Genomic DNA, 113,940 nt, shown 5'->3' with positions numbered 1-113,940 from the left:
GTCGACCGTGCTTGACGCGGCATACGCCGAGGGCCAACTCGGCGCGCAGGAGTATCACGACCGCGTCGCGTCGGCGAACAGCGCGCGCACGGTCGGTGAGCTCGCCCGCCTGACCGCCGACCTGCAATCACCTGCGGTTTTCGGTGAAGATGCCCCCGCCGAACGCCCCCGCCGCCGCGCCCCCGACCAGTATCCGGCCCACACCAGAGCCAGGTCGACCGATCGCGCGACGACCATCGACGCCCTCGACACGGCCCACGCCGACGGCCAACTGGATTCCGACGAACACGCCGCAATGGTCGAATTGGCCGCAGAAGCGCGAACATTGGGCGATTTGTCCATCTTGGTGGCCGAACTCCAGCAGCGCCCGGCCACGCCGACCAAGCCTCGCGCCCGTCGCGACCGCACCCGCACGGTCGTCATCGCGCTCGCGGTGGTCACCGCGATAGCCGGATTCGCCGTCACTGTTCGCGATCGTGCCGAGGCCCGTCCGGTGACCGCCTTCGACACCGCCGCCCCCCTGGTCATCCCGACCCCCGCCCCGACCACCATCGCGGGATTCCTGCATATCCGCGCTCTGCTCGAGGCGAAGTTCGGCAACGCCGTGGTCGATCAGATCTCCTTCCACCCCGACAGCGCCGACCTGCGTCGCGAAGCCGCCGGCCAACGCGGGTTCTCGGCCGACTACCAGTACCGCGGCGGCATAGAGCCCAAGTCGGCGGTGATCACCGCTCGCAAGCGCGACACCGTCGCGATCGACCTCGGCCAGGTGAACACCGACGCCCTCGGCTCGGCGCTGGCGAACGCGGTGACCGAATTGCGCGTCCCCGACGGCAAGATCCAGCACTTCTCGATCGACGCCGACAGCTCGACCAAGCAACCGACCATCAGCATCTACGTGGGCAACGAGCGCTCCCAGTCCGGGTGGTCGACGATGACGCTGTCGGGCGAACTGATCCGCGCCCACCCCTACGAAGAGAAGTAGCCGCGGCGATGTCGAAGAAACCAGCTCCATTGCGCGCCCGTGACAGCGACCGCGCCGACGTCTGCGCCGTGATCGACGCGGCACTCGCCGACGGCCAACTCACTGCGAGCGAACACGTCGCGCGCTCCGACAAAGCCATGCGCGCCGAAACGTTCGCCGTCCTCGACCGCCTGATCGATGATCTGCAAACCACCGACGACTTCGCCGCCACGCCCATCGCCCGCGGCGTCGACGGCACGGCACGTCGCTGGTGGATTCCGGTGGCCGCGATCCTCGCCGCGGGTGTCGTCGGCCTCGCGACCGGCTTGCTCGGCCGCACGATCCTCGACGCGTCCGAACCGCTGCCCGACCTCACCACCGCCGACGGCCTCGCTTACTTCATCGCCGAATACCGCGCCGAGTTCGGCACCGCCGCCATCGACGAAGTCACCTTGCACCCCGGCCACGTCTCGGTCTCGCGCGCCGGCGCTCCCGGGAGCAGGGACAGCTACACCTTCCGCGGCGATTTCGACGCAGGCAACTCCCCTCGTGCGCGCCCCGTCGATGCCCCCACCCTCGACCTCGCCACCCTCGACCTGGCTCGCTATGCCCGGATCATCGCAGGTGCCCCGCAGACGATCCGCCTCCCCGACGGCCGGATCTCCCACGTACTCATCAACTTCCGCGCGAGTACGACGAAGGACGCGGTGCCCGAGATCACCATCTACGTCCATAACGAGCGCAACCAGTCCGGGCACCTCAAAATCGCCCTCGACGGCGAACCTCTCTCGGTCCATCCCTACAGGCCCTGACTCCGACTTATCCCTGACGTGCGTCGATGACGCATGCGTCACATTCAACTATGTGTAGATGTATCGGTCCGATATAGTTGGAACTCGCATCCACGGTTAGGTCCGTTCGGCCTGTCAGGTCGACATAGTCAGGGAGTGAGGTCGGCAGTGCTCGAATTGGCGATTCTCGGCCTGCTCCTCGACGCGCCCATGCACGGTTACGAGCTGCGCAAGCGGTTGACGGGCCTGCTCGGAGCGTTCCGGGCCTTCTCCTACGGTTCGCTCTACCCGACGCTGCGCAGGATGCAGGCCGACGGGTTGATCGCCGAGGAGCTTCCGGACGGCGCGCTCGCGCGTCGTGCGCGCCGCGTCTACCGGCTCACACCGGTCGGCCGGGAACGGTTCTCCGAACTCCTTGCCGACACCGGTCCGCAGAACTACACCGATGACGGCTTCGGCGTCCACCTAGCCTTTTTCAGCCGCACTCCCGCCGAGGCGAGAATGCGGATCCTGGAGGGCAGGCGTCGTCAGGTCGAGGAGCGCCGAGAGGGGCTGCGGGAAGCGATCAAGAAGGCCAGCGGGTCATTGGATCGCTATACCAAGCAGCTCCACCAGCTCGGATTGGAATCAAGCGAGCGCGAAGTGCGCTGGCTCAACGAGTTGATTGCGGCGGAGCAATCGACGAAGGCGGCACCACAGAAAGAGGGAAAGAGCGGCCATGAGTGATGTCAACAAGGTTGGATCCGGCGAAGTTCGCGTCGCGATCGTCGGTGTGGGCAACTGCGCATCGTCGCTGGTACAGGGCGTGCAGTACTACCAGGATGCCGACGAGAACGCGGTCGTTCCCGGCCTCATGCACGTCAAGTTCGGTACGTATCACGTACGCGACGTGAAGTTCGTGGCCGCGTTCGATGTCGACGCCAAGAAGGTCGGCTTCGACCTGGCCGAGGCCATCTTCGCCAGCGAGAACAACACCATCAAGATCTCCGATGTGCCGCCGACCGATGTGACGGTCCTGCGTGGCCCGACCCTCGACGGTATCGGCAAGTACTACGCCGAGACCATCGAGCAGTCAGAGGCCCCCGCGGTCGATGTGGTCAAGGCGCTGAAGGATGCCAAGGTCGACGTGCTGGTCTCGTACCTGCCCGTCGGTTCCGAAGAGGCCGACAAGTTCTACGCGCAGTGCGCGATCGACGCGAACGTCGCCTTCGTCAACGCGCTGCCGGTCTTCATCGCCTCCGACCCGGTCTGGGCGCAGAAGTTCGTCGACGCCGGTGTGCCGATCGTCGGCGACGACATCAAGTCGCAGGTCGGCGCGACCATCACCCACCGCGTGATGGCCAAGCTGTTCGAAGACCGCGGCGTGGTGCTCGACCGCACCTACCAGCTCAATGTCGGCGGCAACATGGACTTCAAGAACATGCTCGAGCGTGAGCGTCTGGAGTCGAAGAAGGTCTCCAAGACCCAGGCCGTCACGTCGAACCTCACCGGTGCGCTCGCGGGCAAGGTCCACGACCGCAACGTCCACATCGGTCCCTCGGACTACGTGGAGTGGCTCGACGACCGCAAGTGGGCCTACGTGCGCCTCGAGGGTCGTGCGTTCGGCGATGCTCCGCTGAACCTGGAGTACAAGCTCGAGGTGTGGGACTCGCCGAACTCGGCGGGCATCATCATCGACGCTGTCCGCGCGGCGAAGATCGCCAAGGACCGCGGCATCGGCGGACCCGTCATCCCGGCCTCGGCCTACCTGATGAAGTCCCCGCCGGTGCAGATCGCCGACGATGTCGCGCGCACTCAGCTCGAGGCGTTCATCATCGGTGCCGATTAATCACTGAACGAAAAGAGCCGGTGCGCACGAACCTCGTGCACACCGGCTCTTCTTGTCTCAGTCCAGGGAGACGTACACCTCGACCGAGGTCGGACCGGTGTAGCGCTCCAACTCCGCCGTGTGCGAGCGGGTGATGGTGCCCGCGTTCTCGGCTTTGATCACCTGTGCCCACGCGGTGCGCAGCAGATCGTAGGGCTTGTCCGAGACCACGAACTTGGCGTAGCGGCCCGCGGGAATGCGGGTGAGCACGTCACCTTCGTCGATGTCGTCCAGCCCGGCCACCTCGTAGCCGAGCACGGCCACCGCGTGATCGTTCTGGCCGATATAGGCAGCCGCGCGGGGAACCGTCTTCTCCCGCGACAGATACCGATCCCAGGTGAAATTCACCAGATCAAGATCGCGTGCGGTCACCTCACGGCCGGCCAACGGCACGGTGAGACCCGCGACAAAGCCGTCGTCGAGGGTGACGATTTCGAAATCCACGGCCATCAGCTGTCCTTCTCCTCGGTCAGCGAAACGAAGATCTCGACCGTGCGCTCGTCGGGATACTGCTCGCAATCGCCGGTATAGGCGCGCACGAATTCGCCCGCGGCCTCCGCGTCCCACACCTGGCGCCACAGCCCGACGATGGTGTCGCCGAGGTTGTCGCCACTGGCCACGAATCGCGCGTAGCGCCCCGCCGGAATCCGGCCGAGCACGTCGCCTGCTTGCAGGTCGGCGAGGGTTTTGCACTCGTAGCCGACGAGGTGAGTCAGGTAGGAGTTGATCTCCGGCGCGAAATCGACATAGCCCGTCGCGACCGGCCCCGGTAACGTTCTCGCCCGCAGGTTCGCCCACGCCTCGACCACCTTGGCGCGGCGCGGCCCCTCGACGGCGAGCGCCGGGCTGCGAAGCACCGTGCCCGCGATCAGCGTCTCGGGACGGTCAACGACATTGAAATCCACCTGCGTAGCCCCTATGTCTAGTGTCGTCGCATGTCGGTACCGACCGCACATCCTCCCGTATCGGTCCGACAGGTTCCGCGCCGGGATCATTCGACCCCTGGTCGGGCGGTTCGCGCTCTGGGCAACGATGTTGCCATGCCGTCAGGGTCGTCGGGTCCGGGTGCGCCAACTCGTGATCTAGCGCGGCCCTTCGCCACCGAGCCCGGGGAACAATTCACCCGGCGTCGACGGGTTCGGCGCGGGCGGAATGACGATCAACGGTGGCGGCGCGGGGCGCGGTGAGTTCGTCGGCGGACCGAAGATGTCGAAGCCGCCGCCCGGCGTCGGCGCCACACCGGTACCCGGGGTCGGCACCAGCGGCGGATTGGACAGCGGTGGCACCTCGAACTGTTCGACCGGTGTTCCGGCCAGCGCCGTGTCCATCGTCTGCTTCCAGATGTCGGCGGGCAGCCCCGAACCCCAGACGGCCCCACCGCGTCCCGTGCGCAACGGCTGCGGGTGCTCGGTGCCCACCCACACCGCGGTGGACAGGGAGGGCGTGTACCCGACCATCCACGCGTCCTTGTTGTCCTTGCTCTCGCCGAGCTGGGTGGTTCCCGTCTTGCTCGCCGATTGCCTGCCGCCCGCGAGCCCGTGGCCGTTGGAGTAGTTGGCGATCGGCATCATCGCCGACGTGGTGGCATCGGCGATGGCGGCGGTGATGCGCTGCTCGGGTTCTGAATGTCTCTTGCCCGTCACGGTTTCCCAGCTGCGGTCGAGCAACACCCGCCCGTCCCCGGTGCTCACCTTCTGCACGAAGTACGGCTGGTGATAGACCCCAGACGCGGCCAGCGTCGCGTACGCCGACGCCATGTCGATGGGGCGAACCAGATACTGCCCGAGCACGATGCCGTTGAGCGGATAACCGTCCGGCTCCGTGAGGCTCACGCCGTCGACGCCGGGAATGTATTCGGGGATGCCGGCCAGGTGCGCGGCCTCGGCGATCGAGCGCGGGCCGTCGGCCATCGTCATGGTGAGCCGGTAGAAGCTGGTGTTGAGCGAGCGTTTGAGGGCCTCGGCGAGCGAGCACCGCCCGCACGAGTCACCCTCGACGTTGGTGATCTCGGTTCCTCGGTCGGTGATCGGCGAGCTTTCTATCGCCCGCGATATCGGAATGCCCTGGCGTTGGGCGGCGACGAGGGCGAAAACCTTGAACGCGGAGCCTGTCTGGAGCGGCGCCTGCGCGAAATCGAACCCGGTCCCGTCCTCGCCGCCGTAGTAGGCGCGTACCGCCCCGCTGCGCGGATCGATCGACACCACCGCCGAGCGCAGTTCCGGCGGCTGCCACGACAACCGCTCACGCACCGAATCGGCCGCGCCCGCCTGCGCCGCGGCATCGATGGTGGTGGTGATCTGCAGTGCGCCCGTATTGATGTCGGCGTCGTCGAGACCGGCGGCACGCAGTTCGCGCAGTACCTGGGTGCGGATATGCCCTTCCGGTCCGAGCGCGACGGCTTCGGCGGGCACATCGTCGAGCGGGATGATCGCCGGGAACTCCGTCGCGTCGCGGTCGCCGGGCGCGAGTGCGGTCATCTCGACCATCCCGTTGAGCACGTACTGCCAGCGCGCCCGCAACTGATCGAGATGGTTCTCCGGATCCAGCACCGAGGGTGAGCGGATCACCGCCGCGAGCACCGCGCCCTCGGCGAGGGTCAACTCCGGCACCGGCTTGTCGAAATAGGCCTTCGACGCGGCCGCGATCCCGTACGCCCCGCGCCCGAAGTAGATGGTGTTGAGATAGGCGGACAGGATCTCGTCCTTGCTCCACTGCCGTGCCATCTTGGCCGCGATGATCAGCTCGCGCATCTTGCGGGTGACGGTGCGTTCGGAGCTGAGGAAGGCGTTCTTCACGTACTGCTGGGTGATCGTCGAGCCGCCGCCCGCGTTGTCCTGTCCGCTCGCATTGTCGCGAGCGGCACGCAGGAAGCCACTGGTCGAGTACCCGGCGTTGGTATAGAAGGTGCGATCCTCGGCCGCCAGCACGGCGTCACGCACCGGATACGGCACATCGGTGAGCGGGATGGGAATCCGATTGCCCTGTGGCGGAATGAATTTCGTCAGCACCGTGGTGCCGTCGGCGGCCAGCACGGTGGCGGGCTGCTCGACCGCGACCTCGGCCGGTTCGGGGATCTCCGAACTCCAATACACCGCGACCAACAGCAGCGCGGGCACACACACGAAGATCACGAACAACGCGAACAGCAGCCGCCGGATGCGTTGACCCCTGGTGCGCGGCCTACGTTCCGAAGGCTGGTCGTCGGTGCCGAGGCGGGTGGCTTGTTCCCGTCGTGCGCGACCCTTGTCGGGGGGCCCGTCGGTGGCGGCCAGTCGTGCCGCCTGTGCCCGTCGCGCCGCACCCTTGCTCGGCTTCTGGTCTTTCGCCAGCGGATCGCGGAACCCGGCTATCGAGGTATACGGCACGTCATCGTCGGAACGCCCGCGCCGGCGCTGGGAGGCCACACCATCTCCTTTCGGAGCGAGGGAGAAGAACTCACCTGCACCGACGTCGATATCGGTGCAGGTGACTCTACCCGGCGGTAGCGGCAGAACCCGGCAGGTCAGCTCTTGACGCCGCCCGCGGTGAGACCGGAGATGATGCGACGCTGGAAAATCAGCACCATGATCACCAGCGGCACGGTGACGATCACGCCCGCCGCCATGATGGCCGCGTACGGCTGCACCAGCGGGTCGTTACCCGAGAAGCTCGCGATCGCGACCGTCACCGGTTTGGTGTCGTCGCCCGACAGCAACCTGGCCAGCAGGTACTCGTTGATCGAGGCGATGAACGCCAGAATCGCGGTGGTGAACACGGCGGGCGCGGCCAGCGGCAGCATGATCAACCGGAAGGCCTGGAACTTGTTCGCGCCGTCGATGCGCGCGGCCTCTTCGAGCTCCCACGGCAGTTCGGCGAAGAACGAGGCCAGGATGTAGACCGTCATCGGCAGCACGAACGAGATGTTCGGGATGATCATCGCCTGGTACTGGCCGATCCAGCCGATATCGGTGAACAGCTGGAACAGCGGCGTCACCAGCACGACGGCCGGGAACATCGACGCGGACAGGATCAGCCCCGAGATCAGGTACTTGCCCGCGAAAGCCATCCGGGCCAGCGCGTAGGCCGCGAGCACGCCGAGGATCAGCGCCACGGCGGTGGTCGCCGATCCGATGATCACACTGTTGAGCAGCGCCTTGCCGAAGTCGTTGCCGCGGCTGGTGTCGAAGGCGTTGCGGAAGTTCTCCAGCGTCACGTGGGTCGGCCACGGGGTGCTGTCGAAAGTATGGACCGGGTCGCGGAACGCCACCACGGCCATCCAGTAGAACGGCCCGAGGCCCCACACCAGCACGATGGCGACACCGACGTAGGTGCGCATCGTGCCGAACCGCTTGCTCCACGACACCGGCTGCACCGGCATCGGATTCGCTTCGACGGCAGAATCTTTCGTCATCGAGATGCTCATCAGTTCGCCTTCCGCTGTTCTTCCTGCGTGCGAACAGCATTGGCGCCCAGCACCTTCACCAGGACGAACGCGATCGCGAAGACGAGTCCGAAGGTGATCACCGACAGTGCCGCGGCGCTGTTGGGGCCTTGGCGCACCTGCTCGACCACCAGGATCGACAGGGTGCTCGTCGCCGGATTGGCGCCGGTCATGATCGCGGGCAGGTCGTACATGCGCAGCGCGTCCATGGTGCGGAACAGCACCGCCACCAGCAGCGCGGGCTTGAGCAGCGGCAGCGTGATATTCACGAACCGCTGCCACGCAGACGCGCCGTCGACCTTCGCTGCCTCGTACACATCGGCCGGAATCACTTGCAGCCCAGCAAGAATCAGCAGCGCCATGAACGGTGTGGTCTTCCACACGTCGGCCGCGATCACCGCGAACCGCGACGCCCATACCTCCGAGGTCCACAGGATGTGCGTGCCGAGCACTCGGTTCACGACACCGTCGTACTGGAACATGAACTCCCACAACCGCGCTGTGACCGCGGTGGGAATCGCCCACGGGATCAGCACGGCGGCACGCAACAGCGCCCGACCGCGGAAGGTCTTGCCCATCACCATGGCCATGCCGAGTCCGAGCAGGGCCTCGAGCGACACCGTGATCACGGTGAAGAACAGGGTGACCCCGACCGCCGACCAGAACTGCGAGCCGAGGGTGCCGGTGGGGCACGACACCGTGCCCGACAGCGACCCACACTGCTGCAGCAGCCAGTGCGTGTAGTTGCTGAATCCGGCGCCGCCGCCCTCGACGAACATCCCGGTGGCCGGGTCGATGCCAGAGTCCTTCTGCGAGGACATCCAGATCGCCTCGACCACCGGATATCCGATGACCACGGCCAGCGCGACGAGCACGGGCGCGACGAACAGCCACGCCTTGCCGGATTGTTGTAGTTGTAGCGCTAGCCCGCGCTGCTTGGCTCCCGAAGGATCCGACACCGTTACTACTCTCCTACGGTCTGGTCGGGTCCGCTGCGCGTACCGCTACGAACCTGCGGTCTCGATGCCCTTTTGCATGCCTGCGACTGCGTCGTCGACAGACTTGGCACCGGTCAGTGCAGCATAGGCGTTGTCCTGGATGGCCTTCGACACCGCGGGATAGAACGGGGTCACCGGACGGGGCACGGCGCTGGCGATGGATTCCTTCAGCGCGGGCAGGTACGGCATCTTCGCGATCAGGGCCGGGTCGTCGTAGAGCGAGGAGCGCACCGAGGGCAGCGAGCCCGAGGCGATGATCTGCTGGGCCTCTTCGCTGATCAGGTAGCGGACGAAGTCGGCGGCGGTGGCCTTGTTCTTGCCGAACGCGCTGATCGCGGCGTTGTAACCACCGAGGGCCGAGGCGCCGACGCCGGTGCTGCCCGGCAGCGGGGCGACGCCGAACTTGTCCTTCACCGCGGAGCCGTCGGCGGAGGCCTGGGCGTAGAGGTAGGGCCAGTTGCGCAGGAACAGCAGCTTGCCCGACTCGAACGCGCTCGCGCTCTCGCCTTCCTTGAAGGTGATGGCTTCCTTGGGGATGTCGCCGCTCTTGTAGGCGTCGACGAGAACCTTGAGGCCGGCCTTGGACTCCGGGCTGTTCACGGTGGGAGTCTTGCCGTCGGCACCGACGAAGCTGCCGCCGTAGGCGTTGATGACCTCGGCGGTGTTCACGGTCAGACCCTCGTAGGGGAACAGCTGACCGGCGTAGCAGCCGATGTTGTTGTCCCGGGCCACCTGGCACTGACCGAGCATCTCGGTCCAGGTCTTCGGCGGGTTGGGCACCAGGTCCTTGCGGTAGTACAGCAGGCCACCGTTGGTGTTCTTCGGGGCCGCGTACAGCTTGCCGTTGTAGGTGGCGCTTGCCACGGTGGGCGCGAGCAGCGGCGCGGTGTCGATGGCGAAACTGCCCTCGAGCGGCTGGACCCAGCCCTTCGCGGCGAACTCGGCGGTGTCCTTCACGTCGAGTGCGACGACGTCGTAGCCGTCCTGCTTGGCGCGGAAGTGCTCGGCTAGGTCGTCGTGCTGCTGGGTGCCGTCGGCCGACTGCTCCTTGAACGTCACCTGCTCGTTCGGGTGCGCGGCGTTCCAGCGGTCGATGAGCTGTTTGACCACACCGGTTTCGGTGGTGTCCTTGCCTTCGACGTAGGTGATCGGGCCGCGGCCCGTCAGGTTCTGGTCGAGCGCGTTGCCACCGTCGTCACTGGAGCAACCACTGGCGAACGTTGCGGTGAGCAACGCGATCGAGGCAGCAGCCATCGTCGCTCTGGGGACAAACTTCAAGGCCATCGCAGACACTCCAGGGTCAAGACGTGAGCAGCAGCACACCGTGCGGTGCAACAGGCAACATACAGGATTCTCGGCGGCGCGGGCGCCGCGTGTTCTCGGCCTGGGAGGCGAGAACGGGCACAGACTTACACAGTTCTCGTGTCAGTGGGGTGGCTTAGGGTCGATCCTTGTGACAAGTCCTTCGACCGCCCCTTCACCCGATCGGATGCTCACCCGCATCGGTGGTTTGCTGCGCAAGGCCGAGTCCACCGACAACGCTCACGAGGCCGAGGCCTTCCTTGCCGCGGCCCAACGGCTGGCGACGAAATCCTCGATCGATCTGGCCGTGGCGCGTTCGCATGTGGCCTCGCGTGAGCGCAGGTCGGTCCCTGTTCAGCGGATCATCCCGATCGGTGAACCGGGCCGAAAGGGCCTACGCACCTACGTCCAGCTGTTCGTCGCGATCGCGGGCGCCAACGACGTTCGCTGCGATGTCGCCCGTACCTCCGCCCAGGTCTACGCCTACGGCTTCGCCGCCGACATCGATACCTGCGAAGCGCTCTACGCGAGTCTGCTGATCCAAATGGTCCGAGCGTCGGACCACTACATCAAATCCGGCTCCTACCGCGAGGCGACGGTCAGCAAGATCGTCACCGAGAAGCGCCTCGGTCGTACCGTGCGCCGCAAGGTGGAGGTCCCGGTGGCAGGCGTCACCGCCCGCCTGAACTTCCAGATGGCCTTCGCCGCCCGAATCGGCGCCCGCCTGGCCGCGGTGAAAGCTGAGGTCGTCGCCGAGGAATCGGTCGTCGAATCGACGGGAACCGCCCTGGCCCTGCGCGACAAAGAGGTCGCACTCACCGATTTCTACACGGCCACCTCCGAGGCTCGCGGAACCTGGCGAGGCCCACAAACCTCCACCGGTCACTCCGCGGCAGCGCGGCGCGCAGGCGACCGAGCGGGCCGTACCGCCCGCCTCGGCACCGCACCGGAGCTCCCCGCCGCACGCGCGAAGCTGTCGGGCCGATGACTTCGACCGGGCTACAGCGTGACAACCAGCGCGCCAAGGTCTACGACGGTGAGCAGTTGGTGCGTGGGGTGTTCGATCGGGCCGACGAGTTCGGGCATCGGACGATCGATGTCTACGGCTCGCAACTGACCTTGCCGGTGGAGCGGCGCTTCGCCTCCGTGGAGTCGGTGCAGAGCTATGCCGACAAGGTGCTGGCGTTGAACTGGGTTCGCGCGCAATTTGAGCGGGCCAGGGTATCGATCAGGGTCCGCGCCCGTGGTGGTGCCGCGGCCGCTCACTACGAGCCGGAGACCGCCGTCCTCGCCGTCCCGCTGCACACCGGTTCCACCGCATGGGCGCTTCGCGAACTAGTGGTCCTGCATGAACTCGCCCACCACCTGTCGCCCGATCCGGCAGCAGCACCGCACGGGCCCGAATTCTGTAGCCGCTATGTCGAATTGGTCGACGGTGTGATCGGTCCGGAGGCCGCCTTGCTGATTCGAGCTACGTTGACCGGTTGCGGTGTTCGTTTCGGCTAACCGCTCTCGAGCAGTGCGCTGACTCGCTCGTAGCGCCGCAGCCACCAGTCGACCCGCTCGGGGTCGGGGTGGCGGTATTTGTCCAGCAATGCGGGGTCGGGCTCCGGTGGCGACGTCGGGACCGGCAACCAGCCGTCGACCGGCAGCAACGACTCCGCGACGAGATCACCTTCGAACAGCGCGAGAGTGCCCAATCCGCAAGCGAATTCGAGCTCGGGCAGCGCGCCCGCCAACGCCAGCTGCGCCGCCAAGCCGACGCTGGTCTCGAGCGCTGACGAGACAACAGTCGGCAGCCCGGCCGCCCCGGCGACCGCCAACGCTCGTCGCACACCGCCCAGCGGCGTGCACTTGAGCACCGCCACATCAGCGGCCCCCGCCACCGCCACCCGCATCGGATCCTCGGCCCGCCGAATCGACTCGTCCGCCGCGATCGGCACCGAAACGCGCCGACGTACCTCGGCCAATTCCGCTACGGTCCGGCACGGCTGTTCAACGTATTCCAAACCGCCGGCGGCCTTATCGATCTCCCCGATGTGCCGAACAGCGGTCTCCACATCCCACACCGCGTTCGCGTCGACCCGCACAGCCCCTGATTCCCCGATCGCCTCCCGCACCGCCGCCACCCGAGCCACATCCTCGGCCAGCGAGTCGGGGTGATCCGCCACTTTCACTTTCGCGGTCGCACAACCGGATTCTTGAACAATTCGGCCTGCTCGCTCAGCATCCACCGCGGGCACAGTGCAATTCACGGGAATGCGATCTCGCACCGGCGCCGGCCACCCCACTGTCACCTGCTCGACAGCGGTAGCCAACCACCCGGCTGCTTCTCGATCGTCGTATTCGGGAAACGCGCAGAATTCCCCCCAGCCCAGTTCCCCGCGAATCAACATCCCCTCGCGCACGGTGATCCCGCGAAACCGTGTCCGCAACGGAATCGCATAAACAAACAGGTCGGCGCTCACCAGACCGATCGTAGAGGTTGTGTTGCGGCGAAATTCCGCGCAGGCCCAAGGCTCGGGACAGACGGCGGCGCTCGTGGAGAGCGCCGCCGTCGCGCGTCACAAACGTTCGATGATGGTGGCGTTGGCCAGGCCACCCGCTTCGCACATCGTCTGCAGCCCGTAGCGCGCCCCGCGCTGCCGCATCGCATGCACCAGCGTGGTCATCAACCGCGCCCCGGACGCGCCGAGCGGATGCCCGAGAGCGATCGCCCCACCGTTGACGTTGACCCGGCTCATATCCGCACCGGTCTCCTTCGCCCATGCCAGCACAACCGGCGAAAACGCCTCGTTGATCTCGAACAGGTCGATGTCGGCGATCTCCAGACCCGCCCGCCGCAGCACCTTCTCGGTGGCCGGGATGACCGCGGTGAGCATCAGCAACGGGTCGTCGCCCGCGACGGAGAAGCTGTGGAGCCGGGCCAACGGCCGCAGCCCGAGTTGCTCGGCGCGTTCGCCGGACATAATCAGCACCGCGGAACTTCCGTCGCTGACCTGGCTGGCCGAGGCGGCGGTGATCTCCCAGCCGATCTGCGGGAACCGCGCCGCCATCGCGGGGTCGTAATAGGCGGGCTTCAGTTTCGCGAGGGTATCGATGGTGCTGCCGACCCTGATTCCCTCGTCCGTGTTCAATCCGTTGATCGGCGCGAGTTCATCGGCGAAGAGTCCGTCTTTGGTTGCCCGAGCGGCCTTTTCATGACTGCCGAGTGCGAATTCGTCGAGCTGGGTTCGCGTCAGGCCCCACTTCGCGGCAATGAGCTCGGCGCTGATTCCCTGCGGGACGAGATCGTCGGGATAGCGCTGCGCGAAGGCGATGCCGGACAGATCGGTGGCGCCGAGCACGCTGGCACCCATGGGAACTCGTCCCATCGATTCCACGCCCGCCGCCACGACGATGTCGTATGCCCCTGCGATAACCCCTTGTGCCGCGAAGTGAATCGCCTGCTGGCTGCTGCCGCACTGCCGGTCCACCGTCGTGGCGGGCACCGATTCCGGATACCCGGCGGCCAGCGCGGCCCGCCGGGTCATGTTCGCCCCTTGTTCGCCGACCTGGGTGACGATGCCGCCGATCACATCGTCGATCAGCACCGGATCGATCCCGCTGCGCTCGACCACCGCGCGCAGGCTGTGCGCCAGCAGATCAACAGGATGAACGTCGTGAAGTGCGCCGTTCGGCTTGCCCCGCCCGATCGGGGTGCGTACCGCTTCGACGATGACCGCGTCTCGCATGGGAGTCCTCTTTCGACAACGCTGGCTCTATCTAACAATAGCCAGACTAACCCCTAACTATCATCGACTCAAGTCAGATTCGCTATGATGTCCCTCATGGCAGCCGTGATGGAAGGACCCCTGGCCGATCTCAGCAAATGGGAAACGGCGGGCTGTTCCATCGCCAGGGCCATGGACCTCATCGGCACCCGCTCCGCGATGCTCATCCTGCGCGAGGCCTATTACGGCACCCGCCGCTTCGACGGGTTCGCCCGCCGCGTCGGCATCACCGACGCCGCCGCCGCGGGCCAACTCCGCAAACTCACCGCCGCCGGCCTCCTGGAAAAACGCCCCTACCAGGAAGAAGGCAAGCGCACCCGACACGAGTACATCCTCACCCAGATGGGCCGAGACCTACTCCCCGTGGTAGTGGCCCTCTGGCAATGGGGCGACGCCTACCTCCAGCCCGGCCCCGCGCCCTTGCTTCGGGTAGACGCCGAGACCGGCGAACCGGTCCGCGTCGATCTCCGCACCTCCGACGGCACCGAAATCCCCCTCGAGCGCCTGGCGGTCCGGGTCAATGAGGACTATCTCCGAGACCGCGCCGAGCGCCGGAAGAAGAAGTCGGACGACTAGGCGCTGAACACGCCGATGGTCACGTCCTCGGTGCCGAGGGCCTGGAACAGGCTGACCCACAGCAGGACGACCGGTTCTGTGCTGCGGGCGGTGTTCAGGGCGCCGAGGTCGATCAGTTGCTCGTCAGCCCAGCCGAAGGAGTTCAGCAAACGCGCCACCTCTTTCTTGGCGTCGGCGTCGTCGCCGCTGAGAAAGATGGTGTGCTGTCCGGGAATTCGGGTCGGGTCGACCATCACCTGGTTGTTGGTGGTGTTGAGCGTCTTCACCACGCGGGTGGTGGGAAAGGCCTGCTGGATTTCCTCGGCGACGCTGCCCGCTTCGGGAACAACGAGTTTCGGCGGAAAGCCCTGCGAGAAGTCGAGTGCGTTGGAGACGTCGACGATGATCTTGCCCGCGAGGTTGTCCGCGCCTGCCGCGGTGAGGGCGGCCACCGATACCGTGCCCGACGTGGCATTCACGATCAGCTCGGCAACGCCCGCCGCATCGGCGAAAGTGCCGTGTGCGCCTCCGGTTTCGGCGGCCCAGGCTGCCGCGGCGGCATTGTCGGCGGTTCGCGACCCCATCGTCACCGTGTGCCCGACCTCGACCAGCTTGCTCGCCAGCCGTCGACCGACCTGGCCGGTGCCGAGTACTGCTATGCGCATGTCACTACCTCATGTCGACATACCTGCCCGGCGATCACCGGCGGTGAGCATCAGCATAGGGCCGGACCAGGCATCGAGCCGAGGGTCTACGCGCACAGCGCAATCGTGCGCGGGCGACTCGATCGATGAGCCGCCCGCGCATCCGGATCAGCGCAGGCGGCGGCCGTCGACGCTGAAGAAGTACACGTGTTCGGAGTCGGTGGTGAGGCGGAGGCGATCGCCCCTGCGCGGCGGGTTGCGCCAATCCACGCGCGCCACAATGGTTTCGCCGGTCTGGCCGCCGGTGCCGGTGGATACGGCGCGGCCGTACACGTAGGCGTCGGAGCCGAGTTCCTCCACCACGTCGACCTCCATCTCGAGGCCGCCGTCGCCCACCTCGAGGTGTTCGGGGCGGATGCCGAGCACCACGAAACTCTCACCCGCGTCGGACACCGCACGCGGCACCCGGACGGGATACCCACCGATGGTGACGGTTCCGTTGTCGACGGGCAGCGTGAACAGGTTCATCGCGGGCGAACCCATGAACCCGGCCACGAACATGTTCGCCGGATCGCGGTAGAGGTCGCGCGGCGACGCGCACTGCTGGAGCAGGCCGTCCTTGAGGACCGCGACCCGGTCGCCCATCGTCATCGCCTCGACCTGGTCGTGCGTGACGTAGACCGTGGTGGTCCCGAGCCGCCGCTGCAACTGGGCGATCTGGGTACGGGTCTGCACGCGCAGCTTGGCGTCGAGGTTCGACAGCGGCTCGTCCATCAGGAACACCCGGGGCTGCCGCACGATCGCGCGCCCCATCGCCACACGCTGGCGCTGCCCGCCCGACAGCGCCTTCGGCTTGCGGTCGAGGTAGTCCTCGAGATCGAGCAGCTTGGCCGCCTCGAGCACCCGCTCGTCACGCTCGGCCTTGGACACCTTGGCCAGTTTCAGCGCGAAACCCATGTTCTCCGCGACCGACATGTGCGGGTAGAGCGCGTAGTTCTGGAACACCATCGCGATATCGCGATCCTTGGGTTCGGCGTTGGTCACGTCTTTGTCGCCGATGCGGATGCACCCGCCGTTGACCTCCTCGAGGCCGGCCAGCATTCGCAGCGAGGTCGATTTGCCACACCCGGAGGGTCCGACGAGCACCAGGAATTCGCCGTCGGCGATCTCCAGGTCGAGTGCGTCGACCGCGGGTTTGGTGGCACCGGCGTAGAGCCGGGTAGCGCGGTCGAAAGTCACGGTAGCCATGCGTAGATCAACTTCCCATCCCGGCAGGAACGTGCCGGACGATCCGAGTAGTGGGTCGCTGGGGATCGTAGCGGCCCGCAACGGCGCCGGGTAGCCTCGGTCGCGGAGCCAACCGAGCCATCGAGGAGCCAGCGATATGAGTCGTCCGGTCCGTATCGGAGTCCAGCTTCAACCGCAGCACGCGCCCGATTACGGGCTCATCCGCGACGCGGTGTTGCGGGCGGAGGACGCCGGGGTCGACATCGTCTTCAACTGGGATCACTTCTTTCCGCTCACCGGCGACCCGGCGGGCGCGCATTTCGAATGCTGGACGATGCTCGGCGCGTGGGCGGAGCAGACCGAGCGGGTCGAGCTCGGCGCGCTGGTCACCGGTGGCGGCTACCGCAATCCCGACCTGCTCGCCGATATGGCGCGCACGGTCGACAACATCAGCGGCGGCAGGCTGATCCTCGGCATCGGCGCGGGCTGGTTCGAGCGTGACTACGACGAATACGGCTACGAGTTCGGCACGCCGGGCAGCAGGCTGAACTTGTTGAAGGACAGCATGTCTCGCCTCACGTCCCGGCTGGCGAAGCTGAACCCGCCGCCGGTGCGGGAGATCCCGATTCTCATCGGCGGCGGTGGAGAGCGCAAGACGCTGCGCTTGGTCGCCGAGTACGCCGACATCTGGCACTCCTTCGCCGACGTGTCGACGCTGGCGCACAAGAACAAGGTGCTGGCAGAGCATGCGGCGGCGGTCGGCACCGACGAGTCGAGGATCGAACGCTCGGTGCAGTGGCAGGGCCGCGACGAGGCGAAGGCGCTGCACGACGCGGGTGTGACCCTGTTCACCGTTGGTGTCTCCGGTCCCGCTTACGACCTGACCGAAGTGCGTCGCGCGATCGAATGGCGCGATGAGGTGAACCCCGAGGTGCTCGAAGGTCTCGCCTGAGTCCGGCGCGGCGACCCGGTATGGCCGCCGCAGTGCCACGTTGCACGGTCGGCGCCGGCCAGCCGATGCGGTCGGCGGCGGATACGCCTCGCGTGCGTAACCCTCGGTATGCAAGGTTGCGGCTAGGGTCTATCGGCATGGCAGGTGTACGAACTCGGGCGCGGATCGCTGCCCTCTTGCTCCTCGTCGGTGTCGCGGCGACCGGTTGCGGTGGCTCGGACACCAGCACCGCGGGCGATCTCTGTTCCCCACCGGGGCCATCGGCTGCCGCCGCCGCGCCCACCAACTTGGCGGCAGGCGAGACAGCGGGCGCCGATCGCTACACCACCGCGACAACGGCGCCGGTCGACTCGATCGACACCACGAAACTCGGCCTGCTCAATCCGGGCACCCTGAGCGTCGGCACCTTGTCCGACGCCCCGCCGAGCATCTGCGTCAACAGCGAGGGCGACTTCACCGGCTTCGACAACGAACTCCTCACCGCGATCGGCGCGAAACTCGGTTTGCGCGTGGAGTTCTCCGGCACCGAGTTCGCCGGCCTGCTCGCCCAGGTGTCGGGCAAGCGCTTCGATGTGGGCTCGTCCAACATCACCACCACCGATGCCCGCCGCGAACTCGTCGGCTTCACCAACGGCTACGACTTCGGCTACTTCTCCCTTGTCGTTCCGCAGGGCAGCGCGGTGAAGGGCTTCGGAGATCTGACTCAGAGCTCGCGCATCGCGGTGGTGCAGGGCACGGTGCAGGACGAATTCGTGGTGAACCAGCTGAAGCTGGATCCGGTGAAATTCCCCGACTACAACACCGCCTACGCGAATCTGAAGTCCGGCCAGGTCGACGCCTGGGTGGCGCCGTCGGCCCAGGCCGAGGGTGCGATCAAGCCCGGCGACGGAATGGTGATCTCACAGAACACCTTCAGCCTCGACAACTTCGTCGGCTACGCGGTGGCGAAGAACAACCAGCCGCTGATCGACGCGCTCAACTCCGGCCTCGACGCGGTGATCGCCGACGGTACCTACGCCCGCCTCTACGCCGACTGGGTGCCACGCGAACTCCCGCCGGGCTGGAAGCCCGGTTCGAAAGCCGCACCCACACCCCAACTCCCGGACTTCAAGGCACTCGCGGCCGAGAATGGGCCGGGGGAGACCGAACAGGTCGCGCAGAAGTCGACCCTGCAGCAGTTGAAGGACACCTTCTTCGACTGGTCGTTGTATCGCAAGGCTTTTCCCGACCTGATCAAGGTCGGCCTGCCGAACACCCTGATCCTGGCCTTGGTTTCGGGTGTCCTCGGCACCGTGATCGGCATGCTGCTCGCGGTGATGGGCATCTCCCGCACCCGCTGGTTGCGCTGGCCCGCCCGCGTCTACACCGACATCTTCCGTGGGCTGCCCGCCGTGGTGATCATCTTGCTGATCGGCCTCGGCGTCGGCCCGGTGGTCCGCAATATCACCGGCGGCAACCCGTACTGGCTCGGCGCGGTGGCGCTGGCCCTGCTCTCGTCGGCCTATATCGGTGAGATCTTCCGCTCGGGTATCCAGTCGGTGGAGCCCGGTCAGCTCGAGGCCGCGCGCGCCATCGGCTTCGGGTACCGGCAGTCGATGACGTTGGTGGTGATTCCGCAGGGTGTGCGCCGGGTGCTGCCCGCGCTGATGAACCAGTTCATCGCGCTGATCAAGGACTCGTCGCTGATCTACTTCCTCGGCCTGCTCGCCTCCCAGCGCGAGCTGTTCGCCGTCGGCCGCGACCTCAACGCCCAGACCGGCAACCTGTCCCCGCTGGTCGCCGCGGGCCTGATGTATCTGGTGCTCACCATCCCGCTCACCCACCTGGTCAACTACATCGACCAGCGCATGCGCACCGGCAAACCCACCCCCTCCGACCCGATCGAGCAGGCAGTCATCACAGAAGGGCGAGGCGCATGAGCGAGCGTAGCGAGCGGCGGATCAGCACAGCTGCCTATGCAGTCATGGCGGAACCGAGCGTCAGCGAGGTGGAGGCATGAGTGCATCGTTGACCGGCACCGGGCTCAACCTGACGCTCGGCAACAACCACATCCTGCGCGGTGTCGACATCCACGTCGAGGCAGGCCACGCCACCACCGTCATCGGCCCGTCCGGCTCCGGCAAATCGACCCTGCTGCGGGTGCTCAACCGCCTGCACGAGCCCGATTCCGGTGACGTGCTCCTCGACGGCAAGTCGGTGCTGAAGGACAACCCCGACAAGCTGCGTCAGCGCATCGGCATGGTCTTCCAGCAGTTCAACCTGTTCCCCCACAAGACGGTGGCCGACAACATCGTCCTCGGTCCACGCAAACTGCGCGGCCTGTCCGCTGAGCAAGCCCGGGCGCTGGCGATCGAACAGCTCGAGATCGTCGGCCTGGCCGACAAGGCAGACGCCAGGCCCGCTTCGCTGTCGGGCGGTCAGCAACAACGCGTCGCCATCGCCCGCGCGCTGGCCATGAAACCGGAGCTGATGTTCTTCGACGAGGCCACCTCCGCGCTCGACCCGGAGCTGGTCAAGGGCGTGCTCGCGCTGATGGCCGATCTCGCCTCGGGCGGTATGTCGATGGTCGTGGTGACCCACGAGATGGGGTTCGCCCGCGAGGTCTCCGACAGCGTCGTGTTCATGGATCAGGGTGTGGTCGTCGAGACCGGCACCCCCGACGCCCTGTTCGACGACGCCAAGACCCCACGCCTGCGCCGCTTCCTCGACCAGGTCCTCTGACCAGCAACGGGGGTCGCAGCAACGCATGCGCAACTGCTAATGTCGGAAGTGCTTCAGCTCCATTCGATCAGTACCGGACCGCGTTCCGGGAAACCGGAAAGAGAGAGCCGATGACCACCACGCACGCCGAACATCCGCAGCACACCCACGTCCACGGGCCCACCTGCGGCCACGTCGCCGTTCCGCACGAGGACCACGTCGACTACGTCCACGACGGCCATCTGCACCGCGAACACGAGGGCCACTTCGACGAGTGCGAGACCTCAGCACACGTCGAGCACACCGCCCACACCCACGAGCACGGCCCTGGCTGCGGGCACGTCTCCGTGCCGCACGGCGACCACGTCGACTACATCCACGACGGCCACCGCCACGCCGCGCACTCGGACCACTACGACGATCACTGAGCGCTAGGCCGACCCCGCCCCGGTGGGGTCGGCTGCCCGTACTATCTCCGGCTCGACGATCGATCGGTTCCCCGGATACTGTCTGTGCCTGCGGCCTGCGTCATGCCTGCCGATTCATGGATGGGGAATTTCCGGCCGATGGGCAAAACAATCAGGCGCACAATGGCTTTCGGTGTCGTGAGCAGTGTGCTGGCCGCGTGCGTCGCTACCTTCGGCGCTGGCAACGGCCTGGCCGACGGGCGCGATCCGATCGTCGAATCCAAGAAACTGCTCGCGACGCCGACCACCGCGAACGGTTCGAACATCATCTCGAGCAGGGTCGATGATCGAAACCTGACCATGCTCGTCTTCTCCGCCGCGATGAACAAGGCCATCACCGTGAAGGTGCAGCGGCCCGAGGACGCTTCCGTGCCGCGCCCGGCGCTCTACCTCCTCAACGGTGCCGGTGGCGGCGAGGACCGCGCGACCTGGTGGCAGAACACCGATGTCGGCGATTTCCTCGCGACCAAGGACGTCAATGTGGTGATGCCGATCGGCGGGGCCTGGGCGTACTACACCGACTGGCAGCGCGACGACCCCGCGCTGGGTCGCAACAAATGGCGCACCTTCCTCCTCGACGAACTCCCGCCCTTGGTCGACGCGGCGCTGGGTACCAACGGCGTCAACGCCATCGCCGCCAACTCGATGACCGCCACGGCCGTTCTGCAATTGGCGGAGGCCAGGCCGGGCTTCTACCAGTCCGTCGCCGGCTACAGCGGCTGCGCGCAGATCGCCGATCCGATCGGCAAGCAGTTCACCAAGCTGGTCGTGGAGACCTACGGTGGCGGCGATGTCACCAATATGTACGGTGCCGACGACGACCCGGCCTGGGCCGCCAACGATCCCGTCGTGAATGCCGAGAAGTTGCGCGGCACAATGCTGTTCGTGTCGGATGCCTCCGGTCTGCCCGGTCCGCACGACCGCGTCGACGACCCGTACATGATGAATCCGACGCCGGTCGGCCTGGCCAATCAGCTCGTCGTCGGCGGCATCATCGAGGCGGCGGTCAACTGGTGCACCCGCAATCTCGAGTCCCGGCTGGACGAGTTGGGGATTCCCGCGACCTTCGATCGTCAACCGAGCGGCACGCACTCCTGGGGCTACTGGCGCGATGCCTTCTATCGGTCGTGGCCGGTTCTCGCCGCGGGGTTGGGACTTCCCGAATAGCCGTACGCGCGTCAGCCGGTGACGGTGGCGAAGGCGGCCCAGAGCAGCGGTGAGTTCTCGGGCGTCGGTGCGTCACGCCAGGCGGCCAGTCGCGACCTTTGCCAGGTCAGCAGGGTGGGGATGGGTGTGGGTGAATCGTGGGCGGTGTCCACGGCGCAGATGGCGGATTGCAAGGGGTAGGTCGTGGTGGGGGTGAGGGTGTGGAAGGCGTGGTCGGTGGGCAGGGGCCAGCGGGTGGCCGTCACCAGTTCCGCGCCTGCTGCCAGGGCCGCGGTGGTGAGGCCGAGGGCCTCGGTGAAGCGCAGGTCGCCGCCGCTTTCGCAGGCGATCAGGGCTACCCGGCTCGGCATCGGCCAGAGGTCGCGGCCGGGGATCGGGTGGGAGTCGAGCGAATGGGTGCCGAGTAGGAGGTCTTTCGCCGAGAGGGGGCGGTGGGTGCGGTTCGTCGCCGCGAAGCCACGCGTGTCCGCGGTGCAACTGAGGTGCAGTTCGGCGTGTTCGCTCTGCCCGGATTCCGGCGCGGGGGCGGTGACATGGCCGACGTAGACGAGTCGGCTCGCACCTGCCCGGAGAACATCGGAGAGCCAGTCACGGTCGGTGTCGGCGCGGCGGAACAGCTCTACGGGATCGTCGACGCGGGGAACGACGCGACTGCCGTACCGGCCGAAATGCCGGGCCACCAGGGTTTCCGGGCTCGGTCGACCGAGCACCGATCCGAGCTCTGAGTCGGCACGGAATCCGGGCACCCGAGGATCGAGCACCGCGACTACGGGCAGTTCGTGAGTGTCGTTCCAGCGGTGCACGATTCGTTGCGGCGCGCGAACCACCGACACCGGCGCGAGCAGGCTCACATCGGCGATGTCGAGCAGCCGGAGCGCGGGATCGGGAGCGATGAGCTCCCACGGAACCTGTGCCAGCCGTGGCGAAGGCTGAATCCGCAGATGCGGCCGAATCCCGCGCTGCGAGAGTTCGTAGAGCTGCACAGCCAGTCCATAGGGCAACAGGGTGCGTGACAACGCCTGCGCCAGCGCGCTTTCCGCGGCGGGATCGACAAGCGCCCCCTCGGTCATCACACGCCGCAGATCCTCGGGCCGGGTGGGATCGGGCACCGCCTCGGCCAGCAGCCGCAACACCTCGCGCACCTGGTCGCGGGGCAGTGTGGCGACCCCGCGGGCGAGCGCATCGTCGACCCATCGCCACGATACGTAGACATCGCCCGCGTCAGCCATCCTGATGTGCGCGGTCGGGGATGGCGGTAGAGCGTTCACAGCGCGAGTACCCGTTGGTCGCGGACCGAACGGCCGTAGCGCTGCTCGGCGTAGGTGATGAAGTCCGCCAGCACTATTCGATCGCCGTCGGTGAGTCGAGGGGGGAGCGCGACGGGGATTCCCGCCGCTGCCGCCACGTCGGCGAGTGCGGCGCCGAGTTGCAGTGCGGGAGTGGTTATCTGCTCGGCGGCCAGCGGCTCGAGTAGCTCGAAATCGAGGGTGGGTTTCTCGGAGTCGTTGTAGGAGCTCAGGTCGAGAGTCGTTCCCGCGCACTGAGTGTCGATCAAGTCGCTGACCAGTTGGCCGTTGCCGGAGAGGGCGGCGCAGCGGAAGGCCAGGCGCATGGCCGGTTCGGCGACGGTGCGGTGCCAGTGCTCACGCTGGTTGCCGTTGGGGAGGGTGTGGCGGACGGCGTCGATGGCGAGGGCGGCGGGAACCGACAGCGAGACCGCGCGACCCAACAGTGCTGGATCCGGTTGTGCCACATGCTCGATCGCAGCATGGAGGAGTTCGGCGTGCCAGTAATCGAGTTGAGCGCAGTGCATCCCGAGCCCGTGGGCGGCGTAGACCGAGAACGACGCGTCGAGGAGCTCCTCAACGAGCGCGAGATCGCCTTCCGCACAGGCGACAGTGGCGAGTCGCAGTCGAACATCCGCCGCGTCGACCACCGCGCCGGTGGCGTCGAACCGCTCCAGCGCGCGCTCGTAATACGTACGTGCAGTGGCGAAGTCAGCCCGACGTTCGGCGAGAAAGCCCATCGTCTTGGCCCCGATCCCGGACCAATGACCCAACCCGCCCGCCTCGAAGAACTCCTGACTGGCCCGCAGCGGCTCCTCGGCCTCGTCGAAATGCCCCGCCCGCACCAGCATGGTGGCCAGATTCTGCTGCGACTCGGCGACCGAGGCGTCCTCGCCCGCCGCGGCGAAAGCGGCCACCCCCTGCCGGGCGAAGTCGATGGCAAGTTCCCACCGACCGGTCTCGAACGAGCAGGCGGCCAGGTTCATCAACGGGTGTCCGGCCATTTCCGGCGCGAAAAGTTCTGTCACCCCTAAAGATTCGGTAGCCAACTCACCCGCGCGCGCCCACTGCTGCCGGTGCAACGCCACCGCTGTCAGTGACAGCAGGCACGCCACCCGCAACAGTCCCTGATCGGTGCTGTCGGCGAGTAGCGTCCGCGCTTCCTCGAGCACATCCTGCGCTGCATCGAACTCGCCCAGATGCTGGAAAGCCTGCGACAGGTTCACCAACGCGGCGGGTCGCTGATGCGCGGCATCCTCGGGCATTTCGGCGAGCGCAGTCCGGAACAGCACCACCGATCGCCGGTGATCGCCGAGCTCATCAGCCATACTCGCGGCATTGATCAGGGCCGCGCTTCGTAACCGCGGCGGCGCACCGTCGGCCGTTTTCTCGAACATCTCCAATGCCGCGACCACATCACCACGCTGATACGCCGCATACCCTGCGGTGAGCTGTGCGTCGTCGCGATCCGAGGTCCTGCCCGTGGCTGCCATCAGAAGTCCTCGTCCGTCTCGGCGGCCGCTGTTTCGGCGGTCAGGCGTTGGTCGCCGGTGTGTTCGGTGAGCCGTGCTCTGGCGAATCGACGAATCCGCTGCCGAACAGCCGACTCGTCTTCCGGCTGATCGACCGGACCGACACCGGGCACGAAAACGGTGATCTCCGGCGATTGTTCAGGTGTGTCGGGGAGCGTGGCCGAGCCCGTCCAGGCATCGCCCCGCAGGTGCAAGGGCATCTCCACGTCGGCGGAGGGCAGCTGGACTCTCACCCGTGCGTACGGCCGAAGATGGTCGGGAGCGAGTTGTCCACAGTCCGGCGCGGCAACCACGCTGACCTGCACCGTCGATACCCCGGCCGCCCGGGACACCTGCCACGACACAGCCTGCTCACCCGCGTCCAGAATGCCGGGCGGGCAACGTCGCCAATCCCAACCGCCGCTGCCGCGCGCGACGATCAGCCCTTCGGGCGAATCGGCACCACCGGCCGCCAGGGCGTAATCCTCTGCACGGCCGCGTGATCGGCTGATCGCCGGTGCGCCGTCGTCGGAGGTTTGCGCCGCACCGAGCTCTTGCTCGCGGAACAGCTTGTCGGCATCTTCGTCGATCACCATCTCGCATGTCGCGGTGAGCAACTCGATTTCCTCGAGCAGCAGCCGCTGATCCAAGGCGGGTATCCCGTCGACAGTCGACGCGGGCCACCACCGACTTGCCCAGTACGCATAGGCGAGTCGTCGCAGGGCTGCCGCCGACTTTTCCCGAGCGGGCGCGGCTGTCACCGAGCTGGGACGGTTGTTCGCGACCGCCAAGGCGACTTCCTCGCCGTATACCGCCCACACCCATTCCTGTGCCGCCTCGACATCATCGAGCACAGCGGCGGGTACCACGTCGCTGTCGAACAGGCGCCAACTCAGATGTCCCCCGAGCACTTCGAGGACCAGCACATCGAGCCCCGGCGCAATATCGGTGACCAAGGCAGCCCCGTCCGGAGCGATCACGAGCAGGCCGGGCTCTGCACGGCGAAGATGAACGACGGTCATCAGCTGGCCCTCGCTTCCCTGTCGGCCACCGTATCGGCGGTCAGCGCCTGCTTGACCCGAGTGCGGTGGTCCAGGATCACCGACCGGGCGACACCGTCGAGCAGATCCCACAGCTCGCCGGGATCGAACACCGGCAGCTCGCGCACATCCCGACCGTGCAACCGCACCCACAACCTGCGCGAATACGGCCGCCACGGCGTACGCAACTCGGCGGCCACCGCCGCGAGCGGCCCCGTCTGTCCATCGACCACATGCACCGCGTACCGACGCGCCTGCAGCACATACCCTTCACGGCGCCAACGACCGTTGACCACCTCGTGCGCACGCGACGACGGCACTCGCCGGTGGAATTCTTCGGCAGCCGTCCCGATCGGTGAAAGACCGAGCGCCAGTTCGGAACCCGCCGCCGCGGCGACCCGCAGGGATTCCTCGAGCAATCCCCACGGGGAACAGCTCCGCGAGATCTCCCGCGTCACCAGCTCCGGAATCTCGGGCAGATCGGTCCGATCGATGCTGCCCTGCAACACCGTGAAGACCCGTTCGTAGACGGTCCGGTCGAAGGGCAGAGCGAGACTCGCGGTCGATGCGGACGCGCCGAGCACGGGTCGTTGTGGGCTGGAAAACGCCGTGAGCCCCAGGTCGTCGGCACCGGCTTCGGGATGCTCGAGCCACAGGGCGATCCCGCGGTGGGTGCCCGCGCGGTTGTCGAGGAGGTCGTCGAACAGGGGACCGGCGTCGGCCGGGTCGCCGGAGTGGGCGAGGGTGCAGGCTTCGAGCAGCTCGGTCAGTTCGGCTGCCAGGTCACGAGCTGAGTAGGGGGCGAGCGGGCGTCGCGCCCAGGCGATACCGAGCAGTTCGGCCAGCTCGGCGGCTCGACGAGGCTCGGTGACATGGCGTTTGAGCGCCGCGGTGGTGCGCCCGCCGGTGCTGTCGTGGACTTCCCGCAGCGTCGCCTCGGCCCTCGCGTGCCCGCTGTCGCCCTCCGGCGCACCGGCTACGGTCGCCAGCTCGAAACAGCGCTGGAAGTAGAGATCCTGTGCGTTGCCCTCGGTGATCCGCAGCCGACGCCGCACCTGCTTCAGCACGACGAACCACGCCGCGCAGGCCCGCAGCGCATCGGACTGCGCGTGCACCAGTGCCGTGAGCAGCACGATCCCGTCCTCGTCGAGCACGCTCGACGCCAACACCGGATGCTGCATCGGCCGAAGCACCAGCGGATCCAGAATCAACTTCACTGTCCGTCGCAGCGGTCCGCCGTCGGCCCCGCTCAACGCGTCGACACCGTGGATCTCCCGCCACACCTCATCGAGCACCATGGCGCGCGGTCTCCGCATCCGACCAGGTTATAGGTATTTTCGGCGACCGGCGCGGCGGTTGCGCAGCGCGAAAGTTGGGATCGGTAGGCGGCGCGGGATTTCTACCTTTCTCTCAACGGGTTACCAACCCGCTCACACCGAGAGAAACGGAAAACACCATGAACACCAAGCTGATCGCCGCCCTCGCCGCTTCCGCCGCCGCCACCGCGCTGCTCGTCACCGGCTGCAGCGACGACGCGGGCACTACCTCCCCGAGCACCTCCGGATCGGCGGCCCCGGCTCCGGCGGCGGGCAAGTCGACCGCCACTGTCGACGGCAAGGAGTTCACCGCGAAGTTCGACACCACCTGTGCCAAGCAGGGGGGCACCCTGGCCCTGGCACTCACCGACACGGCCAACGCCACCTACGGCAGCCTCTCGGTCAGCGCATCGGTCGAAGGCGAGAAGGTGCAGGCGGTCGCCATCGGCGGTAGCCAGGGCGGCGCCAACGGCCTGCCCTACGCCGTGGGCTACGGCAACGGTCAGCCCGGCGGTTCCGCGACCCTGGCCAAGGACGGCAACACCTACCGCATCACCGGCGAGGGCATCAGCGCCGACATGACCAACCCGCTGGCAGGCCCGTCGACGGTCAAGTTCGACATCACCTTCGCCTGCTCCACCATCGTCGGCGCCTGATCCTTCGCGACCCGGTCGCACCCCTTCAAGGAGAAATCATGAAATCCAAGCTGCGTGCGGCCGCGGTCGCCTTCGGAATTTTTGCTGTCGGCTACTACCTCTTCTACGGCCTCACCTACACCCCCGACGAATTCACCGGTGCGATGCTCGGCTGGGTCGGTCCCCAGATGGCCCTGCCGATCATCGCGCTCACCATCGTCCCGATCGTCTTCGCCTTCACCGGCGACGGCATCCTCGAAGCCTTCACCGGCCGCAACAGCAGCGAGTTCCGCGACGCCGCGGTCGGCATCGGCACCATCACCTCGTTCCGCCAGACCGGTGTCTCGGTGAACGACCAACCACAGGTCAAGATCGCCTTTCGAGTCGAGGGCGCCGACGGCAAGGTCTTCGATTCGCACGCCAAGATGATCGTCCCGCTCACCGAACTCGCCCTGCTCCAACCGGGCGTCGTCCTGCCGGTCCGGTACCTGCCGGGCCGCACCGACAAGGTCGAGGTCGACCGCTCCGGCGACAACGGCGCCGCCCAGCGCGCGATGAACGAATCCCTCATCCGCAAGGGCATCACCACCCGAGGCAAGCTCGACATCGCCGATCGCGGCATCACCGCCCAGGCGGTGGTGCGCAGCCTCGACGTGCCCGGCCGGATCCGCGGCGGCTACACCGAGATCGCGCTCGGTCTGGTGGTGACCCGCCCCGACGGCACCACCTTCGAGACCCGCGTCGAGAAGTACCTGCCGCCCACCGCGGTCGGGCACGTACAGGTCGGCCGGATCGTGCAGGTGCACTACCTGCCCGGCAACGAGCGAGAGGTGGTGATCTCCCTTCCGATCAACGCCTGATGACAACTCCCTACGCACTCGGCGCGCGCTGTGGCTGATCCCTCCGTGATCGGTCACAGCGCGCGCCGAGTTTTGGTCGTGCGTTCATCTTCGCGTTCCCGATGGCTCGCCTGAGCGGCTTACGGTGCCCGGAGTCCGTTCTACTCAGGAGTCACCGTGAGTCCGAAACCGCTCGCCCTGTTCGTCAAGCACGACGGTCAGTCGGCACGCGCCGCCCTGACCTGTGAATACAAGTGCGGCAACGCCTGCTTCCACGAGGTGCCCAACACCTCCAACGGTGAGTACTTCGGTGACATCGTCGCCGGGCTCAACCGTCGTGGCCTGATCAAGGGTGGTGCCGCCGTCGTCCTCGGCGTCGGCGCGATGAGTGTGCTGGCTGCCTGCGGTGACGACAGCTCCGACACCGGCTCGACCCCCACCGGCTCGCCCGGCACCGGCACCGGGTTCACCGCCGTCGCGCCGAACAAGGAAGACTCGGTGGTCATTCCGGACGGCTACGAGCAGTCGGTGCTGATCCGCTGGGGCGACGCGGTGGTCGAAGGCGCGCCCGCGTTCGACTTCGACAAGCAGACCCCCGCGGCGGCGGCCAAGCAGTTCGGTTACAACTGCGACTTCGCCGGGCTGCTGCCGATCGAGGGCCAGGCCGACAAGTACCTGCTGGTCGTGAGCCACGAGTACAGCACCGAGCCGATGATGTTCCGCGGCTACAAGAAGGACGCGCCGACTCGTGAGCAGTTCGACATCGCGTTGGCGTCGCACGGCCTCAGTGTCGTCGAGGTGCACGGTCAGTCCGGCTCGGGCAAGCTGACGCCCGCGTTCGGCAAGTACAACCGGCGCATCACCGCGACCACCGAGTTCGAGGTCAAGGGTCCGGCCGCGGGTAGTGCGCTGCTGAAGACCAAGGCGGACCCGACCGGAACCAAGGTGCTCGGTACCCTGAACAACTGCTCGGGTGGTGTAACCCCTTGGGGCACGGTGCTTTCGGGTGAAGAGAACTTCAACCAGTACTTCGGCAACGCCGCGAGCGTCACCGAACCCGCCGCTGCCGCGCGCTTGAAGCGCTACGGCATCGAGGGCACGGCTTCCGAGCGCAAGTGGGAGACCTTCGACCCGCGCTTCGATGTCGTGGCCGAACCCAACGAGGTCAACCGCTTCGGCTACGTCGTCGAGGTCAACCCGTGGGACGCGAGCTCGGCTCCCGTCAAGCACACCTCGCTCGGCCGGTTCAAGCACGAGGCCGCCACCATCCACGTGACCGGCGACGGCAGCGTCGTGGCCTACAGCGGTGACGACGAGCGCTTCGACTACATGTACAAGTTCGTCTCCACCAAGAAGGTGCAGTCGGGCGCCGGCGCGTCGAGCATGCGCCACAACATGACCATTCTCGACGAGGGCACCCTCTACGTCGCGAAGCTCACCGGCGACCACGCCGCCGAGATCGACGGCTCCGGCAAGGTCCCCAACGGCGGCTTCACCGGCAAGGGTCAGTGGATTCCGCTGCTCGAGACCGGCGCCGACGGCAAGGGCAAATCCCTGGTCGACGGGATGTCCGCCGAAGAGGTCGCGGTGTTCACCCGCCAGGCCGGTGACAAGGTCGGCGCCACCAAGATGGACCGCCCCGAGGACTTCGAGACCAACCCCAAGACCGGCAAGGTCTACGTCGCGCTGACCAACAACACCAACCGCGCCGCCGACGGCAAGCCGGGTGTGGACGAGGCCAACCCGCGCAAGCTGAACAAGAACGGCCAGGTACTCGAGCTCACCGACAACCACACCGGCACCGACTTCACCTGGACGTTGCTGCTGGTCTGCGGTGACCCCGCCACCGCCGACACCTATTTCAGCGGCTTCGACAAGACCAAGGTCAGTCCCATCTCCTGCCCGGACAACCTGGCCTTCGACCCGTACGGCAACCTGTGGATCTCCACCGACGGCAACGCGCTGAAGTCCAACGACGGCCTGTTCTCGGTGGTCCTCGACGGCCCCGCCCGCGGTGAGACCAAGCAGTTCCTCACTGTCCCCCGAGGCGGGGAGACCTGCGGCCCGGTCATCACCGAGAAGCAGGTACTCGTCTGCGTGCAGCACCCCGGCGAAGGCGACGACGCCACCATCGACAAGCCCCTGTCGCATTGGCCCGACGGCGGCACCACCCAACCCCGCCCTTCGGTCGCGGTGGTCTGGAAGAAGAACGGCGGACGAATCGGCGTGTAGCCGAACCCCGATCCGCTGATGAAACCGCTACTCGGCTGGGCGAGTGGCGGTTTCGTCATGTCAGCTGCTGCCGAACAAACCGGACATGTTGGCGAAGCGGGCGAAATCGCCATGGGCGGCGTTGAAACGGTTGACGTCGGTGCCGCCATGGATGCCGGGCACGGCGCCGCGGTCGGTGGTCTGCCAGAAGGTCCAGGTGGGCCAGTTGCCGGGGACTTCGGGCTGGTCGTCGCCGCTGTAGTCGGCGATCCAGAGTGGATATCTGGTGAAGGCGCTGGTGTCGGCCATCGCGGTCTTCCAGAAGTTCGGATACGTGTAGATGATCGGGGTGCGGCCGGTGAGGGCTTGCACGGTGTCGAGGTAGCGGTGGGTCCAGTCGATGAGAGCGGCGGGGGCCAGGCCGCCGGAGGTTTCCAGGTCCAGGACCGGCGGGAGGTCGAGGGGCCCGTTCTGGCCGAGGACCGTCGTGGCGTACATCGCCGCCTGTGGTTCGGGCGGCAGCTCGGGACGGGCGAAATGGTAGGTGCCGCGCGCTATGCCCGCGGTTCGCATCAGGATGCTGTCCTGCACGAAGAACGGATTGACGTAGTGCAGACCCTCGGTGGCCTTCACCATCGCGAACTGGTGTCCGGCCGCGCGCACCGCGTGCCAGTCGATCATCCGGCCGTCGACATGCTGCCAGGACGACACATCCGGCCCGCTGGGCTCCGCCTGCGCGGTAGCGGGCAGCACGCAGGCCAGAGCGGCGAGCGCAAGGCAACCACGAACCGTCGAACTCCAGCGCTTGGTGTCCATGGCCGTCGACCGTAGTGGCTTGTTGCTCGTGTGACCAGTGGTGTTGGTGGGTGTCTGTGAATAGTTACCGAAAGCCTGTCGGCCCGTGCCCGTATCTTGGTGCGGACATCGGCTGACAGGGAGTGGTGGGCATGGCGCGCAAGCGTGAGGTGCGGTTCGAGCCGGCGGTGGCGAAGCCGGGGGCGCTGCGACCGGCGGTCTCGCCGGGCGACGATCCGACCGACGAACTGACCGTCACCGACATCGAATATCGCGACGCGGATTTCGCCGAGAGTCACGTCTCCGGCATGAGCGTCGAGGCCTGCCTGTTCGACAGCGTGCGCTTTCCGAGCACCCTGCGCCACAGCACCATCGCCGAATCCACCCTGCGGGTCTGCGATCTGGCCAACGTGCAGGCCGACGACTCCTCGCTGATCGAATCCCTGATCGAGCACGGTCGCCTCACCGGATTGTCTTGGACCGCAGGCGTTCTCCGCGACGTACTGATCGACTCCACGCGCGCCGACCTGTCCTCCTTCGCCCAATCTCGCATGCGCACAGTAGTTTTTCGCGACTGCGACCTTCGTCAAGCCGACTTTCAGAGCACCGAATTCCGCAACGTCCGCTTCGAACGCTGCAATCTCGTCGGTGCCCGCTTCGCCGGGGCGCGCATCCAGCAGAACCTCCGCTTCGAAGACTGCGACCTCACCGGCATCTACGGCATCACCGCGCTGCGCGGCGCCACTATTCAGGGTGGTGACGTGGAAGGACTGGCGTCAACGCTCGCGCGCGAACTCGGGATCACTGTCGAATGGCAGACCTATGCCGGCGAGCACTAGCCCAACCAGTCGAGAACCGAAGCGGCAGTCCAGGATTGCTGCATACTGCCCAGCGGAGCGCCGGTGAACGGCTCGTAGTACTCGGCGAAGCTGCCGTCGCTGGCCTGGCGCAGACCTTCGGCCCGGAGCATGTAGGAGCGCTCGGCCCAGCCTCGGCGGGCGAAGGCCCAGGAGAACAGCCAGCTCATGACCGGCCAGACGGGGCCACGCCAGTATTCGCGGGGACGGAAGTCCTTGGACACGGGGGAGGTCGATGGGGGCAGGGCGTAGCGCAGGTCGGGGTGCCCGCAGAAGCGAGGGCCCTCGAAAGTGTTGAGGAGGGCCCGCTCGGCGTGGCGGGACAGCCCGCCCGAGATCAGCGGCGCGAACATGGCAAGGGTCTCGGTGCTGATCCAGCGCTGCAAGCGGGAATCGTAATCCCTCGCGGCGCCGGTTCGTTCGTCGGTGGTGGCGACCACGCCCTTACGGAAACGTTCGGCCCAGCCGTGCAGTTCGCGGACGTCGGCGTGTGGTTGCTTGTACTCCTCGCCGATATCGGCCAGTACCTCGCAGGCCAGCGCGAAGATCGCGGAGACGAACACGTCCTCCACGGCGAAACTCATCACCGAGGTGAGCTGGAAATCGTCGTAGTTCGCGCGCCGCATCTGCTCGACCAGCCACAGGTAGCGGTCGTATTCGCGGTCGCTGGGGCGCTGGGTCGGGTCGGAGACGATCGAGGTGTCCGCGCGCCGATACGGCGGAAGGTCCTTGCCCGGAACAACATTGGCGTAGGCGCGGTCCCACCGCGGGGAGTTGTCCATGCCGGATTCCCAGCCGTGGTACAGCGTGATCCGCCCGGTTTCCTTGGGGTCGCGGGCGTGCGCGAGCCAGCGGTGCCAGCGCACCAGATCCGGCCAGCGGCGGTTCAGGAATTCCTCGGCCACGGCCCGGGTGGAGCGGCCGTGCCTGCGGGAATGGTCGAGGATGCGCTGCACGGCGATGGCGTGCACCGGCGGCTGGGTGATGCCGGAGGTGTCGGGGCCTTCGGGCGCGTTCGTCGCCAGCTTGCGACATTCCCACCGCGCGGGCCCGGGGAAGTACCCGTCCACGCCGTTGGCGAAGACGATGTGCGGGATCATCCCGTTCTTCCACTGCGCCGACAGCAGCGTGTCGAGTTCGACCACGGCCCGCTCCACGCTCAACGGCGCCAGTCCCACCGCGACGAACGCCGCGTCCCAGCTCCACATGTGTGGGTAGAGGCGGGGCGCGGCACTGGTCATCGTGCCCAGGTCGTTGCCGCGCAGGAGGTAGGCGGCGCGGGCCGCGAGCTGCGTCGAGGTGAAACCTGGGTCGGTCATCTGTCTATTCTGCGGCGGAGCAGGCCCTATGGCATCTCGGCAGCACTGTGACGATCAGTACCCGGCTTGACGCGGCGTGTTCTGGGCGGCCGATCCGACCGAGCTGAGCATGGTGGTGATGCACAGCCCCACCACCAGGTTCACCGCCGCGGTCGCGATCTTGGCGTCCATATCGGCGACCAGCGTGAACGGCAGGATCACCGCGACGGCGGTGAGGAGCAGACAGATCCAGGTGAAGAACGTGAGCGGGCTCGGCATGGCGAGCAACAACACCATCAGCAGGGCCGTGGCCAGCAGCGCGGCGGCTGCGGCGGCGATGGCGTAGGAGGTGGTGGAGACGGTGCCGTACGCGCCCGCGCCTTCCGGCGAGAGGATCGCGATGCCGAGCACGCCGCGGATCAGCATGATCGCGACGACCACCAGCAGCGCGGCAACGACGGCCGTGCCGATACCGCCCGCCCACAGCTTGCCCACATTGACCTTGGGCTCCGGCTCGCCCTGAGGATATGGAGGCTGGCCCTGGCCCTGGCCGTACTGAGGCTGGCCCTGGTTCTGTGGGTACTGCGGGTCCGCTGGTCCGTAGTTGTACCGGGGATCGGTCATAGTCCGACGGTACTAGCCGGTGCTGTCATCCGCTGGGGGAAACGGCCAGGGTGTCCAGATCTCTGTGCCCGCTAGCGTGGGATGTATGACGGTGACCAGTACTCCCGCCCAGACCGCTCTCATCACCGGCGCGAGCCGTGGACTCGGTGCCGCGATCGCTCGCGAGCTCTCGCCTACTCACGACCTGCTGCTCGGCGCCCGTTCCGCCGAGGCGCTGAAGCCGATTCTCACCGAGCTGCCCGATGCGACGGGCTGGCCGGTCGCGCTCACCGACTACCCCGCGGTGGCGGCGGCCGCCGAGCAGATCTCGCGGCTCGATGTCCTCGTGCACAACGCGGGTATCGCCGATCTCGGAACGGTCGCCGAGTCCTCGGTCGAGCAGTGGCGCGAGACTCTCGAGGTCAATCTGATCGCCGTCGTCGAGCTGACGAGGGTGTTGCTGCCCGCGCTGCGCGCCGCGAACGGGCATGTGGTGTTGATCAATTCGGGAGCGGGGCTGCGCGCGCATCCCGGTTGGGGTTCCTATGCGGCGAGCAAATTCGGGCTGCGCGCCTTCGCCGACGCGCTGCGCCAAGAGGAGCCCTCGCTGCGCGTGACCTCACTGTTCCCCGGCCGCATCGACACCGATATGCAGCGCGCGATCGTCGCCGACGAGGGCCGCGAGTACCGGCCGGAGGAATTTCTCACCGCCGAGACGGTGGCCGGTGCCGTGCGAACCGCCCTCGACACGCCGCGTGACGGGCATCCGACCGAGATCGTGTTGCGGCCCCGCTGACCGCGACGAGGCGATTCGGTATGGTCGCCGATAGCTGCGTCCAGGGGGTCGGCGCTGGAATTCGCACAGAGGTATCCGCTGGTTCAGACGTTTGACGGATTCGGTAGGTACCGTGCCGCTGATTTGATCGTGCCCTGGCATGTCGCGAGGTGCACCCGGTTCGAGTAGGGGTTTCGTACGTGGATAGACGTCGAATGCTGGCGATGTTGGCCGCGGGTACCGCTGTGGCGCTGACCGGTTGTGCGACCGCCGAGGGCGAGACCGTCGAGGCCGGTTCCGGCGGCGAGATCCCCACGCCGCCGCCCGCTCCGAACCCCGTCCGGCCCCTGCTCCCGCCCCCACCGGGCGGTCCGAAGTCGATCATTCCCCCGAAGCCCATCACCGCGCTCCCGGGGCAGGGCCTTTCCATGGCGCTCACCGTGGACGACGGCGCCAGTCCCGAAGTCGTCGGCGCCTACGTGAAATGGGCAAAGGACACCGGCGCCCGCTTCACCTTCTTCGTCACCGGCTACTACGAATCCTGGACCATCCACCGCGACGCGCTGCGCCCGCTGGTGGAATCGGGCCAGATCCAACTCGGCAACCACACCTGGGACCACGCCGCCCTGACCAAGATCAGCACCACCGAGGTGGCCGACCAGCTGGGTCGCACGAAAACGTTCCTGCGCAACAACTTCGGCGTCGACGGCACGCCGTACTATCGCCCGCCGTTCGGATATCACAACGCCACCGTCGACAAGGTGGCCGCCGACCTCGGCTACACCGTCCCCACCATGTGGTACGGCTCGCTCTCCGACTCAGGCCTCATCACCGAGGAATACCTGATCGAATGCGCCCACAAGTATTTCGCCGCCCAGACCATCATCATCGGCCATGCCAATTTCCCCCCGGTCACCCACTGCTACGGCCAACTGGTCGACATCATCAGGGAACGCAACCTGGCTATGGTCACGCTCAATGATGTTCTCCAGGTGCAGGCCTGATGGAAAAGCCCCGGCGATGTGACTTTCGTCAGGGATCGTTCCGGGGCTTCGCCGTAGTCGTTATCGCAGGTCAGGGGACGATGTTGACCATCTTGCCCGGCACCACGATGATCTTGCGTGGTGCTTGACCTTCGAGCAGGGCGATGACCTTCTCGTCGGCCAGGGCGGCAGCTTCGATCGCCGCTGAATCGGCATCGGCGGGGACCTGGATTCGGCTGCGCACCTTGCCCTTTACCTGGATCGGGTATTCCACCGAGTCCGCGACCAGCAGCGCCGGGTCGGCGGCGGGGAAGGGGCCGTGGGCCAGGGATGCGGTGTGGCCGAGGCGTTCCCACAGTTCTTCGGCGATGTGGGGAGCCAGCGGGGCGAGCATCAGCACCAGGGGTTCCACGGCGGCGCGGGGGGCGCCGGTGGGGTAGTTCTTGGTGAGGTGGTTGGTGAGCTCGATCAGCTTGGCGCCCGCGGTGTTGTCGCGCAGCGCGGCTAGGTCCTCGTCGACGCCGGCGATGGTGCGGTGCACCAGGCGCAGGGTCTCGTCCGAGGGTGCGGCGTCGGTGGCCTTCACCGTGCCGGTTTCCTCGTCGACCACCAGGCGCCAGACGCGCTGCAGGAAGCGGTGCGCGCCGACGACATCCTTGGTCGCCCACGGGCGCGAGGTGTCCAGCGGACCCATCGACATCTCGTAGAAGCGGAAGGTGTCGGCACCGTAGAGGTCGCACATCTCGTCGGGCGAGATGGCGTTCTTCAGCGACTTGCCGATCTTGCCGTACTCCTGGGCGACCTCGATCTCGACGCCGTCGGCCGCGGTCCAGAAGAACTTCGCGTCACGCTCGACGACCTCGGCGGCGGGCACGTACGCGCCACGGGAGTCGGTGTAGGCGTAACCCTGCACGTAGCCCTGGTTGTACAGGCGGCGGTAGGGCTCGCTGCCCGACACATCGCCCAGGTCGAAGAGCACTTTCTGCCAGAACCGCGCGTACAGCAGGTGCAGCACCGCGTGCTCCACACCGCCCACGTACAGGTCGACGCCGCCCGGGTCGTTCGGGCCGTGCTCGGCCGTGCGCGGGCCCAGCCAGTACTTCTCGTTCTCCTCGGCGCAGAACGTCTCGGCGTTGGTCGGGTCGGCGTAGCGCAGCTGGTACCACGACGATCCGGCCCAGTTGGGCATGACATTGGTGTCGCGGCGGTACTGCTTGGGCCCGTCGCCCAGATCCAGCTCGACGGTGACCCAGTCGGTGGCCTTGGCCAGCGGCGGGGACGGCTCGGAGTTCGCGTCGTCGGCGTCGAAGGTGACCGGCGCGAAGTCTTCCATCTCCGGAAGTTCCACGGGCAGCATGGATTCCGGCAGTGCGTGCGCCACACCGTCGGCGTCGTAGACGATCGGGAACGGCTCGCCCCAGTACCGCTGACGGGCGAACAGCCAGTCGCGCAGTTTGTACTGGACGGTGCCGGTGCCGTGGCCCTCGGCTTCGAGGTGACCGATCATGGTCGCCTTGGCCTCGTCGACCGGAAGTCCGTTCAGGAAGCCGGAATTCACCAGTGCGCCGTCGCCGGAGTAAGCGGCCTCGCTGACGTCGCCGCCCGCGATCACCTCGACGATGGGCAGGCCGAGCGTGGTCGCGAAATCCCAGTCGCGGCCGTCGTGGCCGGGCACCGCCATGATGGCGCCGGTGCCGTAGCCGCTCAGCACGTAGTCGGCGATGAAGATCGGCACCTGCGTGCCGTCGGCCGGGTTGGTGGCGTAGGAGCCGAGGAAGACGCCGGTCTTCTCCTTGTTCTCCTGACGTTCCAGATCCGACTTCGCCGCGATCGACTTGCGGTATGCGGCAACGGCTTCCGCGGGGGTGGCGCTGTCGTTGGTCCAGCGGGCGTCGGTGTCGGCGGGCCATGCTGCGGCGGTCAGCTTGTCGACCAGCTCGTGCTCGGGGGCCAGCACCACATACGTCGCGCCGAACAGGGTGTCGGGTCGGGTGGTGAACACCTCGATGGTCTCGCCATCGGCGTCGAACCGCACCTGTGCGCCACGCGAGCGCCCGATCCAGTTGCGCTGCATGGACTTCACGTTGTCCGGCCAGTCCAGCGTGTCCAGATCGTCGACCAGACGATCGGAGTAGGCGGTGATGCGCATCATCCACTGCCACATGCGCTTACGGAACACCGGGAAGTTCCCGCGCTCGCTGCGCCCATCGGTGGTGACCTCTTCGTTCGACAGCACCGTACCCAACCCTGGGCACCAGTTGACGATCGAATCCGACTGATACACCAGGCGATACGAGTCGATCAGCGCGCCGCGTTCGGCGGCCGACATGGTGTTCCAGTCGCCGTCGGGAACCGGACGCGCACCCGTGGCGAACTGCTCTTCCAGCTCCGCGATGGGGCGGGCGCGACCGGCTTCCTGGTCGTACCAGGCGTTGTAGATGCGCAGGAAGATCCACTGCGTCCACCGGTAGTACTCGGGGTCGGTGGTGGCGAACGAACGCCGCGGGTCGTGGCCGAGGCCCAACCTGTCCAGCTGACGCTGCATCGTGGCGATATTGGCCTCGGTGGTCACCCGCGGGTGCGCGCCGGTCTGCACGGCGTACTGCTCGGCGGGCAGGCCGAAGGCGTCGTAACCGAGCGCGTGCAGCACGTTGCGGCCGCGCATGCGGTGGTAGCGGCCGAACACGTCGGTGGCGATATAGCCGAGCGGGTGACCCACGTGCAGGCCCGCGCCCGAGGGAAACGGGAACATGTCCTGGATGAACAGCTTGTCCGGCGGCGTCTCACCAGCGAGCGGCCCGACCGGGTTGGGCGCGTTGAAGGTGCCGCGCTCGGTCCAGTTCTGCTGCCAGCGGCGCTCGATCCGCCCAGCCAGCTCGGCGTTGTACCGGTGCTGAGGTACGTCAGTCTCGGTTGCACGAGTGTCCTGCACGGTCCTGCCTTCTTGTTCTCGCCGATCCCCGGTAAACATCGTCTAACAGCGTAGAACGTTGACGCGAGGCGATTTCCCAAGGGCCGAGAACGGGCCGCCCGGTCCCGCGCAGTCTCGGCGGCGCGCACCGGCGGTGTGGGGCCGGTCACCTCGGCGGGGAGCCCTGATTCCGGGTCTTTACGGGTGCGCTAGCCTGCATGAATGGTCGTCGTCGCTCTCCTGTTGTTCGCGCTGGCCGCGGTCGCCATCGCGACCGGCGTGCTCGGACTGCTCGGCAAATTGCCCCGCAACCGCTTCCTCGGTGTCACGACGGAAGCCGCGCTGCACAGCGACGACAATTTCCGCATCGCCAACCGCATCGCCGCCCCCACCTCCGTCGGCGCGGGCGCCCTGCTGTTCGCCGGCGGCCTGGTCGTGCTGGTGGCCGGTGGTTTCGCGGGCGTCGGCGTAGCCGCGCTGGTCGCGGTGATCGCGGTCTTCACCCTCGGCGCGGGCGCCAACGCCGCGGCCCGCACGGTCGAACCCTTGATGCCTCCGGCTCCGGTCGGCGGCTGCGGCTCCTCCTGCGGCGGCTGCTCCATCCGCGACACCTGCGCGCCCGCGAACTAACCCCCTAGCGGCGGGTCTCGCACTCCGGTACAACAGGAGGCAGGACCTTGATCGGGGGGAATCATGAAGGTTGTCGGGGCGGGGCTCGTTCTCGCGTTGATCGGTGTGATCACTACCAGCTATTCGACGGTGACGGGGATCGTCATGCTCGTGATCGCGGCTGTCGTCGTCGTGGTCGGTGGCATTCTCGCCATTCGCGATCCCGGCGGGTCACGGAAGTCGAAACGGTGGTGGGCCGCGGGGACGTCTACGGCCGGGGTCAGCTGGTTCGGTGACGGTGGCGGGCAGCATCACGGCGGCAGTGGAAACAGCGGCAGCGGCGGACATGGCGGGGGCGGCTGTGGGGGTGGCAGCAGCAGCTGCGGAGGCGGCGGCTGTGGGGGCGGCGGCGGCGGCGAATGATCGCTGACCGCGGCCTCGACGGTGGTTGAGCCACAAGGAGATTGCAAGGACTCGCGGTTACGGTCTCCCTCGACATACCGATCCAGGTAGGAGGGGTCCATGAGCATCAGCGATGTAGTCACCACTGTTCTCGCGCTTCTTGTCGGAATGGTCGGCGTGGTGGGAATCGTGACCGTGCCGGTCATGGCCATTCTGGCGATAGTTCAGCAGGTGTCCGATCCGGCGGGGCGACCGGAAAGGCGCGCGCGGATCGCGGCGAATCGACAGGCACGGGAGCTGGCGCGGGCTCGGAATCGGCAATGGAATCGGCAACGGGGACACCGCTCGGGGGCGAGCAGCAGTTGGAGTTCGGCCGACACGAGCTGGTCCAGCGGCGGAAGCAGTAGTAGCGACAGCGGCGGTAGCAGTTGGTCGGGGAGTTGCGATTCCGGGTCGAGCAGTAGTTGTGGCGGCGGTAGCAGCAGTAGTTGTGGTGGCGGCAGCAGCTGCTGAGTGAAAGTCATCGGGGCGGATCAGTAAGCAATTCGGTGTCGTCGGTCGGCGGCGATGCTCATCTCGGGGAGGAACCATGGTCTTTGTCTTGGCGTTCATCGTCGCTGTAGTCGGGTTGTTGCTCGGGGGTGGTACGGGAGCAGTCCTGCTGGCGACCACGGTCGTGCTGGTGTTGTTCGGGCTGGTCATGCTCGGTGCCAGCCCGGAAGCCAGAAACGAACGGCAGGCTGCTGCCGTCCGCAGGGCGCGCGGTCGGGCGGTGTCGGAGCGGACGCGGCAGGCGAAAGGCGGGCGCCGGTCGGTCGGCGCACGGTCGAACGGGAGCGGAAGCAGCGGCGACTGAAGTTGTCGCGGGGGCACTGCTGGTTTTTCGAAAGGGGATTGTAAGAACTCGCGGTTACGTTCGGTTTCGACATGCTTGTCCAGTCGCTGCGGGGGCGGCAGTAGTAGCAGTTGCGGCGGCAGTAGCTGCTGACCGGTAAATCGAGGGATCGAGAGTCGCAGGAGGTTCCGATGGCCGCTACGCGTGCTGACCTACGAGGAGGCAGGGAATACGTTGCCGGGTCACTTGTTCTGCTGGTTGTCGGGCTGATTTCAGCGGCATCCGGGTGGATGTTCACGGAAGCGATTCTGTTCGGCTCGCTGGTGTTCTTCGTCTTGGGCGCCACTCGGATCGTGCTGGGGTCGAAGCGAGGTAAAAGCGGTAAAGCGCGCAGGTCGGGATGGATTGCCGGGGGTAGTGCCGGTGCCGGTTTCGCCGGAACCGGTGATGGTGGCAGCGGTGACGGTAGCAGTGGGGGAAGCTGCGGTGGCGGAAGTGGGTGCGGTGGCGGGGGCGGCTGTGGTGGTGGCGGTGGGTGCTGAGCCGCGGATGACCGGGACCTGGTGGAGGATCCAGGTCCCGGTCGTGGTGACCCGGCGCGCACCGGGTCGGGTTCCGTTGTCGAACTGACTACCGCAGGTCGACGAGGGCGGCGTGGACTGCCCGGCCCGCGACGGGGTCGCCGACCGCGATGCGGGCGCTGCCGTCGGGGTAGGCCTTTGCCTTGATGCCGGCGCGGCGCAGGGCGGTGGCTACCCCGGGTCCGGGCAGGTAGAGAAAGTTCGCGTGACTGCGGGGCACATCGATTCCACAGGCTCGCAAAGTGATTCGCAGGAGATCGCGTTCGCCGTTGATGCGGTCGACGCGGTCGCGAAGTTCCGTGCCTGCCGCGTAGGCGGCCCGCACCGCGGCGACGGACGCGGTGGGGGTGCCGAAGGGCAACTGCTGGTGGCGGATTCGTTCGATCAGCTTTCCGCGGCCCACGCAGTAGCCGATCCGCAGTCCGGCCAATCCGTACGCCTTGGAGAAGGTGCGCAGGATCAGCAGATTCGGGTGGCGGTGCAGCAGGGTGCGAATGTCGAGACGGTCTGCCGGATCGAGGAATTCGACGTACGCCTCGTCGAGCAGAACGGGCACGCGGCGGGGAATCGCGGCGAGGAAGGAACGGACGGCCGCCGCGTCGAGCACGGTGCCGGTGGGGTTGTGGGGGCGGCACAGCACGACCAGGGAGGTGCGCCGGTTCACCGAGCGGCGCATGGCGGTGAGGTCCTGATTGCCGCCGACGTCGAGGGGGATCGGGACCAGCGTCATCCCGGCCATGTCGGCCATGATCGGGTAGCCGTCGAAAGTCGGTGTACTGGTGAGCAGTTCACCGCTGCCGAGTGCCCGCATCACCTGCATGGCGACACCGGTGGCCCCCGCGCCGACCACCACGTCGTCGGGTGAGACCCCGAGGTGATCGGCGATGACTCGCGGCAGTTCTTCCGGAAGAAACTCCGGATACCGGTTGGCATGGGTCAGTGCGGTATTCACCGCCGACAGCACGGAAGGCAATGGTGGGAACGGATTCTCGCTGAGACCGAGGTCGAACAGTGTCGGTATCGCAGTGTTGTGGAATTGACGGGAGGGGATCGTCGGTTCCACCAGCCGCACAGTCATCGCGCGGCGCCCCAGCGAATCGCCGCCGCGCCGGCGAAGTCACCCGCGTGCGCGAACGCCGACAGCAACACCACCGACCCGTTGCGCAATCGGCCCGCCCGGTTCTCCGCGTCGAGAGTCACGGGAATGCCTGCGGCGAAAAGGTTTCCGCACTGATCGAACGTATCGGGGTGACGTTCGGCGGGCAGTTCCAGCGCATCGTGCCAGTTGCGCAGGAACAGCCGATTGGGCTGATTGGTGACGAAGGTGTCGATATCGCTGCTCTTCACCCCGATCCGCTTGCAGACCTCCAGCGCCACCTCGGGTACCAAGCGATTGCCGCGCGCGAACACCTTGGTGATCTTGGATTCGGAGAAGCTCACGCAGCCCTGTCCCTCGCCCGGCTCCCAGTACTTGCGCGTGCCGTTCGTGGAAAAGTCCATGTCACCGGCGAATTCGGGATAGGTGCGGGTTTCGATATCGAGGATCGGGCCTGAATCGTCCTTGCGCAGCAGGCCGATGCCGCAACCGTCACCCGGCACCGGCGCCTGCGCCAGCTTCCGGATATCGGGCTGGGTGAACACGGGGCCCGCACAATTCTGCGCGGCGACGATCAGCGCGGTCTTGGCGTCGCTGGTCGCCATCATCATCCGGGCCATCGCCATCATCTGGACGAACGCCGCGCAACCGCTGTTGTGCACATCGAGCACCTGCGAGGGTTTCGCCCCGAGCCTGCGCGCCAGTTCGGGCCCGGCGCCGAGCACCGGATTATCGGGCAGTTGGGTGTGGGTGATGATGATGTCGATCTCGGCGGCGAGATCGGCGCCGTGGCGTTCGCGCAGCACGGCGAAAGCCTGCTCGGCCATGTCGACGGCGGTTTCGTCGCGTCCGATGTGATGGCGGCCGGTCGGCGAACGGAACATCACGTTCTTCGCCATCCGCTCCGAACGCGAGAACTGGGTGAAGTAATCGGTCGGGACGGGGTCGCCGGGCAGATAGCTCGCGACATCGACCAGACTCACCTGCGGCATATTCACTGCATCCACTCCGGCTTGATCGGCAGCCCGTTGGCCGCGCGGTATTCACAAATGGCTTTGAGGTTGTCCAGCTCGAGCTGGTGTCCGGCGGAGAACATCTCCCAGAAATCGCCGACCCAGACCGGGCGTTTCGGCGGAGCTGTTTCGGGATAACCGTTTTCGTCGTAGAAGGGGTGCTTGCAGTTGACCCACGTCACCACCGAACCCGGCTTGTTGAACACCACCTGGGCGTCGACCACCCGCATCAGATAGATCATCCAGAGGTGCTCGGACTGGTCCCACGCGCAGTGATAGTCGACGGTCATCGCGTCGGGATGGACGACGGTGCGGGTGAAACACTTGGTCGCGTCACCGAGGCGGTCGTAGGACAGCCACAGGCCGGGTTCGGCGGTTTCGACGAATCCCCGCAGGCTGTAGGTCCACTCCTCGAGCGAGCGGGTGTCGGCGAGGTACTCGTAGACCTCGCGCGGCGGCGCCGCGATGTAGGTCTGCACGGGGCAGTAGTCGCCGAAGATCTGGTCGTGCGGATACACCGACCGCAGCATGTCCATGATGATCGGCGTGGTGGTCTCCCGATCGGAGTTCTCGATGCGGATGACGCCGGGCACCACCTCATCGGGGATGTCGGACAGGGCTGGCAGGGCGCTGGTGGTCACGGGGTGCTCCTGGAGGATTCGAGGGCGGACAGGAAGGGCAGAAACGGCGGGACTTCGTCGGGGTCACAGAGGATTTCGAGAAACGAGGGTCCGGTGGCGGCGAAGCTGTGGTCGAGTGCGTCGGACAACCGGTGCGGGTCGGAGACGGTGCGGGCCGGCAGCCCGGGGAACATGGCCGCGATGCCCGCTCCTAGATGTGACGGTTGAAAACGGTTGAAGCTGTAGCGATCCCGGTAGTAGAGCTGTTCCCGGGTGACGCACATGGCGTGCGCGTTGTTGTTGAACACCACGAAGGTGATGGGCAGGTCGTGTTCGATCGCGGTGTGAATCTCCATGCCGTGCATGAAGAACGAGCCGTCACCTGCGATGACGACAGTGCGGTGCGAGCCGTCGGGCGCGGCGCGGCGGGCGAACGCGGAACCGATACCCGCGCCGAAGGCGTAACCCATTCCGCCCATCCCGAGTGCGACCGTGAACCGTCCGCCCTCGGGTACCCGTAGGTAATGCACCACCGAGGCGCCGGTGTTACCCGCGTCGGCGAAAATATCCGCGCCATCGGGCAGCGCGCGCTGAATCGCCTCGACGACGGTGCGATAGCGCAGCCCGGGGCCCGCCGCTTCGGGGACTGCCATCGGCGTGAGCTCGGCGGAACGCGGGCTCGTAGTCGACCCCGCGCCGATGTCGGCCAGCAGCGTGGTGATGGTCGCCGCGAGATCCGCGCTGGTGGCGTGGGTCGCTGCGAGGTACGGCGCGCGTGCGCCGACGCTGAGTACAGATAGGTCGGCGAGGGCGGCGTCGAGCCCGGCGCGGGCAGTGACCGGGAGGCGGGTGCCGACGAGCAGACAGGCGCTTGCCGCCGAGAGGGCCTCGACCAGCTCGGCATGACCCATGCTGCCCGCGACACCGCAGTAGCCGGGGCCCGTGTTGGAGTACACGTCCTTGGCGTCGGGGGCCAAGCCGATGGCGGCGTCGAGCGTGGCGACCAATTCGGCGAGTTCAGTGCGGGCATCGTCGCGGGCGACCTGATCACCGGCGATGATCACCACCTTTCCTGTGCGCCGGGCGTCGGCGAGTTCGGTGGCGATGGTGTGCGGGGAAGTCACTGTCGCGGAGCTCGGCGAGGCTCGATCGAGCTGTGCTCCGTCGGATGTGGCCGCAGCGGTGTCGAACTCCCGCACGACGAGGGCATCCGGCATCGCCTGCTGCTGAATATCTTTCGGAATCAGCAGCACCGCCGGTCCGCCACTTTCCGCGGCCGCGATCGCCGAAGCGAGCTGATCGGGCAGCTCGATCGGGTCGGTCACGCGAGCGCAGTACCTACTGACCGTCGCGAACAGCGCTGCCGCGTCGATGGATTCGGACAAGCCGCTCGAATCCTGGAACGCGCCGAGACCTTCCAGGCTGGTCGGCGGCTGCCCGATCAACGCCAGCACCGGCACTCGAGAGGTGAACGATTCGGCGAGTGCGGCAACAAGATTCACCGCCCCACCGCCCGAAGTGGCAGCCACGACACCCATCCCGCCGGTGCTGCGCGCATAGCCGTCAGCCATCGTCGCCGCCGAGAACTCGTGTTTGGCGACGATGCCGGTGGGCGAACCGCCCGCGTCGAAGATCGCGTCGTAGAGGTCCTCGATATTGGCGCCGTCCACGCCGAAGATCTGGGTGACTCCCCGGTCGGCTACCGTTCGTACCAGGTAGTCCACCACTCTGTCCGGCATCGGCCCTCCTTCTCCGCGACGAGATGTGACGCCGCTGTGCACCGCGTCTGATGTGGTTACGAGGCGCGCCGAGGGGGAGTTCAGAGGGTGGGGGAAAACCACCCCTTGTGTGTACGTACACATATACGTATAGTGAGTTCATGCCCAACAAGACGATCTACGTAGCCGACGACGATCTCCCCGTGTTCCAGCGGGCTCAGGAGCTTGTCGGCGGAAACCTCTCCAGCACCGTGGTCAGCGCCCTGCGCAGGCTCATCGAGCTGGAAGAAGGACGTGAGGCCGGCTTCGAGGAGGTCGTGCTGCAGGTGGGTCGCGACGGCGTCCGGCAGGTGCGCTTCCAGGGCGTGCTGCTGGGCGAATGGCGCGATGTCGGCGACAAGCAGGTGCTGCACCAGCAGGTCTACCGCAGCCGCAAGGGCAAGCTCGTGCTCCACACGCACTCGGCGCTGTGGTCGGAATATCCGACCGGGGACGCCGCGGGCGACATGAAGGACTGGAAATACTGGCGCCGCATGTTCGGCATCGGTGACCGGCCGTGGGACTGGGGCGACTACGAGTACGAGATCCTCGACGACCTGAAAGACCTGAAGGATCGCGTGCCCGACAAGCTCTACCGCAAGGTCGAAGACATCACCGCGCACCCGCAGATCGAGGAACTCGACATCTAACTCCTCGACCACAACCGCACATCACACCCGAACCGCAGCCCCTGGGGGCTGTGTCGATAACTCATGCACATATTCGCAGTAATTAATGCAATCCTGTGGAAAGGGACGATCATGGTCAACTCGGCCATCACCGCACGCGGCCTGCGCAAGGCCTACGGCGACAAAACTGTTCTCGACGGCATCGACATCACCGTCGCCGAGGGCACTGTCTTCTCCCTGCTCGGCCCCAACGGCGCGGGCAAGACCACCACCGTGCAGATCCTCACCACGCTGATCGCAGGCGATGCGGGGGAGTGCACCGTGGGCGGCCACGATGTGGAGACCGACCGAGGCGGGGTACGCGAGCTGATCGGCGTCACCGGGCAGTTCGCCGCGGTCGACGAGCTGCTGACCGGCCGCGAGAACCTGCACATGATGGGGGACCTGAACCACCTGCCGCGCCACGAGACCCGCGCTCTGGCGCAGGAACTGCTGCAACGATTCGACCTGGTCGAGGCCGCCGACAAGCCCGCGAGTACCTATTCCGGCGGCATGACCCGCAGGCTCGATCTGGCGATGACGCTGGTCGGCGATCCGCGGGTGATCTTTCTCGACGAACCGACCACCGGCCTCGACCCGCGCAGTCGCCGCTCGATCTGGGACATCATCCGCGGCCTGGTCGACGATCTCGGCGTCACCGTCTTTCTCACCACCCAATACCTCGAGGAGGCCGACCACCTGGCCGATCGCATCGCGGTGCTCGACAACGGCCGGATCGTCGCGGAAGGTACTGCGGCAGAACTGAAGCGACTGATTCCGGGCGGCCACATCCGCATCGATTTCGCCGATCAGCCCGACGTGGTCGCCGCCCAGCGCGCGTTCGGGTCGACGGCGAAGGTGGTCGAGGGCACCGACGGGTTGACCCTCGCCGTGCCGAGCGACGGCGGCGTGCGTTCCTTGCGCTCCGTGCTCGATCTGCTCGATGCCGAGAACATCGAAGCGGGCGGCATTTCGGTGCACACCCCCAACCTCGACGACGTCTTCCTCACCCTCACCGGCCGCGCCACCATCGAGCAGGAGTCACTGCGATGACCACACCGACCAAGTCCAAGTCCTACGCCTTCGCCGACACGATGACGATGCTGCGGCGCAACATGATTCACGTCAAGCGCTATCCCAGCATGACTTTCAGCATCATCATCATGCCGATCGTGCTGATGCTGGTGTTCAAGTACGTCTTCGGTGGGGCGCTCGAGAAGTCCTCGGGCGGTAGCTATATCGACTATCTCGCGCCGGGCATGATGTTGCTGTTGCCCGCCTATCTGACGGTGTCGGTGGCGGTCTCGATCGCCACCGACGCGAGCAAGGGGATCGTGAATCGATTTCGGGTGATGGCGATTTCGCAGTCGTCGGTACTCACCGGACACGTGCTGGGTGCGCTCGTCCAGGCGATGGCGGGCGTTGTCGCGATGACCGCCGTGGCGATGCTGGTCGGCTTCCGGCCGAACGCGAACGTCGTCGAGTGGATCGGCGCGCTCGGGCTGCTGGCGCTGGTGACGTTCGCCTTCACCTGGCTCGCCATCGCGCTCGGTCTGCTCTCGCCCACTCCCGAAAGCGCCAGCAACGCACCCTTTCCCATCGTGCTGCTGCCCTTCCTCGGCAGCGGCCTCGTGGCCACCGACACGATGCCGGTCGGGATGCGCCAGTTCGCCGAGTACCAGCCCTTCACTCCCATCACCGAGACGCTGCGCGGACTGCTGATGGGCACCGAGGTCGGCGCCAACGGCTGGATCTCACTGGTCTGGTGCGCGGTGATCGCGGGCGGCGGCTTCCTCTGGTCGAAGTCGATCTTCGCCAAGCAATCGAAGTAGCCTGTCGCGCAAACGGTCCGGTCTCCATGAAGGAGGCCGGACCGTTCGCGCGTTCAGACCTGGGCGACCAAGACGGTCCGGCCGGAGTCGACGGAGGTGATCTCCACCTTGCTGATCGAATCCGGTGGAGCGTCGATGGTGCGATCCACCGTCAGTTCGGTGCCGGGGCCCGCGGGCCACTGGTCGAGTTCGTACCGCTGCTCACCCGCGGTCACCACCAGCCCGTACGTGCGGGTGTAGCCGGAGCCGTAAGCGCTCGGCGCGTAGCGGCAGGTCATCACCAGGCGCGTGCGGTCGCCGTCGCGCACCAGCTTCACCTGCGCGCTCACCGGTGTCTGCTCCACCGCCTGCATCTGCTGTTCGGCGACGATCTGCTCGGTCGGCGTCTCCGAGCGCGCCACGGTGACCGTCACCGGAATCGCGATCGCCACCGCCGCCGCGGCCGCCGCCACCGCACTCCCGACGCCCATCCAGCGCCGCCGCCGCCTGCGCCGCTCGGCCGCCGCGGCCAGCGACGGAATCAGGTCGGGAACCTGCGGCGCGTCCGGCTCCGGCGATGCGATCAACGACAGCGCGGTATCGCGGTCCACCAGACCGAGCATGCCCGGCATCCCGGACAGTTCGGCCACCGCCTGCTGGCAGTGCGCGCAATCGAGCAGGTGTGTCTCGTATTCGCGCCGCTCTGCGGCACCGAGCGAACCGAGGACATAGGCAGCGTCCCAGGTGCTGTACTCGTCGGCGAGGTCGGTCATCGGTTCGTCACCCCCATCTCCTGTAACGCCAGCCGCATGGCGCGCATGCCGTAGTGCAGGCGCGATTTCACCGTTCCCGGTGGGATACCCAATTCGTCGGCGATCTGGGCCATGCCGAGGCCGCGATAGTAGGCCCGCACGATCACCTCGCGATGATCCGGGCTCAATGTGCTCAGCGCGTCGGCCACCAGCCAGCCGTCGAGCGCGCGATCGGACTGGTCGGGACTCACCTGCTCCGGCGGGGTGTCGGTGCCGAACTCGCGACGGTGCCTTGCGCTGCGATGCTCGTCGACCGCGAGATTACGAGCCACGGTGAACAACCATGCGCGCGGCGAGGTTTCGGTCTGTTCCAGCACGGTGGGGCGCTGCCAGGCGCGCAGCAGCGTCTCCTGCACGATGTCCTCGGCCCGGCCGGGATCGCGCACCAGCCCGAGGGTGAAACGCCACAGGGCGGGTGCGTGCTCGGCGTAGAGCGCACGCATCAATTCGTCGCGACCATCGTTCATCGGCGGCCCTGATCACTGCTCGTCGTAATTCATGTGTCACTCCTGCTCGTCGAAGGAGTAACGGTGTCAGTTGCGTTCGAGTTCAATCGGGTGTGTCGCCAGCAGCGCCAGCGGCAACGGCTGACGCCGCAACACCGCGGCCCACAGATCGTGGCGGTCGGTGGCGATCGGGTCCGACGGCAGCGCCGAGACCACGATCCAGTCGTCGTTGTCGAGTTCGCCGTCGAGCTGGCCCATCGACCAGCCCGCGTATCCGGCGAAGATCCGGATCTGCTCGATGAGCGGGCCGATCTCGGCGGGGTCGGCGTCCAGATCGACCAGCACCACGCGGCCGTCGACCCGGCGCAGCCCGCGGATATCGGAGATGTCGACGCCCGTGCGCAGCACCGCCAGGCACAGCGCCGCATCGCGTTTGACGGGCCCACCGATGTAGAGGTCGGTCGGGCTGGCGGCCAGGTCGGCCCAGGCGGGCAGCACATCGACGACCGGGGTCTCGCTCGGCCGGTTCAGCACCACGCCGAGGCTGCCCGCGTCGTTGTGCTCGATCACATACACGACGGTGCGTCGGAAAGTAGGTTCCACCAGGTCTGTCGCGGACACCAGCAGGTTGCCCGCGCGGACGTTCACCGCGGGCTGACCGCGCCGCCGATCGTCACCGTGCCCGTCGCGAGTCCGCCGCTCGTCCGGGTCGTCTCCGCCTGCCACCGAGTCATCATCGCATTTTCAGCGCCGGTGCGCGCTTCCCGCGGACCGGATCGGAATCGGAAATCCTCGCGCGCGGGGCCTCTGGGATCGCCCGGTAGGGTCTCGCTATGCACTTGCCCGAAGTCCTGCTCGACGACAACGACGCCGTGTACGACTACTACCTGCGCCATCAGCAGAACAGGTGGAAGGCGCTGGCCTCGTATGCGGTGTTGGCCCGGCGGTTCCAGCCGCGCGTGGTGTTCGCCGAGGGTGCGAAGCAGCAGTTGAAGGCACTGGTCCGCAGTGGGCGGCCGGTGATCTACGCGATCAACCATCTGTCGACCAGCGACCCGTACACGGTCGCGGCCACGGCATGGCGGTCACCGTTGCGCTCGAAGATCGGGCGGGTGCGGGTGCTGGCGAAGGACGAGCTCTTTCTCGATCCCGAGCAGCGCCGCAAGGTGGACATGATGGGCGGGATCCCGGTGTTCCGCGGCAAGGATCATGGGATCCGGGCGGTCAATGCCGCAGGTCAGCGGATGATGGATGTGTGCGCGCAGCGGTTGGCCGCCGGTGATCACCTCGCGATCTTCCCCGAGGGCACCTGCAATGAGGTAGATCACACCAAGGTGCAGGCGGTCGGTAGCGGGATCGGGCACATCGCGTTCCGTGCGGCCAAACTGGGCGCCGCGCCCGCGGTGATCGCCATCGGGATGAACTACGGAGACCGCGACGCGGCCGTCGAAACGACTGCTGCCGACGTGGTGTCCGGGGTCGCCTACTTCCGGGCGCCGATCCTCGAGGTGCCGCAGCGGCCCGCCGACATCGCCAGGCTCATCAAAGAAGAGCTGCAACTGGCCGTCGACGGGGCCGTCGCGCACTACTGAGGTAGGCCGAACAGCTCCCTGGCTCGCTGCGGGACGTAGGCGATGTAGTCGGGATGGGTGTTGATGAAATGCAGCACCACCGGGCACATCGGCAGCACGCTGAAGCCTTGGTCGCGGCTGGCGTCGAGTGCGGACTCGACCAGGATGTTCGCCAGGCCCCGGCCTTCGAAGCCGGGGTAGATCTCGGTGTGGACGAGCGCGCGTTCGTCGCCGGTGTCCTGGTATTCGATGTAGCCGGCGGGTTGACCGTCGGCGGTGAGTTCGAACCGCTCTAGCGCGGTGTTGTTGCGGACCTCGGTCGCCATAGGTCGACGCTACCGTGTTGTTCGGTGTCGGCCCTTGTTGATCGGTAGTCCCAGGAGGTTCGGTAGTGCGGTCACGGCGGACTCAGGGCGTTGAGGGTGGCTGGAACTGCGGGGATGCGGGTTTTGGTCTCAAGGCGGAAGATGTCGGGATGACTCGTGGACCGCTTGTTGTGCTTGCACCGGACAAGTTCAAGAGTTCGCTTTCGGCACCGGAGGTTGCTGAGGCGTTGGGACGGGGGATTGCTCGGCGGGCGCCGAGGGCGCAGGTGCGGTGTGTGCCGGTGGCCGACGGCGGCGACGGGATGGTCGACGCCTTCGTGGCGTCGGGGTGGAAGCGAGTGGAGCTGGCCGCGCCCGGGCCGACAGGGGAGGCTTCGACGGCGGTGTACGCGGTGCGGGGAGATGTCGCGGTGGTGGAGTTGGCGGCGGCCGTCGGTCTGGTGAAGTTGCCCGGTGGGCGGCTCGACCCGCTCCGGGCCGACACGTTCGGGTTGGGGGTGGCTATCGCGCATGCGCTCGACGCGGGGGCTCGGGAGATCGTGCTCGGGCTCGGCGGGAGTGCTTCGACCGACGGCGGGGCGGGGCTGTTGCGGGCGCTCGGGTTGCGGTTGCTCGATCGGGAGGGGCGGGAATTGGCGGGGGTCGCGGATGTGGCCGCGATGCTCGCGCAGGTTGCCTCGGTGGATCGAGCCGGGTTGCATCCGGCGGTCTCGACGGCGCTGTTCACGCTTGCCTGCGATGTGGACAATCCGTTGCTCGGACCGGCCGGTGCTGTTGCGGTGTACGCGCCACAGAAGGGGGCCAACCCACGGCAGATGGTGAAACTCGAAGCAGGGCTCACCAACTGGGCGGCGGTGCTGGGTACGGGGTATGCCGAGATCGGCGGGGCCGGGGCGGCGGGTGGCACGGGGTTCGGGGTGCTCGCGGTGCTGGGGGCGCAGGTACGCAGCGGGATCGATGTGCTGCTCGAGCTGCTGGAATTCACGGACTTGATCGACGGGGCCACGCTGGTCGTCACCGGTGAGGGCTCGCTGGATCACCAGAGCATGCACGGGAAGGCGCCGGTCGGGGTCGCGGCCGCGGCCAAGAAGGCGGGGGTGCCGGTGGTCGCAGCGGTAGGTCGAACCCTGTTGTCGCCCGGTGAGATTCGAGCCGCGGGGTTCGCCGCTTGCTATCCGCTCAGCGACCTGGAGCCCGATCCCGCGCGCTCGATCATGGCCGCGGCGCGCCTACTCGAACGAATCGGCGAGCGAATCGCCATGGAGCACTTGAAATGACAGCGTGCGTGCGCGAAGCACGGTGAAGCGCAGGTAGTTACAGCGCGATCGGGGATGGCGAAGACGCCGGGGCGGGTGGCCGGGTAGCGGTGGCCAGCACCGCGCGGTGCTCATCGCCCCAGGTTTCGAGCGGTGCCAAGGCGAGGCGCAGGGTCTCGCCGAGCGGGGTGAGCGAGTACTCCACGCGTGGGGGGATCTCGGGGAAGATCTCGCGGTGCACCACGCCGGAGCTCTCCAGATGACGCAGGTTCTCGGCGAGCACCTTCTCGCTCACGCCGTCGAGCAGCCGCCGGATCCGGCCGAATCGCTGCGGCCCGGCGCCGAGCACCCACATCAGGTGCAGCTTCCATTTACCGCCGACGACGTCGATAGCCAGGCTCATGCCACACACATCGTGATCTGCGTCACTGCTCATCTTCGGCGCACCCTTCTGACCGTATTTCGAACCTCTAGGTAAGCAACCACACCCGAACGTTCGGTCTTCCCGAACGATACCCGCGCGGACACCATGGAAAGCGGCGCCGAACCAATCCGTAGCGAGAATCGAAGGGCCACACAATGTCCGAGCAGACCACTTCCCGTTCCGTTTCCGTTCTCGGTCTCGGCCCGATGGGCCAGGCCATGGTCAAGGCGTTCCTCGAAGCAGGTGTCGAGGTGACGGTATGGAATCGCAGCACCGCCAAGGTCGACGCGCTGGTGGCGTCGGGCGCCAAGCGTGCCGACACGGTGGCCGAGGCGCTGGCGGCCAACGAGGTCTCGGTGCTCAGCCTCACCCACTACGACGCCATGTACGACGTGCTCGGCCAGGCCGTCGACCAGCTGCCCGGCAAGGTCATCGTCAATCTGTCCTCCGATTCACCGGACAAGGCACGGGCAGGCGCGACATGGGTTCGTGAGCGCGGCGCCGAATTCCTCTCCGGCGGCGTGATGTCGGCGGGCGACAATATCGTCCATCCCTCGTCCTACATCTTCTACAGCGGTCCGAAGGCAGTCTTCGACGCCCACGCCGAACTGCTGCGCCCGCTCAGCCCGCAGGAATACCTCGGCGCCGACGACGGCTTGGCCCAGATCTTCTACCAGGCCCTGCTGATCACCTTCCACCCCTGGTTGCTGGCGTTCGACCAGGCGTCGGCGATGATCGCGAACTCCGGCCACAGCATCGACCAGTTCGTACCGTTCGCCGTCCGCTCCGCCGGCGCCTACCCGTTCTTCATCGAACAGTTCGCCGAGGCGAACAAGGCGGGCGGCTTCGCCGACCTCGCGCACCTGAAGATGATGGACGCCGGCGCCCAGCACATCATCGACGCCAGCGAAGAAGCAGGCGTCGACGCGAGCCTGTCCCACCTCGCCCAGTCGTTCTGGCGCAAGGCCGTCACCGCCTCCGAGGCGACAGGCAAGCAGATCTCGCCGTTCGCCCTGTTCCGCGGCGAGGCGTCCTGATGCAGGCTTCCGGCCGAGCGGCCGATGCGGTCACTGTCATCGGCCTCGGCCCGATGGGACAGCAGATCGTGCGCACCTACCTCGCCGCGGGTGTCACCGTGACGGTCTGGAACCGCACCCCCGACAAAGCAGACGGTCTCGGTGCCCAGCGCGCCGAGACCGTCGCCGACGCGGTGGCCGCCGCCGAGCTCATCGTGCTCAGCCTGACCCACTACGACGCGATGGACGAGGTTCTCGGCTCCGTCGATCTGACCGGCAAGGTGGTGGTCAACCTGTCCTCGGATTCGCCGCAGCGGACTCGGCAGGGCGCGGCGTTCGTCCGGGCTCGTGGTGGCGAATTTCTCGCCGGTGGGGTGATGGCGCAGCCGCACGAGCTGGCGGGCCCGGCGGCTTACATCTTCTACAGCGGTCGACCAGAGGTCTTCGAGGGTCAACGCGAGTCGTTGCGGCTGTTGGCGGAAATGGAGTACCTGAGTGCGGATGACGGCGCGGCCCAGGTCTTCTACCAGGCCATGCTCGCCCTGTTCCTGCCGTTGATGCTCGGCTACGAACAGGCGCTGGCGATTGTCGATCGGTCCGGTTCCTCGATAGATCGGTTCGTGCCGTACGCCCAGCGTTCGCTGGGCAGCGTCGCCGAGTTGTACGCCGCGTGGGCGGGAACGGTCGACGACAGTGGTTCGGCCGATCCGGCGTATCTGCGGATGATGGCGGCCGGCGCGCGCCATGTAGTGGAAACCGGCGCCGCGGTCGGCGTGGATACTGTTCTGGCCGAGTCGGTTTCGTCGTACTGGGAGCGAGCTGTCGGCGCCCCTGAATCGACGTTCCGGATATTTCGCGGCTGACACACCGAAACCGTTCGGCGCGATGGTGCCGAACGGTTTCAGGTGTTCACGCGGTCTCGGCGCCCGATCCCAATCTCGGGAACGGCTCGGTGGAGAACACCACCTCCACCGCTACCTCGAAATAGGCCGCGAGCCGCAGGGCGAGGTGCAGGCTGGGGCTGTATTCGCCGCGTTCGAGGTAGCCGACGGTTTGGTAGTGGACGCCGAGCGCTTCGGCCAGGTCCCGCCGCGAGATGCCGCGCTCGGCACGCAACATCGCGATGCGGTTGTAGATGACCTCAGAAGGCACGCTGCATCGCTTTCTCGCGGCGGACGGCCACGCTGGATCCCGACTCATGGCGGGCCGCTCGCCGCAGCACGATCGGCGCGAGCAACAACCCGACGATCGACCATACGCCGAGCACCGCGGCGGTCTCGAGGTGCCGCCACGACCCGTCGATCTCGATGGCCGCCGCCTCGGCGGGCAGCAGTGCGGAGCGCATGCCGAGGCCGAGCCAATACATCGGGAAGAGTTGGGCCAGGCTCTGGATCCAGCCGGGAAGCGCGGTGACCGGGTACCAGATGCCGGAGATGGCGATGAGCCCCATCAGCGGCAATGTCAGCAGGAAGATGTCGCGGGCGCCGACGATCAACCCGCCCAGGATGGCGCCGATCGGCAAGGTGGCCAGCAGGCCGAGCACGATCACCCACGTCAGCGTGATCGCGGCGCCGCCGGGCATCGACAGTCCACCGACGATCACGGCGCCGAGGGTCAGCACCACCACCAGCTGTACGAGTACCGCGCCCGCGGTGGTACCGACCTTGCCGATGAAGTAGCCCAGGATGCCGTTCGGAATTGTCTTGGCGCGCAACAGGGTTCCGTCCTCCCGGTCGAGAGCGAGGACTTCGGCGATGCCGTACAGGCCGTTGAACGCGATGATGCTGCCGAGCAGGCCGGGCACCGCGAGTTCGCCGAGTGACAGCCCGGTGTCCTGGTAGGCCCGGTCGCGCAGGAAGAAGATCGCGATCAGAAACAGTGTGGGAGTGAGGAACTGGGCCATCAGGCTCGTTCCGTTGGTGTACAGCTGCCGCAGTTCGATCCACATCGCCGCCAGGCCGCCCCTGACCGCTACCAGCGTGGGATTCATCGCGTGACCTCCTGCAGTGAACGAACGGGTTTGGCGGTCGTGTCGGATTCGAAACGGCGGACCAGCGCCATGTAGGTGTCCTCCAGCGACGCGCGCTGTACCTCGAGGTCCTCGATCAGTTCGCCGTGCTGTTTGAACAGTTCATGGACATATTTGGTCGACTCGGTCGTCGTGTGGACGAAGCGTTGGCCCTCACTGGTCCAGCGCACCTCGGCCTCGCCCGCGGTGGCGGCGCTGAGCTCCTCCGGAGAGCCGTCGGCGATGATCCGACCACCGGCGAGGATCAGGATCCGGTCGGCCAGTTTCGCGGCTTCGTCCAGGTCGTGGGTGGTGAGCAGGACGGTGGTCTCGTCCAGATCGGCCAGACGATGCACCAGGTCGTGGAAGTCGCGCCGGGCGGCGGGGTCGAAGCCGGCGGTCGGTTCGTCCATGAACAACAGTTCCGGTCGGCCGACGATGCCGATCGCCACGTCGAGTCTGCGTCGCTGTCCCCCGGACAGGGTCGCGATCTTCGCGTCACGCTGTTCGGTGAGCCCGACCAGCTCGATGAGTTCATCGGTGTCCCACGGTCGGGTGACCCGTGCCGTGGAATACGGGCTGTAATACCCACCGAGGTGGCCGAGCAGCTCGCGCACTCGCCATTTCGCGTGGTCACGCCAGGATTGGAGCACGACGCCGATGCGGGCGCGCCAGAGTTCGTCACCGTGTTCGGGATCGGCCCCCAGCACCTCGACCAGGCCGGCCGACCTCCTGCGGAACCCCTCGAGGATCTCGATCGTGGTGGTTTTGCCCGCGCCGTTGGGCCCGAGCATGACGAGCACTTCCCCGCGCTTCGCTTGAAAAGTCACATCGTGCAGGACGTCTGTCTCGTCGTATCGCATCCGTAGTTGCGCGACATCGAGAACGACGTTGTTGTTCGAAGTCATGAGTCCTCCCAGTCATCGACCTTCGATGATTTGTAGCATACGTACTACATATCATCGCGGCAATGCTTCGCTGAGAAAGGACATTTCAAAACTGTGAGCACTGCTCTTGACTTTAGGTCGCTCTGAAGTGCATGCTTGTACTCAACAGAGAGCAGTGCTCACAGTTTCAGGAGTGATCAACATGGACAACGCGACTCGCCACCTCCCCCCGACCGGCATCGATCCGATCGTCAACAAGATCGCCAACCTGCTGCCCAAGCTGGGGATCAGCATCATGGGTTCGCGGCTGCTGGCCGTGCGGGGCCGCAAGAGCGGTGAATGGCGCACCACCATGGTCAACGTGATGACGGCTGCCGACGGCGAGCGCTACCTGGTCGCGCCGCGTGGGCACGTGCAGTGGGTGCGCAATCTGCGCGTGGCGGGCGACGGCGAATTGCGCCTCGGCCGCAAGACCGAGCAGTTCACCGCCACCGAGGTCGCCGACGCCGACAAGGTGCCGCTGCTTCGGCTCTACCTGGAGAAGTGGGGCTGGGAGGTCGGCAAGTTCTTCGAGGGCCTCACCAAGGACGCGACGGATGAACAGCTCACCGCTATCGCCCCCGGATTCCCGGTTTTCCGTATCGCGTGATCACGCCGAGGCGGACCGGCCTATGGCTTGCTCAAGAACTCGATGGCCGCGGCATAGCCGTGAATTCCCAGCCCGGCGATCACCGCGGTGGCGATCGGGGAGACGAACGAGTGGTGCCGGAACTCCTCGCGCGCGTGCACATTGCTGATGTGCACCTCGACGATCGGCACCTCGGGGATCACCAGGGCGTCGCGCAGTGCGACCGAGGTGTGGGTGAGGCCGCCGGGGTTGATGACGATGGCCGTCACCTCGCCGCGGGCCTGCTGGATCCGGTCGATCAGCGCGCCCTCGTGATTGGACTGGAATGCGATGACCTTGCGGTCGAATCGGGCGGCGGTGTGTTCGCAGAGTGCGACGACGTCGTCGAGGGTGTCGGCGCCGTAGATCTCGGGCTGGCGGGTCCCGAGCATGTTCAGGTTCGGTCCGTTGATGACGAGGATCGGACCGGTGGCCTGGACGGAATCTCCCATGCAGGCCACTGTAAGTCACAAGCCGGTCGGACCCTCCGAGCGCAGGTCGTCGACCTTGCGCATGGCTTCGCGGAGTTCGGCGAGCCAGGTTTCGGCGTGTTTGCCTGCGAGTTTGACCGTCCAGGCCAAGGCGTCGGCGCGGGAGCGGGCTACGCCTGCGTCGATGAGGGTGTCGAGGACTTGGCGTTCGGGCTGGCGTAGGCGGGTCATCACGGGCACGGCCAGGTGGGTGAACAGGATTCGTTCACCGTCTACACGCACGCCCCAGGCGACGCTGCGGCCGTAACGGCGCTGGGCCTCGTCGGCGATCTGCATGCGGGCCGGGCGGGTCGACTCGCGGAAGCGGGCGAGTGCGCCTTCTTTGGTGGCTGTCGAGGTGCTCGCGTCGCCGGGGACGGGCAGTTCGCCGACCACGACGATCTCGTCGCGGTCGATCTCGATGTCCACCGGCCCGGTGAACCAGTCGGCGGGCAACCGTCCGGCGAACCAGTCGGGGGCGTCGGCGGGATCGGGAAGGTCGGCTTGCTGCCAACCGCCGGGTCGGCCGAATCCGCGCTCGCGTCGATCGTTCCGCATGGAAATCACCTGCTGTCTCTGTAGTGCATGTTGCGTTGATTACAAGATTACGCCGATATCGGCGCACTGCATTCCGCTCTGCGTGAACGGGTGCGTACCGACTCGGTAAAGCTGATGCCGCGCGGTTGGATGGAGACGGGCTTGGGTACCCTCGCGTTGAATCGCCGGACAAATGGGAGATCCGCACCAGCTGGCGCGGCTGTCGGTACGGTTGACACAGCAGTTGTTGCCGCTTACTGGGCGAGGTTGGAAAACGGACCCTCATCGGGGCGAGATTTCCGGCACAATCGAGGTGTCGAGGTCGGGGAGTATCCCGACTGACCGGGGCATTGGAGACAGGTCAACTTCCGGTACGGTGTATTCGTTACCGGAGTGGCAAGAGTGAAGAGTGGGCGATATGGATGTGTGGGGATCCCGCCGCTTTCGCGTCCGGGGCGCAATGGCGATCGCGGGGGTTGCGACCCTCGCCATCGCGCTGTGCTCGTGCGGAGTGGGTGGGAAGACGAGCGAGTCGGAGACGGTGGTCCAACGGTTCACCGAGCTCCTCGATGAACAGGACTACGGCAAGGCCGCCGACCTGACCTCGTACCCCGCCGCCGCTTCGGCAACCTTGAAGCAAATGTTCGAGGGCCTGCAATCGGGCACCGTCGACTACGACGCATCCCAGGTGATCGACCTCGACAAGCAGTCGGCGATCTTCAGCATGGAGGTCGCCTGGAACTTCGGCGAGAAGAAGGACTGGACCTACACACTGCAGGGCACCGTCCGCAAGCTCGCCATCGGCTGGCGGATCTCCTGGGAGCCCGCGGTGGTGATGCCGCAATTGACGGACAACCGCACCGTCAAGCTCGTGCGCACGACCGCGAAGCCGCCCCCGAAGGTCGTCGATCTGCCGGGTGAGGCGCTGATGACCGAGCAGACGCTCAATGTCATCAAGATCGACCCGAGCCGCACCGGCGATCTCGTCGGTACCACCAACGCACTCGCCGACGCCATCGAACCGGTGGCGCCGCTGATCACCGGGCCTGCACTGATGCAGCAGCTGGCAGGCTCGCAGGGCCAGCCGATCGTCGCGGTGAACCTGCGCGACGGGGATTTCGCGATCCTGGAACCACGGATGGCCAAGGTGCCCGGCGTGGTGATGGAGAAGCAGCCCAAACTGATCTCGGCCGACCGGCGGACGCGCTCGCCGATGCTCGACGCGCTGCGCAAGGTGTGGCAGGACAGTCTCGAGGCCACCGCGGGTTGGGGTGTGCAGATCTTCGAGGCCGACGGCAGGTTCGTCAGCCAGGTGGCCGGATATCAGGGGCCTTCCGGGCCGGACATCGCCGCGACGATGGACCAGCGTCTACAGCGCGCCGCTGAAGACGCGGTGGTGAGCGCGGGGACTCCCGCCACGGTCGTGGCCATCCAGCCCTCGACCGGCGCGGTCGTCGCGGTCGCACAGAACTCCTACGCCACCGAGAGGGGCCCGATCGCCTTCACCGGGCTGTTCCCGGCGGGCGGCACGATGGAACTGTTCCGTACCGTCGCCGCGGCGACCAAGAACAAGCCGCCGCAGGACGTCACCGTGCAGGAAGCGGCCGAGGCGGCCACCGCGCTCGGCGTCGGCGTCGACTTCAAGGTGGCCGGGCTCGACGAGGTGACCGGGCGGATCAGCGCACCCGGCCGCAGCACCGAACAGGTGCGCCAAGGCGCGGGTGCCGACGCGGTGCAGGTCAGCCCCTTCGGGATGGCCATCGCGGCCGCCGCGATCTCGCGTGGCTCGGTGGTGCCGCCGATGATCGTGGCAGGCAATCCGGGCACCACCGATACACCTGTTCCCGCGCTGCCACAGCCCGCGGTCGACCGGTTGCGCGGGATGATGAACGACGGCATCAACAAGCCGGAAACCACTGCACTGCGCGGATTCCGCGATGTCACCGCATTCGCCGCGACGGGCGGCGCCGACGGGTGGCTGCTGGCGACGATGGGTGATCTGGTCTTCGCGGTGCACATCGCCGATGTCGACAGTGGTGACGCCACTTCACGTCTCGCGGCCGTCTTGCTGAAATCGCTGGCGACGCCGGAGCCGTAAGCACAGAGTTACCACTGATCAGTGGGCATGAACCCGCTCTCGAAGTCGATCTTGAGCGGTTACGCTACTTTCCGTGAAGAGATACGCGCCGTTCGGTATCGACGCTTTATTGGTGATCGTTTTCTGCGCGATCGGGAGGCGCAGTCACGACGAGGCTGTCATCGCCGGTCTGCTGAAAACGGTGTGGCCCTTCGGGATAGGGCTGATTCTGGGCTGGGTGGTGGCGGTGTACCTCGCGCGAAACACTCGGTTCGACGCAACGGCGTTGTGGCCCAGCGGAATCCTGATCTGGGCCGGCACCCTCGTCGGCGGGATGGTCTTGCGCGCCGTCAGTGGTCAGGGTGTGGCACCGAGTTTCATGATTGTCGCGGCCTGCGTGCTCGCGCTGTTCCTGCTGGGTTGGCGAGCGGCCATTCGCGCGCTGCGGTGATCAGATTCGTCGTTGCTGCTTGAATTCCTGCTCGTACTCGTGGTCGTCGGCCTGCGGTGTGCGGAACAGGAACGCGAAGACGATCCAGCCGACCACGGCGACCAGGATGAAGCTGACCAGCCGATAGACGAACGCGGCCGCCACGGCCTGCGCGGCAGGCAGCCCCGCGCCCGCGGTGAGACCGTAGATCAACGTGGCATCTACATAGACGATGCCGCCCGGGGCGAACGGAATGGACCCCACCGCCTTGCCTGCCGCGAACGCGATGAGCAGCCCGGACAATTTGGGGTCGGCACCGACCGCGAAACAGGCGGTGCCCAGACACGCCACGTCGGCGAACCGGTGCACCAGCGCCCACACCCCGACGAGCGCCCCGTCCTTTTTCCCCAGCTCCACCGACTCGAGCTGGGCCCGGATCTCGGCCAGCTTGGCGATCCCGTGATCGGCGGGCTTCTTCCGCAGCCGATTGATCAGCGCGAGCACCCGCCGGAGGATGGCCTCCAGCATGCCGGGATGGTGGGCCAGATAGTTGCCGATGAACAGGACCAGGCCGAGCACCACCAGCGAGCCGACGAATTTGAATCCGATCCCCTGACCGACCAGCGCGGCGCCGGCGATGCCGATCAGCGCCAGCCCGGCCGCGGCGACCACGCCCGAGAAGACCAGCTGCCAGGAGGCGACGATCGGGCTCGCGCCCCAGCGCCGAGTCTGGCGGTAGGTGAACGCGGTGGAGAAGACCTGGCCCGCGGGCAGCGTCAGCGACATCGCGGTCGCGCCGTAGACCACCGATACCGATTTCCCCTGGCTGACATCCACCCCGCCCGCGTGCAGCAGTTGCTTCTGCACGCGCCCGAATCCACTCATCGACATCGCCTGCAGCACGATGCACAGGAACAGCCATCCCCAGTGGATCTCGGTGAGCGTGCGCCAGGATTCGTGCAGGCGGGGCCACAGATACACGCCCTCGCCGATGAGCAGCGCGAGGATCACCGCGCCGAGCACCCACTTGACCCACCGGAAGCGGCGGCGGCGCTCGGCCGGTGCGCCTGCTAGGTCGCCGTCGGCCGTCACGGTCTCAGCCTAGCGAACGTGCCTGTTCTTCCTCGTCCGTGCGCGGCGCGGCGATCGCGGACTTCGGCCAGGCCAGGCGGGTTTTTCTGCGTCTGCCGCGCAATTGGACCTCGTCTCCGGTTATCCAATGTTCCTGCTCGCTTTCGTCGGCGAAGTAGAGCGCGCTGCCCGAAGCGAGAACGCGGCCGGGATGATCTTTGGCCAATTCGGTGAGCCGCGACGCCTCGTTGACGGGGTCGCCGATCACGGTGTATTCGAATCGATTTGCGGCACCGATGTTTCCGGCGACCGCAAGGCCCGCCGAGACGCCGATGCCGATGTCGAGGCTGGTCACCTCGCGGAGCGCCTCGCGCAGATCGCGGGCCGCGGCCAGCGCGGCACTGGGGGCGTCGGGGCGATCCAGCGGGGCGCCGAAGATGGCGAGCGCCGCGTCGCCGACGAACTTGTTGACGAAACCGTGGTGGCTGTCGATCACGTCGACCACCACCCGGAAGAACTCGTTGAGCAGGCTGACCACCTCGGTCGGCGGACGTTCGGCCGCGGCGGCGGTGGAGCCGACCATGTCCACGAACAACACCGCCACGAATCGGGTCTCACCGCCCAGTTCGGTGCCGTAGTCCAGTGCTCGCTGCGCCACGTCCTCACCGACGTGCTGGCCGAACAGTTCCTGCAGCTTGCGGCGCTTGGCCGCCTCGTCCATCATCCGGTTGAAGCCGACCTGCAGCAGCCCGATCTCGCTGCCGTCGTAGACCTCCACCTGCACATCGCGTGAGCCTGCCTGCACCCTGTTGATGGCTTGGGACAGCTGACGCACCGGGTCGGAGATCGAGGAGCCGGTCAGCATCGACAAGGCCAGCGCCTGCAGGATCACCACGCCGCACAGCAGCAGGATCGAGATCGCGAGGGACTTCGCCGAGAACTTCACATCCGAGGAGATCTGGGTGACGCACAGCAGCACGATCGCGATGGTCGGTGCGAAGGTACCCATGCCCCAGGTCATCGCCATGCGCGTGCCGACACCGGGGGTCAGCGTGTGGTCGAAGGTGCCCTCGGTCAGCGCCTCGGCGGCGACCGGGCGCAGGATGCGCTCACCCAGCATGTAGGTGAAGCCGAACACGATGGTGGCGGCCATACATTCGGTGACGATTACCGCGCCCGCCAGCTCGGGTGATTCGACGATGATCAGCGCGGCCAGGATCCCGCCGCCGATGATCCACAGCACCAGGTGCACGATCGACTGCCGCAGCGGCACGTGCAGCGCCGCCATCTGCTCGCGTCGGCTCGGCGGCCCGCCGCGCATCTGCCAGCGCATCACCGGCCGCAACATGAGCGCGGCGGCGAAGATGCTCAACAACGCGGCGATACCGAAAACGAGCAGCGGCGCGAGCAGACCGGTCTGGCGCACCCCACCCGGATCGCCCTCCGGAACCGGCAGGCCGTATTGAATGAAGGCCCACACCAGCACCGCGCCGAAGGCATTGGCCAGCAGCACAGACGTCAGGTACAGCGGCCAGCGCGTTCGCATGGTCTGTTTGACCGCTTCAAGTGGCGCTGACACGCTTGCCAATCTATCTGACCAAGTGCCCAGGTGATCAGGACAGGCGATCGGGTGGGCATTATCGCACCGACGCTCGCCCAGTACTGGGCGAGCTGTGGTCAGAACCTCTTTCAGAGGCGCCGACACGAGCACCGATCCGGCGTTCGGACCGATAGGCTCTCTCGAGTGACCGACCAGCAGGTAGATTCCGGGACCGCGTCGACACCGTGGCGCTCGGACGCCGAGGCAGTGCATCCCCTGGTCCGGAAAGCCGCGGCGTGGAGCTGGCGGCTGCTGATCATCTTCGGCGCGCTGCTCGCGGTGGGGATGCTCGTGCAGAAGTTCGCCACGGTGGTGATCCCGCTGGCCATCGCGTTGCTCGCCGCCGCGCTGCTCGCGCCGCTGGTCGATTGGATGCAGCGGGTGGGGATCCCGCGCTCGCTCGGCGTGTTCGTCGCGCTGCTCGGGTCGATCGGGTTGCTCGCCGGGGTGTTGACCTTTGTCGTCGAACAGTTCGTCGACGGTGTGCCGGGGCTGTCCAACGAGGTCACCAACAGCGTGCACAAGGTGCAGGACTGGTTGATCAACGGTCCGCCGCATCTGAGCGATCAGCAGATCCGCAGCGCGGGCGACACCATCGTGCGCACCATTCAGGACAACCGCGAAAGCCTGACCAGCGGCGCGCTGACCACCGCCACCGCCATCGGACATATCCTCACCGGCGCGTTCCTGATCCTGTTCGTCCTCATCTTCTTCCTCTACGGCGGGGATCAGATCTGGAACTTCATCACCCGGATCATCCCCACCGTGCACCGCGAAAAGGTCCGCACCGCCGGTGAATTGGGCTTCGGGACGCTGGTCGGGTTCGTGCGCGCCACCGTGGTGGTGGCCGCGGTCGACGCCATCGGAATAGGGGCCGGGCTCGCGATTCTGCATGTACCGCTTGCCTTGCCGCTGGCCTCGCTGGTGTTCATCAGCGCGTTCATCCCGATCATCGGCGCGTTCTTCGCCGGGTTCGTCGCGGTGTTCATCGCGCTGGTCACCAAGGGTCTGGTGACCGCGCTGATCGTGCTCGGCATCATCATCGCGGTGATGCAGCTGGAAGGCCATGTGCTGCAACCGCTGCTGCTCGGGCGGGCCGTGAGCATCCATCCGCTGGCCGTGGTGCTCGCCATCACCGCCGGTTTGGTCGTCGGTGGGATCGCGGGGGCGCTGCTCGCGGTGCCGTTGATCGCGGTGGGCAACACCGCGATTCGATACCTGCTCGCAGACAGTCCGGCGGAGGCGTTCGGCGAACTGGTCGGCACCGAGGAGCGAAAACGGTTCACCGCCGAGCCCGACAAACCCGAGCCCCCCGGCCGCTTCGATGTAGCGAAGCGGCTGCGCATGGAAGAAGCCGAGTCCGGCGATGCGGACCCACACAGCTGAGTTGAGCTCGGCCGACGCCGCGACCGCGCCACTGTGGCGGGCCGCGCAGGCGTTTCGGCTGGTCACGCTGCTGTACGCGATCGGTCAGCAGATCGCGTCGGTGCCGTATTACGAGAATCCGCGACTGAGCTGGATGCTGATCGCGGTGATGGCGATCTGGTCGGGGAGTTCGGCGCTGTTGCTGTCGCAGTGGTACTTCCCCGAGGCGACCGGGAAGATCCGCGGCTGGGTGGTGTTCGGCGATCAGGTGGTGACGATCGCGCTGATCGCCTCGACTCGACTTGTCGCGGACTACGACTGGTATCACGGGCATCAGACGCTGCCGACGACGTTGTGGATCGCGAACTCGGTGATCTCCATGGCGATCCTGCGCGGACCCGTCGCGGGTGTTGTTGCGGGGCTCGTGATGTCGGCAGTCGTGGTGACGGTGCGGGATCAGTGGGGGCAGGACGTCTGGGGTGACGCGACCGCGCCGGTGCTCGTTTCGGTGGGGTTAGCGCTCGGACTCGCGGCCAATACCGCTCGCCGGGCGCAGGGGCAGCTCGAACGAGCCCTGCGGATCACGGCGGCGGCGCAGGAGCGGGAGCGATTGGCTCGCGAGGTGCACGACGGGGTGCTGCAGGTACTGGCCTTCATCAAGCGGCGTGGCGGCGAGATAGGCGGGCCCGCAGCGGAACTCGCGCAGCGGGCGGGGGAGCAGGAGGTGGCGTTGCGGGTGCTGCTGTCCGAACAGGCCGAGCTGCCCGACCCCGATTCGGGCGAGGTGGATCTGCGGCCGCTGCTGACCGCACGCGCCACCCCGGAGGTGTCGGTGGCCACGCCGGGTGATCCGGTGCTCGTCGGGCGGGTGGTCGCGCAGGAGATCGCGGCGGCGGTGACCACCGCGCTGTCGAATGTCTCGCTGCACGCCGGGGTAGACGCGAAAGCCTATGTGCTGCTGGAAGACACCGGTGACATGCTGGTGGTGAGCGTGCGTGACGACGGGGTCGGGATCGCGACGGGACGCTTGCGCGCGGCCGAAGCCGAAGGGCGGATGGGGGTTTCGCGGTCGATCGTCGGGCGGGTCGAGGCGCTGGGCGGTAGTGCCGAGTTGCTGACCGAGGGGCAGGACCTCGGTACCGAGTGGGAATTCCGGATTCCGCGCCACCCGGCGCGCTGAGAAGAGGAGCTGGGCGATGCCGGTCATTACGGTGATGGTGGTCGATGACCATCCGATGTGGCGTGAGGGTGTTTCTCGTGATCTCGCCGAAGCCGGTTTCGAGGTGCTGGCCACCGCGGACGGTGTCGGCACCGCTTCGCGGCGCGCCGCGGCCGTGCGGCCGGATGTGGTGTTGATGGATATGCAGCTCACCGATGGCACCGGGGTCGCGGCTACCGCCGAGGTGTTGCGGGTTTCGCCGCACAGTCGGGTGCTGGTGCTGTCGGCTTCGGCCGAACGCGACGACGTGCTCGACGCGATCAAGGCCGGGGCGAGCGGGTATCTGGTGAAGAGCGCGTCGGCTGCCGAGTTGATCGATGCTGTCACGGCCACTGCCGCAGGTCAGCCGGTGTTCACGCCCGGGTTGGCCGGGTTGGTACTCGGGGAGTATCGGCGGATGGCGACCGCGCCGGTGGCCGCCGATCAGCCGCACCGGCCGTCGTTGACCGACCGGGAGACCGAGGTATTGCGGATGGTGGCCAAGGGATTGTCGGCCAAGCAGATCGCTACCCGATTGAACCTTTCGCATCGGACGGTGGAGAACCATGTGCAGGCGACGCTGCGCAAGTTGCAGCTGGCGAATCGGGTCGAGCTCACGCGCTACGCGATCGAGCAGGGGCTCGAGTAGCCGCAGTGATTAGGGGTTTGCCCTGATGCGCTACATGGGTGTGGCTCGCTACCCTCGATGGCATGGGCGGTCCTGAATCCCTCTTCGTACCCGGCGCCGCGACGGCTGGTCCCGTCGGTGACCGTGAGCTGCGTGTTTCCGATGCCGAACGTGAACATGTCGGGCAGTTGCTGCAGCGAGCCGTCGGGCTCGGCATGCTCTCGCTCGGGGAGTTCACCGAGCGGATGGATACCGCGCTGGCCGCCAAGACCCGCGGTGAACTCAACGCCGTGCTGGTCGACCTGCCCGGTATGCGGGTGGCGGGTACGCCGCAACCCGCCGCCATGCCGCGTCCACGACACGTCCCGGTTCCGGCCGGTGGGTCCAATCCGAGCGCGATCCGTAGTCGGTTGTCAGGGGTCAATCGACGCGGGCCGTGGCAGGTGCCGCCGGTGCTGCATCTCAACAACCTGATGTCCAGCGTGACCTTGGATTTCACCGAGGCGGTCATGCAGACGCAGATCGTTGAAATCCAGGTCGACGATTACTGGACGAGTCTGAGCTTGCTTGTGCCCGCGGCGGCGACTGTTGACCTCAACGGGTTGGATTTGGTGGGGTCCTCGGCTAGTAGCAAGGTTCGAACCGGGCCGCCCATCGGTCCGCTTCATCTTGTCGTGCATGGGCGCATCCGCTTCGGTTCTGTCACGGCGAAGTATCCATTGATGGTTCAGTGGAGACGTTTCTTGGGGTCGTGAGCGGGGTTACCCGGCCCTGGGCTGTTCGGCGGTTCACGGGTTGAGGTTTGAATTCGCGTAGGAACAGTGGGTAGGGCAGGGGTTTCTACTCATGTTCGGTGGTCGTTTCGGGCCGACTATGGGTTTATGAGTACCGCTATCGATCCCGCGCTGGTTGCGCGGCTCTCGGGGGAGTTCACCGCGCTCGGCGTCCGGATGGGGCAGCTGGGGGGCGATCTGGATGTGCTGTCCGCGCAGTTGCGGGGGGAGGTGTCGCGAGCGGGGAGTGCGGAGGCGACGTCGTCGGGTTCGGCTGCTGAACAGGCTGATTCGGATGCGGTTTCCGGGGTGCCCGGAAGCGGTGTGGGCGAGGTCGGCGTGCCTCCGGAGCCGGGTGGAGCGTCGGGTGGAGGTGGCACGCAATATGTTGCAGGGCACGCGATTCCGGGTGCACCGGCCAGCTATGTAGGTCCGGTTGGTGGCGTGGCGTACGGGTCGGCGGGATGGCCGATGGATGCGCGGTACGGCGGGCCGGTGGGCGCCGGGGCGAGTGGGGCGGCTCCGAATCGGTCGGGTTCGACCGGGATGCACGGTGGACCTGCCACGTCTTACGGCCCGGCAGGGGTGCCTCCGAAATGGGTAGGCCCGACTGGGCCGCAGGCTGGGCGGGCTGTGCCGTACGGGCAGGTTGGGCAGCCGGCAGGTTGGGCTGGGGCGCCCGGGCGTGGCGCTCCGGGGTGGGTCGGGGGCTCGGGGCGTGGCGGGCAATTCGGGCCGCCGCGCGCGGCTCGGGTGCCGTGGTGGCAGCGGGAAGGCGTTATTTCTCGAGTGCTCGCGGTGGCCGGGGTCGGGGTGACCTTGGTCGGTGTGCTGATGCTGTTGGTGTTGGCCGCGCAGGCGGGCTTCTTCGGACCGGTGGCGAGAGTTGTTGCTGGGGGCGCACTGTCGGCGGTTCTGGTCGGGCTCGGGTGGCGGGTCTTCGGGCGTCCTGGCGGGCGCGTCGGCGGAATTGCGCTGGTGGCCACGGGAATTGCCGGGTTGTATCTGGATGTTGTCGCGGTGACCGGGTATTACCGGTGGATCCCTGGTGGTGTGGGGCTCGCGGTGGCGCTCGGGGTGGCGTTGGTCGGGTTGGGGATCGCGGTGCGGTGGCAGTCTCAGCCGCTGGCGGTGGGAGTCGTGTTGGGTGCGGCGGTGTTGTCACCGGCGTTGACGACCGAACTGATGCTGCTCGGGTTCCTTGTGGTGTTGCAGGCGGCGGGGGTTCCGGTGCAGATGCGCAGGAATTGGCCCGTGCTGCACGTGGCGCGTACCTTGCCGGTGGTGCTCGCCGTGCTGGGGACGGTGGCGTCGATCGGGATCGAGAAGGCGATCTCCGGCGCTGAGGCGGAGCAGCGGCAGGGACTGCTGGTCGCGGCGATCGCCTGTGCGGTGGTCGGGCTGGTCGGTGCCCTGCTCGCGGTGCGACGTAGGCCCGGCGACATCACCGCGAGCATCACGATCGCGCTGACCGCACTTCCGGTGCTCGCCGCCGCCGTGCTGTTCGACCGGGTAGTGAGCGCTTCGATCACCGCCGTGCTCGCCGCCGTTCTCCTCGGCCTTGCGGCCACGGTGCTGATCCCGCGTCTTACGGCGACTCGTGGGCACGAACATTCGGCAGTGGACACTGCGAAGGTAGATCCCGGCTCCGCGAGTGCCGCGGTCGTTCCGGCGGGACTGGTCGGACGGTTGCGCATTGCCCGGCATACGGCGCTGGTGGCGGGACTGACCGGTGCGGTCGCCCTGTTGCAGACCTGCACGATCGCGACGGGCGGTCACCCTCGACTGTTGCCGACCATGTTGTTCGCGGTCGGCCTCGCGTTCCTCGCGGTTGCCGCGGCGAGTCGCACGAGGGTGGCCGCGGGGCTCGGTATCGCGTTCGCCCTGCTGGGCGGGCTGGTGATGCTGGCGATCGCTACGCCGGAAACGCTGGCACTGCAACGACTCGCGGACCGCGACCTCGATATCTCGACGGCGGTGGCCGCGGTGGTCGGGTTGGGCGTGGCGGCGATGGTGGCGTGGACTGTGCCGCGGTTGCCCCGGTGCGACGAGCCCGCGCTCGTCACCGGAGTGTGGATCTCGGTGAGCATCGCCGGGCTGTACTACGTGCTGGTCGCCGCGGTATCACTCGGCGTATCTCTCGGCGGCGCAGACGGTTTCATCGTCGGCCACAGCCTGGCGACCATCGTGTGGATGGTCGCGGCGACCGGCTCGCTGTTCTACGGTTTGCGCCGACTGTCCAGCTCGCCCGCCGTCGCGAAAGTCTGCCTGGTCTCCGGCCTGCTGGTGGCCGCGGCCGCACTGGCGAAGCTGTTCCTGTTCGACCTCGCGACACTGTCGGGCTTGATCCGTGTCACCGCGTTCCTGGCGGTCGGAATCCTGTTGCTACTCACCGGAACCCGCTACGCGCGCGCCTTCGCCGAGGCGGCGCCGCCTCGCCAGGCGCCCTGAGAAGACCTGACCCTCAGTCGTCCTCGCGCCGACGCAGAAGTTCGTTCACGCTGACAGTCCGGCCTTCAGCACCATGATGGCGACCTTCGTCCTCGGCTGTACCGCGGCGCGACGAGCGCAACTGAGCCATCCAGTTCTCGATCTCATTGCGGGTATCGGCCGGGGGCTCGCCGGATTCCGGTGCGGTGGAATCGGTTTCCGCCGCAGCGGCGGCAGCTTCCGACGACACCTCGGCGGAGGGCTCCGAGGGCGATGCGGCGGGGGACGGGACGGCGGTGAAACCCGAAGGGGCCTGCCACCGACCGTCGGTGTCGGTCGTCGGTGCCTCGTCGGCTGCTTTCCGACCTGTGGCAGGTGTGTCACCGTTGCCGCCCTGGATCGGCGAACTCGTCGGCGAACTCGTCGAATCCGGTTGCCGGGGCGTAGGAGCGGTGTCGCGCGTGACCTCGGTGAATCCCGGTGGCGCCACCTGCGGGCGCACCAGGTCTGCCTGGCGAGCCGAGTCCGACTGAGCGCCGGACGGATTGGACGCACCGGAGAATTCGGCCGGGTGATCGACGGCGGGGCGGGTGCGGTCGCTCGCACTGCCCTGCGAGGAGGGCGTGACCGGCGAGAACCGTGGTCCGCTGTCCTGGTCGGGCGTGTTGAAACCGCGCGGCGTGCCCGGTCCGGTCATGCCGTTGTTCCACGGAGTGCTCGGCTGCGGTTCGACGGGCACCGCAGTGCCGAAAACGCTCTGCGGGGGGATCGGCGAATCGGGTTCGGTCTCCGCGCGGGCCGCACCGCCCTGGTGCGACTCGGCACGATGTGTGCCGGGCGCCGCCGAGAGGTCGGGACTCGGTGAGGCGAATCCATGTGGGTGCGAATCCGCTTCGCGCACTTCGGCATCAGCCTGGTCGGACGGACGGCTCGGCTCGGCTGGGCGGCCCGAATCAGGTGCGGGGGAGTCGGGCCTGACCGGCCGCAGGTTCGACGCCGTCACAGGGCTGAACCCGTTGAAGGTTCCGCTCGACGGAGTATCACCAACGCGAGGAGCTGTCTCGCCCGAGGGCGCGGGTGTCGGCTCGTCCGCGCGAGGTGCCGGTGTCGGCGTGCTCGGCGGCGTATTGACGATCCTCGGTGCGGGCGGCGGGACGATTCCGCGGGGCGGCGGGGTCGCCGTGCTCGGCCTGGCCGGGGGGACGATGCTCGGCCGTTGCGGCAAATCCGCCGCAGGCGTACCGAATCCGGCGCCGTCGCCGGTCTCGTTCGGCGTCGACACCCGAGGTGCCGGCGGAGTCTCGCCGATCACGCCCGGGGTGTACCCCGTAGGCGGCTGCACGCGCGAGGAACCACGCGGCGCAGCCCCGGTGACGATGCCGGGCAGGTCGAGGTCGGACCCGCTGTCGCCGGCCGGACGGGAAATCGAAGGGCCGCCGGTGGTTTCGGTGATGCCGAAGGCGGTGTCCGGTGTAGCGGTACGAGACGGCGAGTCGGCGGTGCCGTTGGTCTGTCTGAGCCCGTTGGTGGAGCGAGTGGCCCCACCGGGCCCGGTTTCGGGGTCGCCGAGGTCGCTGTGGGTTGCGGGGGGCGTGCCGAAGCTGGGGCCGGAATAGCCACGGTCTTCGTCCGGGGCGGTATCCGGGGTCGAATCACCGTGTCCCTGAGTGGGATTCGGCGTACCCGGCTTCACGATCGGGAGGACCTGAGTCGGCTCGCCGGACACGTACTTCGGCAGCTCGAACTCGGCGTCTTCCTGCTTCGCGGCGCCTTCGGCATCGGATTTCGCGGGCGTACCCTGCTTCACCACCGGCAATTCCCGTGTCGGCTCACCCGAGGACAACATCGAGGCCCGGGGGCGCGTCGGATCGGGCGACATCGGCTGGCGCGCACGTGCGTGCTCAGCGGATTCGGCATCGGTGACCTTGTCGATGCGCTGGGTCGGTGCCTCGGCCTCGATCTCGGCGACCGTGCGCGGCCTGCGGGGCGTGCGCGCCAGCTTGGAGTCGGGGACCGCCGTCATCTGCATGGTCGGCGGGTCGGTGATCGGGGTGGTCTTCACCAGGTCGACCACGCCACCGTGCTCCGGGCGTTCGTCGTCGAGGATGGGTTCGCCCAGGCCGATCTTCTCCTGGATGCGCTTCATCCACTTCGGCGCCCACCAGCAGTCGTCGCCGAGCAGCTTCATGATCGCGGGGACCAGCAGCATGCGCAGCACGGTGGCGTCGATGAACAGCGCCGCGATCATGCCGTAGGCGATGTACTGCATCATCACCAGATCGGAGAACGCGAACGCGCCGGTCACCACGAGCAGGATCAGGGCGGCGGCGGTGATGATCCGCCCGGTTTGTGCGGTGCCGATCCGCACGGCTTCGGTGGTCGACGCACCTTGGGCGCGCGCCTCCACCATGCGCGACAGCAGGAAGACCTCGTAGTCGGTCGACAAGCCGTAGATGATCGCGATGATCAACATCAAGACCGGCGCACTGATCGGCTGTGGTGTGAAGTTCAGCAGCCCGGCGCCGTTGCCGTCGATGAAGATCCAGGTCAGGATGCCGAGCGTCGCGCCGAGACCGAGCGCGCTCATCAACGCGGCCTTGATCGGCAGCACCAGCGAACCGAACGTCAGGAACATCAGCACGGTGGTGGTGACCAACACGAGCAAGATCATCCACGGCATCAGTTCCAGCAGCGTGTCGATGCTGTCGGCCATGAGCGCGGGCTGACCGGTGACGTACATCGTGACGCCGTCGGGTACTTCGATCGAACGGAGATAGTCGATCGTCGGTTCGGCGTTGCCGGTGGGATCGACCAGGGTCGCCGAGGTGCGGAACACCTCCGGGTTGGTCGGCGACTTGGTCGGCACGGCGAACGGGCCGACCATTCCGGGGGCCTGGTTGGCTTCCTTCCAGACCTGACCGATCGCGTTCGTGTCGTCCGAGACGAAGACCAGCTGGATCGGGTCGGTCTTGCTCTGTGGGAAGACCTCGTAGAAGTGCTCGAGCGCGGATCGGGCCTTGTTGTCCGGCGGGAGGTACTTCTCGTTGATACCGCCGAACGCCAGATCCTTGACCGGGATGATCAGCAACAGCAGACCGACGGTGATCGGAATGGCGATCTTGAGCGGGTGTTTCATGACCCAGCGGGTCGTGTTGCCCCAGAAGCCGTTCTCGATCTGCTCGGCGGTCTTGGTCTTGCGGAACCGCTTGAGGCCGAACGAGTCGACGCGCGGGCCGAGGACGGCGAGCATCGCGGGCAGGATCGTCACCGCGGTCAGTGCCGCCAGGGAGACGGTGGCGATGGTGCCGTAGGCGACCGATCGCAGGAAGCCCTGTGGGAACAGCAGGATGCCGCCGAGACTGGCGATGATCATCGTCGCGGAGAACACGACTGTTCGTCCAGCGGTCATCACCGACCGCCGGACGGCGGCGCGCGTGGAGTAACCCTCCGCCAGTTCTTCGCGGAAACGACTGACTATGAACAGGCCGTAGTCGATCGCGAGGCCGAGACCGATCATCGACACGACACCGCTGACGAAGGAGTTGACCTCGGTGAAGTTGGTCAGCACCATGACGATGCCATTGGCGCCGAGGATCGTCAGACCACCGATGACCAGCGGCAGCGCGGCCGCGACGATGCCGCCGAAGATGAAGAACAACAGCACTGCCACCGCGGGGATGGCCAGCACTTCCATCCGTTTGGTGTCGTGCGCGATCGTGTCGTTGAGGGTGACCGCGATGGCTTGGAGGCCGGAGACCTCCACGTCGACGCCAGTAATGTAGAAGACGTCCTGCACGGCACGGTAGTTGGCCATCATGACGGTGTCGTCGTTGCCGACGATGGCGATCGAGGCGAACGCGTGCTTCTTGTCCTTGGAGCCGAACGCCGACGGCACGGCGGGCGCGTCGCCCACCTTCCAATAGGTGCCGTTGATCTTGTCGATCTGATCAGGGTGTTCGGCGAGGGCCGTGGTCAGGCTGCCGACGACCTTCTGCTGGAACTCCGGGTCATCGATCGTTTTGCCCTCGGGGGCGTTGTACATGACGATGACGTCGGCCATGTGGTCACGGCCGTAGGAGCCGTCGGCGATCTGCGCGCCCGCCACCGATTCCGAGCCCGGATCGAACCACCCGCTCGATGTCAGGCGGGGGCCGAGCCCCATGCCGTAAGCACCCAACGCCAACAACGCCGCACCGACGACAGCGATGACGGCGAAGCGGAACCGAAAGACCAGATCGCCCCAGCGGGTGAACACTTAAGCGACTCCTTGACCAGGGCGAGAAGTGAGTAGTGCCGACAGCGGCCGGAAAGGCTGCAGCCAGGCACCCTCGTCGGGCAGCGACTCGAGGCTCACCCGCGGTAGCGGTTCGCGGAACACGCCAGGGATGTCCTCGAGGTCGACGAACCCGAGGGTATCCGAAGTGACGGCCCAACTCGCGTGCTCACGGAATCCGAGCACCTGAGCTGGGATTCCCTTGGCCGCGATGGCCTCCAACGGTTCACGGAACGCCTGACCGTCGGCCGAGGCGACCATGATGCCGGCTAAACCGCCGTCGCGTTGACGGGTTGCGATGTGCGCGAGCATGTCGGCGTCGACATCGGAGTCTTCGTCGATCTTGGGCTTGGCGAACACCGCGAAACCGACATTGCGCAGCGCTTCCACCCAGGGGCGGACCACGTCGGCGGTGCCGGGGGCGATATTGGTGAAGACGGTGGCCTCGGCCTCGATGCGGCCCTTGGAGGCCACCGAGATCTCGGCGGTGCGGGCCAGCAACCAGCGGCCGAGCGCGTCGAAGCGGGGGCGATAAGCGGCGGTGGGCCGTCCACCGAGGATGGCGCCGAGCCCCATGTCGAGGTTCGGCGCGTCCCAGACCAACAGCACACGTCGAACATCGGAACCGCTCAACGCCTCGGAGCCGGAGCCTGCGGGGGCGGGCACCGGCATCTCGGGGGCGATCTCACTCACGCTCATCTGTCGATCTTCCCCCATATGAACTCGTTGATGGCGCTACCGGCACGCAGGCCTTTGCCCTCGAACTTGGTGACGGGCCGTTCGAAACCGATCGGCGCGGTAGTGCGGTTGACGGCGCTGTCGCCACCGGTGGTGTCGTTCAGGCCGGTGAACAGCGGTTCCTTGGAGCCTACTTCGAGAATATGCTCGGCGTAATCCGCGTGGTCGGTGGCCACGTGCAGCACTCCGCCCGGCTTCAATCTGCTGGCTATCAGGGCGAAAGTCGGCGCCTGTAGCAGTCTGCGCTTGTGGTGGCGGGCCTTGGGCCACGGGTCGGGGAAGAACACCCGAACGCCGATCAGCGATTCCGGGGCAACCATGTTCTCGAGTACGTCGACGGCGTCGCCGCGCAGCAATCGGATGTTCTCGATCTGTTCGCGCTCGATCTGCTGAACCAGCTGGGCGAGACCGGGCTGGTACACCTCGATGCCGATGAGGTTCAGGTGCGGTTCGGCCTTGGCCATGACGGCCGTCGCGGTGCCGGTGCCGGTGCCGATCTCGATCACCAGCGGCGCCTCGCGCCCGAACCAGGCGTCGGCCTCGACCGGATCGTTGGACACATTGCGCCCGATCACCGGCCACGTGTTGTCCCACGAGGCCTGCTGGTTCGGCGTCAGCGCGCCCCGCCGCGTGCGGAAGCTCGTCACGCGCGGGTACAGCCTGGAGCCGGTGAGCGAGCGTCGGCCCGCGTCGTTCGGCATCTCCGACAGCTTGTGGCTGGTCGGCTCGGCGTGGTCGGCGGCGTCGTTCACGTCGTCCATTGTCCAGCATGCGCGCGGGTGCGTCGCAGCCGAGTTCGTGGGACCGCTGATCCGCCCAGGTCGGCCGAAGGTTCGTCCGGCCCCGGCTCGGCGCGGATCTGACACAATGCCCTCCGAAAAGGGGGTGGGCAGAATGTCGACAGCCACCGAATTCGCACAGACACGGCCCGCGGATCAGCTCGACGAGCTGATCTCGGCTCTAGGTGCAGGTCGCGGGGGTGATCCGGGGATCGCCGAACAGCTCGCGACAGCGGCCGCGAGCCGTCGTCGTCCGCTGCACATCCAGATCACGGGTCGTGCGCTCAGCGGGCGCACGACCGTGATGGCCGCGCTGGCGTTGTTGTCGGCGCAGGAGACCGCGCCGGTCGATCAACCCGAGCTGCCCGATCCCGTCCTCGACGGCGATCTGGTCATCTATGTGCTGGCCGGTGCGCCGCAGGCCGCCGACTATCGCCTGCTCGCCACCGTGCCGCAGGGTCGCGGTGTGGTGGTGCTCAACAAGGCCGACGCGGTGGGCGCGCGCTGGGGTGAGGCCGTGGCCGCGGGGCAGCGGCACGCACAGGAACTCGGGATGCCGATCGTGCCGATCATCGCCTCGGTCGCCGCCCGCACCAGGGCGGGAGCGGTGAGCGCCGCCGATCTGAGCGAACTGCGCAGGCTCGCGGTCGGCCCCGATGTGCCCTCGGTACTCGCGGCCGATCTGTTCATCGGCGACGGCTCCGACCAGGAAGCCCGTCGGCGGCTGATCGCCAACTGGGACCTCTACGGCGTGGACTGCGCGCTGACGGCTCTGCGCGCCGACCCCGAACTGCCCGCGTCGGCGATCATCCAGATCCTGCACTCGGCCAGCGGGATCGATCCGCTGCACAAGCTGGTCCACCGCCGGTACGAGCAGGTGGAAGCGGTACGTGGCGGCGAACTGCTCGACGAGCTGACCCGGCTGGCTGCCCGCGCGGTCCCCGGCGACGGTGGACGCGCCCGCGAACTGATCGAGCACTATCTCGCCGGTGACGAAGCGCTCTGGGCCGGTTTATGCGCCGGATTGGCCTGCCCGCAGGTCTCGCATCTGGCCGCCGGCTATCCGTCGCCCGCGCCCGGCGACGCCGACGAAGCGCTCGCGCGCGCCACCCGCTGGCGTGCCGTCGTGTCCAGCGACATGCCCCCCGCCGCCCGGCGCGCCGCGCTGCGCGTCCACAACGGCTATGTCAGAGCCTGGGAGCGGATGTCCAGTGCAGGCCTCTGAGGTCCCGCCCGACCAAGGATCGGCCGATGATTCCGACGCCCTCGCGCCTGCGGTAGACGCGGTGATCGACCGGTGGAACCCGCAGGGCGGCGCGCTACTGCGGGCGATGGCCGAGGCGGGCGAGGGCACCAGCATCACCTTCTATGCCTCCGACGACGCCAACACCACCCTCCTTCGCACCGAACTCGCCCGCTTCGAACCCCATATCGACCTGGCCGATCCGGCCGCGCTCACCCCCGAGAACGAACCCGCTGCCGTCCTCATCCTCTTCGACGCGGGCAGTGTCCTCGGCGCCGACATGTTCGCCCTGATCGACCGCCTCCGCGCCGCCGACCAGCGAATCCTGCTCGCCATGAACGGCTTTCACGCCTATCAGGACTGGCGCGCGACCCGCGTCCGCAACCTCGAACTGCTCGCCGCGCGCGGCATCACCGACCTCGACATCGTCGCCGTCTCGGCCAGGCTTGCCGCCGCGGCCCGCGCCACCGACGACTCGGCCCTGCTCGATCGCTCCGGCGTGGCCGGACTGCACGCCACACTCGCGGCGGCCACCGCGCGGCGACCGACCGACGGCGCCCAGCGCCGAACCGCCGTGCGCACCCGCGTACTCGCCGACACCAGGGCGAGAATCGACGAACAGATCGCCGCGCTGCGCTCCGGCACAGACACCGAGCGGATCAGAGAGGAGCGCATCGGCCTGGTCGCCGAGCGCGACGGCGGCCGCCAGACCGGCCTGGCCGCCGTGCGCAGCCAGGTCCAGCTCTCCCGCGTGGATCTGACCACCGAACTCGGTGCCATGGTGCGCGCACTACACACCCGTTCCCGCGCCGAACTCGACCGCTGCGACCGGGCCGAACTACGCGCCTATCCCCAGCGCCTGCAGCAGGCCGCCGGTGAACTGTCGGCCTCGGTCGACGCCGTCATCGACGAACGGGTGACCGAAGCCGCCCGCCGGATCGGCACCGCCGCCCCGACCACCCGCCGCCGTGATCCGGCGCCGCGGGTCGGTCCCGATCCCGACAAGAGACACCGGGGTGTCGAAGATCACCTCATGATCGCGCTCGGCGCGTCGGCGGGTGTCGGCCTCGGCAGGTTGGTCGTGGCGCCGCTGTCTCTGGTGCCGACCCTCGACGTGGCGAGCGTCCCGGTGACATTGCTGCTCGGCGCCGGCGCGGCCGCGTGGGTCGTGCGCGCCCGCGGTCAACTCGCCGAGCGCAACCACATGGCCCAGTGGGTCTCCGAAGCGCTGGTGAATATCAAAGCCCAGCTCGAACAGCGTGTCGCCGCGGTGCTGGTGGATATCGAGGCCGAATTGGCCGAGCATGTGGTCCGGGAATCGACCGCGCGGGCGATCGCCGTGGATCGGCGTGTCACCGAACTCGACGCGCTCGCGCGCAGGCTCGTCGCGGAGCGTCCGGCACAGCTGACCGCCTGTGAGCGCGACATTGCCACGCTCGATCAAGTGTGAGCGCGGGATTGACCGATACACCTGTGGGTACCTGTAATGGAGCCCGATGCCATATCGGTCGTCATATCGCGTTAACCTTGAGGCAGGAACCTGGGCGTCCGCTCTTGCCAGTCGATGCGCGGCCAACGTCCGTGTACGGCCTTCCTAGCCGTCTATCGGGGTTGTGCGACGGTTGGTCACTGCGGACGCCTAACCGCCCATGGTGGCGATCGATGGATCGAACAACCGCCCATCTCAGGAGAGTTTTCATGACCTCAGCGACCATTCCTGGTCTTCGTGGATCCGACGGCAAGGCGCCGACCGAGCACAGTGAACTGCTCGCCTGGGTACAGGAAGTCGCAGAGCTCACTCAGCCCGATCGCGTGGTCTGGGCCGACGGCTCCGACGCGGAATGGGATCGCCTGACCACTCAGCTGGTCGAGGCAGGCACCTTCAAGCAGCTCGACGAGAAGAAGAAGCCGAACTCCTTCCTCGCGCTGTCCGATCCCTCCGATGTGGCCCGCGTCGAATCGCGCACCTACATCTGTTCCGCCACCGAGGCCGATGCGGGCCCGACCAACAACTGGGTCGACCCCGCCGAGATGCGCGCCACTATGACCGAGCTGTACCGCGGCTCGATGAAGGGCCGCACCATGTACGTGGTGCCGTTCTGCATGGGCCCGCTCGGCGCCGAGGACCCCAAGCTGGGCGTGGAGATCACCGACTCCGAGTACGTGGTCGTCTCGATGCGCGTGATGACCCGCATGGGCGCCGCCGCGCTGGAGAAGCTCGGCACCGACCGCCCGTTCGTGAAGGCGCTGCACTCCGTCGGCGCGCCGCTCGCCGAGGGCCAGGCCGACGTGCCGTGGCCGTGCAGCGACACCAAGTACATCACCCACTTCCCCGAAGACCGTGAGATCTGGTCCTTCGGTTCCGGCTACGGCGGCAACGCGCTGCTCGGCAAGAAGTGCTACTCGCTGCGCATCGCCTCGGCGATGGCCCACGACGAGGGCTGGCTGGCCGAGCACATGCTGATCCTCAAGCTGATCTCGCCCGAGAACAAGAACTACTACGTCGCCGCCGCGTTCCCGAGCGCCTGTGGCAAGACCAACCTCGCGATGATCCAGCCGACCATCCCGGGCTGGCGCGCGGAGACCCTGGGCGACGACATCGCCTGGATGCGTTTCGGCGCGGACGGCCAGCTCTACGCCGTGAACCCGGAGTTCGGCTTCTTCGGTGTCGCGCCGGGCACCAACCACAGCTCCAACCCCAACGCGATGGCCACCATCGACGCGGGCAACACCGTCTACACCAACGTCGCCCTGACCGACGACAACGATGTGTGGTGGGAGGGTCTCGAAGGCGACCCGCAGCACCTGATCGACTGGAAGGGCAACGACTGGACCCCCGAGTCGGAGGGCCACGCCGCGCACCCGAACTCGCGCTACTGCACCCCGATGTCGCAGTGCCCGACCCTGGCGCCGGAGTGGGACGACCCGCAGGGCGTGCCGATCTCGGCCATCCTGTTCGGCGGTCGCCGCAAGACCACCGTTCCGCTGGTGACCGAGTCGTTCGGCTGGGAGCACGGCGTGTTCATGGGCGCCACGATGGGCTCCGAGCAGACCGCCGCCGCCGAGGGCAAGGTCGGCACCGTGCGCCGCGACCCGATGGCGATGCTGCCGTTCCTCGGCTACCACGTGGGCGACTACCTCAACCACTGGATCGACCTCGGCAAGAACGCCGACTCGAACAAGCTGCCGAAGATCTTCTACGTCAACTGGTTCCGTCGTGGCGACGACGGCCGCTTCCTGTGGCCCGGATTCGGTGAGAACTCCCGCGTGCTGGAGTGGATCGTCGGCCGCATCGAGGGTCGCTCGGGCGCCACGGCCACCGCGGTCGGCAACGTGCCTTCGGCTGCCGATCTCGACCTGGACGGCCTCGACGTGGTCGCCGCCGACGTCGACGAGGCACTCTCGGTGAACGCCGACGAGTGGCGCAAGGAGATCCCGTCGATCGAGGAATGGTTCGAGTTCGTCGGCGACAAGCTGCCTTCGGGCGTGCGCGACGAGTTCGAGGCCCTCAAGGAGCGCTTGGGCTAGTCCCCCGCAAACACTGAACCGCCCGTACCGATTCGGTACGGGCGGTTCTGTTTGTCCGGGGCGGTTCTGTTTGTCCGAGTTCGTCGGACGATTCCCGCGGTCTCTTTCTGGGTACATCTTTCGGTGTCAGAGAGTCGCGTGTGGCGGCAGCGTTACCTTCGCCTATATTTCCTCTCGAGCTGATACCCCTGCGAGACTCCTGCACCGCCATGCGGTCAACGACGAGATCGACGCTGAGAGGTGGTTTGACGCATGACCGATCTGGTGACCGGATTCGAGTCCGACACCTATTCGAGCACGCCCATGCAGCGCGTGGCGGGCCGACTGGAGCGAGTCCTGCCCCCGGGCTGGCGGGTCGAGGTCGTCGACCTACCTGCCCGGGGTGAGGTGGCCGCCCAGCCGGTTCTCCGGGTCCATATGCCGGACCTCTAGCCGGTCCAGCACGGATTACTCGGCAGTCCAGCAGTGTGATGTGCACGCGTGGGTCGCGTGCACATCACGGATTACTCGGCAGTCCAACCCATCGGCATCAGGACGGACTTCTGTTCGCAGAACGCGTCGAGGCCCTCCGGGCCGTTCTCGCGGCCGATACCCGAGTTCTTGTAGCCGCCGAACGGTGCCGTCGGGTCGAAGGCGTACCAGTTGATCGCGAAGGTGCCGGTGCGAATCCGGGCCGCGACCTCGACGCCGTGCTCGATATCGGTGGTCCACACCGAACCGGCGAGACCGTAATCGGAGTCGTTGGCGATGGCGATGGCCTCGTCCTCGGTCTCGTACGGGATCACCGAGAGCACCGGGCCGAAGATCTCCTCCTGGGCGATGGTGCTGGCATTGTCGACGTCGGCGAAGATCGTCGGCTCCACGAACCACCCGCGCTCCACGCCCTCCGGCCTGCCGCCACCGAGCACCAGCCGAGCGCCCTCGGCCTTGCCCTTGGCGATATAGCCCTCCACGCGATCGCGCTGCTTTTCGCTGATCAGGGGGCCGAGCTGGGTCGCGGGATCGGTCGGATCGCCGGTCTGCATGGTCTTGACGTGCGCGACCAGCGCGTCGACGATCTCGTCATAGCGACTGCGCGGCGCGAGAATTCGCGTCTGCGCGACGCAGCCCTGTCCACTGTTCATCAGCCCGGAGAACGCGAGCACGGGAATGCTCGCGGCCAGGTCGACGTCGGGCAGCACGATCGCGGCCGACTTACCGCCGAGCTCGAGCGATACGGTCTTGAGCTGCTCACCGGCCAGCGCGGCCAGCTTCCTGCCGACGGGGGTACTGCCGGTGAAGGTCACCTTGTCGACGCCGGGGTGGCTCGCGAGATACTCGCTGGCCTCGGCCTCGGCGGGCAGCACCGAGAGCACGCCGTCGGGCAGACCGGCTTCGGTGAACAGGTCGGCGAGGATATTCGCGGTCAGCGGAGTCAGCGGCGAGGGCTTGAGCACCACAGTGCAGCCGGCCAACAGGGCGGGTCCGAGCTTGTTCGCGGCGAGGAACAACGGGACATTCCAGGCGGTGATCGCGGCGACGACACCGCGCGGTTCCCGTGAGACACGCGAGGTTCCGAACAGGCCGACTCGAGTCTCGTTCCAGGCGAACGTCTTCGCGAGCTCGGCGAGTGCGTCCAATGCCGCGACGGCCGGAATCTGGTTGAGTGTCAAGGCCGCTAACGGCGGCGCACCCATCTCCGCGGTGAGCGCGGCGACCAATTCCGGCGAACGCTGCTCGATCAGCCGGGCAACCTTGGTGAGTACCTCGGCTCGTTCCAGTGGGGGCGTCGATGGCCACGGCCCGCTGTCGAACGCGTCGCGCGCCGCGGCGACCGCCGCGTCGACATCAGCATTCGTTACCGCGGGCACGCTGCCGACGGTCTCCTCCGTTGCCGGGGAGACTACCGAAATGCGGTCACTACCGGCGGGGGTGGTCCACTTCCCGCCGATGAACAGACTGTCGTAGTGCATGAGAACACGTTACAGTTTTGCGGGCGAATTGTCTGCAACCTGTTCTAATTCGCTGTGGCGCAACGGCTGTGAAGATTGCGAATTCCAACCTGTCGGTTCGCTTTTCGGGGAAACGCACTATTGCGTTCCGGTGGTGAAAAGGGGATGCTTTAGCTACTGATCAGCTCGCTCGATTCATCGGACATTAACAGCGAATTGGGGAGACCGACTCATGGCTGTGCAAGTGATCGGCCGATCGTTGATGACCAGCGACCAGACCGACCATCAAGCGAAAAGTGTGGGCAGTGGCGGATGGGTTGTCTCATTCCTGCCGGGCCGCACACTCACGATCGAGCAGGCGACTGCCGCTATCCAGGCCGCTGAGGCGGTCGCGATGGTCGGTGCGCTGGCCGATCAGGTCGGCCTGACCACGTTGGAGACCGTAGGCCTGGCGATTCAGGAATCGCCGTGGGTCAGGGTGTTGCCCGAGCCGATGCGGAGGTCGCGGCGCTTGAGCTGGCTGGCGTGATCACGCTTTGGTGGCCACCACGACCAAGTTGCTGACCAGTAGCTCTCGGATCACCGGAACTCGGACGAGCCACCAGGCCCAGCGCGGGTGATAACGCGGAAAAATAGTCCGCACATCAGCTGATGTCGTTGCCGCCCAGCGCAACCCATCCGCTGCCGTCACGGTGAACAGTGATCGGCCGAACCTGTTCTTCGGTTCGTGTCCGTGCTTGCGCCGGTATCGACGGGCCGCGTACTCGCCACCGAGGTAGTGCCAGAGGCCGGTTTCGTGACCACCGAAAGGCCCGTGCCACACCGTGTACGAGTACACGATGAGGCCGCCGGGCTTGGTCACCCGCACCATCTCGTCGGCCATCAGCCACGGCTGCGGCACGTGCTCGGCGACGTTGGAGGAGAAGCAGACGTCGAAGGCGTTGTCGCGGAACGGCAATGCCATCCCCGATCCGCGCACCGAACCCGACACCCGAAGCCCGGCCGCGTGCATCTCCGACGGGTCCGGCTCCACCGAGACGTAGCGTGCGCCAATCGCGGTGAACTCGTCGGCGAAGTACCCGGGGCCACCGCCGACGTCGAGGATCACGGTGCCGGTGAGGTCGCGGCCGGTGATGTCGGCGTAGAAGTCGCTGATCAGCTCAGCGCTGTCGGTGGCGATGCCGCCGTAGAAGCGGGCGGGGTCGGACTGCTCGAAGCGGAAGCTGGTGAGCAGGCGCAGCGAGCGGCGCAGGGTGGCCCGGCGCGCGAACCTGGATCGGTCACGTCGCGCGACGGGCTGCTCGGTTCTCGGCATGGTGGCGGTCGACACGGGCTGGAGTTTATGGGCAGACCCTTCGGTCGCGGCTGGTGGTGGGTGGGTTGGGTCTGTGGGCTCGGTTCGGGCGGTGTGAACGGTCTCGGTTCGGGGGGTGTGAACGGGGTGGGGTTTGGCGTGGTTGAGTGGGTGCGGGCGGTGAGGGTTTGGGGTGGATCGCGCGGTCTGGGCGGGCACTGTCGATCCGTCCGTGTTACGCAGAGCACACCAGCTAGTGTGGGGTCCGACGTTTGTCTTCCTCCGAACCGAATGCGAGCCCCGACCGTGCGTGAAGTCCTCCTACTCTGCTGGCGTGACACCGGGCACCCACAGGGTGGCGGTAGCGAGCGGTATCTGGAGCAGGTCGGCGCGCAGCTAGCCGCGCGCGGCATCAAGGTCACCCTGCGTACGGCCGGGTATCCGGGCGCTCCCAAGCGCGAGCGGATCGACGGGATCGACATCAGTCGCGCGGGCGGGCGCTTCACCGTCTACCCCCGCGCGCTGGCCGCTATCGTGGCTGGTCGGCTCGGTTTCGGCCCGCTGCGCGGCGTGCGCCCCGACGTCGTGATCGACACCCAGAACGGCATCCCCTTCTTCGCCACAGCCACGGGCGTGCCCTCGGTGGTGCTGGTGCATCACGGGCACCGTGAGCAGTGGCCCGTCGCCGGTCGCCTGGTCGGGCGGATCGGCTGGTGGATCGAATCCACGCTGTCCCCGCGCGTGCACCGCGACAACCAGTACCTCACCGTGTCGCTACCCTCCGCCGAGGAGCTGTCGGTGCTCGGTGTGGACCGTGAGCGCATCGCCGTGGTCCGCAACGGTGCCGAACCGGTCCCCGCCGAGGTCGTTCCCGGCGCCGATGACACCCGCGCCACCCACCCGCGCATCGCGGTGCTGTCGCGCCTGGTCCCGCACAAGCAGATCGAAGACGCCCTCACCGCCGTCGCCCACCTGCGCGAACGCTTCCCCGACGTGCACCTCGACGTCATCGGCGACGGCTGGTGGGCCCCCAACCTGCGCGCCTGCGCCGACGACCTCGGCATCGCCGACGCCGTCACCTTCCACGGCCACGTCGACGAACGCCGCAAGCACGAGATCCTCTCGACCGCCTGGGTGCACGTGATGCCCTCGCGCAAGGAAGGCTGGGGCCTGGCCGTCATCGAAGCCGCCCAGCACGGCGTTCCCACCATCGGCTACCGCAGCTCCCGCGGCCTCACCGACTCGATCGTCGACGGCGTCACCGGCCTGCTCGTCGACGACGCCCCCGCGCTCGCCTCGGCCGCCGCCGACCTCCTCGCCGATCCCGAGATCAGACTGGTCATGGGCGAAAAAGCCCGATCCCGCGCCAACGAGTTCTCCTGGGAGCAGACCGGCGCCGGGGTCCACACGGTTCTCGCCGCCGCGGCCTGCGGAGAACGGGTCTCCGGGTTGGTCGCGTCGCGCGACTGAGCGCGACGATCCTCAGCAGTGCTAAGGGACGCTCCGGCTCGCCGGACGACGCTCCAGCGGTGCGCGGTAGGGGCGTAGCGCGGCGCCGATCAGTCCTGCGAGCAGGAGTCCGGCCCAGAGAAGGTGGGCTGCGGCGGAGATTCTGCGTTGGGCTGTGGTGGCGGTGTCGAGGGAGGTGGGGGAGGGGACTCGGTAGAGGGAGAGGTCGGAGTCCTGGTATTCGAGTTCGGCTGTGGCGAGGGTGTTCTCGGAGGCGCCGAGGGGGCCGGGGGTGGTGCGTTCGATGAGGATCCAGCCGACGCCGAGGGCTGCCAGGTCGGTGGCCGGAGCGCCGCGGAGCAGTGCTTCCTCGACTGTGCGGGCGCGGTTGCCTTCGCCGGTGACCGCGTAGCCGCGGACGCGGAGTTCGCCGGTTTGTAGGACGTCGTGGGGGAGGATCCGAGGGGCGGGGTCGAGTACGGGAGCTGTTCCGCTGTAAGAGAATCGGCGGAACATTCCCCCGGGGAGTACAGCTATATCACCGGGGGCATCGATATGGTCGATGACCTGCTGCCAGCCCGCGGGGTAGTGGACGGGACGCATCGCGCCGCCGACTCCCCAGGCCAGATCGGCCAGAGGGAGGGTGATGAGAAGAATGAAAAGCGTTGCAGTGGAACGTATTCCGAAATCGGAGACCGACTCGGTGTCTGCCGCATCGGGATCGCTCTCCGGCTGCCCATCTGTCAGCAGTCGGCGGCTCGCCGCCGCGACGGTTCGACACGCGGCCGCGGCGCACAGCGCGTACGCGGGCATCGCCAAGGCGACGTACTTCTGCGTGTCCCGCAGCAGCCCGGCGCCCGGGACATGCACCATCAGCCATTCCCCGGCCGCCATCCCCCAACTGGTCGCGCCGAGGGCGGGCAGCACGATCGCCACCGCCGCGATCACCAGCAGTGCCCGTCCGTCCCGGCCGAGCGCCCACACCGCCCGAGCTCCGAGGGCGACGATGCCGAGCAGCAAGAGCGTGCCGAGCAAGGCGAGCGGAGTCGTGCGGCTCGCCGGTACCGCCTCGCCGTTCCAGATCCCACCGAGCCCGGCGAGGCTGCCGAGCGTGCCGAGCCACGGTTCGGCACGGGCCGCGAACGCCGAGACCCCGGCCGGGTCCGACGGCTCGGCCCCCGATCCGAGCGCGGTCGCGGTCAGCCAGGGCACGCAGGTGACGACCCAGACAACAGTTGCGGGGAGAAAGGCCCGCCGCCCGATCAGCGCGAGCCCGATGACAGCGGCCAGCAACGAACCGGTCGGCGTCAACCCGGCCGCGGCGAAACTCGCGGTCAGCGAAGCCCACGCCCCGATCGAGCCCATGTGGCCGAAGCGTCGGGTCGCGCTGGATTCTGTTGCGCCCGTTGCTGTTCTGATGCGCGCGGCGGCCAGCGCGGTCCACGGGAGGGCGGCGTATCCGGCGAGCAGGCTCCAGTGACCCTGGAGAAGTCGTTCGGCGACATACGGATTCCACAACGCGAGCGTCGCGGCGACCAATTGTGCTCCGGTAGAAGCGGAGACGAATCGTCGGGCGAGTACCGCCGCGCCGTATCCGGCCGACCACAGCGCGACGATCAGGATCGCCTTCACGAGAATCCCGCCGTCGATGACGGGCGAGAGCACCGCGAGCAAGGCATCTTGCGGAACGGCGCGGGGTGCGGCGGCGCCCAAGCCGAGTGCCGAATCGGTGAGGTACGAGCGCGGGGTACTCACCGCGTCCCGCAGCAGCAGATAGCCTGATCCGGCCAATGGTCCGACGATGATCATCGTGAGCAGAGCGCAGTATCCGGCCACCAAGGCCCTTGCACGCCCACTACTCATCACGTCCACGCACCTTACGTCCCGTCGCGCGTTGCCGTGGCCGGGGTCGTATCGGCGCTGTTCGGGGCGGAATCGCTCGAGGTGAGTCCGCTCGGACTCACATTTTCGGGGTAGGCGTGATGGCGAACACAGGCAGGTGCGACGATGAGGCGTGTCCTCAGTCCGCCGCCCTCCCGTTGTCGCCGACCTGACGTGGGTGACGGCTGGCGCGATGACCGCCAACGTCGCCGGCTACCTGCTGCAACTGATGGCGGCGAGCTGGTTGGGGGTCGAGGGATACAGCGAGTTCGCGAGCCTGCTCGCGGTGCAATTGTTGTGCGCGGTTCCCGCCCTGGCCATGCAGAACGTGGTCGCGCGAGAGGTGGTGCGCGGGGCGTCGCTGCGGGCGGTGCGGGCGATGATGTGGCGGTGCGCGGCGTTGGTCGCCGTGGTCGCCGTGGTGCTGATTCCGGTGGTGGCCGGCGTGCTGAACGTAGGAGTGTGGGCCGCGGCCGCTGCGCTCGGTGCGGCACCCGCGTTGGTGATCCTCTCCGGTGAACAGGGAATCCTGCAGGGCGGCAACCACTTCCGCGCGCTCGCGACGGTGCTCGCGATGGCGGGTACGGCCAGGGTGGCGCCCGCGCTGCTCGCGCTCGCGCTGGGCGGCGGTGCTGCCGGTGCGCTGTGGGCGGGTGCGGCGGGCATCGTCGGCGCGGCGTTCGTCGCCGGTCGAATCGCTCGTTCGACGACCGCGGCGGCGGATCTGTCGACCGATGGCAGCAGCGGCGGCGGAGACAGCCGAGAATCAGCGGCCGTCGGCGTCGTGCCGGTGTTGCGTGCTGTCCAGGTGCAGGCGGCGCTGATGGCACTGTCCTCGGTCGACCTGATCGTGGTCCGCATCGTCCTCGACGAGGTCGACGCGAGCCGCTATTCGCTGGGCACCATCGCCACCAAGATCGCGTTCTGGCTGCCGCAAGCAGTCGGCGTCGTGCTGTATCCCCGCATGGCCCGGCCCACCCAGTCGGCCCGTGCGATCCGCGAAGCGCTCTCGGTGTTATCGGCGATCGGCGTGGTCGCGGTGATAGGCGCCGCGCTGGCCGCCCCCCTTGCCCCCCTGTTCGCCGGTGCCGATTACGCCCCCATTCAGGGCCTGCTGTGGCTGTTCGCCCTGCACGGCGCGATCCTGGCGGTATTACAGGGCGCTCTGCTCTCGGCGATCGCCGTCGAACGCACCGCCCTGGCCGCCGTCACCTGGATCGGCCTGGCCATCGAGATAACCCTGATGCTCGCCTTCGCCCGCACCATCGAATCCCTGATCGGCACCGCCGTCTCCGTAGCCGCCGTCACCACCACGATCGTCGCCGTCGTGGTCCTGCGAGCCGCCCGCACCACACCCGAGGTCCCGGAACTCCCCGAAGTGCCCCTCTCCGGCGCGGCGCGCCCCGATTTGGACTGACAGCGCCCCAAAAACAACGGCCCCGGTCAATGACCGGGGCCGTCGAACAGCGTCAGAACTCAGGGACGCTTGTCGGTATTGATCTGCTCGGTGGGCGTGTCATAGTCCCCCCGAGGGAACTGCGTGGTCGGCGCGTCGTCGCCGTCCCACCGAGTGGCCCCACGGTCATCGGGCGCCGCAGTAGGCGCAGGCGTCGGGCGCGTCCCACGAGGACTCGCATGAGCCGGAGTGCCACCACCGCGCAGCCCGAGGAACAACCCCGCCAGCAACGCCAACACACCGAGCACGCCGAACACGATCGGCACCACACGGCCGAACAGCGACAGCTTGTCGGTGTTCTCCTTGGCGATGGCGATCTGCGACTCGACGGTCGCCTCGTCGAACACCAGGTGCGACTTCAGCGCGGTGACCTCGGGCTTGTCCCCGGACCGCGCGTAGTACAGGTGGATCGACTCCCCACCCTTGATCACGGTGCCGGTCTCCGGCTCGACCCACAGGTCACGCACGTTGGTGTAGTAGCGCGTCATGGTGACGGGGGTGTCGCCACCCTCGACGCCCCACTTGGAGGCGGGCAGGGTGAGCCGGTTGGTCGGCGACTGTACGACGTCCCAGGTGCTGGTGACCGGCGCGGTCATCTGGAAGTGGTACACCTTCATGTTGTTGATCTCGGTCTCTTCGATGAAGTTCGCGTCGAAGGACTCGCGCACATTGATGTCGAAGTACGGGTAGGTCTTCTTCTCGGTGCCGATCGGGAAGCGGTAGCCGATGCCGGTGTGCTGCACCGGCTCCATGACGCTGCCTTCCTTGTCCACGGTCACCGCGATCGACCCGTTGGGGTCGGTCTCCACCGGCATGCCGGTGGTACGCGAGATGGTGACGCGGTCGATGGCGGCGGTGAGCAGGCCGGTGTCGCCCTGCACGTCGGTGCGCCGCAGCGTCTGACCTGCCTGCAGCGTCATATCGTCGGCGTCGGAGGGCTCCTCGACGGTGACGAAACGCTGGGAGACCAGCGGCACATCCTTGTTCACCACGGCGGCACCCTCACCGGAGGTCAACGACTTGGAGTCGAGGACGAGACTTTCCTCGCCCTTCTGATTCTCCGCGATCGTGGTGATCTCGAGATCGAGTGGAGTCTTGGCGACTTTGCTCACCGTGTAGGTGGGGATCATCAGCGCGGCGACGAGTAATGCCGCGCCCAGACCCACGAGCACACAGGCGACCGTTCTTCTGGTACCGGCACTCAGTGCCATGCAAACTCTCCTCGTCGTTCGAACACGGATGGCCCGGTGGTCTGGTATTGCACCACAGGCACGCGTGAGCCCCGACACTAACAGCCCGGACTCCGAAGGTGCGGCGCTGTGCCGTGGAAATCGCCGACACGGCAGACTGGACTGCGATGACGACAGCCACCGCCCCCGTTTCGCCCCCGCGCGCCTTCATTCCCGCCCTCGAAGGAATGCGCGGGATGGCGGCGCTCGGTGTGTTGGTCACCCACGTCGCTTTCCAGACCGGAACGAGTGGGATAAAGGTCCTCGGCCCGCTGCTGGAACGCTTCGATATGGCGGTCGCGGTGTTCTTCGCGCTGTCGGGTTTCCTGCTGTGGCGCCCGCACGCGGCGGCCGCGCACGGTCACGGCCGGGCGCCGAAGACCTCCCGCTACCTGTTGCACCGGGTGGCCAGGGTCATGCCCGCGTACTGGGTCGTTGTGGTGTTCGTGTTGCTGTTGCTGCCCGGCGCGGCGCATTCGGCGAACCTGCGGGTGTGGTTGTCGAATCTGTTTCTGTTGCAGGTGTTCGTGCCGTTGACGTTGACCGATGGGCTCACGCAGATGTGGAGCCTGTCGGTGGAGATGGCCTTCTACCTGGTGTTGCCGCTGTTGGCCTGGCTGGTCGTGCGCCTGCGCGGCCCCGCGGCCCGGTGGCGGGTGCCGGTGCTGTGCGGGCTGATCGCGGTGTGTCTGACCTGGAATCTGTGGCCGGTCCCGACGCCGGACGCGATCCACTCCGACAACTGGCTGCCCGCCTACCTGCCGTGGTTCGCGGCGGGCATGCTCCTGGCGGAACTGATTCACCTCGCGAAACCCGATGTCCGATGGGCCCGAATCCTGTCGAGTCAGGCCTTGATGTGGGCGGTCGCACTCGCGGCGTTCCTGCTCTCGGCGACCGAGTACGGCGGCCCGGCCGGTCTGGAACGCGCGCAGCCGTGGCAGTACGCGATGAAGATGGTGCTGGGCACGATCCTCGGCTTCTGCCTGCTCGCGCCCCTGGTACTGCGCCGGTCCGGCGCACCCCACCGCTGGCTGGAATCACGAACGGCTTCGATCTTCGGCCGCTGGTCCTACGGCATTTTCCTGTGGCATCTAGTGGTGCTCACCGTGGTCTTCCCCGTGTTCGGCATCATGCCTTTCCACGGCCACTTCCTCTACGTGCTCATCCTGACCACCGCGCTCACCCTCCCGCTGGCCGCGGCAAGTTTCGCCCTGATCGAAGAGCCCGCGCGCCGCTGGGCCGCCCGCTGGGACAAGCGGACCGCGTCCGCGCGCGTCGAACCCGGGGCGGAATCGGTCGAGACCTCGGCGGTGCGCTGACTCGCGGTCAGCGACGGCGTGGGAGTGCCGCCACCCCGACGGCGACGACCGCGACAATCGCCGGTGCCTGGGCCCACAGCGAGCCGCCCATGTATTCGGTGCCGGAGCGCCAGGTCCCGGTCGACAGCGCCGCCGCGGAGATCAGCGTCCCGAGGCCCGCGAGCCAGGGCAGTGTCCGAGCCGTCACCGCCGGCCGGAAGTAGTTGCAGCCCAACGCGATCAGCGTGAATCCCGCACCGAACGGTCCGGAGATGACAGCGATCACGCCGGTCAGCCCGATCGCCGCGAGCCAGCCGACACCCCAGGTGCCCGGTGCCGGATCGACGTCGGGAACCGCACGTCGACGCGGAATCACAAGCAGCACAAGGGGAATCAGCAACAGCAGTCCGCCGAAGATCGCCAGCCGATACCAGCGGTCGGCCGGGAACGACACCGTGATCTCGCCGCTGGTTCCAGGCGGAACGAGCCAGGCCTGCTGCCAACCGTCGACAACGATGGGCGACAGTTCGCGCCCGTCCTCGGTGTGCGCCTGCCAGCCGACATTGGTACTCAGCGGCAGAACCAGCAGCTGAGTACCCGAAGCCGGATCCGGGACATCGGCGGGCGCCGCCGGCGTGGGTTCGGCGGGGTCTTCCGGTGCGGTCTCGGTGGGTACGGCATCGGTCGAGGTCTCGGCTTTGCCGGGGTAGGGGTCGGTGCGCGGCAGGCGTAGTCGGTCGACGGTGAACAGTTCGGTGGGTGCGACGGTGAGGTCGGGGTGGCCGGGCAGGAGTTCGATGTCGGCCGCGTCCTCCGGGCACGGCTGGGCGGAAACCGGTGCACCTGAGCGGAGTTCGTCGGCGGTGGCGGTGATCGTCGTGTGGACGGCGCGTCCTCCGATGGCGATCACCGGTCCCACATCGCAGCCGATGGTGACGAGTCGGTCGCCGGGCGCGTGCGCGGGGTACTCGGGGCCGAGCACTTCGACTTCGGCCAGCCCCGTGGGCTGGGTGAGGACGAAGCCGAGCGCGGTGCGGTCGAGAACCTCGTTCCAGCTCTGGATGGTGATCTCGACGCGATCGGTTTCGGTGGGGTACAGCGAGATCCGGGCCGGTTCACCGTGTTCGCGTTCTGGCAGTTCGCGGATCTGCGGGCCGTTGCCCAGGTTCACCGCCACGGAGGTGGCGGTGGCGGGTAGCCCGCCGAGGGCGGTGGTGATGTCGAGCCCGGTCACCGTCGTCGGTTCCGGAAGTTCCAGTACCAGTGTGGGTCTGCCGCCTGCGAGCTCGCGCACGGTGGACTCCGGTGCGGTCCAGGTGGTCTTCGGGTCGCCATCGGTGGCGGCGAAGGCGGCGCCGCGCAGGTCGCCGACATCGGCTCGGCCGCGAGCCACCGGCCTGGCCGGGTCGGTGAGCAACCCCTCCAGCGCGGGACCGGGTCGTGTGCGCACGGTGAGGTCGGTGCCGACGGTGAGCGGCTCCGGCACCGAGAGGGTGCGGCCGAAGATGCCGGGTTCCTCGGCGGGCAAGCCGAGTCCCTTGCTGCAGTGCACGCGGTCGGGGCCGTCGAAACAGTTACCGCGACCGAGGAATTCCTGTCCGAGATCCCACCCGCTGACAATCGTTCCCGCGGCGACGTCGGGAAGCACGACCCGGTGCCGGATGTCGACGCGGACAGGGTCGTCCCGATTCGTATAGTCGTCGAGCGTGAGTTCGCTGATCCCGAATTGCCCACCACGGGTGCCGGTTTCGGTGCGAGCGGCCGAGATCATCACCCAGTCGGACTTGCCCGCGGGCAGTGCGACGGACACGGGTTCACCGGGTTCGGTGATCCGCGCCGAGACCGTGCCCCGCGCGGTGCGCACCTCGACCCATTTCACCGTATCGCCGAGCGCCGCCGCCGTGGTGGTGAAACGCAGCGATCCATTGGCGATCGGCTTGTCCAGATCGAGTCGAATCCATTGCCCGAGAGCGAATTCGGAACCATTGCTGATCCACGCGGTGCTCGGATCACCGTCCACGGCGGCCGCGGTGGAGCTACCGGGCGCCGCCCCGCCGATCTGGGTGGCGTCGGCGGCGGAGCTGGACGCGGTGACCTTCGCGCCCGACCACTCGCCCTGCACGAGTTCGGTGCCGTCGACCGGGTAGTCGGAGACCAGATTGTGGGTGCGCCGAGCGTCATCGGGAGCGCGCACCGCGGAGTTGTGATTGTCGACCCGGCCGAAGTCGGTCTCTCGATCCATCGGAGTGTCGGTCAGCAATACGGGCTGTGGAGGCAACCCGGCACGATGCGCGTCTGCTTCGAGAAGCACCGGCGCCGTGGGGTTCTCGCCGTCTCGACGCACACGCTCGAGAACCTCGGGACCGCCTCGGACGACGGGGATCGAATCCAGCGGGGTGGTGTACGCGCCGGGGAATCCGGGTGGCGCCCCGGTGCCGCTGCGCACGTCGACGGGCGTGCCGGGCGGCGGCACGTCGACCCGGTAGATCTCGACCGCCGGATAGGCGGGCAGCAGATCGTTGTCGACCACCAGTCCCGCATCCGCCGCGCGCGGCCCGATATTCGCGCCGAACGAGGTCACCTTGGTCAACCCCGGTGAGCCCTCGATCGCGCGGTGCGCCAGGATCGGCCGGGTGGAACGCGACGTCTCGGGGTCGAGGTCGTTGCGCAACACCAGGATTCCGATGCCCTGGTCGGCGAGGGTCGCGGCGAGACCGGTCGAGGGCCTGCCGTCGGCGATCAGCCGCTGCACCGAATCCATCGCGCGAATCGTGCCCGGCGGATTCAGCGGAACCGAATCACGCACGGCCCATGGGGTACTCGCCAAGGCTTGCAGCGGTTCGTCGCGGGTGAGTCCCCAGATCTGACTGCCGAACGGCGCACCGGGCACCACGAGCGCGCGGGTGTCGGCGGCATTGTCGGCCAGCCAGTCGGCGGTATCGGTCCAGTAGGCGGGCACCCGGTCGTAGGCGCCGCGCGGGGCGAGTCGACCGGTCCAGGCCAGTGAGGTCGCGAGGGTGAGCGCGGCCAGGACCAGCGCGGCGACCGCGACGAGCCGATCGCGCTCGGGATGGGCGAAAGAGCTGCGCCACACCGGCATCGGCACGGAGGCGGGCAGGGCGACGCGACCGAGCAGGTGTGCCAGCCCCACGACGAGTGGCAGCCGGATCAGCGGTTCGAGTTTGTGCACATTCCGCAGCGGCGCACCGCCGGAGTCGAGGAAGATCCGCACCGATTCGGCGAACGGCCCACCGAGCGTCCCGACATACCCGGCGCAGATCCCCGCCAGCCCCACGCACAGGATCAGCGCGAATCTGCCCCGAAACGGCATCGTCGACCGGGCGAGTCCGGCCATGCCCGCCGCCGCGAGCAGGCCGGTCGCCAGCACCGCGGCAGGCTGGGTCACCAGCACCGCACCGGCGATCCGCTCCGGCGAAACGAACGGCGTCCAACTATCGGTCCCGCGCAGCACCTCGCTCAGCGCAGCCCACTGTGTCGTCACCCCCGACGATTCGATGAAATCGAGGAACGGCGGACTCACCTTGCCGAGCAGCAGCAGCGGCACCACCCACCACAAAGTGGCAAGGACCAGCAGCGGAATCCACGCCCGCGTAAATCGCCACCACTGCCGATTCGGCCGATAGGAGGCCCACCACAGCGCCGCGGGCAGGAACGCCGCCACGGTCGCCACGGCATTGACCGATCCCATCAGCGCCAACGCCAACGCACTGCCCGCGGGAGAGAGCGGGCCGCCACGCCGTCGTTCGAGCGCCGTGCCGAGTGCCGCGGGCGCGAGCAGAACCCACGGCGCCAGCATCATGGGCAGGGTTTCCGAGGAGATCGAGCCGAGCGTGGTGAGCACTCGCGGCGACAACGCGAAGGCGATGCCCGCGATCACGCGTGACCCGCGCGAGCCGATGCCGAGCGTTTCGCACAGCTTGACGATGCCCCAGAACCCGGCGAGCAGCAGCAGTGCCCACCAGACGCGTTGGGTGACCCATGCGGGCAGGTGCAGCAGGTGCCCTGCGGAGAAGAACGCGCCGTGCGGGAAGAAGTAGCCGTAGGCCTGGTTCTGGACCTGGCCCATCGGGGCCTGGCTGCTCCACAGGTGCGACGCCCGCGCGAGGAAGCCGAGCGGGTTCTGCGCGAGGTCGTATTTGGTATCGGCGACGGTGAGGCCGGGCGCCTGCGCGAAGGTCAGTACGAAGGCGGCTACTACCGAGCCGACGAGCCAGCGCCAACCCAGTGGCGCCTTGTCCGCTTGCCCCGATGCGGGGCGCGACGCGCGGGCGTCAGCCTCAGCGGCTGCCGTATTCAGGTGCGTTGAGCAGCGAGGAGTCTTTGTCACCGCTGCGGTCGATCGAGGGCGCCGTGTTCTGCTGCACCGCCGCCGTGATGGCGAAGACGGCGATCGCGCTCAGCAAGGCGCCGCCGACCGCGCTGGCAACAGCCGGAACAGCAAACTTCATCGCGCACTCCAATACGCTCGGCGTCGGGGCCTGTCTCCGGCAAACCTAGCAGGTCTATCGGGCTCGGTCAGTCGTTGGGCAGCTCGCAACGCAGGGCGTCGAGCAGGGTGCGAAGTTTGGCGGTCGTCTCGGCCAGCTCCGCCATGGGATCGGAGGCCGCCACGATCCCGCCGCCCGCACTGGCTCGAAGGACGCGCTGATCGGCCGATAGTTCGCCGCCGCGAATCGCCACGACCCATTCGCCGTCGCCGTCGTCGTCACACCAGCCCACCGCCCCGCCGTAGAACCCGCGCCACGGTTCGTCGGCGGTGATGGCGTCGAGCGCGGCGGCGAAGGGCGTGCCGTTGACGGCGGGGGTCGGGTGCAGCAGCAGCGCTAGGTCGAGCGCGGTGGTCGACGAATCGCGCAGCACGCCGTGGATGGGCGTGGCGAGGTGCCAGACCTGTTCGGTGCCGAGGAGTTCGGGCGCGTCGGGGATGTGGAGCTCCGCGCAGACCGGCGCCAGTTGTTGACGGATCCAATCGATCACGAAGGCGTGCTCGTCGTGATTCTTGGTGCTGGACAACAGCGCTGCGGCCTGCTTCGCGTCATCGGCTGGGTCGGCCAGGCGCGGGAGGGTTCCGGCGAGCGGATGCAGGCTCACGCGATCGCCGCGCCGTGCGACCAGTACTTCGGGCGTCGCGCCGATCAGCGTCTCGCCCGCTCGCCCCGCCGCGGACAGATCTACCGCGTACACAGCGGCATTCGGATGCCTGATGAGCAGGTGACCGGCCAGCACCTCCGGTTCCAGCGGAGCGTCGGCCGCCAGCACCATCGACCGCGCGGCCACCACCTTGCGCAGCTCGTTCGCGGGGTCGCCGAGTTGCTCGACCAGCTTCGTCACCCGGGCCACATGTTCTGGGGCACTGGGTATCTCGGCCACCACCCGCACGCCGGGCAACGCAGGCATCGCGGCGGGCCGCCACGGCCCCGCGGTGTGCAGCACGCTCTCGGGCTGCCAGAGCGCGGCCGCCGCGCTCGGATCGAACGGCAGCGCACCGACGATCAACCTCGGCGCGGTCGTCTGACGCAAGGCCGCGACCGCCTGCCGAGGATCCGAATAGGTCGCGCGCACGCCCGATGTCCGCAACACCGTGTCGGGTCGAGCGAGCAGGAATTCGTTCATGGTGTCTCGACCATAACTCCGAGACCGTGGCATCGATCCGGGAGAGCGATCGAACTCTCACTGGTCGGGCGGCACCAGGAAGACCGGCCGATGGCCGTGCTTGAGCACCGCTTCGGCGACGCTGCTGTGCAGCAGCGCTCGCAACCCGGTGGAACCGCGCGTACCGGCCACGATGATGTCGACGTCGAGTTCATCGGCGCAAGCCACGATGGCGTTCCAGATCGTGGTCGTGCACTCGGCGGTACGCGGTTCGGCGTCGATCCCGGCCAGTTTCGCCAGGTGTACGCCTTCGGCGTTGATCTTGCGGGCGTCGGAGTAGGCGATGTCCTCCACCTCTTCGTCGGGCACCCAGTCCGGCTGCATCACCCCGGAGATCCCGGAGATGCGCGCGGCCTGGCGCACCATCGGTTCCCATGCGGTGAGCAGAATCGCGCGTTCGGCGGTCAGGAACCGCCCGGCGTACTCGATGGCTCGTTTGGCGTGTTCGGAACCGTCGTAGGCGATGAGCATCCGATCGCATGCCATGGCGACCTCCTGCGCTGGTCGGAGCGGCTTTTTCCTCAGGTTACCCCCGGGGTGGAGGGTATCGATCCGAACCGGCGTTGTGGGGTTCGCGTCCTGGGCGAGCTAACGTGGAGCGCATGCGGAAATCGCCTGTGGTCGTGTTCGCAGTCCTCGCCGCCGTTGCCACCGCTTGTTCGGGAGGTTCGTCGAACGAGACGACGCCCGCAGCGAGTAGTAGCGCAGTGGCCGCTCCCCCTGTCGCCGGGGAGTCGAGTTCGCCCGCGTCGGCGGCGCCGATCCAAAGCAATTGCGGCACAGACTATCTCGCCAAACTCTCCCAGCGAGAGAAGCTCGCCCAGCTGCTGACCGTCGGCATCACCGGTTCGGCGGATGCCTCGAATGTGGTGAGTTCGGAGCAGGTGGGCGGCATCTTCGTCGGCAGCTGGACCGACCCGAGCCTGCTCGACCGCGCCGCGCTCGACGCGGTGAAAGCTCAGGCCAAGGTGCCGCTGATGGTGACGATCGACGAAGAGGGCGGGCGTGTCTCGCGCGCGAAGAACGTGATCGGCGCCGCGCCGTCGGCCCGCGAGATCGCGCAGGCCCAGACTCCTGAGCAGTTCTACCAGTTCACCCTGACCAGGTCGAAGGCGCTGAAGGACGTCGGCATCACGGTCGATTTCGCACCCGACGTCGACGTCAGCAGCCAGCCCGACGACAGCGTGATCGGCGACCGCTCCTTCAGCGACGATCCGAAGGTCGTCTCCGAATTCGCGGGCGCCTACATCCGCGCGTCCAACGAGGTTGGCCTCGGTTCGGTGATCAAGCACTTCCCCGGCCACGGCTCGGGCTCGGGCGACTCGCACACCGGCGCCGTGACCACCCCGCCGCTGGATCAGTTGCAGAACACCGACCTGGTGCCGTTCCGCGATCTGGTGAACTCCGGCGCGGCGGTGATGGTCGGTCACCTCGACGTCCCGGGCCTGACCGACCCCGGTGTGCCCGCCAGCATCAGCCCGGCCGCGATGACGCTGCTGCGTGAGGGCACCGGCTACGGCGCTCCGCCGTTCAACGGTCCGATCTTCACCGACGATCTCAGCGGCATGGCCGCCATCACCGCCCGCATGTCCATCGTCGACGCGGTCGAGGCCACCCTCGTCGCGGGCGCCGACAACGCACTGTGGATCAGCAGCGATGCGGTGCCGCAGGTACTCGACCGTTTGGAACAGTCGGTCTCTAGTGGCAAACTGCCCGCCGACCGGGTCGACACTTCCGTACTGCGGATGGCGCGCTACAAGGGCGTAGCGCTGGGCTGCTGATCGTGCCCGGCGACTGTGCGGCAAATGAGCGCGGGTGAACTTACCTTGAAGTAAGATAGGTGGTTCACCCTGCGGTAGGAGAGTGGATGGCAGGCGGGACCAAGCGACTTCCCCGGGCGGTTCGCGAGCAGCAGATGCTCGATGCCGCGGTCGAGGTGTTCGCGCGCAAAGGCTTCCACGACACGTCGATGGATGCCATCGCCGCCGAGGCGAAGATCTCCAAACCGATGCTCTACCTGTACTACGGCTCCAAGGACGAGCTGTTTCGCGCGTGCATCCAGCGCGAGGGTCTACGTTTCATCGAAGCCGTCGCGCCCGCGGGCAACCCGCAACTGACCCCCCACGAACAGGTCCGCACCGCGCTGGAGGGTTTCCTCGATTTCGTCGACCGCAATCGGCAGTCCTGGCAGGTTCTCTACCGGCAGGCTATCGGTCAGCAAACTTTCGCCTCCGAAATCGACAATGCCCGTGAGCGCGTCATCGAGCTCACCGCGAAGCTGTTGGAATCCAGCGCCAAGAACGCCGACCCCGGTACCAATTTCGAGGTCGTCGCGGCGGCGGTGATCGGCGCGGGCGAGGCCATCGCCGACCGGGTCGCGAGCGGACGGATCGAAGTGGCCGAGGCGGTCGACCTGCTCGACGATCTCGCCTGGCGCGGTCTGGCCGGTCGGAAGAAGACCGACTAGCGGTTGCGCCCCGCCCCGTCGGCTGCGATCGTGCACGGTTGACGTTTCACGAAAGACGGGGTGGCAGTGTTCGGTGTGTTGAAGCCGTGTGCGCACGGCGCGGCGAAATATGGCATCGATCCGGGGCAGTGGCAGGCACACATGTGCGGGCTGTGTCTGGGTCTGCGTGACGGGCACGGTCAGTTGGCCCGTGCGGCAACCAATACCGATGCGATCGTGCTCAGTGTGCTCACCGAGGCGCAGTCGGTTGCCGGCGCGCGTACGACCGCGGGCCCGTGTCCGCTGCGCGGGATGAAGCGCGCTTCGGTGGTCGCCGCGAGCGCGCCGGGCGTGCGGTTGGCCGCCACCGCGTCACTGCTGTTGGGTGCGGCCAAGATTCGCGATCACGTCGACGACGGTGATGCGTCCGCTGTCGCTCGTGGTCCGATGCGCAAGGTGTCGAACACCTGGGCGGCACGAGCCGAGCAGCAGGCTGACCTGATCGGGCTCGATGTGCGGCCGATGCTGAACGCGATCGCCACCCAGTCCTCGCTGGAGTCCCGCGCGGCGGCCTTCAGTGCGCAAGGGCGTGCGGGTGGTCCGGGTTCGATCTCGCTCGACGAACTCACCGGGCCGACTCAACTCTGTGCCGCCACCCTCTTCGGACATACCGCCACGCTGGCCGGTCGCCCGGAAAACGTTGCCGCGCTCCAGGAGATCGGTCGGCACGTCGGTCGTATCGCGCATCTGGTCGACGCCATCGAAGACCTCGAACGCGACCGTGCCCGCGGCCGTTTCAATCCCCTGGAGGCCACCGGCACGGATATGCCCCGCGCCTACGATCTGCTGCGCGAGAGCGAATCCCGCATCCGTCGGGCCGCGGCCGAGGCCGAACTGGATCAGCTGCCGACCGTGCGCTGGGCGCTGCTCGATCCGCTGGCGAGCCTGCTGCGAAGCCTAGGCCGTGGGCTCGGCATCGCGGTCGGGCATGCCTGCCGTACTTCCGTTACGGCTCAACAGCATTCGCCGTACGAGTTCCCGACGCCGCCGAGTCGCCGCCCGGGCCGGCCTGGTCCGTTCAAGGCCGGCGGGCTGGTCCTCGGCGTCTACTGCACCGGCATGGCCTGCTGTGTCGACCACACCAGCCCGTGCACCGGCGAACAGAAGGACGCCTGGGCCAAGAACTGCGACTGCGGCAGTTGCTGCGATTGCGGTGAATGCTGCGGTAACTGCTGCGGCGAGGACTGCTGCTGCGGCGACTGCAGTTGCGATTGCAGCTGCTGACGAAAAAGGCTCGCGCGGTGGCGAATCCGCCTACCGCGCGAGCCTCTTACCGTCGAACCTCTACTCGCACTTCACGACCGGGATCGGGTCGTACTTCACGGTCCGCGTATGCCGCGACACCTGGGCGCCGGACTTCGCGTCGGTGATCACCCTGGTGTCGGAGATGGTGAAGCCGGGCGCACCCTCGGAGGCGATGCAGTCCTTGCCCTTGGGCAGGACGACCTCGTTGGGCTCGGTCGGCTTCGACTTCTCACCCGTAATCGATTCCACGTTCACGGTTTTGGTGCCCCACAACCGCACGGTGATCTCGGATCCGGTGGCGACCGCCTGAATGTAGACACCGGTCGTGCCGGTATTGCGGAACGCCAGGTCGATCGCACCGTCGAACACGGTCGCCTCGCGCGCGGCCGGGTAGCGCGAGATGTAGTAGCTGTGCTCGGTGTGTCCGCCGTCTTCCATCCCGGCGAAGTAGGCCGCGTTGTAGAGCGTGGTGGCGAACTGGCTGATGCCGCCGCCGACCGCGGTACTCGGCCTGCCCTTGTCGATGATGCCCGACTCCACATAGCCTTCCGCGGCCGTACGCGGACCGGTGAATTCGTTGAGCGAGAACGAATCTCCCGGCTTGATCACCGCGCCGTCGACCTTGGCGGCGACGGTGCGGATGTTCACTCCGGAGGGTCCGCTGAAGCCGCCGGTGGTGAACTGGCCGATCGTCTCGTTCACTCCGAGCGCGTTCGCGGCCTCGGTGGTGAGCTTGGGCTCGACGCGCTGATACACCACCGGGGTGGTGCGCGGACCCGACTGCGTGAGCAGGGCGGGCAGCTTCTCCAGCGTCTTGGGCCAGTCGACCTTCTCGCCGACCACAGCGGGCACGACGGTCGGCTTGCCCGCGCCGACCGTGAAGGTGGCGTCCTTGGGTTCCACCTCGGACTTCGCCAATTGCGGTGCGAGCAAGGCGATTACGGCGTCGTTGTTGATCTGGGGCGCCAGCCCGCCGTTGCCGTCGGGGACGAAACCGAGCACGTCGGCGATCTGATCGGTGGTCAGCGAGGCTTGCACGTCCTTGCCGGACACGGTGATCGGTGACGCGACAGCCGGCGTCGCGATCTCGCGTAACGCCGCCTGTACGGCATCGGTGCGCACGGCCACGGGTGCGGCCACCACGGGCAGATCCAGTTGGCTGCTCGCGGCCCAGCGGTCGGTGATGGTGGCGCGCGCGGCCTCGGTGTCGAGCACCCGGCCGGGTACCGGCGCGACCGCGACGGGTCTGCCGTTCTCGAACCGCACCGTGCCTTCGACGGTCGGATTGTCGTGGACGCGGAAATCGGCGAGCTGTGCGTCGAGCGCCGCGGTGTCGACGGTGCTCGATACCGGCACCTCGCGGGTGCCGAACAGGGAGATCAGTCGGCTCACCGGGTTCAACGGCTGGCTGCCGACGGCGTCCCAGGTGCGGTCGTAGTCCACCGACAGACCGGCAGCGGCGGGCACCATGCTCGCCTGCACGTCACCGATCTGTACGGGTAGCGGTCGTTCCGCCTTGGGGCCGAGTTCGGAGTGCAGCAGCGCGTCGGCTTCGCTCTGGTCCATCCCACCGATGTCGATACCGGCGACGACGACGCCGCGCGCCACCTCACCCGTGCTCAACGCGAGGTCGGCCAGGTAGGCGGCGGTTCCGACGGCCAGCACGGCGCCGACCGCGATCCCGATTCGCTTGACCAGCTGCTGATTGCCCGGCGGGGTCGGCGGCTGGTTGCCCGCCGGGCCGGGAGTGGGTGACCAGCGATCGCGGGTCACGGTGTTCAGGGGCTGGGTGAGGGCGGTGGTGTCCGGATCGAAAGTGCGATTTGACTCGAGCAGCTTGCGTAATCCGACCTCGCCCCTTCGGTCGGCCGGTTGTCCGGCGGTCGACTCGCTGGGCACGGAGGTCCTTCCGTTAGGTTGGCCCCGAATGTTTGCGGGGTCCGGCCCGAGGGTAACGCGCTTCGGCGCGCTCGGCAGCTCGGCACCGGGTCGGGGGCAGCAGAAAGGCTCCGTGTAGTTGCCGGGTCGGGGGTCTGGCAACTACACGGAGCCGATCTGTTTATCGTGGCCCGGAGCGGGGCGTTACAGCCCATTCGGAAGAATTTCGGCGCGCGGGGCGACGCCGACACGGCCGAGGTCGCGGGGGCGCGAGACAATCGAGGTGAGACTCGACACCACGGACCGGACAACGAGGAGAACTGATGCAGCTGGGAATGATCGGCCTCGGCCGGATGGGTGCCAACATCGTGCGCCGGATCGTGCGCGACGGGCACACCGCCGTGGGGTACGAGCGCAGCCCAGGGCCCCTCGCCGACCTGGAATCCGAGCTCGGTGACAAGTTCAGCGGTACGACCGAGCTGGCCGATTTCATCGGCAGGCTCGAGGTTCCCCGCGTGGTGTGGGTGATGATCCCGGCTGGTGCCACCGGTGCGGTGATCGAGAACGTCGCTGAGCTACTCGAGCCGGGCGACATCATCATCGACGGCGGTAACAGTCGTTACCACGAGGACATCAAACGCGCGAAGGCGCTGGAGCCCAAGGGCATTCACTACCTCGACATCGGCACCTCGGGCGGCGTTTTCGGCCTACAGCGCGGCTACTGCCTGATGATCGGCGGGAACAAGGCCCAGGTCGACTATCTGGAGCCGCTGCTGAAGACCATCGCTCCCGGCTACGAGTCGGCCCCACGCACCCCCGGCCGCACCGGTGAGCCGTCGCAGGCGGAGGAGGGCTATCTGCTGTGCGGTCCGCACGGTGCGGGCCACTTCGTGAAGATGGTGCACAACGGCATCGAGTACGGCGCGATGGGCGCGTACGCCGAGGGTCTCAACATTCTGAAGCACGCCAACGCGGGCTCGGAGTACCTGCACGGTGAACACTCCGCCGAGGAGACGCCGATGGAGCACCCCGAGTACTACATGTACGACCTGGACATCCCGGCCATCACCGAGGTGTGGCGTCGCGGTTCGGTCGTCGCCTCCTGGCTCCTCGATCTCACCGCAGCGGCCCTGGTCGCCGACCCCGACCTGGACTCCTACGGTGGTCGAGTCTCCGACTCCGGCGAAGGCCGCTGGACCATCGACGCCGCCATCGACACCGCGGTCCCCGTCCCGATTCTCTCCGCCGCCCTCTACCAGCGCTTCTCCTCCCGCGGCCAGGCCCTCTACGCCGACAAGATGCTCTCTGCCATGCGAAAGGCGTTCGGTGGCCACAACGAGCTGCCGCAGAAGTAGCCGGACGCGCATATCCCGAAAGGCGTTCGGTGGCCACAACGAACTGCCGCAGAACTAAGTGATAGCCCCCTAGACACCCGCAACCGGCCCTTCGTCGCCAGACGGAGGGTCGGTTGTCGCGTTTTCGGACGGATTCAGGAGGATCGAAAATTCTCGGATCCTACCCGTGCCGCAGAGTAAAACGACGATGTTCCACAAAATAAGAACACGTTCCTATTTTCCAGGACAATCGTCCAATCCGACCTATACCTTGTGGTCAGAGGGGGGAAAGCCCACCTGATGAGGAATTCGCCCCGGCCGTGTCGGCCGGGGCTATGGAGGAAAATCATGTTCCGGACTTCGCGTATCGCCGCGGGCGTCGCCACCACCGCTCTGGTCGTAGCCGGTGTCGGTGTCGGCCTTGGATCCGGCGTCGCCGCCGCCGCCACCTGCGCGGTGAGCAGTCACGACACCAAACAGGACTGGAGCACCGTCGGTGTCACCCACGTCTACGACAAGATCGCCAGCGCCGAGCAGATCGGCGTCGGCACCTCGGTCACCTACAAGGTGATCGTCGGGACCACCGGGATCGGCAACCCGTACGTCAACACCATCACCGACTTCCCGCCGGTCGGCTTCGGCGCGCCGACCAAGGCCACCATCACCGCTTATCACGCGGTCGGCGGTCAGGTCACCGAGGACGTCACCGCCGTGCCCAACGCGGGCGGCTGGAAGGTGACGAGCACCGGCTGGTTCGTCAACTCCGGCAACCCGGTCACGTTGACCATCACCTACCCGGTGCCGAGCGGCGTCAAGGCAGGCCAGATGGTCACCAGTGGTGGTGTCGGGGTCGCGGGCACCGTGGGCGTCGGCAATGAACTGCCCGGCCTCACCGCCTGTTTCACCGCGCGCGGCGCCAACGCCGGCGAGACGGTGATCGGCAGCCTCGGCGACAACGGGCTGGGTTCCGATGATGGCCAGCTGAGCTCCACCGGCTCGCTGAGCGACATCATCTCCGACGTGCTGGGCGATCTGATCGGTAGTTGATCGCGTAGCACCTGGTCGCCGGGACGGACTCGCGCTGCCGTCCCGGCGCACCATTCTCTGTGTGGCGCAATTCGATTCGAACTCTGTGAGGACTCTTGTTCACCTGTATGCGGACGGTGCTGACCGCGCTCGCTGTCACCGCGCTGTCGGTCGCGTCGATCGGGACCGCCGACGCGGACGGATCGAGGCTGGATCGGATCGAGCGGCCCGGCCAGCGGCAGCAGACGCTGCACGTGTACTCCGCGTCGATGGACCGGGTGATCCCGCTGCTGGTCATCACCCCACACGACACCAGTGCGCCACGGCCGACGCTGTACCTGCTCAACGGCGCGGGTGGCGGGGAGGACATCGCGAACTGGTACAACCAGACCGACATCGTGCAGTTCTTCGCCGACAAGAACGTCAACGTGGTCACGCCCGCGGCCGGCGCCTTCTCGTACTACACCGACTGGCAGCGTGACGATCCGAAGCTCGGCCGCAACAAGTGGCAGACCTTCCTCACCGAGGAACTCCCGCCGATCATCGACGCCACCATGAACACCACCGGCGTGAATGCCATCGCGGGCCTGTCGATGTCGGCCACCGCGGTGCTCAACCTGGCCATCGCCGCCCCCGACCGTTACCGCGCGGTCGGCGCCTACAGCGGCTGCGCCTCGGTGGATGACCCGGTGAGTCGTGCCTACATCGATTTCGTCCTGGCCCGTGGCGGAGCGGACCCGGCCAACATGTGGGGCCCGCCCGGCGATCCCGCTTGGCGCGCGAACGACGCCTACCTCAACGCGGAACGCCTGCGCGGCAAGGCGATCTACCTCTCCAGCGCGAACGGCCTGCCCGGCGCCGCCGAAACTCTCCCGCCCGGTGCCACGCCCGGAAAAGTCATCGGCATGACCGACCAGATCCTCCTCGGCGGCGCCATCGAGGCCGCCGCCAACCTGTGCACCCAGCGACTCGCCGCCCGCCTCGCGGAACTGAACATTCCCGCCCATGCCGAATTCCGCCCCGCGGGCACCCACACCTGGAAGTACTGGGAACAAGACCTGCACAAATCCTGGCCACTTCTCGCCGCCGCTATCGATGCGAACTGACAGTGCCCCGCGCAACGTGAATGGCTTGTAGCACTGAGCAATTCGAGTCGTCAAGCCCATGGAAGCTATGGATAACGCTCGTATCGAGGCACCCGATGTGGTTATTAGCTTCGCTCAGTTTGTCCTTTGAAAGGCTAGTCATGCATCGTCGAATGATCCGAGTCCTTGTTGCCACCGCGGCCGTCGCCGGAATCGCCGCAGGCGCGCCCGCCGCGCTCGCCGCCCCCGCGCAGCCGGCGGTGGTGGCCGAATCGGGTTCCGCCGGAACCGGTTCCGCCGCGATCGATATTCCACTCGGCTTCATCAAGCTCCTCATCTGCGGACCATGGGGTTCCTCGCAGCCGCACCCGAACCCGATGTGCCGCTGAGGTTTGACAACGAACGGCGGGTGGTCTCCGAAGAATCGGAGACCACCCGCCGTCGCTGTGTGATCGGCGCGGACTAGCGCTCGATGATCGCCACCACGCCCTGGCCGCCCGCGGCGCAGATGGAAACCAGCGCACGGCCGGATCCCTTCTCCGCCAGCATCTTCGCGGTCGAGGCGACGATGCGGCCGCCGGTCGCGGCGAACGGGTGGCCCGCGGCGAGCGAGGAACCGTTCACGTTGAGCTTGCTGCGGTCGATGGAGCCGAGCGCGCCGTCGAGGCCGAGGCGCTCCTTGCAGTAGGCGTCGGACTCCCACGCGGCCAGGGTGGCCAGCACCACGGAGGCGAAGGCCTCGTGGATCTCGTAGTAGTCGAAGTCCTGCAGGGTCAGGCCGTTGCGGGCCAGCAGACGCGCCACCGCGTAGGTGGGCGCCATCAGCAGGCCGTCGGGGCCGTGGATGTAATCCACCGCGGCGACCTCGGAGTCCACCAGGTGCGCGAGCACCGGCAGCTTGTGCTCGGCGGCCCACTCGTCGGTGGACAGCAGCACCGCCGACGCGCCGTCGGTGAGCGGGGTCGAGTTGCCCGCGGTCATGGTGGCCTCGCCCGCCTTGACGCCGAATACCGGCTTCAGGGTGGACAGCTTCTCCACGGTCGAGCCGGGACGCAGGTTGTCGTCACGGGTCAGACCGAGGAACGGGGTGACCAGGTCGTCGAAGAAGCCACGGTCGTAGGCGGCCGCCATGTTCTTGTGCGAGAGGTAGGCCAGCTCGTCCTGCGCCTCACGGGCCACGCCGAATTCCTTGGCGGTGATGGCGGCGTGTTCACCCATCGACAGCCCGGTGCGCGGCTCGGCGTTCTTGGGGATCTCGATGCCGAGCATCGAGGGGCGCAGCTGGCCGACCAGCTTGAGCTTGTCCTTGTTGGTCCTGGCGCGGTTGGCGGTGAGCATCCACTCGCGCATGTCCTCGCTCACGCCGATCGGCGCGTCGGAGGTGGTGTCGGCGCCGCCGCCGATGCCGGACTCGATACGGCCGAGGGCGATCGCGTCGCCGACGGTCACGATCGACTGCAGGCCGGTGCCGCAGGCGAGCTGCAGGTCGTGGGCCGGGGTGTAGGGGGAGAGCTTCGAGCCGAGCACGCTCTCGCGGATCAGGCTGTGCTCGCCGACCTTCTTGAGCACGGCGCCGCCGACGACCATGCCGAGGCGTTCGCCCTGCAGCCCGAACCGGCTGACCAGCCCGTCGAGGGCAGCGGTGAACATGTCCTGGTTGGACGCCTTGGCGTAGGCCTTGTCCGAGCGAGCGAATGGGATTCGGTTGCCGCCAACGATGGCGACCGGGCGCTGGGTCTTCGCGGCCTTAGCAGTGCTGGTCTCAGCAGTGCTGTCCTTGGCCGTCGCCGAGCGGGCTTTGCTTGTCACTCGAGTTCTCCATGGTCTCGTCGGTTCCGGGTAACGCCGGCCGGTGGAATAGGCCCCCGTGCGGTCGCGGCGTCGTATCGGTTTACATTAAACTTACTCCGGAGTAAGTTCGTTGTCGACACCGTACCCGCAAGTGTGCGCTCACACGGGGGACACTGGGCGGAGCACGGTCACACACTCGTCGAGCACAGAGAAGGTAGGAACAGTGGCAGCCAAGAGCAAGGGTGCACCGAACCTCTACGGATCTTTCATCCACTCCGCCCCCGGCGCGTTCCTCGCGAGCAAGCTGGGCCTCCCGCAGCCGGCTGAGCTGCGCCGATACAAGGCGGGCGAGCCCGCCCTGCCCGGCCCGGTGCTGCTCGGTGGCAAGGGCCGCCTGGCCGAGCCGGTCCGCGCGCTCCTGTCGGACTACACCGTCGCGGACTCGCTCGACTCGGGCACCAAGTACGGCGCGCTGGTCTTCGACGCCACCGGCATCGACTCGATCGACAAGCTCGCCCAGCTGTTCGAATTCTTCCAGCCCGCCATGCGCAACCTCGCTCCTTCGGGCCGTGTCGTGGTTCTCGGCACCACCCCCGAACTGGCAGGCTCGGTCGACGAGCAGATCGCCCAGCGCGCGCTCGAGGGCTTCTCGCGTTCGGTCGCCAAGGAGCTGCTGCGCGGCGCCACCGGCCAGCTCGTCTACGTGCACCCCGAAGCGGGTGCCGCCGCGACCGGCCTCGAGTCGACCCTGCGCTTCCTGCTCTCGGGCAAGTCGGCCTTCGTCGACGGTCAGGTCATCCGCGTCGGTTCCGCCGATTCGGTCGCCCCTGCTTCGTGGGACTCCCCGCTCGCGGGCAAGGTCGCTGTCGTCACCGGTGCCGCGCGCGGTATCGGCGCCACCATCGCCGAGGTGTTCGCCCGTGACGGCGCCACCGTGATCGTGGCCGACATCCCCGCCGCGGGCGAGGCCCTGTCCGACACCGCGAACAAGATCGGCGCCACCGCGCTGGCCCTCGACGTCACCGCGCCCGACGCCGCCGAGCGTCTGGCCGACTTCGCCACCGAGCGTTTCGGCGGCATCGACATCGTCGTCCACAACGCCGGCATCACCCGCGACAAGCTGCTCGCCAACATGGACGAGGGTCGCTGGAGCTCGGTGATCAACGTCAATCTCGCTGCCCCGCACCGCATCACCTCCGGCCTCGTCGCCAAGGGCGTGCTCAAGGAAGGCGGCCGCGTGGTCGACGTGTCCTCCATCGCGGGCATCGCGGGCAACCGCGGCCAGACCAACTACGGCGCCTCCAAGGCCGGTGTCATCGGCATGGTCGACGCCGAGTCCCCGGTGCTGGCCGAGAAGGGCATCACCATCAACGCGGTGGCGCCCGGCTTCATCGAGACCGCGATGACCGCCGCCATCCCCGTCGGCACTCGGGAGGCCGGTCGTCTGATGAGCTCGCTGCTGCAGGGTGGTCAGACTGTCGACGTCGCCGAGACCATCGCCTACTTCGCGAGCCCCGCGTCGAACGCGGTGAGCGGCAACGTGGTTCGCGTCTGCGGTCAGAGCCTGATCGGCGCCTGATGACCCAGACGATCACCCTCACCGAGGTTCCCAAGAACGGCGGCCTGTACGCGAAGGCGGCGCTGGGCGCCATCCCGCTGCCCGCCGCGCTGTCGGGTCGCAAGCCGACCCTGCCCGACCGTCGCGTCGTCGTCGACGGCGTGCGGGTCGACTCCGATCACCTGGCCGCCTACTGCCACGCCACCGGCTTGCGTTTCAGCGACACCCTGCCGCTGACGTACCCCTTCATCCTCGCGTTCCCGTTGATGATGGAACTGATGGTGGCGCGGGACTTCCCGTTCACGGCGGTCGGCTCGGTGCACTTCGAGAACGTCATCGAGCGCACCCGGGAGATCTCCGCCGCCGAGCCCCTCGACTTCTCCGCATACATCGAGAACCTTCGCGAACACCCGAAAGGTCTTCTGGTAGATGCGATCACGGAGATCCGGGTAGGCCGCGAGCTCGTCTGGCGTCAGGTATCGACCCTCCTGCACCAGCAGCGCACCTCCCTCTCCGGCGGTCCCAAGTCGGAACCTCCGGCCGATGAGGTGCCGCCGCCTCCGCTGCGCGTGCAGCGCGTCGATCAGAAATTGATCAACCGCTACGCCGCGGCCTCGGGCGACCGCAATCCGATCCACGTCTCCGGAATCGGCGCCAAGGCAATGGGTTTCCCGCAAACCATCGCCCATGGCATGTGGTCCGCCGCCGCGATCCTCAGCACCATCGAGGGCCGCGTTCCCGAAAAGGCCACCTACGCGGTCAAATTCGGCAAGCCGATCTTCCTTCCGTCCTCGGTGAACATCTACGTCGACCAGGTCGGATCCGGCTGGGATCTCTCCATCCTGCACCCCAAAAAGGGCTACCCCCACCTCACCGCCACCGTGCGCTGAGTCTCCAGCGACAAGGGCCGCACACTCCAGGGGGGTGTGCGGCCCTTGTCGTATTCGGGCGTGGTGGACAGGACTTCACTGCGGAATATGTTCGGGGCCTTCGCTTCTGGCGATCGTCATCGCGATACGCGTCGTTACTGAAAATTGCTGTGACTTTACTCATCAGCCTGAATTGATTCGCTGTGTAGTTGCCCTATGGCGTTGAAATGCCCATTTTGGTCTACCGTCCGGTGTTTTCTTCTGCGTGCTAAGAGATTGCTCGAGGCGCGGTGGGCTGCCGTTGCGGTGTTGCCCGATTGCCAATATCGAGTGCTGGCCCACCGGGCAACTATTCGGCATCTGAACACTGTGATGGCCGAATTTCGAGCACTCCGGATCCTCTGAAACGCGTGTAGAACTTCTCTTGCCCAGCGATCGTTCGGTCGTGTCGGCGGTTTCACCTGATCCAGATCCGTGGCGAGAAGTGTTGTGGAGGAAGCGTTATGAACAAGATCAGTCTTTCGAACAAAGGGATTCTTCGGACGGTGGCTGTCGTGGGGGCGGCGCTGTCGCTTGTCGCCTGCCCCGGGGTGGCCGGCGCGGACACCGGTAGCGGGGAGACCGGCAGCGGGGTGATCGACACGGGCAGTGGGATTCTGGGAGATCTGCTCGACACCGGCAGCGGAATCCTCGGCGGTAGCTCGAGCGGCGGGCCCTCCGCGAGCGTGCAACCGTGCAACCGCTCGACCAAGTCGGGCGGGGCGGGCGTCACCAACACCACGCACCAGCTCGGCGTCACCGGACCCACTTCGTTCGTCCTGGCCTACGAAACTCTCGACGTTCCCGACCGTATTCAGGTCTTCTACGAAGGCGGGCAGGTGCTCGACACCGGCTACGTCGGCGACGATGCCAACCAGGGCACCGGATCTCGGGTCGTTTCGTTGCCCGCGGGGTCGTCTTCCACGGTGAGCATTCGGGTCACCGGCCCGAATGGCACCCAGTGGGAGTACACGGTCAACTGCCCGTCGTAGCGTTCCGCTCCATCTGGAGCTGAGGTCGGACGTGTGGGGCCGCATGCTCGAAAAGGGTTGCGGCCCCTGTCGTATCCGTGGTTCGGCACGGCGTCGCCGGTGCCCGGTCGGCGCTAGGATCGCTTGCTATGGGTCGGTAGGCCTTGTTCGAGCTATCGCGGTGTGGTGTGACGAAAACTGATCAGCTAGTTGTCGATCCGGTGATATCGGTCGGAGATGAAGTACGCGCCACGGTGCAGTCGACGGCCTCCCGTGGCATCGCTGTTTTCATCGTGGCATGGCTCGCTTATGCGACCGCTCTACTCGCCAGCAGTCGTGACCTGTTCACCCGGGTGGTGTTCGAGGAGGGCGACGCGGCGACCGTGTCGATCCAGGTGCTCGCGGCGAAGGATTTCGAGCTCCTCGTCGGCAACTATTCCAGGGTGGGTTTTCATCATCCTGGTCCCGCACTCATCTATGTGCAAGCGTTCGGTGAATGGCTCTTCTACGACGTGTTGAGTCTGGTGCCGTCCCCGTGGAACGGTCAGGCGATCGCCATTCTGTTGTTCAACGCGGCCATGATGGCCCTGGTTCTGAGCATTGTCTACAGCTGGTATCCGTCTTGGATGCTCGTCGCCGGGCTCGGCGGTGCGAGTCTGTTGTTCGTGACGGTGTATCGCGAACTGCTCAGCCAACTCTGGTTTCCGTTCGTATATTTCGCACCGTTCCTGGTCTTTCTGGTCGCGGTGTCCTCGGTACTGGCCGGGCGCACCAAACACCTCTGGATAGTCGCGCTGGCCGGCGGGTTACTGATCCACGGCCACGCTGAATTCTTGTACTTCGTGACATTGCTCGGCGGCGCGGCGCTCTACCTGGTCCGGCGCTGGGAACTGCCTGTCGCTGTGCGGGATTGGTGGCGATTCGGCGCGATCGTCGTAGTGTTCGCCTTCCCGATTCGGCTGAACACCATGGTGAATTACCCCGGCGAACTCCCGAAGTACTTCGTCTACGGCGGTGGTCACGGAATTCATATGCCGTGGACCGCGGCGTCCTACACAGTGCAGTTCTGGGGGCCCAACCGCATACTCGGCCTCATCATCTTCGTCGCGCTGTTCGCCCTCGTCGCAGCCGTGGCGCGTGGGCAGATGTTCCTGCAACGCGGCCTGGCTGTGTGCGCGGTGACGGTGCCCTTGATATCGATCTACGCGATGATCGGCATCGATCAGATCAACGAGGCCTATATCGGCTATTTCTCGTACGCCGTCCCACTGTTCATGTTCTTCCTCCTCCTGATAGGCCTCACCCAGCGGGTCGACCAGCTGAAATATGCCGGTGTCGGCCTGCTTGCCGTCGGAATCGTGGTCGTCGCGATGACACACTCGCTGGCCAATCGGCGCCCCGAGATGGTGGGCATCCCCGCAGCTCTCGACGCGATGGCAGACGTCGCCGGCGACCGGCCGATCGTCCTGGAGCGCCGACCGCACGAAGCGTGGGCCGAGGTGGTCCCCCTCGTGCTGAGCGGAGCGCGCGCCGGTCTTCGGGTGTGCGCCGATGATGCCAGCCACATGAGGCTGTTGGTAACCGACGGATTCGTCTGCACGCCAGCAGAATTGACTGCTGGCGCCCATTTCGCAGTCGTGCGAAAAGAGGATGCCGGTGCGCCGGTCGGAGAGGTAATCGGCGAGGTCGGCCCGCTACTCGGCAGGCCGCCGAGTCGGGTGACAGTGGTCGGCTAACCAGCGGTGACCTGTCAGCAAGCACCGCCGAAACCGATGTTCGAGTGCACGACTCGCTGTATTCGGTTGGCCGCCAATCGAATACGAATGGGAATTTGTTACAGGGTTACGGCGTGAGATCTATCATGGACTAAGCCGTGTATTAACTGGGTATACAGCAAGGTTCGGCACAAGCGTGCAGCTCTACGTTCGGCGCTCTGCCGCGGACGCCTCCGTGCGGTCCGTGCGATTGATCGATTGTCCAGCGGTAATGATCTTGTTCGAGCCGGCACCTTCAGCGCCGAAACGGGATCTTCGAGCAATCGATATGAGACCCCCGAATCGGGGACTGCCGTATCCCTCGTCAAGGGCAACCGAACAGCAACCGCTCCGCGAATGCCCCGAATGTCTCGGACTAGGGAAGCTTCGCCGATGCGTGTTAGAAATTTTCAGTCGGCAACAAAGTCGGCAATCATGGTTCATACCAAGGGGTTTCACTTAATGAAGAAGATTCGCACGCTCAGCTTCGGCATCGTCATCGCAGCCGGGATGGCCATGTTCGGCACGGGCATCGCCGCCGCGGAGGAGACCCCGCCGGCAACCACCCCGCCGGCGGCCGGTGGCACCGAGGAGGAGGCCACCACCGGTTCGGCCGCGGGCCTTGCCGCGCTGATCAAGGCGCTGACCACCGGTTCGGCCGCTGCTGAGGACCCGGCCGACGTCGACGCGGTCGCGGACGAAGTTCCGCCGGCGACCGGCGGCACGGAGGAGGAGGCCACCACCGGTTCGGCCGCTAGCCTGGCCGCCATCCTGAAGGCGCTGACCACCGGTTCGGCAGCGGCCGAGGAGACTCCGGTGGAAACCACCCCGGCTGCCTGAC

At 67.2% G+C, this 113,940-nt stretch carries 105 protein-coding genes (1 of these 105 running past the window's edge); 57 read left to right on the top strand and 48 right to left on the bottom strand.

Annotated elements, in window-relative coordinates; translation table 11 throughout:
* The 4 genes from IBJ82_RS30895 to IBJ82_RS30880 form a co-directional block, all read left to right on the top strand.
* Positions 1-985: the 3' portion of a DUF1707 domain-containing protein gene (locus IBJ82_RS30895; RefSeq protein WP_194829505.1), read on the top strand. Its footprint begins 74 nt before the window's first position; the window shows 985 of its 1,059 coding nt (coding positions 75-1,059); its start codon lies off the left edge, out of view; its stop codon occupies positions 983-985.
* Positions 986-993: 8 nt separating this feature from the next.
* Positions 994-1,776 carry a DUF1707 domain-containing protein gene (locus IBJ82_RS30890; RefSeq protein ID WP_194829504.1) on the top strand — a complete coding sequence of 261 codons (783 nt, stop codon included), beginning with the start codon at positions 994-996 and terminating at the stop codon, positions 1,774-1,776.
* A gap of 147 nt (positions 1,777-1,923) precedes the next feature.
* Positions 1,924-2,481, top strand: a complete 558-nt coding sequence (locus tag IBJ82_RS30885; protein ID WP_056823890.1) for a PadR family transcriptional regulator — start codon at positions 1,924-1,926, stop codon at positions 2,479-2,481.
* The gene (locus tag IBJ82_RS30880) at positions 2,474-3,583 is read left to right on the top strand and encodes an inositol-3-phosphate synthase (RefSeq protein ID WP_194829503.1); all 1,110 of its coding nucleotides are present in this window, start codon (positions 2,474-2,476) and stop codon (positions 3,581-3,583) included. The genes IBJ82_RS30885 and IBJ82_RS30880 overlap by 8 nt, the downstream gene beginning before the upstream one ends.
* A 57-nt stretch (positions 3,584-3,640) precedes the next feature.
* Here the strand turns inward: IBJ82_RS30880 and IBJ82_RS30875 are convergent, their stop codons facing one another.
* The 6 genes from IBJ82_RS30875 to IBJ82_RS30850 all read right to left on the bottom strand — a co-directional run bounded on the left by IBJ82_RS30875 (position 3,641) and on the right by IBJ82_RS30850 (position 10,324).
* A complete protein-coding gene (locus tag IBJ82_RS30875; RefSeq protein WP_228537906.1) occupies positions 3,641-4,072 on the bottom strand; it encodes a GyrI-like domain-containing protein in 432 nt (143 codons plus the stop codon).
* The gene (locus IBJ82_RS30870) at positions 4,072-4,527 is read right to left on the bottom strand and encodes a GyrI-like domain-containing protein (RefSeq protein ID WP_194829502.1); all 456 of its coding nucleotides are present in this window, start codon (positions 4,525-4,527) and stop codon (positions 4,072-4,074) included. Before IBJ82_RS30870 ends, IBJ82_RS30875 begins: the two co-directional genes overlap by 1 nt.
* Before the next feature lie 177 nt (positions 4,528-4,704).
* The gene (locus IBJ82_RS30865) at positions 4,705-7,026 is read right to left on the bottom strand and encodes a transglycosylase domain-containing protein (RefSeq protein ID WP_370585555.1); all 2,322 of its coding nucleotides are present in this window, start codon (positions 7,024-7,026) and stop codon (positions 4,705-4,707) included.
* 98 nt (positions 7,027-7,124) lie between these two features.
* Positions 7,125-7,979: a carbohydrate ABC transporter permease gene (locus IBJ82_RS30860; protein ID WP_228537930.1), complete on the bottom strand. Its 855-nt coding sequence runs from the start codon at positions 7,977-7,979 to the stop codon at positions 7,125-7,127.
* Between the two features lie 44 nt (positions 7,980-8,023).
* On the bottom strand, positions 8,024-9,001 hold the full coding sequence (locus IBJ82_RS30855; protein ID WP_194829500.1) for a carbohydrate ABC transporter permease: 978 nt from the start codon (positions 8,999-9,001) through the stop codon (positions 8,024-8,026).
* Between the two features lie 45 nt (positions 9,002-9,046).
* Entirely contained in the window at positions 9,047-10,324 is a 1,278-nt protein-coding gene (locus IBJ82_RS30850) for an ABC transporter substrate-binding protein (protein WP_194829499.1), read from the bottom strand.
* 205 nt (positions 10,325-10,529) lie between these two features.
* On the opposite strand from IBJ82_RS30850, the gene IBJ82_RS30845 reads away from it, so the two are divergent.
* Together IBJ82_RS30845 and IBJ82_RS30840 are read left to right on the top strand one after the other, a co-directional pair.
* Positions 10,530-11,330 carry a DUF2786 domain-containing protein gene (locus IBJ82_RS30845; RefSeq protein WP_194829535.1) on the top strand — a complete coding sequence of 267 codons (801 nt, stop codon included), beginning with the start codon at positions 10,530-10,532 and terminating at the stop codon, positions 11,328-11,330.
* Entirely contained in the window at positions 11,327-11,848 is a 522-nt protein-coding gene (locus tag IBJ82_RS30840; RefSeq protein WP_194829498.1) for a TIGR04338 family metallohydrolase, read from the top strand. The genes IBJ82_RS30845 and IBJ82_RS30840 overlap by 4 nt, the downstream gene beginning before the upstream one ends.
* Here IBJ82_RS30840 and IBJ82_RS30835 read toward each other — a convergent pair.
* Together IBJ82_RS30835 and IBJ82_RS30830 are read right to left on the bottom strand one after the other, a co-directional pair.
* Positions 11,845-12,810 carry an o-succinylbenzoate synthase gene (locus IBJ82_RS30835; protein ID WP_370585554.1) on the bottom strand — a complete coding sequence of 322 codons (966 nt, stop codon included), beginning with the start codon at positions 12,808-12,810 and terminating at the stop codon, positions 11,845-11,847. The genes IBJ82_RS30840 and IBJ82_RS30835 overlap by 4 nt on opposite strands.
* Before the next feature lie 96 nt (positions 12,811-12,906).
* Entirely contained in the window at positions 12,907-14,076 is a 1,170-nt protein-coding gene (locus IBJ82_RS30830) for a thiolase family protein (RefSeq protein ID WP_194829497.1), read from the bottom strand.
* Between the two features lie 96 nt (positions 14,077-14,172).
* On the opposite strand from IBJ82_RS30830, the gene IBJ82_RS30825 reads away from it, so the two are divergent.
* Positions 14,173-14,691, top strand: a complete 519-nt coding sequence (locus IBJ82_RS30825) for a winged helix-turn-helix transcriptional regulator (RefSeq protein ID WP_370585553.1) — start codon at positions 14,173-14,175, stop codon at positions 14,689-14,691.
* Here IBJ82_RS30825 and IBJ82_RS30820 read toward each other — a convergent pair.
* Both IBJ82_RS30820 and IBJ82_RS30815 read right to left on the bottom strand, forming a co-directional pair.
* On the bottom strand, positions 14,688-15,335 hold the full coding sequence (locus tag IBJ82_RS30820; RefSeq protein ID WP_194829495.1) for an NADPH-dependent F420 reductase: 648 nt from the start codon (positions 15,333-15,335) through the stop codon (positions 14,688-14,690). The two genes, IBJ82_RS30825 and IBJ82_RS30820, sit on opposite strands and share 4 nt — an antisense overlap.
* A gap of 147 nt (positions 15,336-15,482) precedes the next feature.
* The gene (locus tag IBJ82_RS30815) at positions 15,483-16,562 is read right to left on the bottom strand and encodes an ABC transporter ATP-binding protein (RefSeq protein ID WP_194829494.1); all 1,080 of its coding nucleotides are present in this window, start codon (positions 16,560-16,562) and stop codon (positions 15,483-15,485) included.
* Positions 16,563-16,698: 136 nt separating this feature from the next.
* On the opposite strand from IBJ82_RS30815, the gene IBJ82_RS30810 reads away from it, so the two are divergent.
* From IBJ82_RS30810 to IBJ82_RS30790, 5 genes are all read left to right on the top strand, one after another.
* Positions 16,699-17,493, top strand: a complete 795-nt coding sequence (locus tag IBJ82_RS30810) for an LLM class F420-dependent oxidoreductase (RefSeq protein WP_194829493.1) — start codon at positions 16,699-16,701, stop codon at positions 17,491-17,493.
* A gap of 137 nt (positions 17,494-17,630) precedes the next feature.
* Positions 17,631-19,412, top strand: a complete 1,782-nt coding sequence (locus IBJ82_RS30805) for an ABC transporter substrate-binding protein/permease (protein ID WP_194829492.1) — start codon at positions 17,631-17,633, stop codon at positions 19,410-19,412.
* Between the two features lie 76 nt (positions 19,413-19,488).
* Positions 19,489-20,214: an amino acid ABC transporter ATP-binding protein gene (locus IBJ82_RS30800; protein WP_194829491.1), complete on the top strand. Its 726-nt coding sequence runs from the start codon at positions 19,489-19,491 to the stop codon at positions 20,212-20,214.
* 110 nt (positions 20,215-20,324) lie between these two features.
* Positions 20,325-20,621, top strand: a complete 297-nt coding sequence (locus IBJ82_RS30795) for a hypothetical protein (protein ID WP_194829490.1) — start codon at positions 20,325-20,327, stop codon at positions 20,619-20,621.
* Between the two features lie 162 nt (positions 20,622-20,783).
* Positions 20,784-21,827: an alpha/beta hydrolase family protein gene (locus IBJ82_RS30790; RefSeq protein ID WP_228537905.1), complete on the top strand. Its 1,044-nt coding sequence runs from the start codon at positions 20,784-20,786 to the stop codon at positions 21,825-21,827.
* Between the two features lie 11 nt (positions 21,828-21,838).
* On the opposite strand, the gene IBJ82_RS30785 is transcribed toward IBJ82_RS30790, so the two are convergent.
* From IBJ82_RS30785 to IBJ82_RS30770, 4 genes are read right to left on the bottom strand one after another with little or no spacing between them, the layout of a single operon-like run.
* A complete protein-coding gene (locus tag IBJ82_RS30785; protein WP_194829488.1) occupies positions 21,839-23,056 on the bottom strand; it encodes a CHAT domain-containing protein in 1,218 nt (405 codons plus the stop codon).
* A 35-nt stretch (positions 23,057-23,091) separates the two neighbouring features.
* Positions 23,092-24,606 (bottom strand): lipopolysaccharide assembly protein LapB, encoded by a 1,515-nt coding sequence (locus tag IBJ82_RS30780; RefSeq protein WP_194829487.1) that lies wholly within the window; start codon positions 24,604-24,606, stop codon positions 23,092-23,094.
* Entirely contained in the window at positions 24,606-25,646 is a 1,041-nt protein-coding gene (locus IBJ82_RS30775; RefSeq protein WP_194829486.1) for a hypothetical protein, read from the bottom strand. Before IBJ82_RS30775 ends, IBJ82_RS30780 begins: the two co-directional genes overlap by 1 nt.
* Complete coding sequence (locus tag IBJ82_RS30770) at positions 25,646-26,962, bottom strand: hypothetical protein (protein ID WP_194829533.1); 1,317 nt, start codon at positions 26,960-26,962, stop codon at positions 25,646-25,648. Before IBJ82_RS30770 ends, IBJ82_RS30775 begins: the two co-directional genes overlap by 1 nt.
* A 158-nt stretch (positions 26,963-27,120) precedes the next feature.
* Between IBJ82_RS30770 and IBJ82_RS30765 the strand changes: the two genes are divergently transcribed.
* From IBJ82_RS30765 to IBJ82_RS30755, 3 genes are all read left to right on the top strand, one after another.
* On the top strand, positions 27,121-27,636 hold the full coding sequence (locus tag IBJ82_RS30765) for a lipoprotein LpqH (RefSeq protein WP_194829485.1): 516 nt from the start codon (positions 27,121-27,123) through the stop codon (positions 27,634-27,636).
* Between the two features lie 38 nt (positions 27,637-27,674).
* Positions 27,675-28,475, top strand: a complete 801-nt coding sequence (locus IBJ82_RS30760; protein ID WP_194829484.1) for a hypothetical protein — start codon at positions 27,675-27,677, stop codon at positions 28,473-28,475.
* Positions 28,476-28,631: 156 nt separating this feature from the next.
* The gene (locus IBJ82_RS30755) at positions 28,632-30,686 is read left to right on the top strand and encodes a PhoX family phosphatase (RefSeq protein WP_194829483.1); all 2,055 of its coding nucleotides are present in this window, start codon (positions 28,632-28,634) and stop codon (positions 30,684-30,686) included.
* Between the two features lie 60 nt (positions 30,687-30,746).
* Here IBJ82_RS30755 and IBJ82_RS30750 read toward each other — a convergent pair whose 3' ends face one another.
* Positions 30,747-31,481 carry a glycoside hydrolase family 25 protein gene (locus tag IBJ82_RS30750; protein ID WP_194829482.1) on the bottom strand — a complete coding sequence of 245 codons (735 nt, stop codon included), beginning with the start codon at positions 31,479-31,481 and terminating at the stop codon, positions 30,747-30,749.
* Between the two features lie 131 nt (positions 31,482-31,612).
* Here IBJ82_RS30750 and IBJ82_RS30745 point away from each other — a divergent pair, with 131 nt between their 5' ends.
* A complete protein-coding gene (locus IBJ82_RS30745) occupies positions 31,613-32,299 on the top strand; it encodes a pentapeptide repeat-containing protein (protein WP_194829481.1) in 687 nt (228 codons plus the stop codon).
* On the opposite strand, the gene IBJ82_RS30740 is transcribed toward IBJ82_RS30745, so the two are convergent.
* A complete protein-coding gene (locus IBJ82_RS30740; RefSeq protein WP_194829480.1) occupies positions 32,296-33,636 on the bottom strand; it encodes an amylo-alpha-1,6-glucosidase in 1,341 nt (446 codons plus the stop codon). The genes IBJ82_RS30745 and IBJ82_RS30740 overlap by 4 nt on opposite strands.
* 54 nt (positions 33,637-33,690) lie before the next feature.
* Positions 33,691-34,239: a DUF6069 family protein gene (locus IBJ82_RS30735; RefSeq protein ID WP_194829479.1), complete on the bottom strand. Its 549-nt coding sequence runs from the start codon at positions 34,237-34,239 to the stop codon at positions 33,691-33,693.
* 85 nt (positions 34,240-34,324) lie between these two features.
* Between IBJ82_RS30735 and IBJ82_RS30730 the strand changes: the two genes are divergently transcribed.
* Together IBJ82_RS30730 and IBJ82_RS30725 are read left to right on the top strand one after the other, a co-directional pair.
* Positions 34,325-35,014: an SDR family oxidoreductase gene (locus tag IBJ82_RS30730; protein ID WP_194829478.1), complete on the top strand. Its 690-nt coding sequence runs from the start codon at positions 34,325-34,327 to the stop codon at positions 35,012-35,014.
* A gap of 194 nt (positions 35,015-35,208) precedes the next feature.
* Positions 35,209-35,997 carry a polysaccharide deacetylase family protein gene (locus IBJ82_RS30725; protein WP_194829532.1) on the top strand — a complete coding sequence of 263 codons (789 nt, stop codon included), beginning with the start codon at positions 35,209-35,211 and terminating at the stop codon, positions 35,995-35,997.
* Between the two features lie 70 nt (positions 35,998-36,067).
* Here the strand turns inward: IBJ82_RS30725 and leuS are convergent, their stop codons facing one another.
* A complete protein-coding gene (gene leuS, locus IBJ82_RS30720; RefSeq protein ID WP_194829477.1) occupies positions 36,068-38,908 on the bottom strand; it encodes a leucine--tRNA ligase in 2,841 nt (946 codons plus the stop codon).
* Between the two features lie 201 nt (positions 38,909-39,109).
* On the opposite strand from leuS, the gene IBJ82_RS30715 reads away from it, so the two are divergent.
* Together IBJ82_RS30715 and IBJ82_RS30710 are read left to right on the top strand one after the other, a co-directional pair.
* Positions 39,110-39,517, top strand: coding sequence for an SdpI family protein (locus tag IBJ82_RS30715; RefSeq protein ID WP_194829476.1), 408 nt, complete (start codon positions 39,110-39,112; stop codon positions 39,515-39,517).
* A gap of 63 nt (positions 39,518-39,580) precedes the next feature.
* The gene (locus IBJ82_RS30710) at positions 39,581-39,919 is read left to right on the top strand and encodes a hypothetical protein (RefSeq protein ID WP_194829475.1); all 339 of its coding nucleotides are present in this window, start codon (positions 39,581-39,583) and stop codon (positions 39,917-39,919) included.
* A gap of 203 nt (positions 39,920-40,122) precedes the next feature.
* On the opposite strand, the gene IBJ82_RS30705 is transcribed toward IBJ82_RS30710, so the two are convergent.
* The gene (locus IBJ82_RS30705) at positions 40,123-40,422 is read right to left on the bottom strand and encodes a hypothetical protein (RefSeq protein WP_194829474.1); all 300 of its coding nucleotides are present in this window, start codon (positions 40,420-40,422) and stop codon (positions 40,123-40,125) included.
* Positions 40,423-40,487: 65 nt separating this feature from the next.
* Here IBJ82_RS30705 and IBJ82_RS30700 point away from each other — a divergent pair, with 65 nt between their 5' ends.
* Positions 40,488-40,754 (top strand): hypothetical protein, encoded by a 267-nt coding sequence (locus IBJ82_RS30700; RefSeq protein WP_194829473.1) that lies wholly within the window; start codon positions 40,488-40,490, stop codon positions 40,752-40,754.
* Between the two features lie 438 nt (positions 40,755-41,192).
* A complete protein-coding gene (locus IBJ82_RS30695) occupies positions 41,193-41,363 on the top strand; it encodes a hypothetical protein (RefSeq protein WP_194829472.1) in 171 nt (56 codons plus the stop codon).
* Here IBJ82_RS30695 and IBJ82_RS30690 read toward each other — a convergent pair whose 3' ends face one another.
* The 4 genes from IBJ82_RS30690 to IBJ82_RS30675 are packed head-to-tail and all read right to left on the bottom strand — an operon-like array spanning position 41,364 to position 45,782.
* Complete coding sequence (locus IBJ82_RS30690) at positions 41,364-42,377, bottom strand: aminotransferase class I/II-fold pyridoxal phosphate-dependent enzyme (protein ID WP_370585552.1); 1,014 nt, start codon at positions 42,375-42,377, stop codon at positions 41,364-41,366. It lies immediately after the preceding gene.
* An 11-nt stretch (positions 42,378-42,388) separates the two neighbouring features.
* Positions 42,389-43,402 (bottom strand): 3-oxoacyl-ACP synthase III family protein, encoded by a 1,014-nt coding sequence (locus IBJ82_RS30685; RefSeq protein WP_194829531.1) that lies wholly within the window; start codon positions 43,400-43,402, stop codon positions 42,389-42,391.
* A 2-nt stretch (positions 43,403-43,404) separates the two neighbouring features.
* Positions 43,405-44,064 (bottom strand): SRPBCC family protein, encoded by a 660-nt coding sequence (locus IBJ82_RS30680; RefSeq protein ID WP_194829470.1) that lies wholly within the window; start codon positions 44,062-44,064, stop codon positions 43,405-43,407.
* Positions 44,061-45,782: a thiamine pyrophosphate-binding protein gene (locus tag IBJ82_RS30675; RefSeq protein WP_194829469.1), complete on the bottom strand. Its 1,722-nt coding sequence runs from the start codon at positions 45,780-45,782 to the stop codon at positions 44,061-44,063. Before IBJ82_RS30675 ends, IBJ82_RS30680 begins: the two co-directional genes overlap by 4 nt.
* A 140-nt stretch (positions 45,783-45,922) precedes the next feature.
* Between IBJ82_RS30675 and IBJ82_RS30670 the strand changes: the two genes are divergently transcribed.
* The 3 genes from IBJ82_RS30670 (at position 45,923) to IBJ82_RS30660 (ending at position 48,300) form a co-directional block, all read left to right on the top strand.
* Positions 45,923-46,450: an EXLDI protein gene (locus IBJ82_RS30670; RefSeq protein ID WP_194829468.1), complete on the top strand. Its 528-nt coding sequence runs from the start codon at positions 45,923-45,925 to the stop codon at positions 46,448-46,450.
* Positions 46,451-46,561: 111 nt separating this feature from the next.
* Positions 46,562-47,521 (top strand): ATP-binding cassette domain-containing protein, encoded by a 960-nt coding sequence (locus IBJ82_RS30665; RefSeq protein WP_194829467.1) that lies wholly within the window; start codon positions 46,562-46,564, stop codon positions 47,519-47,521.
* A complete protein-coding gene (locus tag IBJ82_RS30660) occupies positions 47,518-48,300 on the top strand; it encodes an ABC transporter permease (RefSeq protein WP_194829466.1) in 783 nt (260 codons plus the stop codon). Before IBJ82_RS30665 ends, IBJ82_RS30660 begins: the two co-directional genes overlap by 4 nt.
* 53 nt (positions 48,301-48,353) lie before the next feature.
* Here IBJ82_RS30660 and IBJ82_RS30655 read toward each other — a convergent pair whose 3' ends face one another.
* The 3 genes from IBJ82_RS30655 to IBJ82_RS30645 form a co-directional block, all read right to left on the bottom strand.
* The gene (locus IBJ82_RS30655) at positions 48,354-49,052 is read right to left on the bottom strand and encodes a zf-HC2 domain-containing protein (protein WP_194829465.1); all 699 of its coding nucleotides are present in this window, start codon (positions 49,050-49,052) and stop codon (positions 48,354-48,356) included.
* The gene (locus IBJ82_RS30650; RefSeq protein WP_056823775.1) at positions 49,049-49,558 is read right to left on the bottom strand and encodes a sigma-70 family RNA polymerase sigma factor; all 510 of its coding nucleotides are present in this window, start codon (positions 49,556-49,558) and stop codon (positions 49,049-49,051) included. Before IBJ82_RS30650 ends, IBJ82_RS30655 begins: the two co-directional genes overlap by 4 nt.
* 66 nt (positions 49,559-49,624) lie before the next feature.
* A complete protein-coding gene (locus tag IBJ82_RS30645) occupies positions 49,625-50,263 on the bottom strand; it encodes a YqgE/AlgH family protein (RefSeq protein ID WP_194829464.1) in 639 nt (212 codons plus the stop codon).
* 107 nt (positions 50,264-50,370) lie between these two features.
* On the opposite strand from IBJ82_RS30645, the gene IBJ82_RS30640 reads away from it, so the two are divergent.
* A complete protein-coding gene (locus tag IBJ82_RS30640; RefSeq protein WP_194829463.1) occupies positions 50,371-51,129 on the top strand; it encodes a 1-acyl-sn-glycerol-3-phosphate acyltransferase in 759 nt (252 codons plus the stop codon).
* Here the strand turns inward: IBJ82_RS30640 and IBJ82_RS30635 are convergent.
* Positions 51,123-51,434 carry a GNAT family N-acetyltransferase gene (locus IBJ82_RS30635; RefSeq protein WP_194829462.1) on the bottom strand — a complete coding sequence of 104 codons (312 nt, stop codon included), beginning with the start codon at positions 51,432-51,434 and terminating at the stop codon, positions 51,123-51,125. The two genes, IBJ82_RS30640 and IBJ82_RS30635, sit on opposite strands and share 7 nt — an antisense overlap.
* Before the next feature lie 149 nt (positions 51,435-51,583).
* Here IBJ82_RS30635 and IBJ82_RS30630 point away from each other — a divergent pair, with 149 nt between their 5' ends.
* Positions 51,584-52,711: a glycerate kinase gene (locus IBJ82_RS30630; RefSeq protein WP_194829461.1), complete on the top strand. Its 1,128-nt coding sequence runs from the start codon at positions 51,584-51,586 to the stop codon at positions 52,709-52,711.
* A 37-nt stretch (positions 52,712-52,748) separates the two neighbouring features.
* Here the strand turns inward: IBJ82_RS30630 and IBJ82_RS30625 are convergent, their stop codons facing one another.
* Positions 52,749-53,126 (bottom strand): helix-turn-helix domain-containing protein, encoded by a 378-nt coding sequence (locus IBJ82_RS30625; RefSeq protein WP_194829460.1) that lies wholly within the window; start codon positions 53,124-53,126, stop codon positions 52,749-52,751.
* A gap of 143 nt (positions 53,127-53,269) precedes the next feature.
* Between IBJ82_RS30625 and IBJ82_RS30620 the strand changes: the two genes are divergently transcribed.
* On the top strand, positions 53,270-54,151 hold the full coding sequence (locus tag IBJ82_RS30620; protein ID WP_194829459.1) for an NAD(P)-dependent oxidoreductase: 882 nt from the start codon (positions 53,270-53,272) through the stop codon (positions 54,149-54,151).
* Positions 54,151-54,993 carry an NAD(P)-dependent oxidoreductase gene (locus IBJ82_RS30615; RefSeq protein WP_194829458.1) on the top strand — a complete coding sequence of 281 codons (843 nt, stop codon included), beginning with the start codon at positions 54,151-54,153 and terminating at the stop codon, positions 54,991-54,993. The genes IBJ82_RS30620 and IBJ82_RS30615 overlap by 1 nt, the downstream gene beginning before the upstream one ends.
* A gap of 46 nt (positions 54,994-55,039) precedes the next feature.
* Here IBJ82_RS30615 and IBJ82_RS30610 read toward each other — a convergent pair whose 3' ends face one another.
* Genes IBJ82_RS30610 through IBJ82_RS30600 form a run of 3 tightly spaced genes read right to left on the bottom strand, consistent with a single transcriptional unit; the run spans position 55,040 to position 57,046 of the window.
* Positions 55,040-55,282: a helix-turn-helix transcriptional regulator gene (locus IBJ82_RS30610; protein WP_056823747.1), complete on the bottom strand. Its 243-nt coding sequence runs from the start codon at positions 55,280-55,282 to the stop codon at positions 55,040-55,042.
* Positions 55,272-56,120 (bottom strand): ABC transporter permease, encoded by an 849-nt coding sequence (locus IBJ82_RS30605; protein WP_194829457.1) that lies wholly within the window; start codon positions 56,118-56,120, stop codon positions 55,272-55,274. Before IBJ82_RS30605 ends, IBJ82_RS30610 begins: the two co-directional genes overlap by 11 nt.
* Complete coding sequence (locus IBJ82_RS30600; RefSeq protein WP_194829456.1) at positions 56,117-57,046, bottom strand: ABC transporter ATP-binding protein; 930 nt, start codon at positions 57,044-57,046, stop codon at positions 56,117-56,119. Before IBJ82_RS30600 ends, IBJ82_RS30605 begins: the two co-directional genes overlap by 4 nt.
* Positions 57,047-57,227: 181 nt before the next feature.
* Between IBJ82_RS30600 and IBJ82_RS30595 the strand changes: the two genes are divergently transcribed.
* Entirely contained in the window at positions 57,228-57,674 is a 447-nt protein-coding gene (locus tag IBJ82_RS30595; protein WP_194829455.1) for a nitroreductase family deazaflavin-dependent oxidoreductase, read from the top strand.
* Between the two features lie 20 nt (positions 57,675-57,694).
* Here the strand turns inward: IBJ82_RS30595 and aroQ are convergent, their stop codons facing one another.
* Together aroQ and IBJ82_RS30585 are read right to left on the bottom strand one after the other, a co-directional pair.
* Entirely contained in the window at positions 57,695-58,144 is a 450-nt protein-coding gene (gene aroQ, locus IBJ82_RS30590) for a type II 3-dehydroquinate dehydratase (RefSeq protein WP_194829454.1), read from the bottom strand.
* 15 nt (positions 58,145-58,159) lie between these two features.
* Positions 58,160-58,720, bottom strand: a complete 561-nt coding sequence (locus tag IBJ82_RS30585; RefSeq protein ID WP_194829453.1) for a hypothetical protein — start codon at positions 58,718-58,720, stop codon at positions 58,160-58,162.
* Between the two features lie 397 nt (positions 58,721-59,117).
* Here IBJ82_RS30585 and IBJ82_RS30580 point away from each other — a divergent pair, with 397 nt between their 5' ends.
* Positions 59,118-60,797, top strand: a complete 1,680-nt coding sequence (locus tag IBJ82_RS30580; RefSeq protein ID WP_228537902.1) for an NTF2-like N-terminal transpeptidase domain-containing protein — start codon at positions 59,118-59,120, stop codon at positions 60,795-60,797.
* A gap of 73 nt (positions 60,798-60,870) precedes the next feature.
* Positions 60,871-61,227, top strand: a complete 357-nt coding sequence (locus IBJ82_RS30575) for a DUF3054 domain-containing protein (RefSeq protein ID WP_194829452.1) — start codon at positions 60,871-60,873, stop codon at positions 61,225-61,227.
* Here the strand turns inward: IBJ82_RS30575 and IBJ82_RS30570 are convergent, their stop codons facing one another.
* Together IBJ82_RS30570 and IBJ82_RS30565 are read right to left on the bottom strand one after the other, a co-directional pair.
* A complete protein-coding gene (locus tag IBJ82_RS30570; protein ID WP_194829451.1) occupies positions 61,228-62,298 on the bottom strand; it encodes a YbhN family protein in 1,071 nt (356 codons plus the stop codon). It abuts the gene before it with no gap.
* A 4-nt stretch (positions 62,299-62,302) separates the two neighbouring features.
* Positions 62,303-63,823, bottom strand: coding sequence for an adenylate/guanylate cyclase domain-containing protein (locus IBJ82_RS30565; RefSeq protein ID WP_194829529.1), 1,521 nt, complete (start codon positions 63,821-63,823; stop codon positions 62,303-62,305).
* 198 nt (positions 63,824-64,021) lie between these two features.
* Between IBJ82_RS30565 and IBJ82_RS30560 the strand changes: the two genes are divergently transcribed.
* The 5 genes from IBJ82_RS30560 to IBJ82_RS30540 all read left to right on the top strand — a co-directional run bounded on the left by IBJ82_RS30560 (position 64,022) and on the right by IBJ82_RS30540 (position 70,292).
* Positions 64,022-65,263: an AI-2E family transporter gene (locus IBJ82_RS30560; RefSeq protein ID WP_194829450.1), complete on the top strand. Its 1,242-nt coding sequence runs from the start codon at positions 64,022-64,024 to the stop codon at positions 65,261-65,263.
* Complete coding sequence (macS, locus tag IBJ82_RS30555; RefSeq protein ID WP_194829449.1) at positions 65,244-66,422, top strand: MacS family sensor histidine kinase; 1,179 nt, start codon at positions 65,244-65,246, stop codon at positions 66,420-66,422. The genes IBJ82_RS30560 and macS overlap by 20 nt, the downstream gene beginning before the upstream one ends.
* 16 nt (positions 66,423-66,438) lie before the next feature.
* On the top strand, positions 66,439-67,089 hold the full coding sequence (locus IBJ82_RS30550; protein ID WP_194829448.1) for a response regulator transcription factor: 651 nt from the start codon (positions 66,439-66,441) through the stop codon (positions 67,087-67,089).
* A 62-nt stretch (positions 67,090-67,151) separates the two neighbouring features.
* Complete coding sequence (locus tag IBJ82_RS30545) at positions 67,152-67,823, top strand: DUF1707 domain-containing protein (RefSeq protein ID WP_194829447.1); 672 nt, start codon at positions 67,152-67,154, stop codon at positions 67,821-67,823.
* Between the two features lie 816 nt (positions 67,824-68,639).
* Entirely contained in the window at positions 68,640-70,292 is a 1,653-nt protein-coding gene (locus IBJ82_RS30540) for a DUF2339 domain-containing protein (protein ID WP_370585550.1), read from the top strand.
* A gap of 13 nt (positions 70,293-70,305) precedes the next feature.
* Here IBJ82_RS30540 and IBJ82_RS34930 read toward each other — a convergent pair whose 3' ends face one another.
* Genes IBJ82_RS34930 through trmB form a run of 3 tightly spaced genes read right to left on the bottom strand, consistent with a single transcriptional unit; the run spans position 70,306 to position 76,043 of the window.
* Positions 70,306-74,526, bottom strand: a complete 4,221-nt coding sequence (locus tag IBJ82_RS34930; RefSeq protein ID WP_370585549.1) for an MMPL family transporter — start codon at positions 74,524-74,526, stop codon at positions 70,306-70,308.
* Entirely contained in the window at positions 74,527-75,243 is a 717-nt protein-coding gene (locus IBJ82_RS30525) for an NYN domain-containing protein (protein WP_194829445.1), read from the bottom strand.
* A complete protein-coding gene (trmB, locus tag IBJ82_RS30520) occupies positions 75,240-76,043 on the bottom strand; it encodes a tRNA (guanosine(46)-N7)-methyltransferase TrmB (protein ID WP_194829444.1) in 804 nt (267 codons plus the stop codon). Before trmB ends, IBJ82_RS30525 begins: the two co-directional genes overlap by 4 nt.
* 133 nt (positions 76,044-76,176) lie before the next feature.
* On the opposite strand from trmB, the gene IBJ82_RS30515 reads away from it, so the two are divergent.
* The 4 genes from IBJ82_RS30515 to IBJ82_RS30500 all read left to right on the top strand — a co-directional run bounded on the left by IBJ82_RS30515 (position 76,177) and on the right by IBJ82_RS30500 (position 81,264).
* A complete protein-coding gene (locus IBJ82_RS30515; RefSeq protein ID WP_194829443.1) occupies positions 76,177-77,286 on the top strand; it encodes a hypothetical protein in 1,110 nt (369 codons plus the stop codon).
* Positions 77,273-78,754: a hypothetical protein gene (locus tag IBJ82_RS30510; RefSeq protein ID WP_370585548.1), complete on the top strand. Its 1,482-nt coding sequence runs from the start codon at positions 77,273-77,275 to the stop codon at positions 78,752-78,754. Before IBJ82_RS30515 ends, IBJ82_RS30510 begins: the two co-directional genes overlap by 14 nt.
* A gap of 248 nt (positions 78,755-79,002) precedes the next feature.
* A complete protein-coding gene (locus IBJ82_RS30505) occupies positions 79,003-80,832 on the top strand; it encodes a phosphoenolpyruvate carboxykinase (GTP) (RefSeq protein WP_194829442.1) in 1,830 nt (609 codons plus the stop codon).
* A 252-nt stretch (positions 80,833-81,084) separates the two neighbouring features.
* Positions 81,085-81,264, top strand: coding sequence for a hypothetical protein (locus tag IBJ82_RS30500; RefSeq protein WP_056823702.1), 180 nt, complete (start codon positions 81,085-81,087; stop codon positions 81,262-81,264).
* 71 nt (positions 81,265-81,335) lie between these two features.
* Here IBJ82_RS30500 and IBJ82_RS30495 read toward each other — a convergent pair whose 3' ends face one another.
* Positions 81,336-82,784 (bottom strand): aldehyde dehydrogenase, encoded by a 1,449-nt coding sequence (locus IBJ82_RS30495; protein WP_056823700.1) that lies wholly within the window; start codon positions 82,782-82,784, stop codon positions 81,336-81,338.
* A gap of 211 nt (positions 82,785-82,995) precedes the next feature.
* On the opposite strand from IBJ82_RS30495, the gene IBJ82_RS30490 reads away from it, so the two are divergent.
* Entirely contained in the window at positions 82,996-83,292 is a 297-nt protein-coding gene (locus IBJ82_RS30490; RefSeq protein WP_056823697.1) for a hypothetical protein, read from the top strand.
* Here the strand turns inward: IBJ82_RS30490 and IBJ82_RS30485 are convergent, their stop codons facing one another.
* Positions 83,293-84,078: a class I SAM-dependent methyltransferase gene (locus tag IBJ82_RS30485; protein ID WP_194829526.1), complete on the bottom strand. Its 786-nt coding sequence runs from the start codon at positions 84,076-84,078 to the stop codon at positions 83,293-83,295.
* Positions 84,079-84,363: 285 nt separating this feature from the next.
* Here IBJ82_RS30485 and IBJ82_RS30480 point away from each other — a divergent pair, with 285 nt between their 5' ends.
* The gene (locus IBJ82_RS30480) at positions 84,364-85,527 is read left to right on the top strand and encodes a glycosyltransferase family 4 protein (protein WP_194829441.1); all 1,164 of its coding nucleotides are present in this window, start codon (positions 84,364-84,366) and stop codon (positions 85,525-85,527) included.
* Between the two features lie 21 nt (positions 85,528-85,548).
* Here the strand turns inward: IBJ82_RS30480 and IBJ82_RS30475 are convergent, their stop codons facing one another.
* Positions 85,549-87,369, bottom strand: coding sequence for a hypothetical protein (locus tag IBJ82_RS30475; RefSeq protein ID WP_194829440.1), 1,821 nt, complete (start codon positions 87,367-87,369; stop codon positions 85,549-85,551).
* A gap of 211 nt (positions 87,370-87,580) precedes the next feature.
* Between IBJ82_RS30475 and IBJ82_RS30470 the strand changes: the two genes are divergently transcribed.
* A complete protein-coding gene (locus tag IBJ82_RS30470; protein WP_228537901.1) occupies positions 87,581-88,804 on the top strand; it encodes a polysaccharide biosynthesis protein in 1,224 nt (407 codons plus the stop codon).
* Positions 88,805-88,863: 59 nt separating this feature from the next.
* Here IBJ82_RS30470 and IBJ82_RS30465 read toward each other — a convergent pair whose 3' ends face one another.
* Positions 88,864-90,054: a DUF3068 domain-containing protein gene (locus tag IBJ82_RS30465; protein WP_194829439.1), complete on the bottom strand. Its 1,191-nt coding sequence runs from the start codon at positions 90,052-90,054 to the stop codon at positions 88,864-88,866.
* 146 nt (positions 90,055-90,200) lie between these two features.
* Between IBJ82_RS30465 and IBJ82_RS30460 the strand changes: the two genes are divergently transcribed.
* Complete coding sequence (locus tag IBJ82_RS30460) at positions 90,201-91,391, top strand: acyltransferase (protein ID WP_194829438.1); 1,191 nt, start codon at positions 90,201-90,203, stop codon at positions 91,389-91,391.
* A gap of 7 nt (positions 91,392-91,398) precedes the next feature.
* On the opposite strand, the gene IBJ82_RS30455 is transcribed toward IBJ82_RS30460, so the two are convergent.
* From IBJ82_RS30455 to IBJ82_RS30440, 4 genes are all read right to left on the bottom strand, one after another.
* The gene (locus IBJ82_RS30455) at positions 91,399-95,688 is read right to left on the bottom strand and encodes an alpha-(1->3)-arabinofuranosyltransferase (protein ID WP_194829525.1); all 4,290 of its coding nucleotides are present in this window, start codon (positions 95,686-95,688) and stop codon (positions 91,399-91,401) included.
* Positions 95,669-95,839 carry a DUF2613 domain-containing protein gene (locus IBJ82_RS30450; RefSeq protein ID WP_022566695.1) on the bottom strand — a complete coding sequence of 57 codons (171 nt, stop codon included), beginning with the start codon at positions 95,837-95,839 and terminating at the stop codon, positions 95,669-95,671. The genes IBJ82_RS30455 and IBJ82_RS30450 overlap by 20 nt, the downstream gene beginning before the upstream one ends.
* Positions 95,840-95,906: 67 nt before the next feature.
* Entirely contained in the window at positions 95,907-97,004 is a 1,098-nt protein-coding gene (locus IBJ82_RS30445; RefSeq protein WP_194829437.1) for an isochorismate synthase MenF, read from the bottom strand.
* Positions 97,005-97,061: 57 nt separating this feature from the next.
* Positions 97,062-97,529 (bottom strand): universal stress protein, encoded by a 468-nt coding sequence (locus IBJ82_RS30440; RefSeq protein ID WP_056823671.1) that lies wholly within the window; start codon positions 97,527-97,529, stop codon positions 97,062-97,064.
* 116 nt (positions 97,530-97,645) lie between these two features.
* On the opposite strand from IBJ82_RS30440, the gene IBJ82_RS30435 reads away from it, so the two are divergent.
* The 3 genes from IBJ82_RS30435 to IBJ82_RS30425 all read left to right on the top strand — a co-directional run bounded on the left by IBJ82_RS30435 (position 97,646) and on the right by IBJ82_RS30425 (position 100,773).
* Positions 97,646-98,824, top strand: a complete 1,179-nt coding sequence (locus IBJ82_RS30435; protein ID WP_194829436.1) for a glycoside hydrolase family 3 N-terminal domain-containing protein — start codon at positions 97,646-97,648, stop codon at positions 98,822-98,824.
* An 86-nt stretch (positions 98,825-98,910) separates the two neighbouring features.
* The gene (locus tag IBJ82_RS30430) at positions 98,911-99,510 is read left to right on the top strand and encodes a TetR/AcrR family transcriptional regulator (protein ID WP_056823668.1); all 600 of its coding nucleotides are present in this window, start codon (positions 98,911-98,913) and stop codon (positions 99,508-99,510) included.
* A 60-nt stretch (positions 99,511-99,570) separates the two neighbouring features.
* On the top strand, positions 99,571-100,773 hold the full coding sequence (locus IBJ82_RS30425; RefSeq protein WP_370585547.1) for a DUF5685 family protein: 1,203 nt from the start codon (positions 99,571-99,573) through the stop codon (positions 100,771-100,773).
* A 60-nt stretch (positions 100,774-100,833) separates the two neighbouring features.
* Here IBJ82_RS30425 and IBJ82_RS30420 read toward each other — a convergent pair whose 3' ends face one another.
* The gene (locus IBJ82_RS30420; protein WP_194829435.1) at positions 100,834-102,693 is read right to left on the bottom strand and encodes a VanW family protein; all 1,860 of its coding nucleotides are present in this window, start codon (positions 102,691-102,693) and stop codon (positions 100,834-100,836) included.
* 302 nt (positions 102,694-102,995) lie between these two features.
* Between IBJ82_RS30420 and gnd the strand changes: the two genes are divergently transcribed.
* The 4 genes from gnd (at position 102,996) to IBJ82_RS30400 (ending at position 106,506) form a co-directional block, all read left to right on the top strand.
* Complete coding sequence (gnd, locus tag IBJ82_RS30415) at positions 102,996-104,027, top strand: phosphogluconate dehydrogenase (NAD(+)-dependent, decarboxylating) (protein WP_194829434.1); 1,032 nt, start codon at positions 102,996-102,998, stop codon at positions 104,025-104,027.
* A 327-nt stretch (positions 104,028-104,354) separates the two neighbouring features.
* On the top strand, positions 104,355-105,053 hold the full coding sequence (locus IBJ82_RS30410; protein ID WP_194829433.1) for a hypothetical protein: 699 nt from the start codon (positions 104,355-104,357) through the stop codon (positions 105,051-105,053).
* 107 nt (positions 105,054-105,160) lie between these two features.
* Positions 105,161-106,138, top strand: a complete 978-nt coding sequence (locus IBJ82_RS30405) for an alpha/beta hydrolase family protein (RefSeq protein WP_194829432.1) — start codon at positions 105,161-105,163, stop codon at positions 106,136-106,138.
* 140 nt (positions 106,139-106,278) lie between these two features.
* Positions 106,279-106,506: a hypothetical protein gene (locus IBJ82_RS30400; RefSeq protein WP_157125352.1), complete on the top strand. Its 228-nt coding sequence runs from the start codon at positions 106,279-106,281 to the stop codon at positions 106,504-106,506.
* Positions 106,507-106,579: 73 nt separating this feature from the next.
* Here IBJ82_RS30400 and IBJ82_RS30395 read toward each other — a convergent pair whose 3' ends face one another.
* Positions 106,580-107,926 carry an acetyl-CoA C-acetyltransferase gene (locus IBJ82_RS30395; protein ID WP_194829431.1) on the bottom strand — a complete coding sequence of 449 codons (1,347 nt, stop codon included), beginning with the start codon at positions 107,924-107,926 and terminating at the stop codon, positions 106,580-106,582.
* Positions 107,927-108,131: 205 nt separating this feature from the next.
* Here IBJ82_RS30395 and IBJ82_RS30390 point away from each other — a divergent pair, with 205 nt between their 5' ends.
* The 5 genes from IBJ82_RS30390 to IBJ82_RS30370 all read left to right on the top strand — a co-directional run bounded on the left by IBJ82_RS30390 (position 108,132) and on the right by IBJ82_RS30370 (position 113,939).
* Positions 108,132-109,487 carry a 3-oxoacyl-ACP reductase gene (locus IBJ82_RS30390; RefSeq protein ID WP_194829430.1) on the top strand — a complete coding sequence of 452 codons (1,356 nt, stop codon included), beginning with the start codon at positions 108,132-108,134 and terminating at the stop codon, positions 109,485-109,487.
* Complete coding sequence (locus tag IBJ82_RS30385; RefSeq protein WP_194829429.1) at positions 109,487-110,356, top strand: MaoC/PaaZ C-terminal domain-containing protein; 870 nt, start codon at positions 109,487-109,489, stop codon at positions 110,354-110,356. Before IBJ82_RS30390 ends, IBJ82_RS30385 begins: the two co-directional genes overlap by 1 nt.
* A 482-nt stretch (positions 110,357-110,838) precedes the next feature.
* Entirely contained in the window at positions 110,839-111,366 is a 528-nt protein-coding gene (locus IBJ82_RS30380; protein ID WP_194829428.1) for a hypothetical protein, read from the top strand.
* Positions 111,367-111,533: 167 nt separating this feature from the next.
* On the top strand, positions 111,534-113,081 hold the full coding sequence (locus IBJ82_RS30375) for a hypothetical protein (protein ID WP_194829427.1): 1,548 nt from the start codon (positions 111,534-111,536) through the stop codon (positions 113,079-113,081).
* A gap of 453 nt (positions 113,082-113,534) precedes the next feature.
* Entirely contained in the window at positions 113,535-113,939 is a 405-nt protein-coding gene (locus IBJ82_RS30370) for a hypothetical protein (RefSeq protein WP_194829426.1), read from the top strand.
* Position 113,940: the final 1 nt, after the last annotated feature.

Source organism: Nocardia sp. XZ_19_231, assembly GCF_015355705.1.
GTDB lineage: Bacteria > Actinomycetota > Actinomycetes > Mycobacteriales > Mycobacteriaceae > Nocardia > Nocardia salmonicida.
The sequence above is the reverse complement of the archived record's forward strand: the minus strand, read 5'-3'. Positions and strand labels throughout refer to the sequence as shown.

Coding starts and splice junctions, on each gene's coding strand:
- IBJ82_RS30890 (WP_194829504.1), top strand. CDS start 994: ATGTCGAAGAAACCAGCTCCATTGCGCGCCCGTGACAGCGACCGCGCC.
- IBJ82_RS30880 (WP_194829503.1), top strand. CDS start 2,474: ATGAGTGATGTCAACAAGGTTGGATCCGGCGAAGTTCGCGTCGCGATC.
- IBJ82_RS30875 (WP_228537906.1), bottom strand. CDS start 4,072: ATGGCCGTGGATTTCGAAATCGTCACCCTCGACGACGGCTTTGTCGCG.
- IBJ82_RS30860 (WP_228537930.1), bottom strand. CDS start 7,979: ATGCCGGTGCAGCCGGTGTCGTGGAGCAAGCGGTTCGGCACGATGCGC.
- IBJ82_RS30850 (WP_194829499.1), bottom strand. CDS start 10,324: ATGGCCTTGAAGTTTGTCCCCAGAGCGACGATGGCTGCTGCCTCGATC.
- IBJ82_RS30845 (WP_194829535.1), top strand. CDS start 10,530: ATGCTCACCCGCATCGGTGGTTTGCTGCGCAAGGCCGAGTCCACCGAC.
- IBJ82_RS30840 (WP_194829498.1), top strand. CDS start 11,327: ATGACTTCGACCGGGCTACAGCGTGACAACCAGCGCGCCAAGGTCTAC.
- IBJ82_RS30830 (WP_194829497.1), bottom strand. CDS start 14,076: ATGCGAGACGCGGTCATCGTCGAAGCGGTACGCACCCCGATCGGGCGG.
- IBJ82_RS30825 (WP_370585553.1), top strand. CDS start 14,173: ATGGCAGCCGTGATGGAAGGACCCCTGGCCGATCTCAGCAAATGGGAA.
- IBJ82_RS30820 (WP_194829495.1), bottom strand. CDS start 15,335: ATGCGCATAGCAGTACTCGGCACCGGCCAGGTCGGTCGACGGCTGGCG.
- IBJ82_RS30815 (WP_194829494.1), bottom strand. CDS start 16,562: ATGGCTACCGTGACTTTCGACCGCGCTACCCGGCTCTACGCCGGTGCC.
- IBJ82_RS30810 (WP_194829493.1), top strand. CDS start 16,699: ATGAGTCGTCCGGTCCGTATCGGAGTCCAGCTTCAACCGCAGCACGCG.
- IBJ82_RS30805 (WP_194829492.1), top strand. CDS start 17,631: ATGGCAGGTGTACGAACTCGGGCGCGGATCGCTGCCCTCTTGCTCCTC.
- IBJ82_RS30800 (WP_194829491.1), top strand. CDS start 19,489: ATGAGTGCATCGTTGACCGGCACCGGGCTCAACCTGACGCTCGGCAAC.
- IBJ82_RS30795 (WP_194829490.1), top strand. CDS start 20,325: ATGACCACCACGCACGCCGAACATCCGCAGCACACCCACGTCCACGGG.
- IBJ82_RS30790 (WP_228537905.1), top strand. CDS start 20,784: ATGGCTTTCGGTGTCGTGAGCAGTGTGCTGGCCGCGTGCGTCGCTACC.
- IBJ82_RS30785 (WP_194829488.1), bottom strand. CDS start 23,056: ATGGCTGACGCGGGCGATGTCTACGTATCGTGGCGATGGGTCGACGAT.
- IBJ82_RS30780 (WP_194829487.1), bottom strand. CDS start 24,606: ATGGCAGCCACGGGCAGGACCTCGGATCGCGACGACGCACAGCTCACC.
- IBJ82_RS30775 (WP_194829486.1), bottom strand. CDS start 25,646: ATGACCGTCGTTCATCTTCGCCGTGCAGAGCCCGGCCTGCTCGTGATC.
- IBJ82_RS30770 (WP_194829533.1), bottom strand. CDS start 26,962: ATGGTGCTCGATGAGGTGTGGCGGGAGATCCACGGTGTCGACGCGTTG.
- IBJ82_RS30765 (WP_194829485.1), top strand. CDS start 27,121: ATGAACACCAAGCTGATCGCCGCCCTCGCCGCTTCCGCCGCCGCCACC.
- IBJ82_RS30760 (WP_194829484.1), top strand. CDS start 27,675: ATGAAATCCAAGCTGCGTGCGGCCGCGGTCGCCTTCGGAATTTTTGCT.
- IBJ82_RS30750 (WP_194829482.1), bottom strand. CDS start 31,481: ATGGACACCAAGCGCTGGAGTTCGACGGTTCGTGGTTGCCTTGCGCTC.
- IBJ82_RS30745 (WP_194829481.1), top strand. CDS start 31,613: ATGGCGCGCAAGCGTGAGGTGCGGTTCGAGCCGGCGGTGGCGAAGCCG.
- IBJ82_RS30740 (WP_194829480.1), bottom strand. CDS start 33,636: ATGACCGACCCAGGTTTCACCTCGACGCAGCTCGCGGCCCGCGCCGCC.
- IBJ82_RS30735 (WP_194829479.1), bottom strand. CDS start 34,239: ATGACCGATCCCCGGTACAACTACGGACCAGCGGACCCGCAGTACCCA.
- IBJ82_RS30730 (WP_194829478.1), top strand. CDS start 34,325: ATGACGGTGACCAGTACTCCCGCCCAGACCGCTCTCATCACCGGCGCG.
- IBJ82_RS30725 (WP_194829532.1), top strand. CDS start 35,209: ATGCTGGCGATGTTGGCCGCGGGTACCGCTGTGGCGCTGACCGGTTGT.
- IBJ82_RS30715 (WP_194829476.1), top strand. CDS start 39,110: ATGGTCGTCGTCGCTCTCCTGTTGTTCGCGCTGGCCGCGGTCGCCATC.
- IBJ82_RS30710 (WP_194829475.1), top strand. CDS start 39,581: ATGAAGGTTGTCGGGGCGGGGCTCGTTCTCGCGTTGATCGGTGTGATC.
- IBJ82_RS30705 (WP_194829474.1), bottom strand. CDS start 40,422: ATGACTTTCACTCAGCAGCTGCTGCCGCCACCACAACTACTGCTGCTA.
- IBJ82_RS30700 (WP_194829473.1), top strand. CDS start 40,488: ATGGTCTTTGTCTTGGCGTTCATCGTCGCTGTAGTCGGGTTGTTGCTC.
- IBJ82_RS30685 (WP_194829531.1), bottom strand. CDS start 43,402: ATGCCGCAGGTGAGTCTGGTCGATGTCGCGAGCTATCTGCCCGGCGAC.
- IBJ82_RS30675 (WP_194829469.1), bottom strand. CDS start 45,782: ATGCCGGACAGAGTGGTGGACTACCTGGTACGAACGGTAGCCGACCGG.
- IBJ82_RS30670 (WP_194829468.1), top strand. CDS start 45,923: ATGCCCAACAAGACGATCTACGTAGCCGACGACGATCTCCCCGTGTTC.
- IBJ82_RS30665 (WP_194829467.1), top strand. CDS start 46,562: ATGGTCAACTCGGCCATCACCGCACGCGGCCTGCGCAAGGCCTACGGC.
- IBJ82_RS30660 (WP_194829466.1), top strand. CDS start 47,518: ATGACCACACCGACCAAGTCCAAGTCCTACGCCTTCGCCGACACGATG.
- IBJ82_RS30655 (WP_194829465.1), bottom strand. CDS start 49,052: ATGACCGACCTCGCCGACGAGTACAGCACCTGGGACGCTGCCTATGTC.
- IBJ82_RS30650 (WP_056823775.1), bottom strand. CDS start 49,558: ATGAACGATGGTCGCGACGAATTGATGCGTGCGCTCTACGCCGAGCAC.
- IBJ82_RS30640 (WP_194829463.1), top strand. CDS start 50,371: ATGCACTTGCCCGAAGTCCTGCTCGACGACAACGACGCCGTGTACGAC.
- IBJ82_RS30635 (WP_194829462.1), bottom strand. CDS start 51,434: ATGGCGACCGAGGTCCGCAACAACACCGCGCTAGAGCGGTTCGAACTC.
- IBJ82_RS30630 (WP_194829461.1), top strand. CDS start 51,584: ATGACTCGTGGACCGCTTGTTGTGCTTGCACCGGACAAGTTCAAGAGT.
- IBJ82_RS30625 (WP_194829460.1), bottom strand. CDS start 53,126: ATGAGCAGTGACGCAGATCACGATGTGTGTGGCATGAGCCTGGCTATC.
- IBJ82_RS30620 (WP_194829459.1), top strand. CDS start 53,270: ATGTCCGAGCAGACCACTTCCCGTTCCGTTTCCGTTCTCGGTCTCGGC.
- IBJ82_RS30615 (WP_194829458.1), top strand. CDS start 54,151: ATGCAGGCTTCCGGCCGAGCGGCCGATGCGGTCACTGTCATCGGCCTC.
- IBJ82_RS30605 (WP_194829457.1), bottom strand. CDS start 56,120: ATGAATCCCACGCTGGTAGCGGTCAGGGGCGGCCTGGCGGCGATGTGG.
- IBJ82_RS30600 (WP_194829456.1), bottom strand. CDS start 57,046: ATGACTTCGAACAACAACGTCGTTCTCGATGTCGCGCAACTACGGATG.
- IBJ82_RS30595 (WP_194829455.1), top strand. CDS start 57,228: ATGGACAACGCGACTCGCCACCTCCCCCCGACCGGCATCGATCCGATC.
- aroQ (WP_194829454.1), bottom strand. CDS start 58,144: ATGGGAGATTCCGTCCAGGCCACCGGTCCGATCCTCGTCATCAACGGA.
- IBJ82_RS30585 (WP_194829453.1), bottom strand. CDS start 58,720: ATGCGGAACGATCGACGCGAGCGCGGATTCGGCCGACCCGGCGGTTGG.
- IBJ82_RS30580 (WP_228537902.1), top strand. CDS start 59,118: ATGGATGTGTGGGGATCCCGCCGCTTTCGCGTCCGGGGCGCAATGGCG.
- IBJ82_RS30565 (WP_194829529.1), bottom strand. CDS start 63,823: ATGCGAACGCGCTGGCCGCTGTACCTGACGTCTGTGCTGCTGGCCAAT.
- macS (WP_194829449.1), top strand. CDS start 65,244: ATGCGGACCCACACAGCTGAGTTGAGCTCGGCCGACGCCGCGACCGCG.
- IBJ82_RS30550 (WP_194829448.1), top strand. CDS start 66,439: ATGCCGGTCATTACGGTGATGGTGGTCGATGACCATCCGATGTGGCGT.
- IBJ82_RS30545 (WP_194829447.1), top strand. CDS start 67,152: ATGGGCGGTCCTGAATCCCTCTTCGTACCCGGCGCCGCGACGGCTGGT.
- IBJ82_RS30525 (WP_194829445.1), bottom strand. CDS start 75,243: ATGAGCGTGAGTGAGATCGCCCCCGAGATGCCGGTGCCCGCCCCCGCA.
- trmB (WP_194829444.1), bottom strand. CDS start 76,043: ATGGACGACGTGAACGACGCCGCCGACCACGCCGAGCCGACCAGCCAC.
- IBJ82_RS30515 (WP_194829443.1), top strand. CDS start 76,177: ATGTCGACAGCCACCGAATTCGCACAGACACGGCCCGCGGATCAGCTC.
- IBJ82_RS30505 (WP_194829442.1), top strand. CDS start 79,003: ATGACCTCAGCGACCATTCCTGGTCTTCGTGGATCCGACGGCAAGGCG.
- IBJ82_RS30500 (WP_056823702.1), top strand. CDS start 81,085: ATGACCGATCTGGTGACCGGATTCGAGTCCGACACCTATTCGAGCACG.
- IBJ82_RS30495 (WP_056823700.1), bottom strand. CDS start 82,784: ATGCACTACGACAGTCTGTTCATCGGCGGGAAGTGGACCACCCCCGCC.
- IBJ82_RS30490 (WP_056823697.1), top strand. CDS start 82,996: ATGGCTGTGCAAGTGATCGGCCGATCGTTGATGACCAGCGACCAGACC.
- IBJ82_RS30485 (WP_194829526.1), bottom strand. CDS start 84,078: ATGCCGAGAACCGAGCAGCCCGTCGCGCGACGTGACCGATCCAGGTTC.
- IBJ82_RS30475 (WP_194829440.1), bottom strand. CDS start 87,369: ATGAGTAGTGGGCGTGCAAGGGCCTTGGTGGCCGGATACTGCGCTCTG.
- IBJ82_RS30470 (WP_228537901.1), top strand. CDS start 87,581: ATGACCGCCAACGTCGCCGGCTACCTGCTGCAACTGATGGCGGCGAGC.
- IBJ82_RS30465 (WP_194829439.1), bottom strand. CDS start 90,054: ATGGCACTGAGTGCCGGTACCAGAAGAACGGTCGCCTGTGTGCTCGTG.
- IBJ82_RS30460 (WP_194829438.1), top strand. CDS start 90,201: ATGACGACAGCCACCGCCCCCGTTTCGCCCCCGCGCGCCTTCATTCCC.
- IBJ82_RS30450 (WP_022566695.1), bottom strand. CDS start 95,839: ATGAAGTTTGCTGTTCCGGCTGTTGCCAGCGCGGTCGGCGGCGCCTTG.
- IBJ82_RS30445 (WP_194829437.1), bottom strand. CDS start 97,004: ATGAACGAATTCCTGCTCGCTCGACCCGACACGGTGTTGCGGACATCG.
- IBJ82_RS30440 (WP_056823671.1), bottom strand. CDS start 97,529: ATGGCATGCGATCGGATGCTCATCGCCTACGACGGTTCCGAACACGCC.
- IBJ82_RS30435 (WP_194829436.1), top strand. CDS start 97,646: ATGCGGAAATCGCCTGTGGTCGTGTTCGCAGTCCTCGCCGCCGTTGCC.
- IBJ82_RS30430 (WP_056823668.1), top strand. CDS start 98,911: ATGGCAGGCGGGACCAAGCGACTTCCCCGGGCGGTTCGCGAGCAGCAG.
- gnd (WP_194829434.1), top strand. CDS start 102,996: ATGCAGCTGGGAATGATCGGCCTCGGCCGGATGGGTGCCAACATCGTG.
- IBJ82_RS30410 (WP_194829433.1), top strand. CDS start 104,355: ATGTTCCGGACTTCGCGTATCGCCGCGGGCGTCGCCACCACCGCTCTG.
- IBJ82_RS30405 (WP_194829432.1), top strand. CDS start 105,161: ATGCGGACGGTGCTGACCGCGCTCGCTGTCACCGCGCTGTCGGTCGCG.
- IBJ82_RS30400 (WP_157125352.1), top strand. CDS start 106,279: ATGCATCGTCGAATGATCCGAGTCCTTGTTGCCACCGCGGCCGTCGCC.
- IBJ82_RS30385 (WP_194829429.1), top strand. CDS start 109,487: ATGACCCAGACGATCACCCTCACCGAGGTTCCCAAGAACGGCGGCCTG.
- IBJ82_RS30380 (WP_194829428.1), top strand. CDS start 110,839: ATGAACAAGATCAGTCTTTCGAACAAAGGGATTCTTCGGACGGTGGCT.
- IBJ82_RS30370 (WP_194829426.1), top strand. CDS start 113,535: ATGGTTCATACCAAGGGGTTTCACTTAATGAAGAAGATTCGCACGCTC.